The sequence below is a fragment of the Microbacterium sp. 16-032 genome (genome assembly GCF_041079455.1).
GTDB lineage: Bacteria > Actinomycetota > Actinomycetes > Actinomycetales > Microbacteriaceae > Microbacterium > Microbacterium testaceum_A.
The window spans coordinates 339004-453017 of the sequence record NZ_JBFYGQ010000005.1; the positions used below are offsets into that span (position 1 = coordinate 339004).

A 114014-nucleotide genomic window follows, 5' to 3' on the forward strand; every position below is an offset into this window, starting at 1 on the left:
AGAGCTCCTGCACACGCGGAAGACCCTGCGTGATGTCGTCCGCCGAGGCGGAACCACCGGTGTGGAAGGTACGCATCGTCAGCTGGGTACCGGGCTCACCGATCGACTGGGCCGCGATGATGCCGACGGCCTCGCCGATGTCGACGATCTTGCCGGTGGCGAGCGAACGGCCGTAGCACTTCGCGCAGACACCGACCGCCGAGTCGCAGGTCAGGACGGAGCGGACCTTGATGGTCTCGACACCACCCGCAACCAGCTTGTCGATGAGCACGTCGCCCACGTCGTCGCCGGCCTCGGCCAGCACGGTGCCCTGCGCGTCGACGACCGCCGTGGCGAGCGTACGAGCGAACACCGAGTTCTCGACGTTGGCGTCCTTGACCAGCGAACCGGTCGAGTCGGCCGCGGCGATCGGGAGCTCGAGGCCCTTCGACGTGCCGCAGTCCTCCTCGCGGATGATGACATCCTGCGAGACGTCGACCAGACGACGCGTGAGGTACCCCGAGTCGGCCGTACGGAGGGCCGTGTCGGCCAGACCCTTACGGGCACCGTGCGTCGCGATGAAGTACTCGGCGACCGACAGACCCTCGCGGTACGAGGAGATGATCGGACGCGGGATGATCTCACCCTTGGGGTTGTTCACCAGGCCTCGCATACCCGCGATGTTGCGGATCTGCAGCCAGTTACCACGGGCGCCCGACGAAACCATGCGGTTGATGGTGTTGTCGGCGGGGAAGTTGTCCCGCATCGCCTTCTGGACCTCGTCGGTGGCCTCGGTCCAGATCTTGATGAGCTCCTGACGACGCTCGGCGTCGGTGGTGAGACCCTTCTCGTACTGGCCCTGGACCTTCGCGGCCTGCTTCTCGTAGCCGGCGACGATCTCGGCCTTGTTCGGCGGGGTGAGGATGTCGCTCAGCGCCACCGTGACACCCGAACGGGTGGCCCAGTAGAAGCCGGCGTCCTTGATCCGGTCGAGCGATGCTGCGACCTCGACCTTCGGGTACTCCTCGGCCAACTTGTTGACGATCTGCGACAGTTTGCCCTTGTCGGCCTGCTCGCGGACGAACGGGTAGCCCTTCGGGAGGGTGTCGTTGAAGATCGCCTGACCGAGCGAGGCGTCGACGAGGCCGTGCTTGTCGTAGCCCTCGGGCGCCTGGCCCTCGAGGAACGTCAGGCCGGGGATGCGGATGCGCGCCTTGGCCTGCAGGTCGAGGGTGCCCTCGTCCTTCGCCAGGATGGCTTCGCCGACCGAACCGAACGCGCGTCCTTCGCCCGCCGCACCTTCCTTGAGGGTGGTGAGGTGGTGGAGGCCGATGATCATGTCCTGCGAGGGCAGGGTGACCGGGCGGCCGTCCGAGGGCTTCAGGATGTTGTTCGAGGCGAGCATCAGCACGCGGGCCTCGGCCTGCGCCTCGACCGACAGCGGAAGGTGCACGGCCATCTGGTCACCGTCGAAGTCGGCGTTGAACGCCGCGCACACGAGCGGGTGCAGCTGGATGGCCTTGCCCTCGACGAGCTGGGGCTCGAACGCCTGGATGCCGAGACGGTGCAGGGTGGGTGCACGGTTCAGCAGCACGGGACGCTCGCGGATGATCTCCTCGAGCACGTCCCAGACCTCGGGACGGAAACGCTCGACCGCACGCTTGGCGGCCTTGATGTTCTGGGAGTGGCCCAGGTCGATCAGGCGCTTGATCACGAACGGCTTGAACAGCTCGAGGGCCATCTGCTTGGGCAGACCGCACTGGTGGAGCTTGAGCTGGGGTCCGACGATGATGACCGAACGACCCGAGTAGTCGACGCGCTTTCCGAGCAGGTTCTGGCGGAAGCGACCCTGCTTTCCCTTGAGCATGTCGCTCAGGGACTTCAGGGCGCGGTTGCCGGTACCGGTGACGGGGCGACCACGGCGACCGTTGTCGAACAGTGCGTCGACGGCCTCCTGCAGCATGCGCTTCTCGTTGTTGACGATGATCTCGGGGGCACCGAGGTCGATCAGGCGACGGAGGCGGTTGTTGCGGTTGATCACGCGACGGTAGAGGTCGTTCAGGTCGGAGGTCGCGAAGCGGCCACCGTCGAGCTGGACCATGGGACGAAGCTCCGGCGGGATCACCGGGACGACATCCAGCACCATCGAGGCCGGGCTCATGCCGGTCTGCAGGAACGAGTTGACGACCTTGAGGCGCTTGATCGCGCGGATCTTGCGCTGGCCCTTGCCCTCAGAGATCTGCAGGTGGAGGCTGTCGGCCTCGGCCTGCAGGTCGAAGGCCTCGAGGCGACGCTTGATCGACTCCGCGCCCATGTGGGCCTCGAAGTACTGACCGAAGCGGTCCTGCAGCTCGTGGAACACGTCGTCCTCGGGCTTCAGGGCGCCCACCTCGAGCGTGCGGAAGTCCTCCCACACGCGCTCGAGCTTGGCGATCTGCTCGTCGGCGTTCTTGCGGGCCGCCGTCATGTCCTTCTCGGCGGCGTCCTTGACCTTCTTCTTCTGGTCGGCCTTGGCGCCCTCCGCCTCGAGGGCGGCGAGCTCCTCCTCGAGCTTGGCGAGGCGGGCCGCGACGCGGGCGTCGCGACGGTCGCCGAGCGTCTTCAGCTCGAGGCGGATGTTGTTCTCCTGCGTGGCCAGGTCGCGGTGACGAGCATCCTCGTCGACCGAGATCACCATGTAGGCGGCGAAGTAGATGACCTTCTCGAGGTCCTTCGGCGCCATGTCGAGCAGGTAGCCGAGGCGCGAGGGCACGCCCTTGAAGTACCAGATGTGCGTGACGGGCGCGGCGAGCTCGATGTGGCCCATGCGCTCGCGACGGACCGAGGACTTGGTGACCTCGACGCCGCAGCGCTCGCAGACGATGCCCTTGAAGCGCACGCGCTTGTACTTGCCGCAGGCGCACTCCCAGTCGCGGGAGGGTCCGAAGATCTGCTCGCCGAAGAGTCCGTCCTTCTCGGGCTTCAGCGTGCGGTAGTTGATCGTCTCGGGCTTCTTGACCTCACCGAAGGACCAACGACGGATGTCGTCGGCGGTGGCCAGACCGATACGGATCTGATCGAAAGTGGTTGATTCGAGCACTGGTTCTCCTGTGTCGGAATTCTCTGAAATCTGAGCTGGGTCGCTGAGCTGGAAGCTCAGATCTCGTCGATCGACGAGGACTCGAAGCGGCTGGAGATGTTGATGCCGAGTTCTTCCGCAGCGCGGAAGGCGTCGTCATCCGTGTCGCGCAGGTTCACCGCGGTGCCGTCGGCCGAGAGGACCTCGACGTTCAGGCAGAGCGACTGCATCTCCTTCATGAGCACCTTGAAGGACTCGGGGATGCCGGGCTCCTGGATGTTCTCGCCCTTGACGATGGCCTCGTACACCTTGACGCGGCCGAGGATGTCGTCGGACTTGATCGTGAGGAGCTCCTGCAGCGCGTAAGCGGCACCGTAGGCCTCGAGCGCCCACACTTCCATCTCACCAAAGCGCTGACCACCGAACTGCGCCTTACCACCGAGCGGCTGCTGGGTGATCATCGAGTACGGGCCCGTCGAACGCGCGTGGATCTTGTCGTCGACGAGGTGGTGCAGCTTCAGGATGTACATGTAGCCGACCGAGATGGGCGCCGGGAACGGCTCGCCGGAGCGACCGTCGAACAGCAGCGTCTTACCCGTGGAGTCGACCATGCGGTCGCCGTCACGGTTGGGGATCGTCGAGTCGAGCAGACCCGCGATCTCGGCCTCGAAGGCGCCGTCGAACACCGGGGTCGCGACCTTCGTGCCGGGGGCGGCCTCGCGAGCCGACTCGGGCAGCTGGGCGGCCCACTCGGGGGTACCCTCGACCTTCCAACCCTGCTGGGCGATCCAGCCGAGGTGGAGCTCGAGGACCTGACCGAAGTTCATTCGACCGGGGATACCGAGCGGGTTGAGGATGATGTCGACCGGCGTGCCGTCGGGCAGGAAGGGCATGTCCTCGATCGGGAGGATCTTGGCGATGACGCCCTTGTTGCCATGGCGACCGGCGAGCTTGTCGCCCTCGGTGATCTTGCGCTTCTGGGCGATGTAGACCACGACGCGGCGGTTGACGCCCGAGCCGAGCTCGTCGTCTCCGTCTTCGGCGTTGAACTCCTTGACGGCGATGATCGTGCCCTGCTCGCCGTGGGGCACCTTCAGCGAGGTGTCACGGACTTCGCGGCTCTTCTCGTTGAAGATCGCGCGGAGCAGACGCTCCTCGGCGCTCAGCTCGGTCTCGCCCTTGGGCGTGACCTTGCCGACGAGGATGTCACCGGGGCGGACCTCGGCGCCGATGCGGATGATGCCGCGGTCGTCGAGGTCCTTCAGCAGGTCGGGGCTGACGTTGGGGAGGTCACGGGTGATCTCCTCCTTGCCGAGCTTGGTGTCGCGCGCATCGACCTCGTACTCCTCGATGTGGATCGACGACAGCGTGTCGTCCTTCACGAGGTCCTGGCTGAGGATGATCGCGTCCTCGAAGTTGTGACCTTCCCAGGTCATGAACGCCACGAGGAGGTTCTTGCCGAGCGCGAGCTCGCCGTTCTCGGTCGCGGGACCGTCGGCGATGACCTCGCCGGCCTCGATGCGCTCGCCGGCCGAGACGACCACGCGCTGGTTGTAGGACGTGCCCTGGTTGGAGCGGTCGAACTTGCGCAGGAAGTAGTCCTGCGTGCCGCCCTCGTCGAGCTGGATGGTCACGACGTCGGCCGAGACCTCCAGGACGACGCCCGACTTCTCGGCCGTCACGACGTCACCGGCGTCGATGGCCGCGAAGCCCTCCATACCGGTACCGACGACGGGCGACTCGCTGCGCACGAGCGGCACGGCCTGGCGCTGCATGTTCGCGCCCATGAGGGCGCGGTTGGCGTCGTCGTGCTCGAGGAACGGGATGAGCGAGGTCGCCACCGACACCATCTGGCGCGGCGAGACGTCCATGTAGCCGATCTCGTCGTTCGGGAAGAGGTCGACCTCGCCACCCTGGCCACGACGGGCGAGGATGCGATCCTCGACGAAGTGTCCGTCGGCCTGGAGGGCGACACCGGCCTGAGCGACGATGTGGTCGCTCTCTTCGCTGGCGGTGAGGTAGTCGATCTGGTCGGTCACCCGGCCGTCGACGACGCGACGGTACGGGGTCTCGATGAAACCGAAGGCGTTGATGCGGGCGAACGAGGCCAGCGAGCCGATCAGACCGATGTTCGGGCCTTCAGGGGTCTCGATGGGGCACATGCGGCCGTAGTGCGAGGGGTGGACGTCGCGGACCTCGACGCCGGCACGCTCACGCGAGAGACCGCCGGGGCCCAGAGCCGACAGGCGGCGCTTGTGGGTCAGACCCGCGAGCGGGTTGTTCTGGTCCATGAACTGCGACAGCTGCGAGGTTCCGAAGAACTCCTTGATCGCGGCGACGACGGGGCGCACGTTGATCAGGGTCTGCGGCGTGATCGCCTCGATGTCCTGCGTGGTCATGCGCTCGCGGACGACACGCTCCATGCGCGACAGACCGGTGCGGACCTGGTTCTGGATGAGCTCGCCGACGGCGCGGATACGACGGTTGCCGAAGTTGTCGATGTCGTCGGTGTCGAGGCGGATCTCGGCGGCCTGGCCACCGCGGACGCCGTCGAACGTGACGTCACCGCGGTGCAGGCGGACGAGGTACTTGATCGTGGCGACGATGTCGTCGACGGTCAGGACCGAGTCGCTCAGCGGCTTGTCGAGACCGAGCTTCTGGTTGATCTTGTAGCGACCCACCTTCGCGAGGTCGTAGCGCTTCGAGTTGAAGTAGAAGTTGTCCAGCAGCGCGCGCGCAGCCTCGGCGGCGACCTGCTCGCCCGGACGGAGCTTGCGGTAGATGTCGCGGAGGGCGTCTTCCTTCGTGAGGATCGTGTCCTTGGACAGCGTCTCTTCGATGGAGTCAAAACCGGAGAACTCGGCGAGGATGTCCTCGCTGGTCAGGCCGAGGGCCTTGAGGAAGACGGTGACCGACTGCTTGCGCTTGCGGTCGATGCGCACGCCGACCTGGTCGCGCTTGTCGATCTCGAACTCGAGCCAGGCACCACGCGAGGGGATGACGCGCGCCGACACGATGTCCTTGTCGGAGGTCTTGTCGGGCGTCTTGTCGAAGTAGACACCGGGCGAACGCACGAGCTGCGACACGACGACACGCTCGGTGCCGTTGATGATGAACGTGCCCTTGTTGGTCTGGAGCGGGAAGTCGCCCATGAAGACCGTCTGGGTCTTGATCTCACCGGTCTGGTGGTTCATGAACTCGGCTTCGACGTACAGCGGGGCGGCGTAGGTCTTGCCGCGCTCCTTGCACTCCTCGATCGAGTACTTCTCCGGCTCGAGGTAGGGGTTCGTGAACGAGAGCTGCATGGTCTCGCTCAGGTCCTCGATCGGCGAGATCTCCTCGAAGATCTCCTCGAGTCCGCTGATCTCGGGGACGTCGGTGCGACCGGCGGCCTGAGCCTCGGCGACGCGCGCCTTCCATGCTTCGTTACCGACGAGCCAGTCGAACGACTCGGTCTGCAGCGCGAGCAGATCGGGAACGGTCAGCTTGTCGGAGATCTTCGCGAACGAGAGGCGAGATGCGCCGCGTCCGCTCTTCGGGGTGGTGGTGGTGGATGCGTTGCTCGCAGCAGCCAAGGGAATAACCTCCAGAAGCCCGGGCGAGGGGCTCGTGATTCCTTGTCGTCAGGTGGAGTGCGTTCCTGCCCCGATAACCTGCACGTCGCACACCGCGGTGAAGCGGGGACGGGCAGGCTCAGCCGACCACCATATGAGGGCAGGGGGAATCGAGGAGCGCAAAGTCCAAGCATACGCGGGAGGACTCGCCGTGTCCAGTCCAATTCTTGACGCGTTCTCGGACCTGCGGTATAACCGCGTGCGCTCGCCCGGCATTCCTCGCTCCCGCCCCGTCAGGCCCGGCGAAACCGCACCCGATCACCCGGCCGCACCTGTGCGAAAGCGTCGAGGGCGGCATCCGGGATCACCCCGATCACGGGGTAGCCCCCGGTCACGGGACCGTCGGCGAGCAGGATCACCGGGCGCCCGTGCGGAGGAACCTGCACCGCTCCCGGACGCATGCCCTCGCTGGGGAGTTCGTCGCGACGGGTGCGCTCGAGGACCGGACCATCGAGACGGATGCCGATGCGGTCGATGTCGGTCGACACGGTCCAGGACGCGTTGGTCAGCGCATCGACGGAGGCGGGGGTGAACCAGTCCGCCCGCGGCCCCGGCCGGAGCCCCACCTCGAGCACGGCTGAGGGAATCGACCAGGGGAACCCGTCCACCGCGGGCACCTCCGCGGTCGCGAATCCCGCGTGCACGAGGTCGCCGGCACGGAGGGGTGGAGGGCCGAGTCGCGCGAGAACGTCGGTGGAGCGCGAGCCGAGCACGGACTCGGCGGCCACTCCCCCGCGGACGGCGAGGATCACCCGCAGGCCCGCGCGGGCGGGGTCGATCGTCAGCTCTGCGCCCCTCGCGAGCCGCACCGGCGCGTAGGCGGGGACGCCGCGCCCGTCGACGCGCACGTCGGCGAGAGCACCGGTCACCGCGACCCAGCAGTCGTGTTCGGCTCGCGCCGAGAACCCGCCGAGAGTGATCTCGAGAGCCGCCGCGCTCTCGTCGTTTCCGACCAGACGGTTCGCGATGCGCAGGGCGCCGCGATCCAGGGCGCCCGAGCGGGCCACCCCCAGCGCCGCTCGACCGGGTCGACCGAGGTCCTGCACCGTGATCAGCGGACCGGGGGCGAGGATGCGGAGCGCCGGGCCGGGCGCCGCCCCGGCGGTCGAGGAACGCGCCCCACCGGGCGAGGAACCGGCGGAGGACGGCGGGGCCGCGGCATCCGGTCGTCCGCTCGTCGGAGTCGTGTTGTCGGGCTCCCGCGGCCCGACGACGTGCGCGCGCTCGCGGAGCGGGACGAACCGCACGCGGCTGCCAGGCGCCAAGAGGACGGGATCGACGACCTCGGGGTCGAAGAGGACCGCATCCGTCGACCCGATGAGCCGCCAGCCGCCCGGGGTGTCACGGGGGTAGGCCCCGCTGAACGCCCCCGCGAGACCCACGGCTCCGGCGGGGACGCGAAGGCGGGGTCGGTCGAGTCGAGGGACGTCGAACGGCCAGTCCGCATTCACGAGATAGGCGAACCCCGGCGCGAAGCCGGTGAAGGCCACCATCCACTCCGCGGCGCCGTGGCGCGCGATGAGTTCGTCCGCTCGGATGCCGAGCAGCTCGGCCGTGTCGTCCAGGTCGGCGCCGTCGTACCGCGTCGCGATCTCGACGAGGGGGCCGGGTGGGGCGGCATCCGGATCCCCGGTCGCGGCCGCCCGGACCCACGCGGCGACCGCGGACGCCGAGGTGCGGAGCGGATCGAAGGCGATGAGCACGGTGCGCGCGGCGGGCACGAGATCGTCGACGCCGTCGAGCGGATCAGCGGCGAGCTCGGCGTGCAACCGCACGACCGCGGACAGATCGGCAACCTCGGCCATCACGGCCCTCTCGCCCATCGCCCGCAGCGTCACCACGGAGCGCGCACCTCGACACCCGCGTCGTCCAGGGCCGCGCGCACGGCCCGCGCCATCGCCACGGCGGCGGGAGTGTCCCCGTGCAGGCACAGCGAGGCGGCCTCGACGGCGAGCCGCGTCCCGTCGACGGCCTCGACCTCTCGGTCGCGTACGAGGAGCACCGCCCGCTCGGCCACGAGGGCCGGGTCGTCGACGAGCGCGCCGGGAGACCCTCGGGGCACGAGCGTCGCCGTCGCCGTGTACCCCCGGTCGAGGAAGGCCTCGGGCACGAAGGGGAGACCCGCGGATGCCGCGGCCTCGGCGATCGCGCCGGGAAGGCCGAGGATCGGGAGCGCGCGTCCGATCCGCGCGGAGTGGTCGGCCACCGCCGCGACGACCGCGTCGGCCTGCCGTCGGTCGACGGTGACCGCGTGATAAAGCGCCCCGTGCGGCTTGACGTACCGCAGGTCGGCACCGGCCGCGGCGAGCGCGGCGATCTGCCCGATCACACTCGCGCGGAGATCGGCGGAGCCGGGCGAGCGGGCCACGCGACCGAAGTTCTCGCGGTCCTCGTACGAGGGGTGTGCGCCGACGGCGACCCCGAAACGCCCCGCCCTCTCGACGGAGGCGCGCATCGCGCCGGCATCCCCCGCGTGCCCGCCGCAGGCGATGCTGGCGCTGGAGATCACCGCGAACATGGCGTCGTCGTCGGCCGTCGGCACTCCGTCGACGGTCTCGCCCAGGTCGGCGTTGAGATCCACCCGCATGCGGCCACGGTACCGCCGCCCCGAGGGCCTAGCGTGGGTTCATGGCCCGCATGCGCATCGAACCCGACGACGCCCCGACCGCGCGGCTGTCCGACGGCGCCCTCGCCCGCGTCTCGCCCTCGGGGTTCGTGTCGGGATGGGAGCTCGTCGTCGACGGGACACCCCAGTCGCACGTCGACCTCGACGACCCCACGCACCTGCACTTCGAGTACGTGGCGCGCATGGGCGCCGTGATCGATCGACTCCGGATGCCGGGACAGCCCCTCACCGCGGTCCACCTCGGCGCGGGCGCCCTCACGCTGCCGCGCTACGTGGAGGCGACCCGACCGGGCTCGCGCCAGCAGGTCATCGAGCTCGAGCCGGCGCTGTGGGACCTCGTGCGCGAGAACCTCCCCCTCCCCCGCGGCGCGTCGATTCGCGTGCGCATCGGCGACGCGCGTGCCGGGCTGTCGAGACTGCCGGCGGGGCTCTCGGGTGCCGTCGACCTCCTCATCAGCGACGTGTACTCCGGCGCGCAGACCCCCGCCCACCTCACCACCGTGGAGTTCTACCGCGAGGCGGCGGCCCTGCTCGCGCCCGAGGGGGTGCTCCTGGTGAACGTGTCCGACGGACCCGGACTGGCCTTCGCCCGCCGCCAGGTCGCCACGATCCGCGAGGTCCTGCCCGAGGTCATCGTCCTCGCCGAGGTGCAGGTGCTCAAGGGACGCCGATTCGGCAACCTCGTCGTCGCCGCCTCCGCAGCGCCCCTGCCGGTCGAGTGGCTCCCGCGACTGATGGCGGCCGGCCCCCACCCCGCCAAGGTCTCTCAGGGTGCGGAGATCGAGGAGTTCATACGCGGGTCGCGACCGGCCACGGACGCCGATGCGACCGCGTCTCCGAAGCCCTCGGCATCCCTGTTCGAGAGATGATCCCGGCGTCTTCGCCGCCCGACCGCGTGGCGAGGCACCCCTCGACGCCCGTGCGGCGCACACTGGAAGTCCTGCCGGAACGAGAGGAGCGATGGTGAGCTACATCCACGGGTACGACCCCGACACTTTGCGCGAGGTCACCGACTCCCGTGAGTGCGCGGAACGTCTCGAGGAGATCGGTTCCCAGCGCAGCCTCCACGCCCTCCTCGAGCGGGTGTGGCTCCTCAAGGTGCTCGACCGATTCGACGAGGCGCTCGCGATCTCGGAGCAGTCGGTCCGGGTCGCCCGCATGGCCGGCACCCGTCGCGATCTGCTGCGCGCGCGCATCCTCCACGCGACGATCATGCAGTGCCGCGGGGCCTACGCCGCCGCCGAGCAGGAACTCACCATGTGCGCCGAAGAGGCCGAGGGGCAGGGTTGGGCGAGCATCGCCGCCTTCGCCCTCCAGCACCGCGGAAAGGTGCACTACGACGAGGGCGACTTCGACGCCGCCCGCCGCGACTTCAAGCAGGCGCTGTTCCTGCGGCAGAACGCCGGCGCTACCGACGCGCAGCTCGAATCGACCCTGCTCGCGATCGACGCCGCGGAGCGTCGCCGCACGCGCGAGGTCGTCGCGAGCTGAGTGTCGTAGGTCCCTTCTAGGCTTCCGCTCATGTCCGATCTGCAGCGCGTCCGCGTCTGGGCCGAGGCGTTGATCGCCCTCCACCTCGATCCGTCGTGGACCTTCGCCTTCGACAACGCCAAGCGGCGCGCGGGCCTGTGCGACTACGGCCGTCAGCGCATCAGCGTCTCGCGCTACCTCTCCGCGCGCTACAACGACGACACGAATCACCAGACGCTGCTGCACGAGATCGCGCACGCCGTCGCGGGCCCGGCCGCGGGGCACGGACCGGTGTGGAAGCGGACCGCACGCGAGCTGGGTTACGTGGGCGGGACGACCCACGCCGGCGAGACCGCCAACGAACTCGCCCCGTGGGTCGGCACGTGCCCGGCGGGCCACGTCGCCTATCGGCACCGGCGTGCGACCCGGCCCACCTCGTGCGCGAAGTGCGCCCCGTCATTCGACCCGCGTTTCGCTCTGTCGTGGGTGCACCGCGACATCAGCCGCGCGACGCGGCTCGCGGCCTCGACACCCCGCTAGGGCGAGGGCTCAGGCCGAAACGATCACCCCGTCGCGCAGGATCGGGACGACGGATGCCGCATCGCGCGCGGCCGAGGCGAGCACCGCCTCGCGTCGACCGTCGGCGGCGAGCGCGCGGCCGGTGCCGCTGGCCGTCAGCAGGTGCCGGACCGCTCCGCCGAGGGCGCGGAATCCTTCTCCCGCGACGGCGGCGTCGGGAGAGGCGTGGTCGATCCCGAGATCTCCGAGAGCGGCGATGACGGCGCCCGCGCCGAGCAGGTCGTCGACGGCGAAGCGGAGGCCGTCGCCGTCGGGGTAACCGGCGGCGACCACCGAGATGCTGGTGCGCTCACCTCGCGACCGCTGCACCTCGAGCACGTGGGCGGCGACGGCGGCCGCGTTGCGCAGTCCGCCGACGACGACATGGGCGCCGTCGCTCCCCGCCGCGCGCGCGAGTCCCGCGGCCTCATCCCCCTCGAGGGGGAACGTCTCGCCGCCCTCGATCGCGTCCAGCGCGCGCATCGAGAGCCCCAGCGTCTGCACGATGATCACGACGTGAGCGGGGGCGAGACGCTCCAGCCCCGAGCGGCCCCAGTCCAGACGCACCTGGTAGTCGGACTGGGCGAGGGCGGGAGAAGACGGCATCCCTCGATCGTAAAACGCCCGGAGTGCACCCCTCGCGTCAAGCCGTGCCCACCGACGGTCGGGATCGGGCACGATCGAGGTCATGCGCATCCTGCTGAAGTTCGTCATCGACTGCGACCCGGACGCCGCGTGGCGAGCACTGCACTCCCCCCGCGCCGTCGCGGAACTGTACGGTCCGCTCCTCGACGTGGAAGCTCTGGGCGACATGCCGACCTCGTTCTCATCGGGCGACGACGTTCCCGTGCAGATGAGCGTCGCAGGCCTCGTTCCGGTGGGTCGCCAGCTCATCTCGGTCGCCGACCGCGAGACGAGCGACGGACACGGGCGCGTCCGCGTCTTCCGCGACTGGGGCATCCCCCTGACCGGACCGCTGTCGGTGCTCGACGTGTGGGATCACCAGATGGCGGTGTCGGCCGCCCCCGGAGAGCCCGGGCGCACCCTCTGGCGAGAGAGACTGACCATCGGCGGCGCCGCGGCCCCGGCCCTGTGGCCGGCGCTCTGGGCGACGTGGCAGTGGCGCGCGACGCGCATCAAGGCCCTCGCCCCCACGTGGGCGCACGACCCGGAGAACGACGACGCCTGAGACGCCCGCCGCTCAGGCGAGGCCGTGGCGATAGGCGAAGACCACGAGCTGCACGCGATCGCGCAGGGCGAGCTTGGTGAGGATGCGGCTGATGTGCGTCTTCACCGTCGCCTCGGAGAGGAACTCGCGCTCCGCGATCTCGGCGTTGCTGAGCCCCGCCGCGGCGAGGGCGAAGATCTCGCGCTCGCGATCGGTCAGCGCGCCGTAGGCCGCCGGAACCGGCTCTCCGCCCCCGCCGTCGGCGATGTGGGCGAAGAGCTCGCGCGTCGCTTCGGCGGCGATCACCGCCGAACCGGCGTGCACGGTGCGCACCGCCGACAGCAGGAACTCCGGCTCGGAATCCTTCAGCAAGAACCCGCTGGCCCCGCCCTGGATCGCGCGGGCGGCGGCCTCGTCGAGGTCGAACGTCGTCAGCACCACGACGCGCGGCGCGTCGGGCTCGCGCAGGATCTCGGCCGTCGCCGCCAGACCGTCCATGACCGGCATCCGCACGTCCATGAGCACGAGGTCGGGGCGCGTGGAACGGACGACCTCGATACCCTCGCGGCCATCCGATGCCTCCCCCACCACCTCGAGGTCGGGCTGCGAGTCGATCACCATGCGGATTCCGGCGCGGAATAGGGCTTGATCGTCGACGAGGACGATGCGGACGGGGGCGGTCATGACGACGGCTCCTCTCGCGGGTCGGGGGTGGCTCGGCATCCACTCTGCCCTCTCGCTCGGGCGTTCACAGCGGGGAGCCGATCGGGAGGGTGGCGCGCACGACGAACTCGCCGTACTCGGGCCCCGCGGTCAGGTGACCGCCGACGAGCTGCGCACGCTCGCGCATGCCGATCAGCCCGTGCCCGCCCGACGGAGGGGAAGCCGGAGCGGGGACGGATGCCGTGGCCCGGGCATTGCGCACCGAGGCGACGACCCGGTCGGGCCACCATCCCAGGTGCACGCGCACGCGCGGGTCGACTCCGTGCCGCAGGGCGTTGGTGAGCGCCTCTTGCATGATGCGGTAGACCGCGAGCTGGATGGCCGCGGGGGGCTCGCCCGGGGGCAACGGGTCGACCTCGACCTCGAGGGCCACGCCCGCCGCCCGCATCCGCTGGAAGAGGGTCTCGAGGTCGGCGAGAGTCGGCTGAGGCCCCTCGGCCTGCGAGTGCCGCAACTGGGTGAGGAGCAACCTCACGTCGGCGAGCGCGGCGCGCGCGGTCGACGAGATCGTCGTCAGCGCCTCGGCGCTCGCCCGCGGATCGGATGCCGCGGCGTACCGGGCACCGTCGGCCTGGGCGATGACCACCGCCAGGGAGTGCGCGACGACGTCGTGCATGTCGCGGGCGATGCGGACACGCTCCTGCTCGGCGATCGTCTCGGCCTCGGCCGCCCGCTGCGCACGGCTGTTCGCCGCGGCCCTCATGGCCGTGCGCACCAGTGCACCCGAGACCCAGGCCAGCATGAGCGCGAAACCGGCCGCGAGGAAGAGCGCGATGACGGCGAACCAGTCGTTCCCGTTCGGCGGGGCCTGCAGCCCGCGACCCACGAGGTAGAGCGGAACCACGGCCGCTCCGACGATCGCCGAGACGAACCCGAACCAGAACACGCGGCGCGAGCCGTACGCCGACGTCGTATAGAGGACGGCGAAGATCGCGAGGTCGGACGGCGACGGCTGCCGGCCGAACCCCATCTGCGCGAGGGCGGCCGCCCACGCCACGCAGAGGGCAAGGCCCGGATGGAGCCGTCGCAGAGCCACCGCCCCCGCGAAGGCGAGCGCGATGAAGAATCCCGCGACGTTGTCGATCGGGGTGGCGCTCGCGACGAGCTCGATCGCGATGGCCACCAGGAAGAACACCACGGCGATACCGAGGTCGGTGACCAGCTGATAGCGGGTGAGCGGGCGCAGAGCGAACATCACGGCCACGCTACGCGGACCGACGGGGGCGGGGCATCCGTCGCGGGATGTATCCCGCCGTCAGCCGTCGTGCGGATGGCCTCGGGACCGGGCCCCACGGCCCGGGGGGGGGCACGCCGGATAGTCGGCGGGCTCGATCGGTCGCGCCTCGAAGAACGTCTGGAGCACCACGGTCGTGCGTGTGTTCACCTGTGCCGCGGCGCGGATGTCGCGGATCAGCTCTTCGAGATCGCGGGGCGTCGGCACGCGGACGAACAGCATGTAGGCCGCCTCGCCCGCGATGGAGTGGCACGCCTCGATCGGGGTCAGGTGGGCCAGCAGCTCGGGGGCGTTGTCGGGCTGCGCGGGATCGAGGGGCGTGATCTCGACGAACGCGGCGAGGGGTCGCCCGAGGGCCTCGGCATCGAGGATCGGACGGTAGCCCTTCACGATGCCGCGTGCCTCGAGTCGGCGCAGACGGGATTGCACCGCCGACACCGAGAGCCCCACGCGTTCCGACAGGTGCGAGAGCGTCGCCCGCGCGTCGAGGGAGATCTCTCGCACGATGGCCGCATCGACGGAGTCCTCGAGTCGAGGGGCGCGGGATGAGGCCTCGGTCATGCGGTCGACAGTATCAGCGGCGCCGCGGGCCACTCTGGCGGGGTCCGTAAGTTTTCCGTTAGTATCCACGTTTAGCAGGAATTTTTACAGCACAGAATGGAGGATGCCATGACCATCGCCACGCCCACCCGTGCCGCCGACGATCTGATCGCCGACCACGGCGTCGACACGGTCGAGCAGACCCCCGCCTGGATCCAGCTGAAGAGCGCGGCCACCGCCCTGCAGGCACTTCAGGCCAAAGACGGCTCCATCGAGGACACCGCCGCGGCCGCACCCCTGCTCGACGACCTCATCACCGCCATCGAAGCACTCGCCCCCCTCTTCCCCCACGACCGGTCCTACCTCGCGGCCTCCGTCGCCGACTTCCGCCGGTGGCGCGACGCCGGCCTCGGCGTGCCCGACTTCCTCGACTCCCTCGTCGCCTTCCAGCCCCAGGAGCACCGGGTCGACGGCATCCGCCACCTCGTCGTGTTCCCGATGTACACGCAGAACGGCTCCAACGAACGACACGTCGAGGCGGTGCTCGTCGAGGCGATCTGGCCCGAGTTCATCGCACGACTCGAGACCGAGTACACCAACCGTCTGTTCGTCTCACTGCGTCTGATCGACTTCACCTCGGGCTACGACACGAACTCGGCCGTGCTCTTCCCCGAGACCGTGGCGATGCGTGAGATTCCGACCTTCACCTGGGGCGCGATCTTCCAGGACCGCGAAGCGGCGCGGTACCGCCGCGTGACCCGCGCCGCTGCCGAGATCACCAAGCTCGACCTCCCCGAGGCCGCCGCCCGCATGCTCGACGACCAGTCGCTCACCGAGCAGACGTTCGTGATGTGGGACCTCATCCACGACCGCACGCACATGCGCGGCGACCTTCCGTTCGACCCGTTCATGATCAAGCAGCGGATGCCGTTCTTCCTCTACTCGCTCGAAGAGCTGCGCTGCGACCTCACCGCCTTCCGCGAGTGCGTCTCGCTGCAGGCGCGGCTGTCGGCGCGCGACGACCTCGATGCGACCGAGAAGGCGATGCTCGCGCACGCCGAGCTCGTGCAGTACGCGGTGATCTTCGACCGCATCTTCCGCTTCGCCATCACCGGGTCCCGTGTACGCAACTACGACGGCCTCGGCGGACAGCTGCTGTTCGCCTGGCTGCACCAGCACCGCGTGCTGCACTGGACCGACACGTCGCTCGCCTTCGACTGGGACGAGGTGCCCGCCGCGGTCATCGCCCTCGCCGACGCGATCGACGAGCTGTACTGGCGCTCGATCGACCGCCCCAAGGTCGCGCACTGGCTCGCCGCATACGATCTCGTTCGCGGAGTCGTCACACCCCACCCCGCCTCGGTGTGGGCGCGCGGATTGTCCGACGAGGTGCTCGCGGGGCTGCCGAAGGGCTACACCGACGCGGTGCTCGACGATGAGTTCCCCCTGTCGATGTTCTTCGAAGCGCTCGAGAAGAAGATGCGCCCGGTCATCGCGTCGACCGCGGGCATCCGCGGCACGGACTGACCGTCGCATGAGCTCCCTCGCGACCGCACCCGTCCCGCACGAGCGGGTGCGGGGGCGTCTCGTGCTGCTGGCCGGCGGAACGAGCGCGGCCGGCCGGGCCTGCGCGCTCGCCCTCGTCGAGGCGGGGGCGCGCGTCGTGATCGTCGGATCGAACGCCGATCGGCTGGCCGCTTCCGCCGCGTCCGCTCCGGGGGCGGCGACCGAGCAGTGCGATTTGACCGATCCGGATGCCGTGGCGGACCTGCGCGCGCGCGTGAGCGACGCGCACGGCCCGGTCGACGGTGTCGTGCACCTCGTGGGCGGATGGCGCGGCGGAGGCGGGCTGGCCGGGCAGAGCGACGAGGATCTCGCCGTGCTGCTGCGATCGTTCACCGCACTGCGGAACGTGAGCCGCACCTTCGACGACGATCTGCGCTCCTCGGATGCCGGGCGCCTGGCCATCGTCTCGTCCACGGCCGTGGCGCGGCCCCTCGCCGGGGGCGCCAGCTACGCCGCGGTGAAGGCCGCGAGCGAGGCCTGGACGCGGGCCGCCGCGCAGGGCTACGCGAAGCACGCGCGAGACGGTGGACGCGAGCTCTCGGCCGCCGGCGTGATCTTCCGGGTGCGGAGCCTGAACGGTCTCGAGCACGCCCTGGCCGCGGCCGTCGTGGCCCTGTGGGACGACGACGCCGCGGCGTGGAACGACGTCGTCATCGAGATCGAGGCCGGCGGCTAGACCGCACCCACCTCGGCGTTGACCTCGGCCGTCCGGTACTGCCGGGAGAGCGTCCGGTACGAACGCGTGGCGAAAGCCAGCGCACCCGCGATCACCATCACGACCCCCGAGACAGCGAACACCAGCGCGATGCCGCGGGACTCCCCCTCGCCGAGCAGCCAGCCCCACGTCGCGCGGCCGTCGTCTGCGTCCATGTACGGGATGATCAGGAATTGCGCGATCGGCGCGATGAGGAACGACGTCACGGGCGCCGCAGCCGACTCGAACGCCGCGGCGAAACCGAAGACGCGCCCCTGGGTCTCGAAGGGGACGACCTTCTGGATGACCGTCTGCTCCGCCGCCTCGACCGGTGGGATGAGGGCCATGTAGACCCAGATGCCCACCGCGTACAGCCACCACCATTCGCGCAGGGTGAAGAGCGCCCCCAGAGCCCCCATCGCGATGACGATCCAGAGCATCGTGCGGATGGGGTTCTTTCCGAGGCCGAACTTCGCGACGAGACCACCGCCGACGATGAATCCGGTCGCGGTCACCCCGAGGACGATGCCCCAGATCTGCACGTCGAACATCTCGAGGCCGTACGGGTCCATGAGCGCCATGTACACGCCGCCGATGAGGTTGTTGAACGTCGAGAAGACGATGAGAGCGAACAGGCCCGGGGCGCGGCGCACGGCCCGGACCGCCCCGCGGAGATCGACGACGGGACCGGGAGCCGTGCCGGCGGCGGGGCGCTCCTCGGGGATGCGGATCGTCAACAGGTGGGCGAGCGCGAGGACGGTCAGCGCCAGCGCGATGGCGAGCGTCCATCCCATGCCCAGGAACCCGACGGACAGCCCGCTGAACACGCTCGTCACCACGAACGCGAGGCCCTGCACGGTGCCGACCAGGCCGTTCGCGTTGGCGTGACGCTCGACGGGGACGAGGAGCGTCACGGTCGTCGACAGAGCGATGTTGCGAAGGTTCTCGATCACGGCCCCGGCGAGGATGATGCCCGAGAAGAGCCAGAACCACGGTCCGCCCAGGTCGAGGAGCGCGGCCTCGGGAAACGCCAGCCAAAGCGCCCCCGCCAGCACGAACGCCACGAGCGTCACGAACCCCGAGACCACCATGACCCGGTGCTTGAGATGGCGATCGACGAGCGAGCCGAACACCATCGCGAACACCGCGAGGAGCAACATGTACGCGCCGCCGACGATGCCGGTGGCGAGGACGGAGCGTGTCTCGAGATAGACCCAGAACGTGAGGGCGAACCAGAGGAAGCTCGTGGTCACGTTGGCGGCGGCAGTGTTGACGAGCACCGCGAGAAAGGTGCGGCGCCCGGACGACGCGACCGCGTCGAGCGGGGCGGCGGGGGCCGGACTCTCGGACATAGCGCCACGGTAGACCGGGGGTCCGACATTGACCAGGGGCCGGTCGAACGGCGGATCCTCGGGGTCAGTCGATGAGGCTGCGGATGTCCGCCGCCGTCAGGCGGGTGCCGCCACCGAACGTCTCGCCCTCGCCGCCGTCGAGCACACGCGAGAAGAGCTCGGCCTTCGTCTCGCGCAGGGTCACCACCTTCTGCTCGATGGTGTCGGCGGCCACGAGCCGGTACACGATCACGGGACGGGTCTGCCCGATGCGATGCGCACGATCGATGGCCTGGTCTTCGACCGCGGGGTTCCACCACGGGTCGAGGAGCACCACGTAGTCCGCCTCCACGAGATTGAGGCCCACTCCGCCGGCTTTGAGCGAGATGAAGAACGCCGGGTCGTCGCCCTCGCGGAAGCGGTCGATCTCGACCTGTCGGTGCGGGGTGGCACCGTCGAGGTAGCCGGACGGAAGACCCGCTTCTGTGCATCTGTCTCGAGCCGCGCGCAGGAAGCGCGTGAACTGGCTGAGGACGAGGACACGGTGTCCCTCGGCAGCGGCCTCGGTCACGAGTTCGACTAGGGCGTCGAGTTTGGCGGACGGAGCCTCTCCCTCGTCGACCAACGCCGGATCGAGAGCGAGCTGGCGCAGCATCGTCAGCGAGCGGAAGATCGCGAAGCGATTGCCCTCGGCATCGTCGAGCAGGCCCAGGAGGCGTTGACGCTCGCGATGGAAGCGCCGGTCGTACAGCTTGCGATGCGTCGGGTGCAGGGTCACCTCGACCACGGTCTCCTGCTTCGAGGGGAGCTCGGACGCGACGAGTTCTTTCGTCCGTCGCAACAGGAACGGGCGGATCCGTCGGCGGAGCAGGTCGAGGCGCGCGGAGTCGGAGTGCTTCTCGATGGGCGTGCGGTACATCGCGGTGAAGGACTCGCGAGTGCCCAGAAGCCCCGGCGCCACGAGAGACATGAGGGCCCAGAGTTCGAGCAGGTTGTTCTCCATCGGCGTGCCCGTGATGACGAGCGTGAAAGGCACCGAGAGAGCGCGCGCCGCGCGGTAGCCCCGCGAGGAGGGGTTCTTGATCTGCTGTGCCTCGTCGAGCACGAGTCCCGACCACTCGACCTCGGCGTACTGCTCCTGCTCGAGACGGAACAGCGCATAGCTCGTGACCACCACGTGCGCACCCGCGGCGGCCTCGGAGATGGGGGTGGAGCGTCGCGCCTGGGTCGAGGCGATGGTCGCCACTCGCAGTCCCGGAGCGAATGCGGCGCACTCGCGAGCCCAGTTGCCCACGACACTCGTCGGCGCCACGATCAGGAACGGGGCCATCTCGGGGTCGGACTCGCGGGCGACCTCCATCATCGCGATCGCCTGCACGGTCTTGCCCAGGCCCATGTCGTCGGCGAGGACGCCTCCGAGCCCCTGCGTGCGGAGGAAGTGCAGCCAGTCCAGGCCCGAGCGTTGGTAATCGCGCAGGGTGGCGCGCAGACCCGCGGGGGACGCGACAGGGGCGAGAGCCGCCTCGTCGGTGAGACCACGCACGCGTAGCCACCACTCCGCCTCTTGCGCCGCGAGGAGGCCGAGCTCGGATAGGTCGTCCCAGAGACCGACGTTGTAGCGGTTGAGCTTCAACCCGCCGTCCGGGCGATCGGCGAGTGTCCGCGCCTCGTCGATGACCGCGCGGAGACGGTCGAAGGCGGGGGTGTCCAGTCGGACGTATGACCCGTCGTCCAGGAAGAGAGCCCGGTCACCCACGACCAGTGCGGTGTAGAGCGCGGAGAAGTCGACCTCGGTCTCGCCCACCGTGACGCGCGCGTGCAGGTCGAACCAGTCGCTGCCGTCGTCGTCACCGGTACGAAGCTCCACGGCAGCCGGCTCGGCCGCCGCGCGATAGGACGCGGCACCGTCGGCGACGTTCACTCGGACGTGAGCCAGAGCCTGCAGTCGCGGCACGCCCTCGGCGACGAAGATCGCCGCGTCCGCGGGAGTCCACGCCCGGGGCGGGGTGGTACCCGAGGGGAAAGGTTGCGGAACGCCGACGCCCAGCTCGGTCGCGATGGCCGCCACGGCGTCCCACACCGCGGCCTCGTGCGCCTCGTCGCGCCGGCCGTTGGTGGATGACCGGTCCCACCGGACGGTGATGGACGCACGACCGCCTCGGTGGCCGAGGTCGAGCTCGAGGACCGGACGTGGCGGAGGCGGCAGGTCGACCGTGCCCCTCGGGGACACCACGGGGGCCTCGAGCTGCAAGCGCGGAAGGTAGTCGTGCAGGAACACCTCGGAACCCCCGTCGACGGCGAGGGCGCCAGGTCGCGCCAGCAGCCCGCGGACGGCCCCCGTCACCGGCGTCGCCAGGCGCGCGATGCTGAACCTCTCGTCGTCGCCGTCGCGATCCGCCACGAAAGCAACGGCGACGGCCGGGTCGCCCACCACCCACGACGGCAGCGACGCGACGTCGTCGTCGACACCCTCGAGGATCCCTCTCACGTGCAGGGCCGAGCCGCGTCGGTCGACGGCGACCGCCGCCGTCATTTCGGGCTCGAGAATCCGCACCGGGTGATGTGCGCCCGAGGCCGCCACGAGTGGCACCCCGGCCGCGATGACGGCTTCGAGCTGCATCCAGAGGGAATGCGGGGGGACGGCGGAGAGCGGCATCCATTCGTCGGAGAGGAACGCGCCGTTCCCGGAGCGGCCAAGGCGGCCCAAGCTGTCGAGGGCGGCGCGCGCCCGCGGGTCGGCGGAGAGGAGCGACAGCCCCGACCATCCGGCCCGCCCCTTGATCCAGGTACCGCGCGTCCCCCGCATGCCGGGGCGGGCGGTGAGCGTCAGCGCGGTGCTGCGTCCGTGGCCTCCCCCGCGCCGGATGGCGAGGAAGAGGCACAGGTCGACGGCCTGCTCGTCGTCGACCCGGGCGCCGACCGTGAGCAGTTCGTCGAGGGTGCGCTGCCACTCGGGGCGCGGCGGCCGGCCGGCCGAGATCATCCGGTCGAAGAGCACCACCGCTGCGGCGCACGAATGCTCGCACTCGGGACCACGGCCGCACGAGCACCAGCCGGACACGCGCGTGAAATCTGTGGGCACGCGCAGTTCGAGGTGTTCGTACCCGGCTGCCCCGAAGGACTGCGCGGAGACGACGAGAACGCCGTCGAACGCCTTCACGTCGCCGACTTCGACCGAGCCGTAGATGAGGAGCCGGTCGGCGCGCGACATCGCCGCCGGGGAGAAGATCTCGCCGGCGATGCTGAGCGCCTCGGGGTCCATGTGCACTCCGCCATTCTTCCGGGCCCCACCGACATCCCGGCGCCGCCGGGGAGGCGAAAAGGGAGAACGCTCCGAGACGCATCCCTGGGGAGGAGGGTCATGTCCCCCGGTCGTTACGCTGGAGGAGTGACCACCCTCCACGATTCCTCGGTGCGCGGTTTCGCCTCCGACAACTACTCCGGCATCCACCCCGATGTCCTCGCCGCGATCTCCGCCGCCAACGAAGGCCACCAGGTCGCCTACGGCGAAGACGTCTACACCTCCCGCCTCCAGGAGCTGTTCGTCTCGTTGCTCGGCGACGGCGTCGAGGCCTACCCGGTCTTCAACGGCACCGGCGCCAACGTGGTCGGCCTGCAGTCGATGCTCCCCCGCTGGGGCGCCGTGATCTCGGCATCCACCGCGCACATCAACGTGGACGAGGGCGGCGCTCCCGAGCGCGTCGGCGGCATCAAGCTGCTGACCGTCCCGACCGACGACGGCAAGCTGACCCCCGAGCTCGTCGACCGCGAGGCCTGGGGATGGGGAGACGAGCACCGCGCGCAGCCGCTGGTCGTCTCGATCACGCAGTCGACCGAGCTCGGCACCCTCTACACGGTCGACGAGATCCGCGAGCTCGCCGCCCACGCCCACGGCCACGGCATGCGCCTGCACATGGACGGCGCGCGCATCTCGAACGCCGCCGCGGCACTTGACGTTCCCCTGCGGGCCTTCACGCGCGACGCCGGCGTCGACGTGCTGAGCTTCGGGGGGACGAAGAACGGCGCGATGATCGGCGAGGCCATCGTCGTGCTCGACCCCGAGGCCTCGACCGGGCTCACGTACCTGCGCAAGCTCGACATGCAGCTGTCGAGCAAGATGCGGTTCGTCTCGGCGCAGCTGGTCGCCCTGCTCGAGAACGACCTGTGGCTGAAGAACGCGCGTCACTCCAACGCGATGGCGCAGCGCCTGCGCGAGGGCATCGAGGCGGGTCTCTCCGACGGCTCGATCCAGGGCGTCGAGTTCACCCAGCCGACGCAGGCCAACGGCGTGTTCGCGATCCTGCCGGCCGGCGTCGCCGACCGCCTGCGTCAGAGCTTCCGCTTCTACGACTGGGACGAACTGCGCCGCGAGGTGCGGTGGATGTGCTCGTTCGACACGACCGAGGCCGACATCGACGCCTTCATCGCGGCGATCGCGCGCGAGACGACGGCCTGAGCTCGCGCCCCCACGAACTCACGTCGTACCCAGGGCCGCGGCATCCGGAAAGGGATGCCGCGGCCCTCGACGTTCACGCGCCGGCGAGCCAGTCCCGGTAGGCGTCGAAGGTCGACTCACGACCGAGGAACGCCTTCACGAGGTCGCGGGCGTCACGGGTGCCGCCCGGCTCGAGGATCTCGCGCCGGTAGCGCGTGGCCGTGTCGACGTCGAACAGGTCGTCGCCGAAGGCCGACAACAGGTCGCGGGCGATCACGAGGCTCCACTGGTACGTGTAGTAGCAGGCGCCGTAGCCGGTCAGGTGTCCGAACCCGGCGTACGAGTGCGAGCCGTCGAGCGGCGTGACGGGGCTCGCGGCGCGGTAGTAGCCGTCGACGGCTTCGGCGAGGTCGGCGGGCCGGTCGACGTGCAGGCGGTACGAGGTCGTGGCGTGGCCGAGCTGGCGCGTGACCTCCAGGGCCCGGCCGAAGGCGTCGGCCGTGCGCATGCGTGCGACGAGGTCGGCCGGGATCGGCTCGCCCTCGTCGTTCACGGCGAAGGCGGCGAGCGCTTCGGCATCCCACGCCCACTCCTCGAGCAACTGGCTGGGGGCCTCGACGAAGTCCCACTCCGTCGCCACGCCCGTCCACCGCGCCCACTTCTGGTGGCCGCCGAGGATGTCGTGCACGAGGTGGCCGAACTCGTGGAAGAACGTCACCACCTCGTCGTGCTCGAGCAGGCCGCGCGAGAAGTTGCACAGCAGCACCGACTCGGGCAGCGACCGACCGGTGATGCCCGGGGCCAGACCGAAGCACGCGGCGTGGTTGTACTTGCCGTCGCGCGGGTGCAGGTCGAGGTGGATGCGCCCGAGGCGCTCCTCGCCGCGCACGACGTCGTAGGTGCGCACGTCGTCGTGCCAGGAGGGCGCGTCGACGGGGACGTACTCCACATCGAGCAGGCGCGCGGTGGTCGCGAGGACCCCCTCGAGCACGCGGTCGAAGCGGAAGTACGAGCGCACGAGCTGCGAGTCGACGTCGTACTCCTCGCGCTTGAGGGCGCTGAGGACGTACCAGAAGTCGGCGATCGTGACGGCGTCGGCGGTGGGCTCGTCTCGGCGGAGACGCTCGAGCACGCGGTCGTACTCGACGGCGGCGGCGGGAGCCACGGCATCCGCCACCTTCTCGAGGAAGGTCTTCACCGCGGCCGACGAACCGATCATGCGGGTCTCGGTCTCGTAGTCGGCCCAGTCGCCGTATCCGAGCAGCGCCGCACGCTCGGCACGGACGGCGAGCATCTCGGCGAGCACGGGCTCGTTCACGGGCCACGCGAGGTCGTTGTACGCCCCCATGAGCTCGTGGCGCACCGCGCGGTCTCGCGCGTACTCGCGCACCGGCATGAGGTCGGTGTATTCGGTGGTGAGCGTCACCATCCCGTCGGCATCGGCCGGGTGTTCTGCGAGGAAGTCATCGGGGAGACCGTCGAGCGACGACGCGGGCACGCGGATCTCGCGGCGGCCCTCACGGATGTTGCGCGAGAAGGTCAACGAGAGCTCGGTGTCGCGGTCGGTCAGCTCGCGCACGCGCTCGCGGTCGGCCTCGTCGAGGTCGACGCCGCCGCGACGGAAGTCGCGCTGGATCTGGGCGAGCAGGCGCTGCTCGTCGGCGTCGAGTCCGTCGGCGGTGGCATCGGCGAAGACGCCCCACAGCGCGCGGTCCAGCAGCCGGCGCGATTGCACGGCGTCGACCGCCTGCGCCTGCTTCTCTGCGGCGTCCCGCACCTCGCCATCGGGATGCGATTCGCTCACCAGGTGGGAGGGCGCGGCGGCCTCGCTCAGGGCGATCTCGGCCTCGTTCCACAGCGCGAGACGCTCCTGCAGCGGGAGATCGGACTCGGCGGTGAGCCGGGCGTCGATCTCGGCCACGCGCGCGAGGCGCTCGGTCGGACGGTCTTCGGCGAATGCTCGCCACCCGTCGAGGTCGCGCGGAAGGGTCAGGGGTTCCAGGGGAGGATGCGGCATGCTTCGACCCTAGGCAGGGCCTCCGACACAGGCAATCATCCGAGCGCCGGAACCCCGGCCTCCCGGGTCAGCGCAGGGCGCCGACCGATGCGAGCGCCTGACGGATGAGGGTGCCGCGGCCGCCCTCCATCTCATCGGACAGGGCGTCGGATGCCGCCTCTTCGGGCGACAGCCACGTGACCTCGAGCGCGTCCTGGCGCGGTTCGCACGTACCCGTGACGGGGACGACGAAGGCGAGGGCCACCGCGTGCTGCCGGTCGTCGTGGAACGCGCTGACCCCGGGGAGGGGGAAGTACTCGGCGACCGTGAACGGCGTGGGCGAGGGCGGAAGCAGCGGGAAGGCCATCGGTCCGAGGTCGTTCTCGAGGTGCCGGAAGAGCGCGTCGCGCACCGTCTCGCCGTAGCGGACGCGGCCCGAGACGAGGGTGCGAGTCATCTCGCCGAGCGGGGTGGCACGCAGCAGGATGCCGACCTGGGTGACGGCGCCCATGCCATCGGTGCGCACCGGCAGGGCCTCGACGTAGAGCATCGGCAGGCGTCGCCGCGCCTCGGCGAGTTCGACCTCGCTCAGCCAGCCCGGGTTGGGGTTGGGACCCCCCTGAGCTCCTGAGAAGGACGCCGAGAGCGGCTCGCGCTCATCGCCGTTGTCGCCGGGTTCGGGATCGGGAGTGCGCACGGGCATGCTCCCTGTATATCAACGCTCCGCTCCGGATGCCGCGTGTCCGACCCGCGGGGCGATGTCGGAGGCCTTTGCGACAATGGCCGCATGAGCACCACGCCCTCCCTCGATCCATCGGTCGTGCAGTGGTCGGTGCCGCCCGCAGAACGCGGCGACCGACCGGTTCTCGTGCTGCTGCACGGCTACGGTTCCGACGAGAACGACCTGTTCGGTCTCGTGCCGTATCTCCCCGACGCCTTCGTCGTCGCGAGCGTGCGCGCTCCGCTGTCCCCGCCGTGGCCCATGCCCGGGGCCTCGTGGTACCCGATCGAGGGCCTCGACGGCCGCGATCCGGCCGCCGTCACCCGCGCGGCCGACGCGGTGCTGGCCTGGATCCGCTCCACCGTGGGCGAGAGTCCCGTGGGACTGCTCGGGTTCTCGCAGGGTGGGGCGGTCGCTGTGCAGACCCTCCGTGTGAACCCGGATGCCGTGTCCTTCGCCGTCGTCCTCGCCGGGTACGCCGCGGGTGGCGAGCTGCCCGGCGATGCCGTCCTGGCGGAGCGGCGCCCTCCGGTGTTCTGGGGGCGTGGCGCGGCGGACGACGTGATCCCGCCGCTGCTGATCGACGCGACCTCGCAATGGCTGCCCCGCCACAGCGAGCTCCGAGGCCGGGTGTACCCGGGCCTCACCCACTCCATCTCTCCGGACGAGCTCGACGACGTGCGGGCATTCCTCGACGAGCGTCTCGCCGACCGCGCCGGCACCGGATCGCGGTGACTACCGGGGGCCTTGTCGGCAGCTAGCCGTCGCTCTCAGCGGTCGGATTCGCCACCGCTCAGGCTCGCGAAGAAACACCCATGCCACCAGCGTCGACAGGCGCTGCCGCGGCGGGCGAACGTCAACCCCGACCCGATGTCGGAGGTCCGGGAGAGGATGTCGGCATGGCCGACGTGTTGGAGAGATTCGGTCCTGCGACGCAGGACTGGTTCCGTGGAGCGTTCTCGGCGCCGACCAACGCTCAGAAGGGCGCGTGGGAATCCGTGTCGTCGGGCCGCAACGCGCTCGTGGTCGCGCCCACCGGTTCGGGAAAAACGCTGTCGGCCTTCCTCTTCGCGATCGACCGGGTGTTCCGCGAGAAGGGCCCCGAGGTTCCGGATGCCGCTCCCGCACGCCGCGGCAAGAAGGCCGCCCCGAAAGCACCGCCGACCACCACCCGCATCCTGTACATCTCGCCGCTGAAGGCCCTCGGCGTCGACGTCGAGCGGAACCTCCGCTCGCCTCTCGTCGGGATCGGGCAGTCCGCGCGCCGTCTCGGGATCGAGGTGCCCTCGGTGACCGTGGGCGTCCGCTCGGGCGACACGAGTTCGAGCGACCGCCGCAAGCTCGTGACCGCGCCTCCCGACATCCTCATCACCACGCCCGAGTCGCTCTACCTCATGCTCACGAGCCAGGCGGCCGAGACGCTGCGCGGCGTGCACACGGTGATCATCGACGAGGTGCACGCGGTCGCGGCCACCAAGCGCGGCGCACACCTGGCCGTGAGCCTCGAGCGGCTCGACGCCCTGCTCGACGCGCCGGCTCAGCGCATCGGACTCTCGGCGACCGTGCGTCCGATCGACGAGGTGGCCCGCTTCCTCGGCGGAGCGCAGCCCGTCGACATCGTCGCCCCCAAGGCGACCAAAGCCTTCGACCTCTCGGTCGTGGTGCCGATCGACGACATGCTCAACCCGCCGCCGCCCCCGGGGTCGCCGGCTCCCGACGAAGCCGGTGACGGCGAGTGGTTCTCCGAGCGCCCCGAGAGCACCGAGATGGCCGGCTCGGTCTGGCCGCACGTCGAAGAGGCCATCGTCGACCGCATTCTTCAGCGCCGCTCGACGATCGTGTTCGCGAACTCACGGCGTCTGGCCGAACGGCTGACCGGCCGACTGAACGAGATCTACGCCGAGCGGGTGGGGATCGACGTGCCCGAGCCCACCGTCCCCGCGGGCATGATGGCGCAGGCGGGCTCGTCCGCCGGGGTCGCCGCGATCCTCGCCAAGGCTCACCACGGCTCGGTGTCGAAAGAACAGCGCGCCCAGGTCGAAGACGAGCTCAAGTCGGGGGTGCTGCGCTGCGTCGTCGCGACCAGCAGCCTCGAGCTCGGTATCGACATGGGCTCGGTCGACCTCGTCATCCAGGTCGAGTCGCCGCCCAGCGCGGCATCCGGCCTCCAGCGCGTGGGACGCGCCGGCCACCAGGTCGGCGAGGTCAGCCGGGCGGCCCTCTTCCCCAAGCACCGCAGCGACGTCCTCCACACCGCCGTGGTCACCGAGCGCATGCTCGCCGGGCGCATCGAGGCCATCTCGGTCCCGCAGAACCCGCTCGACATCCTCGCGCAGCAGACGGTCGCCGCCTCGGCCCTGGGCGCGATCGACGTCGAGGAGTGGTTCGAGACGGTCAAGCGCAGCGCGCCGTTCCGCTCGCTCCCCCGCTCCGCGTACGAGGCCACCCTCGACCTCCTGGCCGGTCGCTATCCCTCTGACGAATTCGCCGAGCTGCGCCCCCGCCTGGTCTGGGATCGCGACGCCGGTACCCTCACCGGCCGGCCCGGAGCGCAGCGCGTCGCGGTCACCAGCGGCGGAACGATCCCCGACAGGGGCCTCTTCGGCGTGTTCGTCGCGGGCGAGTCGCAGAACGCCCGCGTCGGAGAGCTCGACGAAGAGATGGTCTACGAGTCGCGCGTCAACGACGTCTTCACCCTCGGCACCACGAGCTGGCGCATCGTCGAGATCACCCACGACCGCGTCAACGTGCTGCCCGCCTTCGGCCAGCCCGGCAAGCTCCCGTTCTGGCACGGGGACGGCATCGGTCGCCCGGCCGAACTCGGAGAGGCTCTCGGCAAGTTCTCGCGCGACATCGCCGGCGCCGACCGGGGTAAGGCCGAGCAGCGCCTGCGCGAATCGGGCCTCGACGACAACGCCATCACCAATCTGCTGGCGTACCTGGCCGAGCAGCGCGAGGCCACCGGCAGCCTCCCCACCGACAAGACTCTGACCGTCGAACGCAGCCGCGACGAGGTCGGGGACTGGCGCATCATCCTGCATTCCCCGTACGGCATGCAGGTTCACTCCCCCTGGGCCCTCGCGGTGAACGCCCGCATCCGAGAGCGCCTCGGCGTCGAGGGCGCGGCCGTGGCGAGCGACGACGGCATCATCGCCCGAGTTCCGGACGCCGCGGCCGAGCCGCCCGGGGCCGACCTGTTCGTCTTCGAGGCCGACGAACTCGAGCAGATCGTCACCGACGAGGTGGGCGGATCCGCGCTGTTCGCCTCGCGGTTCCGGGAGTGCGCGGCCCGTGCCCTGCTCCTGCCGCGCTTGAACCCGAACCGCCGGTCGCCGCTGTGGCAGCAACGGCAACGCTCCGCTCAGCTGCTCGAGGTGGCCAAGCGGCATCCGGCATTCCCGATCATCCTCGAGACCCTCCGCGAAGTCCTGCAGGACGTCTACGATCTGCCTGCCCTTCTGCGCGTGACCCGACAGATCGGCGAGCGCAAGATCCGCCTCGTCGAGATCACCACCTCGCAGCCGTCGCCATACGCCCGAGATCTGCTCTTCGGCTACGTCGGCGCCTTCATGTACGAGGGCGACTCCCCGCTCGCCGAGCGTCGCGCCGCGGCCCTGTCGGTCGACCCGGCACTGCTGAGCGAGCTGCTCGGCAAGGTCGAGATGCGCGAGCTGCTCGACCCCGACGTCATCGCGCAGTTCGAGCGCGAGGCCCAGCGCCTCGATCCCGACCGTCGGGCCCGCGGCGTCGAAGGCGTGGCCGATCTGCTGCGCATCCTCGGTCCGCTCGACGCCACCGAGGTGGCCGCGAGACTCGACACCGAGGGAGACGCGCTCGCCGAGGCCGAGCAGCACCTCGCCAGCCTGGTCGATGACCGGCGCGCCATCCGCGTGACGATCGCGGGCGTCTCCCGCGCGGCCGGGATCGAAGACGCCGGGCGACTCCGCGACGCTCTCGGCGCGGCGCTTCCGGTCGGCATCCCGAACGCGTTCCTCGAACCGTTCCCGGATCCGCTCGGCGACCTCGTCGCGCGTTTCGCCCGCACGCACGCGCCGTTCACGACCGATGCCGTCGCCGAACGCCTCGGCGTCGGCGTGGCGGTCGCGCGGCTGACATTGCAGCGCCTCGAGTCGCAGGGGCGCCTGTCCAGCGGCTTCTTCCTGCCCGAAGCCTCGGGCGGAAACCGGGGCGACGAGACCGAGTGGTGCGACGTCGAGGTCCTCCGGCGACTGCGCATGCGCTCCCTCGCGGCCATCCGCGGCAGCGTCGAGCCCGTTCCCCAGGCCGCGTACGCGCGCTTCCTCCCCGTCTGGCAGCACCTCGGACGCCCCCTCGAGGGCATCGACGGGGTGCTGGCGGTGATCGAGCAGCTCGCGGGAGTCCCGATCCCGGCCAGCGCCTGGGAATCGCTCATCCTGCCCTCGCGCGTCGCCGACTACTCCCCCGCCCTGCTCGACGAGCTCACCGCCACCGGCGAAGTGGTCTGGTCGGGGCACGGCACCCTTCCCGGTCGCGACGGGTGGATCGCTTTGCACCCGGCAGAGGCAGCGCCGTTCACCCTGCAGGATCCCGAGGACGCCGACGACCCCGCGCCCGACTCGCTCGAGGCACGCATCCTCGCCGCGCTCGAGGGCGGGGGCGCCTACTTCGCCACCCAGCTCACGCAACTCGCCGGAGCACAGAACGAGCAGTCCGTCAACGACGCCCTGTGGGCCCTCACCTGGGCCGGACGTGTGACGAACGACACCTTCGCCCCGGTCCGCACCCTGCTGAGCGGCGGCGGTCAGTCGCACCGCGTGGCACGGCGCGCCCCCCGCGCGCGCATGTACCGGGGCGCCACCATGCCGCGCGCGACCTCCGCGCCGCGACCTCCGTCCCTCGGCGGTCGATGGTCGCTGCTGCCCGAACGCGAAGCCGACCCGGCGGCCCGAGCCACGGCGACCGCGAGCCTCCTCCTCGATCGCTACGGGGTGGTGACGCGCGGGGCCGTGCAGTCCGAGGGGGTTCCCGGCGGCTTCGCGCAGGTGTACCGCATCCTCGCCGGCTTCGAAGAGGCGGGCCACTGCCGACGCGGATACGTGATCGAGAAGCTCGGCGCCGCGCAGTTCGCCGCCTCCGCCACCGTCGATCGCCTGCGCGAGTTCGCAGCGGTCGCGGACCCGCCACCACTGCGGACGGTGACGCTCGCCGCCACCGACCCCGCCAACCCGTACGGAGCCGCCCTCGGATGGCCCGCGATCGAAGGGGTCACCCACCGACCGGGCCGCAAGGCCGGAGGTCTCGTCGTGCTCGTCGACGGCGAGCTGACCCTCTACCTCGAGCGTGGGGGGCGCAGCGCCCTCGCCTTCACCGACGCGGAGCCCGCGCTGCAGGCGGCAGCACGTCACCTCGCCGAGACGGCGAAGAAGAGACGGCTCGAGACGCTCACCGTCGAGCAGGTGAACGGCGAGTTCGTCTACGGCACCGCGGTCGGCCGGGCGCTGCGGGAGGCGGGATTCGTCGAGTCCCCGAAGGGGCTGACCCTGCGGAAGCTCACCGCGGGCGACACCCTGCGCGAGGCGGCTCGTGCCTGAGGGCGACACCGTGTACCGCGCCGCGGCGAAGCTCTCCGCGGCGCTCGCGGGCAAGGTGGTCACGCGGTTCGACATCCGCGTGCCCGGGAGCGCCACCGCGGATCTCCGCGGCGAGACGGTGCACGAGGTGGCGGCTCGGGGCAAGCATCTCCTCCACCGCATCGGCGGGTACACGCTGCACTCGCATCTCAAGATGGAGGGCCGGTGGGACGTCTATCGGCCGGGAGAGCGCTGGCGACGCCCCGCTTTCAAGGCTCGGGCGATCGTCGGTGTGACGGGCGCCGACGCCGTCGGCTTCGACCTGGCCATGGTCGAGGTTCTGCGCACGGCCGACGAGCACACCGTGATCGGGCACCTCGGTCCCGATCTGCTCGCCGACGACTGGGACGAAGCCGAGGCCGTGCGACGCGTGTCCGCCGACGAGAGGGCCGCCCACGTCGCTCTCCTCGACCAACGGAACGTGGCGGGGTTCGGCAACGTCTATGCGAACGAGCTGCTGTTCGTCCGCGGTATCGCGCCGACCACCCCGGCCACCGAGATCGATGCCCAGGCGACCATCGCCCTCGGCGAGCGCATGATCCGCGCCAATCTTCCCCGTCCCGAGCGCACCTTCACCGGCGACAACCGTCCCGGGCGGCGCTTCTGGGTGTACGGGCGCGAGGGGGCACCGTGCCGCCGCTGCGGCACTCCCATTCGGGCCACCTCACTCGGCGCCACGGCGACGAGCGAACGGAACGTGTACTGGTGCCCGACCTGCCAGCCAGGCTGACCGGGCGAGGGCGGGCGTGAGCGACTGATTCGACGGCGCATGTCAACCCGCCCGGCTCGCTTCGTCGAGCATGCGAAAACAGGGGGACAACTCCACGCCGCACCCCGACGCTTCCCTTTCCTCGACATCGAGGAAACCGATCACGGTACCGGCGACGAAGAAGCATTCGAGGGAATGAACGCCATTCCCGACCCGTTGTGATACATGTCGGCTCAACCCGATGGCCGACCGGAGGGGATCGTGGGAAAGAACTACATCGACATCGAAAACGACCACGGCGAGACGCTGCGTTACCGCAAGCACGTCAATGGTCGCGGACTCGTCGCGCACGGCGCGAAGGTCCACCCGTCGGCGCTGGTCGAGAACGGCGCTTACGTCGAACCCGGCGTGCAGATCGCCGCGGGTGTTCGTGTCGGCCGCGGTGCCTGGATCGAGTCAGACGCCGTGATCGGCCCGGAGGCCCACATCGAGCCGCACGCGCACATCTGCGCCGGAGCGGTGATCGGCGCGGGCGCCCACATCGGCGTCCGCACACAGGTCGGCCACAATGCTCGGATCGCGGTGGGCTCGCTCATCGGTGACGACGAGATCATCAACGACGGTGAGGCGGTCGCCACCGACCGGCGGGGCCTGCGCCTGGCCGCCTGACCATTGCCCGAAGGGCGCAACGACCCGCACGACTCCTCGGAGCGTGCGGGTTTCCGTTTGCGCCGGCGGTTCGTCCGCCTCAGGCGAAGATCGCCAGGATCAGACCGATGAGCGGCAGCGTCCCCTGGATGCTCGCGGGGCGGAGGTACTTCTTGCCCGAGGTGACGAGAACGAGCGCTGCGGCGAGCATCGACCCGAGCGAGAAGATGAGCAGCGTGCGTCCGGCGACGTCGCCGATGCCGTTGACCACCCAGAACACGATGCCGATCGCCGTGCCGACCGCGAGGAAGAGGTTGTAGAAACCCTGGTTGTACGCCATGGGCTTGGTCACGTCGGCGGCCTGCTGGTCGGCGATGCCGAAGACCTTCCACGTCTTCGGCTGCGTCCACCGGACGCTCTCGAGCACGAAGATGTAGACGTGGAGCAGGGCTGCGAGTCCCGCGAAGACGAGCGCCAGGATGCCGATCATGCGTCCCACGTTAGTCCCGCGGTTAGCCTGGAGCCATGGCGAAAGGCAGCGGGTCCCGCGGACGAGGTGGCGCGCCTCGACGCACCGTCGGCGCGAAGTCTTCGGCGGCGGGACGGTCGCGCTCACCGAAACCGAAGCAGAAGGCCGAACGCCCCGCTCCGCCGCCCCGCGAGGAGCCACGTGAATTCGTGCTGGGCGCGATCCCCGGCGCGACGCCCGGCAAGTGGATCGGGCTGTGGCGCGAGCGGATGCCGCACGTCTCCCTCGAGCTCCGTGAGATCGCCGTCTCCGCCCAGCTCGAGGCGCTCGCCGAGGTCGACGCGGCGCTCGTCCGCCTCCCCGTCGAGGAGTCCGACGATGTCCACGTCATCCCCCTGTACGAAGAGGAGCCCGTCGTCGTCATGTCGACCGACTCCGATCTGACCGCCGCCGACGAGCTCGACATCGCCGACCTGCGTGGCGAGGTCGTCATCGCGGCAGCGGACGACGTCTTGCACCTGTCCGTTCCGGATGCCATCGCTCCGGCGTTCGCGCCCCCGAGCGACACCGCCGAGGCGATCGCGACCGTCGCCACGGGGGTGGGGGTGGTGGTCGTGCCGATGTCGCTCGCTCGTGCGCACCAGCGACGTGACGTCGAATACCGCGTGCTGCGCGATGGCCCGCGCTCCACCGTCGCCCTTGCGTGGCTTCGCGACCGCACGACCCCGGATGTGGAGACGTTCGTGGGCGTCGTGCGCGGTCGCACGGCGCGATCGTCCCGCTGACCCTGCGTCCGTGAGGGCCGCGCACCCACGTTTCGCCGCGTGTCACCCCCCGATCCGACGCGAGAGCGCGCGCGTAGAATTCCGGGATGACCGGTTCTCTTCTCTACGTCTGCGTCCGCCCGCAGCGTGAGGCGGCCGCGGCCGAGTGGGCGTCGTTCCGCGACGGTCTCGGCGTGCGCGATGAGGACCTCGTACACCACGATCTCGTCCGTGCTCCGCTCCCCGAAGACCTGGACCGATACGCGGCGGTGGTGGTCGGGGGCAGCCCTTTCAACGTCACCGACCCCGACAAGACCGACGACCAGCGTCGTCTCGAGCGCGATCTGGAACGCCTCGCCGCGGTGGCGATCGAGGGCCGCACGAACGCACTGTTCACCTGCTTCGGCATCGGCGTCGTGACGCGCCTCCTCGGCGGTCGTGTGAGTCTCCTGCACCCCGAGGGAACGGGTCCCACCGACATCGCGCTCACCGCGGCCGGCCGAGACGACGAGCTGTTCGGCATCCTGGAACCTCGCTTCGAGGCGCTGACCGCGCACAAAGAGGGCACGGCGACCGTGCCGCCGAGCGCCGTCCTGCTCGCCGAAAACGACGCCTGCCCCGTGCAGGCGTATCGTGCGGGGGCCGGGCTGTGGGCCACGCAGTTCCATCCCGAGCCGACCACCGACGCCTTCGTGGAGCGGATGGTCGTCTATCGCGAAGCGGGCTACTTCGATGCCGACGCGTTCGATGAGGTGTCCGCTCACGTGCGTACCGCCTCGGTCGAGCAGCCGACGCGCTTGCTGCGCTCGTTCGCCGCGCGTTCCGTCGCGGCCTGATGCGGCGGAGCCCCCGGTGGGGGCTCGACCGAGGGGGATCGCGGGGCGGCGGCGGCGTCCGGGCTGATGTCAACCCCAAGAGCCACATTTACCTAGCTTTTCTAGTGTTCTAGATATGAACGCAACAGCTCAGTGGCGGGGCTCGGACCTCGCTCGTCAGATCGTCGTCCTCTCCGCGGTGTCGTTCATGCTGATCGCGGCCGTCATCGGCGCGGGCGCCTTCGGCAACACCGCCGTGCAGGACCAGCAGGGCGGCGCGCTCAACACCGACGGTTCGTACCTCGCGCCCGCCGGCCCCGCGTTCTCGATCTGGTCGGTCATCTACCTCGGCCTGATCGTCTACTCGATCTGGCAGGCACTTCCGGGCCAACGCACGAACCCGCGGCAGCGCGCCCTCGGCTGGCTGATCGCCCTGACGATGACGCTGAACGGACTGTGGCTCGTGGCGGCGCGCTTCGGCACGCTCGTCCTCACCGTCGTCGTGATCGTGCTCCTGCTCGCCGCTCTCGGCTGGACCTTCCGGGTCACCGTCGCCACGCGCGAGCCGCGCGGCGGTGTCGTCGACTCCGTGCTCATCGACGGCGTCACGGGCCTGCATCTCGGCTGGGTCACCCTGGCGACCGTCGCCAACACCGCCGCGTGGCTGACGACCATCGTGCCGCCCGAGTGGGAGAGCGCAGCGGATGCCATCGGCATCGCGGTCCTGATCGTGGTGGCCCTCATCGGCCTGGCGATCGCGTGGCGCAGCTCGTGGCGCGTGACACCCGCGATCGCCCTCGCGTGGGGTTTGAGCTGGCTCGCCGTGGAGCGCTTCACAGGGGAACCGCAGAGCGGCCCGATCGGTGCGACCGCGATCGTCGTGGCCGCGGTCGTGCTGCTGCCGCCGGCGATCGTCAGCGTGCTGCGTCTGATCCGGCCGAGCGTCGACTGAGCCGGATCCGCCCGGCGGCCTCGCCGTCGACGGTTCTGCGCGCGGTCGCAGCCCTCAGAAGCCTCGACCGAGGTCGATCTGACGCTGGATTTCCTCACGGGCTCGGCCGAGCTCACTGTCGGGACGATGGCGTGACGCGCCTCGCGCTCCCCCCGATCGGTTGACCGCGGCGAGGATCACCACGGTCACGGCGATCACCACGAGACCACTTGTCGACAGAGCTGCGACGAGTCCGGCATCCATGTTCCGCTCCTTCGGGAGGTGACGGCCCACGCTTCCACCCCCCGCCGGGGAGGTCAACCCCGCTGGGCGTACGCCTCCGACGCCTCGTGCGCAAGCGGATCGGATGCCAGGGGCGCGGGGAGTGTAATCGGGCGGTGGACTCGTTGCCGTTCTTCCTGCTCGTCGTGATCTTCGTCGCCGCGGCGGCGGTGGTGTGGGTCGCCGGGATCCAGCTGTCGAAGGCGACCGACGTGCTGGATGCCCGGTTGCACCTGGGCAGCGCGCTCGGAGGCCTGATCGTTCTCGCCGTGGCGACCAACCTGCCCGAGATCGCGATCACGGTGTCAGCGGCCGTGTCGGGCAACCTCGAGGTCGCGGTGGGCAACATCCTGGGCGGGATCGCCCTGCAGACGGTCGTGCTCGTGATCCTCGACGCCTTCGGCAAGCGCGGCCGCGGCGTGAAGCCGCTGACCTACCGCGCGGCATCCCTCACCCTCGTCTTGGAGGGTCTCGTCGTCGTCGCGGTCCTCGCCGTCGTCATCGCGGGGAGCCAGCTTCCGAGCGGGCTCGAAGTGCTGCGGCTCACCCCCGACGTCGTGCTGATCGCCGCCCTGTGGATCGTGGGGTTGGTCCTCGTTCAGCGGGCCGGGAAGCACCTGCCCTGGCACGAGGACGGGCGAGCACCAGATGCCGCACCGAAGCCGCAGAAGAAGGATCCGGCGAAGGCGATGAGCACGAAGAAGGCGGCCCTCGTCTTCTCGATTTCCGCCCTCGCCACCCTCGTCGCGGGCGTGGTGCTCGAGCGCGCGGGAGATGCGGCGTCGTCGCAGATCGGGCTGTCGGGGGTGCTCTTCGGTGCGACCGTGCTCGCTCTCGCGACCTCTCTTCCCGAGATCTCCACGGGCCTGCAGGCTATCCGTCAGGGCGACGACAACCTCGCGATCAGCGACATCTTCGGCGGCAATGCCTTCTTGCCGGTACTCTTCCTGCTCGCGACCGTCATCTCGGGCGCGGCGGTGCTCCCTCAGGCCAACGGAGCCGACATCTACCTGACGGCTCTCGCCGCTCTGCTGACCCTCGTGTACGTGGTCGGCCTGATCTTCCGCCCGCAGCGACGCCTGCTCGGGATGGGCGTCGACTCGTTCGTCGTCCTCGTGCTCTATGCCGTGGGCATCGGCGGCTTGTTCGCCATCTCCGCCTGACGGGGCTCAGCCGGCCGTCAGCTCGACCACCACCGCCTGCTGGGGGTTCTGCACGGGCGGGCGGATTCCGGATGCCGCGAGCTGGCGCCCGGTGAGCACGGTGTCGTGGTGGGCCCACGGCAGGGGCGACTGAGCGGGCTCCTGCACCAGACCGCCCGGCGTCACGAGCCGCACCCGGTACGCGCGGTCGGGGTCGAGACCCGGCAGGCGCACGCGCCCCGCGGGCGAGGCGATGAGGGTCTGCGTCTGCGCGATCGTGAAGAAGGCGTGATCGCGATCGGCCGCGACCACGCCGCGCACGTCGAGCCCGGGGTCGGCGACGTCGACGTTCACGAGACGCCCCGTCGCCACGAGCGGACGAACCCGCCGCGCGAGGGCGACCCACTCCCCCACGACGGCGCGGTCGCGCTCGTCGAGGGTGGTGAGGTCCCACTCGATGCCGAAGTGCCCGAACAGCGCGACGGCTCCGCTGAACGCGAGCGAGACCGTGCGGCTCGTCGAGTGCACGTGCGGGGTGGTCAGGTGCATGCCCATCATCTCGGGCGGCACGACCAGGGCGGTGTACCGCTGCGTCTCGAGCCGCTCGACCGGATCGAGGCAGTCGCTCGTCCAGATGCGGTCGGTGCGGTCCAGGATGCCGAGGTCGACTCGCGCCCCACCTGAGGCGCAACTCTCGATCTCGAGACCCGGGAAGGTCGCCTTGAGCTCATCGATGAGCCGGTACACGGCGAGCGTGTGGGCGTGCACGGCCGAGCCGCCGCCGGGGCCGGTCGCGGCATCCACGAGATCCCGATTGTGGTCCCACTTCACGTACGCGATCGGGTAGGCCCGCAGCACCTCGGTCATTCGCTCGAGGATGTACGCGTAGGCGCCGGGGTGGGCGAGGTTCAGCACCTGCTGCTGGCGTGCCGACGGCGGGAGCTCGTCGCGTCCGCGCAGGATCCACTCGGGGTGCGCGCGGGCGACGTCACTGTCGGGGTTGAGCATCTCGGGCTCGAACCACAGCCCGAACTCCATGCCCAGGCCCGTGACGTGGTCGGCGAGCGGGCTCAGCCCTTCGGGCCACACGCCCTCGTCGACGAACCAGTCGCCGAGGCCCGCGGTGTCGTCGCGACGGCCGCGGAACCACCCGTCGTCGAGCACGAACCGCTCCACGCCGATCTCGGCGGCGACGTCGGCGAGCTGCCGCAGTTTCGGCAGGCGGTGGTCGAAGTACACCGCCTCCCACGTGTTGAGCGTGATCGGGCGCGGGCGCTCGGGGTGCTGCGGCCGGGCGCGCCAGGTGTCGTGGAAGCGCGCGGCCAGCTGGTCGAGACCCTCGCCCCACGACCCGTAGACGAGCGGCGACGAGAGCTCCGCGCCCGGTGCGAGCACGATCTCGCCCCACGCGGCCATCTCGCCGCCCGCGAGCAGCGCCTCACCCAGCGGCAGCCGCTCGGCGAACACGCGCTGGTTGCCGCTCCACGCGACGTGGATGCCGTGCACCAGACCCGCCTCGAACCCGAAGCCGGGACGCCCGGCGGCCAGCAGCAGGGTCGCGTCGGCACCGGGGCGACCGCGACGGCTCTCGCGCAGGTGCGTGCCGAAGGTGAAGGCGTGGCGCTGCGACGAGCGCTCGCGCAGGTGGCGGCCGGTGGCGTCGAGGATCTCGGTGGCCTCCCAGGGCAGCGGGAAGCTCGGCTGCAGCGTCGAGACGACGAGGTCGTCGGCCCCGTCGTTGACCACGGTGAGCTTCTGCGAGAACAGGCCCGCGGCATCCACTCGCAGCTCCGCGCGCAGACGCAGAGCGCGCTGCTCGTCGACGAGGTGCAGCGTCACGGCGTCGGGGGTGGAGTCGACGGATGCCAGAGAGAAGACCGTTCCCTGCACGACGCCGCCGCACCCTCCCTCGTATCCGGGAGCGCCGGGCCAGCCGGCCGCGGCCGTCGGCACGATCGTGAGGCGGGGCGTCTGGTCGATGCCCCCCGAGACGCGTTGCGGACGCGCCGCAACGGCCATCGACGAAAGCGTCTCGTCATCGAGGGCGCCGAGATCGGGCCCCCAGTGGATGATGGCGGGCGCGGGCTGCGCGGTGAGGTCGACGACGACGCTGGTGCCTCCGGCGCGGAGGTGCGCCGCCGAAGCGGTCTCGAGTGCGACGACGGTGTGCGACATGGCATTATTTCTACCACGGAACAAATGCCCGCCTGCCGCGGGAGAGCGGGAGGGGCGCGATGCTCACCGAGAGCGAGGCCGCCGTCGCCCGTGCCGTGCTGACCCACGGCCCCCTCTCGCGCCGCGCCCTCGCCGCGCGCCTGCACCTGTCGCCGCCGAGCCTCACCCGCTTGACCCGCCCCCTGGTGGACGCCGGCATCCTGATCGAACTCGACGACGAGGTGGACGGCTCGGTCGGTCGCCCCTCGCGACCCCTCGACATCTCGCCCACCGCGGGCACGTTCGTCGGCGTCAAGCTCACCGGCGACCACCTCTACCTCGCCGCCACCGACATCCGTGCCGAGGTGTGCGAGCGCGCGGACCGTAGCCTGACGGGCTCGACGCCCGAGCACGTGATCGACGAGATCGTCGCCGTGGTCGGCGCCCTGGGGCTACGCGATGTCCGCGGGGTCGGCGTGAGCCTGGGCGGTGCCGTGCGCGACGGGGTCGCCGTCGACGCCCCCTTCCTCGGCTGGCGCGACGTCGCCTTCGCCGACGCGCTCGCGGCGCGCCTCGACGTGCCGGTCGCGCTCGAGAACGACGTGGTCGCCCTCGCCGAGGCCGAGCGCTGGTTCGGGGTAGGCCGCGCCCTGCCGGGCTTCGCGATCGTAACCGTCGGCGCGGGCGTGGGCTTCGGCCTCGTCATCGACGGGCGCACCGTGCGCACGCCCGATGCCGGGGTCGGCACCGTCGGCCACCTCCCGCTCGTCGCGGACGGACCCCCCTGCCCCGAGGGGCACCGTGGCTGCGCCGCCGCCCTGCTGACGACCACCGCGATCAGTTCGCAGGTGTCGCAGGCACTCCGCCGTTCCGTCTCGTACGACGACGCCCTCTCGCTCGCCCGCGCCGACGACCCCGCCGCACGCACCGTCATGGATGCCGCGGGCGACGCCCTCGGAACCCTCTGCGCCCTCGCCGCGAACCTGTCGCTGCAGTCCGACATCGTCCTCGCGGGCGAGGGCGTCGAGGCGTTCGATCTGGTGCGCGACCGGGTCGAGGCGTCTCTCGCGCGCGGCCGCGAGCGCTCGGCATCCGCCGTCTCGATCCACGTGGACCGCTCGGGATTCTCCGCCTGGGCGCGAGGAGCCGCGGCGGTGGCGATCCAGGCCGCGATGGGCCGCATCTCGCTCAGCGACTGACCCGCGCACGCCGACGGCCCCGCCCCTCGAGGGGACAGGGCCGTCGATCGGGGGTCAGAGAGCCGGCGCCACGATCGCACTCGCGCCGGCGGGCACGGTCAGCGTGGTCCCGTCGAGCACGACACCCTCGGCGGTGGCCAGCAGCACACGAACACCGGATGCCGCGGAGGCCGAGGCCTCGGCATCCGACAGGTTCACCATGACGACGAGGTCGCCTCGACGCAGCTCGTACACGCGCCCACCGTCGGCCTCACGGGCTGCCGCCGACAGACCCTCGCGCGAGGGGTCGGTGAGCTCGGGGCGCTCGCGGCGGATCTTCGCGAGCTCGCGGTACAGGCCGAGCAGCTGCGCGTGGTCGCCCTCTCCGACCTCGTCCCAGTCGAGCTTCGAGTTCTCGAAGGTCGAGGGGTCCTGCGGGTCGGGCACGGTCGACTCGTCCCAGCCCATCTTCTCGAACTCGGCGATGCGCCCCTCGGCGGTGGCCTTGCCGAGCTCGGGCTCGGGGTGCGAGGTGAAGAACTGCCAGGGCGTGGTGGCGCCCCACTCCTCGCCCATGAAGAGCATCGGCGTGCCGGGAGCGGTGAGCGTGAGCACGGCGGCCGCGGCGAGGCGGTCGTAGTCGAGCGTCTGCGCCAGGCGGTCACCGGCGGCGCGGTTGCCGATCTGGTCGTGGTCCTGCGCGAAGGTCACCAGACGCCAGTTCGGCACGTCCTCCGGGATCGGTTTGCCGTGCTTCTCCTCGCGGAACGACGAGTACGTGCCGTCGTGGAAGAAGCCGCCCTCGCTGACCTTGCGGAACGCGTCGAGGTCGGCGAAGTCCTCGTAGTACCCGATCGTCTCTCCGGTCAGGGCGACGTGGGCGGTGTGGTGCCAGTCGTCCGACCACTGCGCGGTGAGCCCGTAGCCGCCGGCCTCGCGCGGCAGGATCAGCTTCGGGTCATTCATGTCGCTCTCGGCGATGGTCGTGAGCGGGATGCCGCGGTGCGCCGACAGGGCGTCGGTGCGCTCGGCGATCTCCTGCAGCACGTGCGGGTCGCGGTGGTCGAGCAGCGCGTGCACGGCATCCAGGCGCAGGCCGTCGACGTGGTAGTCGCTCATCCACATCAGCGCGTTCTCGACGATGTAGGCGCGCACGGCGTCCTCGTCGAGGTTGACCGAATCGCCCCACGTGTTGCGGCTGCCCTCCCGGAGGTACTCGCCGAAGAGGGGGAGGTAGTTGCCCGAGGGCCCGAGGTGGTTGTAGACGACGTCCTGGATGACGGCGAGGCCCGCGGCGTGGGCGGCGTCGACGAAGCGCTGGTAGGCCTCGGGCCCGCCGTAGGCCTCGTGCACGGTGTACCAGAGCACCCCGTCGTAGCCCCAGTTCCACGTGCCGTTGAAGCCGTTCACCGGGAGCAGCTCGACGTGGGTCACGCCCAGGTCGACGAGGTGGCCGAGGCGGCCGATCGCGGCATCCAGGGTCCCTTCGGGGGTGAAGGTGCCGAGGTGCAGCTCGTAGATCAGTCCGCCCGCGAGCTGCTTGCCCGTCCAGGCGGCGTCGTTCCACGCGTAGACCGAGGGGTCGAACCACGCCGATGCCTCGTGCACGCCGCCGGGCTGGCGCCGCGAGCGCGGGTCGGGACGAAAGTCGTCTCCGTCGCCGAGCACGAAGCCGTAGCGCTCCCCGTCGGCGAGATCGACCGGAGCGGTCCACCACCCGCCGGCATCCGCCGACATCTCCACGTCTTCGACGACGGTGTCGCCGCTGTCGTCGAGTCGGCGCAGTCGCACTCGGTCGGCCTTGGGTGCCCAGACGTCGATGCTCATGTGGGTTCTTCCTTCGCGTGAGGAGTCAAAAATTGTCGCTGAGGCGAGCGCGAGGCGACAAGAAGTGACCCCTCACGCGCGGGGAACGGGTCAGGAGATCAACAGAGCGACCGGGTAGGTCGCGAGCAGGTCGGCGAGGCGGGTCGGACCGCCCTGGTACTGCTTGCCCGTGAGCACGTCGATGACCAGCGTGTCGGGCAGCAGCAGCACCGTGTCGCGCCAGCCGCCCGCGGTGCGCAGGCCGTGGGGCAGACGCGTCGCGACCGCGAACACCCCACCGCGATCGAACGCGACGACGTGATCGGATGCCACGCCGGCGGCCTCGAGCGGACGGTAGACGTCGAGCGGCACGTCGTTCCGCACCCGGAGCGCGCGAGAGGTCACGAGCAGCTTCGCGGCCCCGGTCCCGTCGATGGGCGGGCGCACGGCATCCGTCCCGTCGATCGAGGCGAGCAGACGTCGACGCTCGGCGAAGTCGACCGGGCGACGGTTGTCGGGGTCGACCAGCGACTGCTCCCACAGCTCCGAGCCCTGGTAGACGTCGGGGACGCCCGGGCCCAGGATCTGCAGCAGCTTGGCCGAGAGGCCGTTCGACCAGCCGTCGGCCGAGATCTCGTCGACGAACGCGCGCACGCGCTCGGCGGCGGGACCGGTGGCCGCATCGACCAGCGCGTGCATGCGCTCTTCGAAGGCCTCGTCCTGCTCCCACCAACCGGTGACCTCGCTCGCCTCGCGCGCGGCCTTCTCGGCGTAGGCGTGCAGGCGTTCGCGGTAGTCCGTGAGACCTTCGGGGGTGGATGCCGATGCCGGCCACGCCCCCACGATGGCCTGCCACAGCAGGGCGTCGAAGGGACCGTGCCCGGTCGAGGCGATGCCGCGGAACTCCTCGAGCCGCGCGGCCCACTTCTCGGGGATCTCGGCGAGCACGGCGATGCGCGCACGCGTGTCCTCGCCGCGCTTGGTGTCGTGCGTCGAGAGGGTCGTCATCGCTGTCGGCCACGACGCGTGGCGCAGCGCCTGCGCGGTGTGAAAGCCGTGCACGTCGAGCGCGAACTGACCCGGATCGCCGCCCACCTCGGTGAGCGACCCGAGGCGCGTGTAGCGGTAGAACGCCGTGTCTTCGACGCCCTTCGCCATCACGGGCCCGGTCGTCTGCTGGAATCGCCACGCGATCTCGAGGTCGGTGTCGGAGAGCGCCGGCACGAGCTTCTCGATCACGTCGTCGAGCTCGGGGCGGCGGATCTCCGCCTCGCCCGCGGCGGCGTCGAGGTGCGCGCGACCCGCGGGGAGGTAGGACCGGTAGACGGGGAAGCACGCGAGGATCTCGGCGAGGGCGTCCTGCAGCACCTCGGCCTCGAACTCCTCACGCAGCTCGGCGGGGAGGCCGCGCACGATGCGGCGGATCTCCGACACCTGGATGGAGTCGGCGATCTTGCGCTTGGTGTCGTGGATGAGGTCGTGCCAGCCGGTCAGGGCAGGCAGGTCGCTCTCGGTGCGCAGTCGCGCATCCAGGGCGTCGAGCGGCACCTCGCCCGCGGGATCGGTGAGCACGCGGTCGATCTCGGCGAGCGCGTCGTACCCGGTCGTGCCGGCGGTCTTCCACCACGAGGGCAGGGCTTCGCCGTGCTCGAGGATCTTCTCGCCGAGCACGTAGCCGACCTCGTCGTCACTCGCGTCCCTCAGGGCGGCCGAGAGGCGGTCGAGGTACCCGCCGGGGTCGACGAGCCCGTCGGGGTGATCCACGCGCAGGCCGTCGGCCAGACCCTCGCGCACCCAGCGCAGGATCTCAGCGTGGGTCGCCTCGAACACCTCGGGCCGCTCGACGCGCACGCCCGCGAGCGTCGTCACGGCGAAGAAGCGGCGGTAGTTGAGGTCGGCCGCTTCGTCCTGCCAGAAGCGCAGCTCGAAGTTCTGCGCGTCGAGAAGTTCCCGGATGCCGAGGTCCGACGACCCCGTTCCCGGGGCGACCGGAAACTCGTGGTCGTAGTAGCGGATCAGCCCGTCGGGGGCGTCGTCGGCCGGCGTCGGGTCGTACGAGATCTCATCGATCACCGCGTCGAGGTGATCGCCGAGCACGGGGACGCGCACCTTGCCGCCGCCGAACTCCCAGTCGATGTCGAACGCGTCGGCGTGCGCCGAGTCGCGCCCCTGGCGCAGGACGTCCCACCACCACGCGTTCGCGCGCGGCTCGGAGACGCCCATGTGGTTGGGCACGATGTCGATCAGGATGCCCAGATCCTTCGCGCGCGCCGCCTCGACGAAGCGCGAGAGACCCTCGGCACCGCCGCGGGCGGGGTCGACGCGCGTGACGTCGACGACGTCGTAGCCGTGGTCGGAGCCCGGGGTGGCCTCGAGGATCGGCGAGAGGTACGCCCACGAGACCCCGAGGTCACGGAGGTAGTCCGTGACCTCGGCGGCGTCGTCGAGGGTGAACGATTCGCGGATCTGCAGGCGGTAGGTCGAAAGCGGATGCCGCATCTCGGTCACAGCTCCGGCTTGGGCGCCTGGCCGGGCAGGTCGTCGGTGCCGATGATCTGGATCTGCGCCGTGAGCGACGCCGCGACCGAGTGGTCGACCTCGGGCTCGGGCAGGTGGTGCTCGCGCAGGACGATCAGCGACTTCGGCTCGAGCGGCAACGTCTCGCCGGGGTTGAGCGGCTCGGTGTTCGCGCGCTCGCCCGCGGTGTCGACGTAGGCGTCCCACTTGGGGGCGTACTCGAAGTCGGGTAGCCGGAAGTCGACCGTGTCGTCGCCCGCGTTGAACAGCACGAGGAAGTGATCGTCGCTGATGGACTCGCCGCGGCGGTCGCGCTCACGGATGCCCTGGCCGTTGAGGAAGATCCCCACCGCCAGGCCGAAGCCGTTGTCCCAGTCCTCGGGCTGCATGAGCGAGCCGTCGGGACGCAGCCACACCACGTCGGGGATGGGCGCACCCTCCTCCATCTTCACGGGGCGACCGTCGAAGAACCGGCTGCGGCGGAAGGTGGGGTGCTGCTTGCGCAGTCGCGCGAGCGCGGCGGTGAACTCGATCAGCGGGGTGTCGATGTTCGACCAGTCCACCCAGGTGATCTCGTTGTCCTGCGCGTAGCCGTTGTTGTTGCCGCCCTGCGTGCGACCGAGCTCGTCGCCGTGCAGCAGCATCGGCACACCCTGGCTCAGTAGCAGCGTCGCGATGAAGTTGCGCTGCTGCTGCGCACGGCGCTTGAGCACCTCGGGGTCGTCGGTGGGACCTTCGACGCCCATGTTGCTCGAGCGGTTGTGCGATTCGCCGTCGTTGTTGTCTTCGCCGTTGGCCTCGTTGTGCTTCTCGTTGTACGACACGAGGTCGCGCAGCGTGAAGCCGTCGTGGGCGGTGACGAAGTTGATGGATGCCACGGGGAAGCGACCGGAGTGCTCGTACAGGTCGGCGGAGCCGGTGAGGCGCGAGGCGAACTCGCCCAGGGCCTGCGGCTCGCCGCGCCAGAAGTCACGGACGGTGTCGCGGTACTTGCCGTTCCACTCGGTCCACTGGGGCGGGAAGTTGCCGACCTGGTAGCCGCCGGGGCCCACGTCCCACGGCTCGGCGATGAGCTTGACCTGCGAGACGATCGGGTCCTGCTGCACGAGCTCGAAGAAGGCCGCGAGGCGGTCGACCTCATAGAACTCACGCGCGAGGGTCGAGGCGAGGTCGAAGCGGAAGCCGTCGACGTGCATCTCGAGCACCCAGTAGCGCAGCGAGTCCATGATCAGCTGCAGCGTGTGGGGGTTGCCCACGTTCATGCTGTTGCCAGTGCCGGTGTAGTCGGTGTAGTACCGCTTGTCGTCGTCCTCGAGGCGGTAGTAGGCCTCGTTGTCGATGCCGCGCATCGACAGGGTCGGGCCCATGTGGTTGCCCTCGGCGGTGTGGTTGTAGACCACGTCGAGGATGACCTCGATGCCGGCGGCGTGCAGAGCCTTGACCATGGCCTTGAACTCCTGCACCTGCTGACCGTGGTCGCCGGTCGAGGAGTAGGTGTTCTGCGGGGCGAGGAACGCGATGGTGTTGTAGCCCCAGTAGTTCGACAGCCCCTTTTCTTCGAGGGTGGAGTCGTTGACGAACTGGTGCACCGGCATGAGCTCGATCGCGGTGACGCCGAGCTTCTTGAGGTGCTCGATGACGGCGGGGTGGGCGATGCCGGCGTAGGTGCCGCGCAGCTCCTCGGGCACGTCGGGGTGCAGTTGGGTGAGGCCGCGCACGTGGGCCTCGTAGATGAACGACTCGGCGTAGGGGATCTTCGGCTGGCGGTCGCCCGACCAGTCGAAGAACGGGTTGATGACGACGCCCTTCATCATGTGGGCGGCGGAGTCCTCGTCGTTGAACGAGTCGGGGTCGCCGAACTCGTAGCTGAAGACCGCCTGCCCCCAGTCGACCTGGCCCTCGACGGCCTTCGCGTACGGGTCGAGGAGCAGCTTCGCGGGGTTGAAGCGCTTGCCGTTCGCGGGGTCGTACTCCCCGTGCACGCGGTACCCGTAGCGCTGCCCCGGCTGGATGTTGGGGAGGTAGGCGTGCCAGACGAACGCGTCGACGTCGATCAGCTCGAAGCACGTCTCCGTTCCGTCTTCCTCGAAGAGGCAGAGCTCTACCTTCTCCGCTCCTTCACTGAACAGGGCGAAGTTCGTCCCGTTACCGTCGTAAGTGGCCCCGAGGGGATAACTGGATCCTGGCCATACCTGCTGCACGTCGCTCACGATAGACCAGCGTCGTTTCCGCGAACCTCCGTGGTCACGGCAGTTGACACCCACCCCACCCCCGACTATGCGCGCGGGTCTCTATGCCCGTTCGGGCGGATGCCGCAGCAGCTCGATGCGTTCCGCGAGATACCGGTCGAGGGGCATGAACACTCCGGCGGCGCTCCACCGCACGAGGAGCTCGCCTCCGCGGATCGCCACGGGGGTGGACGACTCCCCCACCGCGTCCGGATCGATGGTGCGCCACTCGATGTGGATCGTCTCGCCCTCGGGGACTCCGCCCCGTGCGGCCGCGGCGGCGAGTTCGGCGCGACGGCGTTGCGATTCGGCGGCGAATCCGCGACGCACTTCCGCACGCGAGCGCACGATGTCGCCGGTCGCCAGCAGAGCGTCGTCGGTCAGCAGCAGGACACCGAGATGCCAGGCCGTGCCGCGCGGCGCGATACGGGCCGAACGAGGGATGCCGAGCAGCCGGCGCCCCTCCTGCAGCTCGCCGAGACGTTCTCGCGGCGCCCCGGACAAACGCGCGCGCGCCTCGTCGAGCACCGCGGAGAGGGGTGAGTCGCTCATCGATCCGTTCCTTCGTCACGAGCGGCTTCGGCGCGCTCGACGGCTTCCGACGCCACACGCACGGACTCGCGAGCCCGAGTCTGCTCATCCTGGCGCTGCATCAGCACCTCGTCGGCCGCGTCCGCCTCTTTCTCGGCGCGCGCGAGATCGGCTCGCAGGCCGTCCACGCGCTCTCGAGCGCGGGCGGCCCGTTCCGCCGCCGTATCCACACGCCGCCCGGCGGCGGTGCTCTCGCGCTCGGCGTCGGCTCTGGCCCGCTCCGCCTCACGGACGGCTCGTTCCGCGGCCTTCCGCGCGCGACGCGCGGCGAGGTCGTCGCGCGGGGCGGCAGCCTGCGGGATGGCCGCGGGAACGGAGCCGGCCACCGCCTCCGCGAGCGTTCCGTCGCCCATCTCGGCGAGGTCGATCGCCGAGGTCAAGCGCCCCGTCAGCACGGCCGCCGCGACCGTTTCGTCGACCACCGCGGCGTTCACGGTCTTCTCGACGGCGTCCGACATCGCCGCGCTCAGGGGTGTCCCGGCCTCGGCGGCGAGCTCACCCGCGCGGCGGGCGAGGGCGGCGACCAACTGTCGACGCTGCCGCCCCAGTCGCCCGAGCTCCGCGGCATCCAGGTCGTCCTGCGCTTCGTGCAGAGCGCGGGACAGCTCCACGGCCTCGCCGAGCTGACCGTCGCGTACGAGCAGGTTGACCGCCCATGCGGCGACCGTGGGCTTGCGCAGCTTGGCGATCCTCCGCCCCAGCACCCCGCCCTCGGCGGCGCGGTCATTGCGGGCGGCAGTGAACCTCGCGGGCGGAAGAGCGAGAAGTTCGGCGGCGACCTCGTCCAGGCGGGCGTCGTCGTCGCTCATCGGTCCATTGTGTCGCCCTCGTCAGAGCGAGACCACCCCGGGGTGCGCGCCGCGGATCTCGCGGTGCAAGCGCTCCATCCTCGTGTCGAGCTCGGCCGCGGTATCGGCGGCGTTCTTCAGCTCGGCGAGGAGGTCGTCGGGAACCAGCCGGTCGTACTTGTAATAGATCTTGTGCTCGAGACTCGCCCAGAAGTCCATGGCGATCGTCCGGAACTGCACCTCGACGGGCACGTCCACGCGGCCGGTCGAGAGGAACACGGGCACCTCCACGATCACGTGCAGACTCTTGTACCCGTTGGGCTTGGGGTTCGCGATGTAGTCCTTGACGTCGCGCACGGTGATGTCGTCCTGCCGCGTGAGCAGCTTCGAGAGCCGATAGGCGTCATCGATGAAGCTGCAGGTCACGCGGATGCCGGCGATGTCGGTGATCGACGCGCGAATAGAGTCGAAGTCGGTTTCGATGCCCTTGCGCCGCACCTTGTCGACCAGACTGTCCGGCGACTTCACACGACTCGAGACGTGCTCGATGGGGTTGTACGCGTGCATCTCCTGGAACTCTTCGCGCAGGATTGAAATCTTCGTCTCGACCTCGGCGAGCCCGAAGCGGTACTCCATCAGGAACCGCTGGAACTCGTCGCGCATCGCCCGCAGGGCCGCGCTCGAGACGGTGATCTGCTGTTCGTCCAGCGGGTCCGACATGGGGTCGACGCTAGCGAACACGACTACGAGGTCGCTGGGAGCGTCAGGTCCGGCGAGGTTCGATGCCGCCGGCACGCGGCAGCAACTCGCCGTCGACGACGTCGATGCCGATCAAGCCGTGGAACACCTCGGGCAGATCGTCCGGGTCGTTCCCCGATTCGGGGTTCCGAGGCATAGGGGGATTGGTCACGGCGCCCTCCTTCCGTGCAACACCCCCTACTGTGCCAGGAGCCGCCGCCACGCCCGGCGGTCTTGACACCTGGCATCCCGCCGCGTACCTGTGACGCCCCCTGGCGTATCGTGGGCCGCATGGGGACCATTCATTACGGCGGCAGCGGCACGACGGTGCACATCGAAGACCGCGCCCTGGCTCACCTCAAAGTCGTCATCTCGACGAAGCTGCGCCGCGGCGAGAGCTTCACGCTGTCGTGGCGGCACCGCGACGACGAGGAACGCGGCCGCAGCACGCTCTGGCTGCACCCCGCCATCCCGCTGCGCTTCGTCTTCGACGACAGCGAGCCGACGACGCTGAGCCGCGAGTGGATCGAGCGGCTGGCCGATTCGGCGAACTCCTCGGGCGGCATCATGCTCGTGCCCGAGGACATCACCCCGGCGGAGCAGACGGAGAAGAGCTAGCGCTCAGCCCTCTTCGACGAGGGCGTCTTCGCTGGGCTCGGGCGTGATCGCCAGGCCGTTGGGGCCCGAGGCCGCGAGCATGAGGTCTTCGACCCAGACGCGGTTGATGCGGGGCTGGCGGCTGCCGTAGAAGTGGAACTGGATCGGCACCGAGGGGTGCATCCAGAAGCTGCGACGACCGCTGCCGTCGCCGACCTCGACGTCGAACATGAACGACTCGGAGCGCCGAAGCTTGTTCATCACGACGATGCGCAAGTGCGCAAGCGTGCGGTCATCGATGTCGACCGCATTGGCAACGGTGTCGTAGATGAATCTGCCCATGCGACCGAGCCTATCCGAGGAACGCACCTTCAGCCGCTTTCCGGGATGCCACGTCGCGTCGCGCGAATCAACCCCGCCGGGGAGGCTCTCGGGGCCCGACTAACGTACTCGTGTGGGAACGCTCTACTACGGCGACGTCGCGACGCCGATCGACATCGAGGATCGCGCTCTGGCTCACGTCAAGGTCGTCATCGCGACCAAGCTCCGCCGCGGCGAGAGCTTCACCTTGTCGTGGACGCACGGGCCCGACCAGGAGGTGGGACGCAGCACCGTGTGGCTGCACCCCTCGATTCCGCTGCGGTTCGTCTTCGACGAGCCCGAACCCGCGCTGCTCAGTCGCGCGTGGATCGAAGCGCTGGCCACCTCCGCGAACTCGTCGGGCGGTCTGCTGTTGGTCGACGAGCCGGAACCCCGCGGCTCCTGAATCAGTCCCGCGGGAGGCCCAGGATCTCGCGAGCCCCCTCTTCGACGGCGATGGGCACGACCAGGGGGCGCCCCGCCGAGAAGGCCTCCCATTCGCGCAGCACGACGGCTTCGATCCGCGACGGATCCTCGAGCGGATAGTCGGTCCTCAGCCGGGCGATGACGGCACGGAAAGAGGCGACCTCTATTCCGTCCACCTGATGGACGAGGTCGGCGCCGGTCGCGGGGGAAACCGCGTCGCTTGCGCTCTCGTCCATGGACCCCATGCTCTCACGCCCGACCTGCGCGCTCGGCCGTCACGACGGAGGGCGCGGGCGCGCTCGGCGCGTGCTCAGTGCGCGGCTTCGGCGTCGACCGGGTGCGGGTCGACCTGGTCGACGGCATCCTGGAGCCGACCGAGGCAGGCGATCACCGCAGCGCTCTCTTCGGGGGTCATATCGACGACCGCCGCCATCATGCGCGCGTGCATCGACCCCAGAGTCGCGCGCACCTCTTCGTCGCTCACGGCCGTGGCCACGATGTAGATGCTCCGACGATCGGTCGGGTGCGGCACGCGGGTGACGTGACCGGTCTTCTCGAGGCGGTCCACGATCGCGGTCGTGGATGCCGTGGACACCCCGAGGTAACGGGTGAGCTCGCTCGGCGAGACCTGACGCTGCTGCCCCGCCGCTTTGATGAGGTAGCGAAGCACGAGCAGCTCGTTCTCGCCCATGGACATCGACTCGCGCGTGCGACGCCGCATGGCGACCTCGGCGGCGCGGTACACGCGGAAGGCTTGGAGGACTTCGACCGCTCGACGGCGGCGATCCTCTTCGCTCGCGCCGTACCAGTAGCGCGACTCGGACCCTGTTTCCACCAGGGCATCCTATGTCAGGCTCCGCGTCCAGCCCCCTGCCGGTGCACGGGAAGGACAGGTAGCATCTAGAACGGCTATCTACTTGATTGGCGTGAAAGACAGTAGCTCACCGAGGAACGCGAGGAGGAGAGATGAAAGACGCGGCTTCCGCCGACGACGTCGTCAAGGCTCTCAACGACCTCACCGATTCCGGTGTCGCCTCCGAGCGCGCCGCGCTGCACTCCCTGGGCATCGGCCCGAACGACGCGAAGGTGCTGCGCTTCCTCCTCCAGCGCTCCGCCGACGACGAGCCGGTCACCCCTCGCATCCTCGCCTCGATGCTGAGCATCTCGTCGGCGGCCACGACGGCGCTGATCGACCGACTCGCCGACGCGGGGTGGGTGGAACGAGAGCCATACCCGGGTGATCGGCGCTCGATCGTCGTCCGCGAGACGATTCCCGCCGACTCCCCCGCCCGCCGCGTGCTGTCGGTGCGCAGCGCGTCGGCCGCCGCGGCCGCCGGGCGACTCGGCCCCGCCGAACGGCGGATCGTCGCCGACTTCCTCGACGACATCGCTCGCGGTGAGAAGCAGGACATCGACGACATGTCGGCAGACGAAGAGGCGCCCCGCGCGTCCTGACGAGCAGGAGCCGGGACGCCTCGAGGGTCACTCGGTGGAGCGACCGGTCTCGTTCTGCAGGCGATCGATCTGCTCCGACGCCTCCGCCTTCGTCAGGTCGGCGGGGATCTCCTCGCCGGCTTCACGGGCGAGGGTGTCGAGGTAGCTGCGCTGCGGGGCGGTCATGGGCTCGTCGCCGGTCACCCAGTCGGACGGGTCCTTCTCGGCTGGGTTGTCGCCCTCGCGGACGGCACCCAGGGTCTCTTCTTCGCGGGAGGTATCGCTCATGCAGGAAGGCTAGGCGGGGCCGACGACACCGGGGCCGGGATTGACAGGACGCTCAGCCGGGTAGGGCATTCTGGTCGGATGCCCGAGGACTCGCGACCCGCCGACGTCGACGTCGACACGCTCCGCCGGGGGCCCTCACAGACCCGGGTGACGCGTGTCTCGACGGGCTCGGGGACCGGGCGCCCGTTCGTCCTCATCGCCGGTATCGGCGTCGCGTCGACCTACTTCGAGTTCCTCGCACCGCTGCTCGCCGAGAAGGGCGAGGTCTACGCCCTCGATCTCCCGGGTTTCGGCGGGGTCCCGGCATCCGGGGAATCCCCCACCGCCGCGTACTTCGCCGACCAGGTCGAGGGAGTGCTCGACCACTACGGTCTCGAGAATCCGGTACTCATCGGACACTCGATGGGGACGCAGGTGGTCACCGAGGTGCTGGCGCGGCGTCCCGACCTCTCGCACGCGGTGCTGGTGAGCCCCGTCGTCGACGAAGCGGAGTCCACCGCGATCATCCAGGGCGTGCGATTCGTCCAGTCGACGGTGCGGGAGTCGCTGCACATCGCCCTCCTGGCGGTCTCGGCATACCTCCTGTGCGGTTTCCTCTACTTCTTCGAAGCCCTGCCCCATATGTTGCGCTACCGCATCTCCGACCGCATCGGTGAGGGCCGGGCGACTCTGCTGCTCATCCGCGGCGAGTTCGATCGCCCCTCACCGCGCCGCCTGCACTCCCGCCTCGTCGCCCGCGCGCATCGCGCACGCCGGTGGGAGATCGAGGGAGCCGCGCACTGCGTCGTGAACAGCCACGCCGTGGGGGTGGCGCGTCTCGCCCTCCGGCACGCCGACGACGAGCTCCCCCCGAAAGGACGGATGCCGGCGGCCGAGGCCGCCGTGCCGCCCGCCACGCACTCCGACCTGCGAATGGTGCTCGGCGCCATGTTGAGTCGCCTGGCGGAATGGATCAGCGCGGCCCGCCACGACGAGAACGGCGTCGAGCGGGCGAAAGCGCGTCATGCCCGCGTGCTGTGGGACGCCTACCGTCCGGGCCGCTGAGACGGCGCTAACCCGGGGAGCCCCCCGGGGCAACCCCCGCGACGACGGCGAGGCCGACGCGGAGCATGGAAGGGTGTCGACTCGCCCGCGCACCACCCGCTCATGACCGTTCCCGCCTCCCTCGACCCGCGCCGATGGTGGTCCGACGCTGTCACCGCCGATCGCCTGCTGCTCGCCGCCAAGACGGCCGCTGCCGCCGCTCTGGCGTGGTACCTCGCCCCTCTCGTGCCCTTCGCGCAGAGCGAGTACTCGTACTACGCCCCGCTCGGGGTCCTCGTGAGCATGTATCCGACGGTCGCGCGTTCCGCGTCGAGCGGCGCGCAGGCCGTGATCGGTCTCGCGCTCGGCATCGGGTTGGGACTGGGCAGCCTCGCCGTCGTGGGCACGGGTCTGCCCCGTATCGTCGCCGTCGCCCTCGTCATCCTGATCGGAGTACTGCTCGCGGGCGTGCGGGCCCTCGGCGTCGGGCGGGACTGGGTGGCGATCGCCGGTCTCTTCGTCCTGCTGCTCGGCGGCGCCGATCCCGACGGATACTCGGTGTCGTATCTGGTGACGATGGCTTTCGGTGTCGTGGTCGGCGTCGTGGTCAACCTCGTCGTGGTCCCGCCGCTGCGCGTCAAGAAGGCCGACGACCGGCTGAGCCGGCTGCGGGACGCGCTCGGCGAGGTCCTCCGTGCCATGTCGTCGTCGCTCGCGGGACGCTCCTTCGACCCCGAGGCCGCGGACCGGGCCGCCGCCGACCTCGAGGGGACCCTCGTCGAGGTGCGGGAGGAGGTCGATCTCGCCGACGAGAGTCGCCGATACAACCCGCGCGGGCGGCGGTTGCAGACGCCGCGCGACCTGGGTCGGCGACGACTCGACGCCTTGACGGGCACGGCCGACGCGACCCGCGAGCTCGCAGCCGCTCTGGCGCGGCTCACCGCGGGCCCCGACGTCGACACCCGCCTGCCCGGCGACGCGCGACGCCTCCTCGCCGATGCGATCGAGACGGTGTCCCGCCTGGTCACCACGCCGCCCGAGCCGCAGGCGACCGCCGGCGAGCTGCGCGCGGCGGAGACCGCCCTGACCCGCTACACCGAGAGCCTGCGCTCCCTCGACGCGCAGGACGAACCGCTCGACGCGTGGGAGGCCGCCGTGAGTCTGCGCCGCGTCATCGCGGCGTGCGGACCGTTCTCGGATCCGGATGCCGACACCGCGGCGCGGTGACGTCCAACTCCGTCCGGATCAGCCCACGCGTCCGGTCACCGCATCCAGCGCGCGGTCGAGGGCGACGGCTGTCGCACGGCGCGCAGCCGCGGGGACCGCGGCGAGGAACCCGCCGACGAAGGTGTCCCCCAGACCGATCGTGGTGGGCTGCGCGGTGTCGACGACGTAGGCCGCAATCCCGACCGCTCCGCTGCGCTGCCGCGCGGCTTCGACGACCGCCGCACCGCCCGCATGACGGGGCGACCGGGCGGTGACCTCGAGATCGGCGGCGGTACAGGAGTCGCCGAGCCGGTAGCGCGTCGCCGCGGTGCGCACGGCGCTCTCGAGTCCCGCCGCGTGCCGGGCCGCCGAGGGGCCGACCGCGATCGCCCAGAAGGTCGTGTGCACGACCAGCGTCCGCGCCGGAATGAGCTCGTGCACCTCGACGAGGGCGGCGACGACATCGTCGGGCGAGAGCAGGTCGACGGGTCGCCCCAGGTACTCCTGCAGCTCGTCCTCGTTCATGCCGTACACGTCGATGCGCTCGAGGAGCCGCGCGCGCACCCGGGCGGCGAGCTCACGGTGGTAGAAGCCCGCGTCCTCGTAGTAGACGAGAGCATCGGCGGGCAGGCGTCTCATCGCCGAGACGAGATCGTCGAGCCGGGCCTCGAGCAGGTCGGCATCCTGCATCGTGTTGAACCCCGAGACGAGGAACGCCGCAGCCCCCTCGAGGGCGTCGCCCAGATCGGGGGCGATGGCCATCTCGCGGTTGGGGGCGTCGTTGGCGAAGATCAGGCGGTTCGACGCCGGCGCCGTCACCGCCCCGTCGACGAGGCGCACCGTGGTGCCCGCGGGATACTGCACGATGAGGTGCGGGTCGAGGGTGTCTCGCGTGGCCGACGAGACGATGCTCATCGAGGCCGGAAGCAGGCGCCGCACGGTGTCGTCGATGCTCACGAGGTGCTGCACGGTGGGCACGCCGATGCGATCGAGGGCGATGCCCGCCCGCACCCCGGTCCCGCCGAGGGTGATGGTCTTGTCGAAGTGCGCGGCGAAGGTCTCGACGATCTCCGATGACAGCACGAAGCGCTCGCCTCCCCCGCCCGTGGCGAGGAAGGCGAGCACCGTGACGACGAGCGCGCGCTCGTCGATGATCGGCGTCGTGGTGGTCAACTCGTCGAGACGGATGCCGTGCTGCGCAGCCAGGGCCGTGAGCACCTCGGCATCCCACCGGATCTCGTAGTCGACGGTGCCGCCGAGTCCGAGGACGAGGTCTTCCGCCATGTCGTCGATCACCGTCCGATCAGTAGAGGTCGGCCTTGCCGGCGGCGCCGAACAGGTCGATCTTCTCAGCGGCCGTGACCTTCATCGCCGCGATGCACTCGGGCTGGATGGCGTTGGGCTCGCGCAGACGACGATCGGTGCCGAGCACCTCGCGCATGCGGTCGTGGTACGCCACCTTGATGTCGCTCGAGATGTTGATCTTGTTGATGCCGAGCGACACCGCGCGGGCGAGCTCGGCGTCGGGGTTGCTCGAGCCGCCGTGCAGCACGAGCGGGATGCCGACGGCCGCCTTGATCTGCTCGAGCAGGTCGTGGCGCAGCTCGGGGTTCTTCTCGGCCGGGTAGAGCCCGTGCGAGGTGCCGATGGCGATGGCGAGGCTGTCGACCCCGGTCTGCTCGACGAAGCGCACCGCGTCGTCGACGTTGGTGTAGATGATCTCGGCCGCGCCCGACTCTCCGTAGCTGTCGTTCGCGCCGATGGTTCCGAGCTCCCCCTCGACCTGCACGCCGACGGCGTGGGCGGCCTCGACGACCTTGCGGGTGAGCGCCACGTTCTGCTCGAACGGCTCGAGCGAGGCGTCGATCATGACCGAGGTGAAGCCGGCCTTGATCGCGGTGATGATCTGCTCGTACGTTCCGCCGTGGTCCCAGTGGATGGCCACGGGCACGCTCGAGCGGTGCGCGCGGGCGTGCATCGCCGGGATCAGGTCGGTGGTGATGTGCGAGACCTCGTCGGGGTGGATGGCGATGATGACCGGAGCGTTCTTCTCCTCGCTGATGTCCATGATCCCGGTGAACATCGCCCAGTCGCTGATGTTGAAGGCCGGGATGGCGAAACTGTGGGCGTTGGCGACGTCGAGGATGGACTTGCCGGTGTAAAGCACGGATGACTCCTTGTTCGGGGTTGGGTAGGCGGCGGTCAGCTCTTCACCGAGCCGGCCGTGAGGCCGCTGATGAAGAAGCGTTGGAAGAAGAGGAAGAGCACCAGCACCGGGATCGAGCCGAGGATGCTCATCGCCATGATCTGGTTCCACTCGTAGGAGTGCTGGCCCATGAGCAACTGGATGCCGATGGGCACCGTGCGCATGTCGATGGTGCGCGTGAGGGTCAGGGCGAAGAGGAACTCGTTCCACGCGATCATGAACGTGTAGATGCCCACCGAGACGATGCCCGGGATCGAGATCGGCACGAGCACGCGCCACAGGGCCGTGAAGGAGCCGGCGCCGTCGACGCGCACCGCCTCGTCGAGCTCCTTCGGGAGGGTGTTGAAGTACCCGGTCATCATGATGATCGCGTAGGGCAGCGTGAACACCATGTACGTGAAGATCAGGCCCGGATAGGTGTTGTAGAGGCCGAGCCCGACCATCAGGCCGAAGTACGGGATGAGCAGCGTGATGGGCGGGACCGCCTGGACGCTGACGATGATGACGTTGACGATCCGCTTGCCGCGGAACTCGAAGCGGCTGAACGCGTAGGCGGCCTGGATCGCGACCAGGAGCGTCAGGATCGTCACCGCTCCCGCCACGACGTAGCTGTTGATGAAGAACCGCACCGTCTCGGGGTTGGTGAAGATCGAGATGTAGGCGTCGAATGAGAACGTGTCGGTGATCAGCCGCGGCGGCAGCTCGAAGATCTGCGTGTTCGACTTGAACGAGCTCGACAGCATCCACAGCACGGGACCTGCGGCGAACACCGCGCCGATGAGCAGGCCGACGAGCACGCCGGCTTGGGCGAAGCGACGGCGCGTGGCCGTGCGAGTGGCGCTCGGGCGCGCGGAGGTGGTCAGGGCCATGATCAGTCCCTCGCCTTCTGGTGGCGGACGTAGAGCACCGCGACGATCATCGACATCGCCAGGACCAGCACCGCCGAGGTGGAGGCCATCGAGAAGTCGTACTTCGCGAACGCGAGCTTGTAGGTGAAGGTGCTGAGCATCTCGGTGACGTCGATCGGACCGCCGCCCGTGGTCAGCCAGATGAGCGCGAACTGCTGGGAGGTCCAGATCAGGTCGAGCAGCACGAGGCTGACGATGATCGGGCGCAGCTGCGGAACGGTGACGTTCCAGAACCGTTGGACGGGGCTGGCGCCGTCGACGGTGGCGGCCTCGTACAGATCGCTCGGAATGCCCTGGAGACCCGCGAGCAGGCTCACCATGAAGAAGGGGTAGCCGGCCCAGATGTTGATGAAGGTGACGGTGCCGAGAGCGAGCTGCGGCGAGGCGAGCCACTCGATGTTCGTGTTCAGCAGGAAGTTGACGATGCCGTTGGGGGCGAGCAGCATGCGCCACAGCACCGCGATCACGGCCACCGTGAACAGCCACGGCAAGACGTAGAGGCCGCGGAAGATCGCCCGGGGGACGGCGCCGATCAGTCGGCTGTTCAGCAGCAGGGCGAACGACAGTCCGAGCACGAGGTGCGCGGCGACGCTGGTGAGGGTGAAGAAGAGGGTGTTGCCGGTGGCCTTCCAGAAGCCCGGGTCGGTGAGGATCGCGACGTAGTTGTCGACCCCCACCAGGTCGGGGCTCTTGTTCAGGATCACGTTGTCCTGGAAGGAGTACCCGATCACCATGACGATCGGGACGATCATCAGGACGAAGAGAAGGATGAGGGTCGGCGAGAGGAAGACGTATGCCTCGCCGGCCTTGCGGAGCTGCCGGGTGCGGCGCGAGGTGGGCCGTCCGGTGACGATCAGCTCGGTATCGGGGGGTGTGAGGGTGCGCATGGTCATGAGGTGCGGCTTTCGCTGAGCGGGATGCCGCACCGCGAGCGGTGGCGGTGCGGCATCCCGGTTCGGGGTCGGATCAGAACTCCGACGTCCATTCGTCCTGCGTCTTCTTGAGGGCGTCGCCCATCGACTCCTGGCCGTCGAGCGCCGACTGGAACTCCGTGCCGAACTGGCGCATCAGTTCCTCTGCGACGGGCAGACCGGTGAACTCGTTCGCCGGGTAGCCCTTCTTGTAGATGTCGAAGGCGGTCTTGAACAACGCGTCGTCTTCGACGAAGGTCGGCACGCTCTCGGTGTTGCCCGGGAAGGCCTTGGCCATGGTCGACAGCTCGCTGTTGACGTCCTTGCCCATCAGGAACTGCACCAGCTTGAAAGCGGCGTCCTTGTGCTCGGAGTTCTCGGCGACGCCGATGCCCCACGAGGCGTAGGGGATCCCGCGCTCGCCGGTGAACCCGTCCTTGGCGGGGATCGCCGAGATCGAGAAGGTGAGATCCGGGTTGGACTGACGGATGAGGTTGATGTGCGCGAGCGAGTCGATCATCATGCCGACGCGACCGTTGGTGAACTCCTCGACCTTGTCCTGCTCCTTCATCGTGAAGGAACCCGGGGCGATGACCTTGTCATCCCACATCTGCTGGATGAAGTCGGTGGCCGAGGACACGTCACTGTTGGTCAGGTCGGGCTGGCCGTCCTTGAGCATCGAGCCGCCCGAGGCCCAGACCCACGACATGACGTCGTTCTGCACGCCGTTGGGGGCTTCGAGCGACAACGGGAGCACCCAGCCCGACACGTCGCCGCCGAGGGCCGTGATCTTCTTGGCCGCGTCGGCGAACTCGGTCCGCGTCGACGGCGGGGCCGACACTCCGGCCTGGGCGAGCAGGCCGTCGTTTGTGAACATGGGGTAGACGAAATTGACCACCGGGATCATGTACGTGCTGCCGTCGACCTTGATCTGGCTGGCGAGCTGGCTCTCGTCGTAGCCGGAGTCGCTCATGAGCTTCGAGAGGTCGGCGATGACGCCCTGCTTGGCGAAGTCGCTGACCCATGCGCCGTCGAGGCCGACGACGTCGGGCATCGTGCCCGATGCCGCCCCGGCGAACAGCTGTTCCTTGGTCGAGGCGTAGGGTCCGCTCACCAAGTCGACCTTGATGCCCGGGTTCTCTTTTTCGAACTGATCCATGAGCCCGCGGAACTGTCCGTCTCCCAGCTCGGGCTCCCACCACTGGGCGAACTCGATCGTGACGTTCCCGTCGGAGGACGTGCCCGAGCTGTTCGACGAGCACCCCGCCATCGCCAGGAGGGTCGTGGCCGCTGCTGCGACACCGACGAGCTTGATGGCGTTCCGACGCCGGCGCCCGCTGTTGTCCATCGTTTCTCCTCGTTGAGATCTGCCGCATTTCGCGCCGTTCTGCGCGTTCTTGCGTCTTTCAGCACGAGTATGCGCTCCGTTGCCGAGTCTCGCAAGAGTTCGATGCACATTCGTGATTATTCGAGCGCATAGCGGCGCGGCTGGCAGCAAAAAGCGCGGAACCCGTGCCGTTCTTTGCGGCTTTTCCACAAAATCTGAGGACGGGCGAACGCCGCTGTGCTAGAGATGACGGCATGGACGCATCCACAGCCACGGTCAAGCGGCGCCTCCCGGCCGGGCGCAAGGCCGAGCTCGCGGCGTACGTCGCCGAATCAGGTCAGGTGACCGTCGTCGACCTCGCCTCGCACTTCGGCGTCTCGATCGACACCGTCCGCCGCGACCTCGACCAGCTCGATCGCGAGGGGATCGTCGTCCGCACCCACGGCGGCGCCGTGAGCGCGATGTCGGTACCCGGTCGCGATCGCGGACTCGACGTGCGGCTGCAGATGCAGATCTCCGAGAAGGAGCGCATCGCCGCCCTGGCCGCCGACCTCGTCGAAGACGGATCGGTGCTGATGCTCAACGCCGGGACCACGACGCTCGCGGTCGCCCGTGCCCTGCGCAACCACCGCAACCTGACGATCGCGACGAACAACCTGCGCATCCCCGCCGAGATCTCGCCCAGCGTCTTCCGCGATCTCTACATCTTCGGCGGCGCCGTCCGCACCATCACCCAGGCGACCACGGGGCCGGTGACCCTGGCGATGAACTCCCACACACCCGAAGTCGATATCCGCTGCGACTACGCGCTCATCGCCGTCGGCGCCGTCGACGGATCGGGCTTCTCGACGAGCAACCTCGGCGACGCCACCATGATGAGCGAGATGATCCAGCGTGCGGATCGCACCGCCATCCTCGCCGACTCCTCGAAGCTCGACCGCCGCCTCTTCGCGCAGGTCGCCCCGCTCGAGAAAGCCGACTACCTCATCACCGACGCCGAGCCCTCACCCGAGCTGGCGGCCGCCCTCGCCGACGCCGGAGTGACCGTCCTGACCCCCTGATCAGGACGCGTGCAGGGGTTACGCGAAGGAGCTCGTCGGACCCCGACGCGGTCTGCGCGGCGTTCACCTCGCAACAGGGGGCGAGGCCGCACCCGGCCTCGCCCCCTCCCGTCAGGCGACCACGCGCTCCGGCGCGGGTGCCTCGTCGTCGAACTCCACCTCGGGCGGGCGGCGGCGGAACCCACGGGTCAGCACCGCGAGCCACACGATGCCCACGCCGATCCACACGAGACCGACCGTGAGCGCCAGCGCCGACAGGCTGAACCACAACCAGGCGGTGAGCGCGAAGCCGAGGGCGGGCAGCACGCCGAAGCGCAGCACGGCCGCTGCTCCCCGACGACGCTCGTCGACGAGGAAGTGCTTGATCACCGACAGGTTGACGAGCGAGAACGCGGCGAGGGCCCCGAAGCTGATGAGGGATGCCACCGTGTTCAGGTCGGCGAAGAGCGCGGCCAGCGAGACCACGCCGACGAAGATCGCCGCACCGACCGGCGTCTGATAGCGCCGGCTCAGTCGGGCGAAGAAGCGCGGCAGCACGCCGTCGCGCCCCATCGCGAAGAGGATGCGCGAGACGCTCGCCTGCGAGGCGAGGGCCGCCGCGATGCACCCGGCGATGTACGCGACGAGGAAGAAGACCTCGAGCCAGCGCCCGGCGGCGACCTCCATGATCTGGTTGGCCGCGGCATCCGGATTCTCGATGTCGGCCACGTTCGGGATCACCAGAGTGGACACGTAGGCGATCACGGTGAAGATGAGTCCGCCGATGACCGTGGTGAGGATGATCGCGCGGGGCACGGTGCGCCCGGCGTCGCGGGCCTCTTCGGAGAGGGTCGAGATCGCGTCGAAACCGAGGAACGACAGGGCGAGCATCGCGGCTCCCGCGAGCAGGCCCGGGAAGGTGAGGCCCGCGTCGTAGAGCGGCTGCAGCAGCGAGACGCCGGGGTTCTGCGCGACGTGCAGCACGGCGCACACGACGAAGACGGCCGCGAACACCAGCTGCAGGCCGACCAGGACGAGGTTGGCGTTCCGCACGACCGTGATGCCGACGATGTTGAGACCCGTGATGAGCAGCACACCGGCGAGGGCGAACACCCACGGCGGGATGCCGGGGAACTGCGCGTTGAGGTAGATGCCCATCAGCACGTAGTTGATGAGCGGGAGCAGCAGGTAGTCGATCATGAGCGACCAGCCGGTGAGGAAGCCGACGGTGCCGCCGAACGCGCGCCGAGCGTACGTGTAGGCGCTGCCCGCGCGCGGGAACGCCGTGACGAGGGCGGCGTAGCTGAACCCGGTGAACAGCATCGCCACGAGGGTGACGAGGTAGGCCGTCGGCACGTGACCGCCGGTCGTGACGGCGACGAGGCCGTAGGTGGTGAACACGGTGAGGGGCACCATGTACGCCAAGCCGAAGACGACGAGGGAGGGGACTCCCATGACTCGCCGCAGCGAGGTGTCGGATGAGGACATGCGGTTTCCTGTTCGGGGTCGGAAAGAGCGGTTCAGAAGGTGCGGATGCCACGTCGCCAGGTGCCCCGGATTCGGGCATCGGCGATGCGGTCGGCGGGGCCGCGGCGCACGTCGCGGTCGAGCCAAACGAGGTCGGCGCGCATGCCGGGACGCAGGGTCCCGCGGGTGGCGTGATCGCCGGCCTGGTGGGCCACGCCGCTCGTGGCGGCGTCGATGGCTTCGGAGACGGTGAGACGTTCGTCGGGCTGCCAGCCCCCGGCCGGCTGACCGTCGGGGTCTTGACGGGTGACGGCGGTGCGCAGGCCGAGCAGCACGTCGGGTGAGGTGACGGGCCAGTCGCTGCCGAAACTGAGACGGGCTCCCGCGGCGCGTGCCGCGCGCATGCGGTACTGCCGCTCGCGGTGAAGACCGAGGCGCGGCAGGGTCAACTCGGTCATGACCGCGTCGGCCATCGCCCACTGCGGTTGGAAGCAGAATGTCACGTCGAGGTCGGCGAGCCGCGGCAGGTCGACGGGGTCGATCACCTGCGCGTGCGCGATGGTGAACCGCCGACCGCGGCGCAAGCTCTCGCGGATCCCCTCGGCGGCGTCGAGCGCGGCGCGGACGGCCGCGTCGCCGATCGCGTGCAGGTGCACATCGAAACCGGCGGCGTCGCACGCGGCGACCGCGTCGACGAGCTGATCGGGATCCCAGTTGGGAAGTCCCCGTGTTCGAGCGTCGTGGTAGCACTCGAGCAGGTGGGCCGTACGGTTCTCGACGATGCCGTCGACGAAGAACTTCACCGTGCGGCAGGTGAGCCCGGGCTCGCCCCGGACGATCGCCGCGACCCGAACGAGCTCGTCGAGATAGTCGGGCCACCGTGCCGGATCGGCCCGCAGGGCCAGATCGACATCGACCCGTAGGCGACCGGACCGCGCCGCGGCGATCCAGGCCGGAACGTCGTGCGTCTCGGTCCACGCTTCCTGCACCCACGCGATTCCGTGCGCGGCGAGGACCTCGGTGGCCGCGGCGAGCGCTTCGACGTCGTCGCGCATCGACGGGCGGGGGGCGCGGTTGAGGACCAGGTCGATCGCCGGACGCTCGACGAGGGTTCCCGACGGGGATCCGTCGGCTCGGCGCACGAGTCGTCCGAGCTCGGGGTCGGGAGTGTCGGCATCCACTCCCGCTTCTCGCAGCGCCGCGGTGTTGACCCAGGCGGTGTGGTAATCCCACGCGTGCAGCACGACCGGGCGGTCGGGAACGGCCGCGTCGAGCCAGCGCGCGTCGAACATCCCGCCGGGGGCGACGGTGGCGTCGTAGCTTCCGCCGATGAGCCAGGGGGCGTCGCTGCGTGCGCCCCACGCGCGGACGCGCTCGACGATCTCGTCGACGCTGCCGGCGTCGCGCAGGGCGGGGCCGGTGCGCTCTCGACCGGCGAGCAGCGGGTGCGCGTGACCATCGCCGAAAGCGGGCAGCAGCAGCCCGCCCTCGAGGTCGATGTGCTCGGCGTCGTCGGGCAGCGGATGCCGAGCCTCGGCCACCGCACCGTCGACGACGACGAGTCGATCGACGTCGGCTTCGTGCCCGTCGATCCGAATCGTTCCGCCCGTGAAGACGATCGCCATGGAGACTCCCTCGTGTCCTGCGCTGCGAGAAACATACAGCGTAGGTTTAAAGAACGCTACGGCTTCACCGTCATCGGCCGGACGAGTTTCGTCAGGTCGTCACCGAGGTCTTACACGCCCGAAACACGCACCATCGCGTAGCGTGGGCAGACCCGACCGAAAGGCTCCGCCGTGGCCCGGCCGTCCCAGCCCAAGCTCTCGCGCGAGGCGATCGCCCGCGCCGCCCTCGCCCTCGTCGACCGCGACGGGACCGACGGCGCGAGCATCCGCCGGGTCGCCGACCGCCTCAAGGTGCACCCGACCTCGCTCTACAACCACGTCCCCAACCTCGCCGCGCTCATCGAGGACGTGCGAGCGCTGGTCTCCTCGCGCATCGACTCGTCGTTCCTGCGGGAGCGCGAATGGGAGGAGGGGCTGGCGCTGTGGGCCCGGTCGTACCGCGACGCCTTCCGCCGGCATCCGAAGACGATCCCCCTGCTCATGTCGCACAGCTCGTCGACGCCGCTGCTGATGTCGCAGTACGAGGACTTCGCCATCGCCGCGGAGCGTGCGGGGTGGACGAGCGACGACGTCCTGCCCCTGCTCACGGCGTTCGAATCGTTCATCCTCGGCAGCGTGCTCGACATGAGCGGCCCGTCGGTGATGTTCGATCCCACCGGGCAGGAGGCGGACGTGCCGCGCTTCGCCGCGGCCTACGCCACTCTCGAGCACCACGACCCGGCCGATCCGGTCGCCACGCGGGCATTCGAACTCGGCCTCTCGCTGCTGATCGCGGGAGCGCGCCCCCGCCCTGCCGCGTGAGCCCGACTCACATGCGCGCGTAGCGCGCGCGAGCGAAGCAGAACAGGCCGTACACGACGAGCCCGGCGCCCACGAGCCAGAGCACGATCTGACCGAAGGGCAGCCCCGCCAGCGAGCGCAGCGCCGCGTCGAGCCCGCCGGCCGCGTTCGGGTCGTGCGCGAACGCGGCGACCAGGAAGAGGATCCCCGCGACGCCCACCGCGATGCCCTTGGCGACGTAGCCCACCATGCCGAAGGTCCGGATGCCGCGTCCCGCCGTCCCGCCGGGGCTTGAGATGTTCTTCATGAACGCCTTGGTGACGCCGCGGACGACGAAGGCGACACCGATGACGGCCACCGCCAGGCCGATGATCACGAGGAGCACGACTCCGGCGGGCGTCGCCATCAGCTGGGCGCTCAGGGTGCGCGTCTGCTCCCCCGAGTCGGAGCGGCCGCCCGAGACGACGGTGAGAGCGGTGACGGCGATCGCGCCGTAGGCGACGGCGGTCCCCACGTCCTTGGCGCGGTGCGCCCAGCGCTTCTTGGCGTCGGGGTCGCGCTCGGCGACGGCTTCGGCGACCTGCCAGACGGCGAGGGCGGCGAGGCCGATCACGATGACCCACAGCAGCAGCATCCCCGCGGGAGCCTGCGCGACCTGCCCCAGCGCCCCGCTTTGGTCGGCGCTCTCACCGCCGCCGCCGGTGGCGATCGAGATCGCGATCACCCCGATGAGCAGGTGCAGCAGGCCCAGCACCACGTAGCCGATGCGCGCCGCCACGCGGAACGCGGTGGAGTCCTGCGCTTTGTCGGCGGCGGCGGAAGCGGAGGCGGAGGCGGAAGTCATCCGGGCACGATAGCGCTCACGCGGCCGCGTCGACCACCCGTTGCGCGCGGCGCACTCGCCACACTTCGACGAGAGCCCACACCAACGTCGACACGGCCACGCCCTCCAGGAATCCCGCGGTCACATCGGAGAGCCAGTGCGCGTGGAGGTACGTGCGGCTCCACATCATCAGCAACACCCACACCGCACCGGCCGCCCAGACCCACCCGCGGCGCAGAATGAGAGCCAGGGTGATCGCGATGGTGGTCGCCACGGCGGTGTGCCCCGAGGGGAACGAGGTCGCTTGGGTCTCGGCGAGAGAATCGGACGGTCGGGCGCGAGCGATCACGGCCGCGAGCGGAGCGCCGATGAGCACGACGAGCGCGATCGCCCCCGCGACATTGAGGGCGTCCCACGGCCGCTTGACCAGGAGGAAGACGATCGTGGTCGAGATGCCGATCACGATCATGCCGATCGTGCCGCCGACCGTGGCCGGGATCCACGCGACGATCACCGCCACGGGGTTCGCCAGCGCGGCCATCGCGTCATCCCACCACTGGTCGAAGGCCAACGGAGCGCCGCCGTCGAGGTCCACGGCCACGCGCAACGCCACGAACAGTACCGTCGCGACCACGCCCACGATCAGGGCGATGGGGCGCCGTGCATCGACCCTCGGTCGATCGGGCAGGATCGCTGGTTGGTCAGTGGTGGCATCCATTCGGGAATCGTGTCAGGTCGGGACACTCGAACGGTAGCCATTGCCGACCGGGCCGAGAGCACTCCGCTGGTTGCCCCGCCCCGTCGACGGGTTCGCCCGTCAGGCCCCGCGTTCCTCGTTGATGGAGTTCGCCCCGTCGACGACGAGCAGCTGGCCCGTGATGTACGACGCCTCGCGGCTCGCGAGGAACGCCACGGCCGCGGCGACTTCGGTCGGGGTTCCCGATCGGCCGACCGGAGTGGCGGCTCCCATCGCGATCTCGTGCGCGCTCGACGACGACGTCGCGATCCATCCGGGCGCCACCGCGTTGACGGTGATGCCCGCCGCCGCGACATCGACGGCCGCGCCACGGGTCAGCCCGAGCATGCCGGCTTTGGCCGCGTGGTAGGCGACATCGCCGGTGTAGGCCATGACGGGACCCGAGATGGATGCCACGTTGACCACGCGACCGTATCCGGCGGCCCGCATGCCGGCCACGACCGCCCGGGTCATGCGCAGAGCCGTGGTGAGGTTGCGGTCCAGGGACATGGCCCACTGGTCGAGGGTGATGTCGTCGATCGCAGCCGGCGAATCGGCCGTCGACACCGAGGTCATGCCGGCGTTGTTGACGAGGACGGTCGGTTCGCCGAACGCCTGACGCGCCGCATCGAGGACCACCTCCACTCCGCGCGGATCCGTCAGGTCGGCCGCGACGCCGCGGGCGTCGACCCCGGCGCCGCGCAACTCGGCCACGCGCTCCTGGATGCGGTCGGTGGTGGACGTCACGATCACCCGCATGCCGACGCGCCCGAGGGCGAGCGCGGTCGCCGCGCCGATCCCCTCGGCGCTTCCGGCCCCGGTCACGATGGCGATGTCTGTCGGTTCGGGCATGGCGCTTCTCTCTCCGGGTGAGGGCGAGGCGGTCCGACGAGAGGGCGGCCTCGCGACATCTTGTCACGAATATAGTGAATGTGGTTCACTATCTCGCGTGCGGCTCAGCGGGGCCGCGCCGAGGCGATGAGCATGTCGAACCCCCGCTCGAAGGCCCGGGTGGCCACGGGGTCGTCGGGGTCTTCGTCGGCCAGGGTCGCGAAGGCGGCGGAGAAGCGCGGGAACGCCTCCTCCTGCCCCGTGGGGTCGAAGACGACGGAGGGACCCGACATGTCGAGGACGCTGCCGAGGATGAACGACTCGAAGGCGGTCAGCAGCGGGATCACGTCTCGCGGCGCCCAGCCGGCGGCCTCTGCCGCGGCCGCGAAGTCCTCGTACTGCGAAAGGAGCACGGGCGCGGACGCGCGTTCCGTCATCAGCAGGGGCACCACGCGCGCGTGCCGCGCGAAGGCCCGCCGATACGAACGGCCCCAGGCCCGCAGCGCCTCCTCCCAGGGGAGTTCCCGCAGCGGCTTCGAGTCGATGTGCGCCGAGACGAGCGCGCGGACGTCTTCGACCATGGCCGCACGGTTGGGGACGTGGTTGTACAGCGAGGCGGGATTGACACCGAGGCGCGCGGCGACACGGCGGACGCTGGCGCCGTCGGGGCCGTGTCGGTCGACGAGCGCGAGGGCCGTCCGCGCGATGAGGTCACGGCTCAGCAGTGGCGTATGCGGTCTGGCGATGACGGCCTCCCCCTTCGGTGCGCGCCGTGGGTCCACGGTCTCACGAACTCACTCTCGCACACCTAAAACAAACGGTGTATGTTTACCGCCATGACCACCGAGGCCCTCACCGTCGTCGACGCCGACATCGACCGCCTGCGTGCAGCACTCGAAGCCGGCGAGCTCACCAGCGTCGAGCTCGTGGCCCGCTACCTCAACCGCATCGCGGCGTACGACCGCGCCGGCATCCGGCTCAACAGCGTGCCCGTGCTCGACCCCCGCGCGTTCGCCGCGGCCCGCGCCTCCGACCTGCGTCGCGCACAGGGGCGCACGCTCGGCCCCCTCGACGGCATCCCCTTCACCGCGAAGGACAGCTACCGCGTCGAGGGCCTGCCCGTGGCATCCGGGTCTCCGGCCTTCCGCCACCTGATCGCCGGCGACGACGCCTTCGCCGTCGAGCGCCTGCGCGCAGCGGGCGCCGTATTCCTGGGGCTCACCAACATGCCGCCCATGGCCGCGGGCGGCATGCAGCGCGGGGTCTACGGCCGCGCCGAGTCCCCCTACAACGGCGAGTACCTGGCATCCGCCTTCGGCTCCGGCTCGTCTAACGGGTCGGGCACTGCCACCGCGGCGAGCTTCTGCGCCTTCGGTCTCGGTGAAGAGACCTGGTCGTCGGGTCGAGCCCCCGCCTCGCACAACGCCCTCGTGGCCTACACGCCCTCGCGCGGGGTGATCTCGGTACGCGGCAACTGGCCACTCGTCCCGACGATGGACGTCGTCGTCCCCCACACGCGGTCGGTCGGCGACCTGCAGCACGTACTCGACGCGGTCGTCGCCGACGACGCCGAGACCGAGGGCGACCTCTGGCGCACGCAGCGGTTCATCGACCTCCCGCGCCCGTCCGAGGTGCGTCCCGCGTCGTTCGCCGCGCTCGAGCCGCTGCCGCTCGCGGGGCTGCGCCTCGCCGTACCGCGCATCTACGTCAACGGCGACCCCGACAACGCCTCGCCCATCGTCACGCGCGACAGCGTGATCGCGCTCTGGAACGACCTGCGCGCCGACCTCGAGGCCGCCGGCGCCGAGGTCGTCGAGACGGACTTCCCTGCGGTCGACCGCTACGAGAAGCTGCACGCGGGCGACGAGGACTTCCTCGACCGCGGGTTCGTCACGCGTGCCTTCCTCGACGACGAGGTCGGCGACCTGGCGGTCTGGGCGATGGACACCTTCCTGCGCACCAACGGCGACGCGAACCTGCCCCGCCTCGCCGACGCCGAGGCGGCCCTGATCTTCCCGCACCCGCCGGGTGCGCTCCCCGACCGCTACGGCATCTGGCACTACGACATCTCGTACGACATCGGCGAGTACGTCGCCCGCGCGCAGGAGTGGGAGCCCGACTGGAAAGACGTGGCGAGCCTCGAAACGGGCCTGCGCGGTCTCGAGCACACGCGCCGCGTCGACTTCGAGGAGTGGATGGATGCCGAAGGCCTCGACGCCGTGATCTTCCCCACGCAGTCCGACGTCGGTCCCGCCGACGCCGACGTGAACCCGGCCTCGGCCGACATCGCGTGGCGCAACGGCGTGTGGGTCTCCAACGGCAACCTGGTTCCCCGCCACCTCGGCATCCCCACCGTCACGGTGCCGATGGGGACGATGGCCGACACCGGGATGCCGGTGGGCCTGACCCTCGCCGGTCCCGCCTACAGCGACACGCGCCTCGTGCAGCTGGCCCAGGCGATCACCGCCCTCGGCGAGCGCCGCACGACGCCTCCGCGCACCCCCGCCCTGCCGGATGAGGCGGCCTTCGCCGAGCCCCGCCCCGCGGCCGAGGGCGAGCTGTCGGTCACCGTCGACGAGGTCTCGCGCGACGGCGAGCGCGTGACCGTCTCGGCCACCGTCAGCGGAGGCGTCGCGGTCGATCACGCCCTCTTCGTCGATGGCGTGCGCATTCCCGCGCGACTCGAGAACGGCCGGGTCACCGCCGAGGTCGCCCCCGCGCCGTCCGGCGAGCCCGTGAGCGAGTGGATCGCCCCCTACGGCCCGCTGGTCGTCATCGTCGTGCGCGATGCCGCGGGTGCCGTCGCGGGCGCCGTCGCCACGGCATCCGACTCTCCCCTGTGACACCCGATTCACCCGAGGAACACACCGTGACCGAGACCGCTCCGACCCCCGTCTTCGACTACTTCAGCCAGGTCGACCTGCCCACCCCGACGCTCTCCGACGACGAGGTGCAGCGTCTGTTCGCCGACACGTTCGGCGTCGAGATCGACGTGCAGGCGCTCGGCAGCCAGCAGGACCAGAACTTCCGCGTCTTCGCCCGGGGATCCACCGAACCCCTCGGAGTGCTCAAGCTCAGCAACCCGGTCTTCAGCGAGGCCGAGATCGAGATGCAGGATGCCGCGGCGGCTCTCGTCGCCGAGCGGAGCCCCCACGTGCGCATCCCGCGCATCGTCGAGGGGCCGCGCGGCGCGATGTCGACGTGGTGGGAGTCGAGCCAGGGCCGCATCCACGCGCGCGTGATCGAGAACATCGCCGGCCGCACGCTCATGGGCTCGGGCTACCTCTCCCCCGCCGTCGTTGAGGGGATGGGCGCCCTGTCGGGGGCGGTGAGCCTGTCGCTCGCCGACTTCACCCACCCCGCGAGCGGCCGGGTGCTGCAATGGGACCTCCGCCACGCCGGGCGCGTCATCGACACCCTGCTCCCCCTCGAACCGGATGCCGAGGTGCGAGACGTCGTGCAGCGCGCCGCCGACGCCGCCCGCGCGGCCCTCGCCCCCGTGCAGGACGCGCTGCCCGTGCAGGCTGGACACTTCGACGTCACCGACGACAACGTGCTGCGCTCCCCCGGCGAGACGGTGCCCGATGCGGTCATCGACTTCGGCGATGTGTGCGCGTCGTGGCGCGTGGGCGAGATCGCCGTGACCGTGTCGTCGGTGCTGCACCACGACGGCGCGACCCCCGAGAGCGCCTTCCCCGCCATCGCTGCGTTCGACCGCCTCCGCGACCTGAGCGACAACGAGCTCACGGCGCTCTGGCCGCTCGTCATCCTCCGCGGCGCGGTGCTCGTGCTCAGCGGACGCGCGCAGGTGCGCCTCGACGACGAGAACGAATACGCTACCGTCGCGCTCGACCGCGAATTCCGGATCCTGGCGCAAGCGGCATCCGTTCCGATCCCCGTGATCACCGCCGCGACCCGGGCGGCGCTCGGTCGTTCTCGCGCCGAAGAGCCCGCGTGGACCGGCACCCCAGTGCTGTCGCTCGGCCGCCACGTCGAGCTCGACGCCTCGACGGAGTCACCGCTGAACGACGCGGGCGCCTGGCTCGACGCCGCCACCCTCGACGAGGCGGCCCTCGCCGCCCTCGACGCGGGCGCCGACGTCGTGACCGTACCCGCGTGGCGCGCGCGCCTGACCGGAACGACGGACCCGCTTCCCTCGACGCCCGAGACCGTGCCGACCGACGTGCTGGTGTGGCTCGCCCGACCGGCCACCCTCGATCGGAGCGAACGCGACGAGCACGGGTCGCAGATCGTGACGACGGATGCCGGGACCCTGGCGATCGGCGGAGTGCCCGCCGACGCGGCATCCGGAACCCTTCCGGCGCGCACCCGTCTGTCGATGCGCCGCTCGCTCGACGGACTCGTCCCGCCGTCGCGGACCACCCGAGCCCTCGCCGACGCCTGGCGGGAGGTCGCCGGCGATCCCGGCGCCGCTCTCGGCCTGCCCTCCCCCACGACCGAGACCGACGACGTGCTCGAGCGTCGCCACGAGGTGCTCGCCGAGGTGCAGGAGCACTACTACGCGACCCCTCCCCGCATCGAGCGCGGGTGGCGCGAACACCTGATCGACGTGAACGGCCGGGTCTACCTCGACATGGTCAACAACGTCGCCTCGGTCGGCCACGCGCACCCCCGAGTGGTCGAGGCCGGCTCCCGCCAGATGCACCTGCTGAACACGAACTCGCGCTTCCACTACCGCGCGATCGCCGACTTCGCCGACCGGATCGCGGCGACGCTCCCCGACGGCTTCGACACCGTGTTCTTCGTCAACTCCGGCTCCGAGGCCACCGACCTCGCGATCCGCCTCGCGATGGCGGCGACCGGTCGCCCCGACATCGTCGCGATGCGCGAGGCGTACCACGGGTGGACCTACGCGAGCGATGCCGTCTCCACCTCGATCGCCGACAACCCCTTCGCCCTCGAGACGCGTCCCGACTGGGTGCACACCGTCGACGCGGCGAACTCCTATCGGGGGAAGCACCGGGGGGCGGATGCCGGGAAGTACGCGCCCGAAGCCGTCGCGGTCATCGACGAGCTCGCGGCATCCGGTCGCCCTCCGGCGGGGATGATCGCCGAGACGTACTTCGGCAACGCGGGCGGGGTCGCTCTGCCCGACGGCTATCTGACCGAGGTGTACGCCGCGATCCGCCGCCACGGCGGGCTCGCGATCGCCGACGAGGTGCAGGTCGGCTACGGCCGCCTCGGCGAGTGGTTCTGGGGCTTCCAGCAGCAGGAAGCCGTGCCCGACATCGTCGCGGTGGCGAAGTCCATCGGCGGCGGTCACCCGCTCGGCGCGGTGATCACGCGGCGCGAGATCGCCGACCGTTACCGCACGCAGGGGTACTTCTTCTCCTCCACCGGCGGGTCGCCCGTGTCGTCGGCGATCGGCATGGCCGTGCTCGACGTGATCGAACAGGAGGGCTTGCAAGAGAACGCGCGGGTCGTCGGCGGCCACCTCAAGCGGCGTCTCGAAGAGCTCGGCGAGAAGCACGACCTCATCGGCATCGTGCACGGCTCGGGGCTGTACCTCGGGGTGGAGTTCGTCCGCGACCGCGAGACCCTCGAACCGGCGACCGCCGAGACCGCGGCGATCTGCGACCGCCTGCTCGAGCTCGGTGTGATCATGCAGCCCACCGGCGATTTCCAGAACGTCCTCAAGATCAAACCGCCCCTGGTGGTCACGCGGGCCTCGGTCGACGTCTTCGTCGACGCGCTCGACCGCGTCCTCACCACCGGCTACTGACCCGACCGACCCGAGAAGGAGCACGCCATGTGGCGCATGCCCGCTGAATCCGCCCCGCACGAGCGCACGTGGATGGCGTTCCCACGCGAGGGCATCACCCTCGGCGAGGGCGCGGAGTTCCGCGAACAGGGCTACCAGGCCTGGACCGACGTCGCGCACGCCGTGCGGGAGTTCGAGCCGGTCACGATGGTCGTCGACCCGACCGAGATGACCCGCGCTCGCCGCATGCTCTCTTCCGAGATCGAGATCGTCGAGGCCCCTCTCGACGAGTTCTGGATGCGCGACATGGGCCCCACCTTCGTCGTCGACCCCGACCGCCCGGGCATCCTCGGTGCGGTCGACTGGATCTTCAACGGCTGGGGCGCCCCCGACTGGGCCGAGTGGCAGAAGTCGGCGGGGATCGCCCGCATCGTCGCCGAACACCTGGGCGCCGAGCGCATCGACTCGCTGCTCGTCGCCGAGGGCGGCGGTCTGCACGTCGACGGCACCGGCACGGTGCTGCTCACCGAGACCGTGCAGCTCGACCCCCGCCGCAACCCCTTCGCCGACCGCGCCCGCGTCGAGGCCGAAATGGCCCGCACGATCGGAGCGACGGATGCCATCTGGCTCTCCCGCGGCCTGACCCGCGACTACGACGACCTCGGTACCAACGGGCACGTCGACATCGTGGCCACGTTCGCCTCGCCCGAGCACGTCCTCATCCACGAGCAGACGGATGCCACCCACCCCGACTTCGAGGTGTCACGTCTGGTGCGTCGCGAGCTCTCGGACGCGTTCGCAGCCCGCGGCCGCGAGGTGCGCATCACCGGCATCCCCGCCCCGACAGCGCTGCGCGACGACGAGGGCTGGCTCGACTGGAGCTACATCAACCACCTCGTCACCAACGACGGTGTCGTGCTGTGCGGCTTCGGCGAGGAGATCGCCGACGCGCGCGCTCGAGAGGTCGTGGCCGATGCCTACCCGGGTCGCCGGGTGGTCACGGTCGACTCGCGCCCGATCTTCGACCGCGGCGGCGGCATCCACTGCATCACGCAGCAGCAGCCCGCCCTCGGCTGAGCCGGGGCGCCTTCGTCGTTCAGACGGCGGCCGCGACCGTGGCCAGGGCGTTGAGGTACATCTCGAGCTGCTTCGCGAACACCTCGCGGTAGTTCACCAGTGCCAGCTCGGCTTTCGCCGCCTCGGCGTGCGGATACTGCGAGGGGTCGGTGGGGGCGTAGACCTGGATCCACCCGTCCGCCACCTCCCGAGTGGCGCCGGCGGCCAGGCGCGCGCCGTACGCCGAGGCGGCGCCGAGCACGGTCTGCGCGTACACCTGGTATTGCACGACCGCCTCGCGTCCGTGCAGACCCGCAACCGCCATCGCGCGCAGGATCCATTCGACGGCCCGCAGTTCGTTGATGCTGTTGGCCACCGTCAACAGGGTGAGGGCGGCGGCCGCGGGGTGCGCCTCGGCGGTGCGCCAGGCGCGCCACGCGAGATCCTCGAGGTCGGCGCGCCATTCGTCGGTGGGTTCGTAGCCCTCGAGCGAGATGCCGTCGAGATGGTCGGCCAGGGCTTCGAGCAGTTCGTCGCGGCTGGCGAAGTGCCGATAGACCGCCGTCGGGGACGACTTGAGCTCAGCCCCCAGCCGCGAGAACGTGAGCGCCGACTCGCCCTCGCCGTCCATCAGTCGAAGGGCCGCCTCGACGATCTCCACGCGACTGAGCGATCCGCGCTTGCGCCGGGTCCTCGCCTCTTCGGTCATGACGCCCCCGATCTCACCCCGGCGAGCGTCGATCGGCCCGACCGGGGTTAGTGAATGGTCATGATCATCTCATTCACTATGGAGTCAAGCAAGCGACGCCACGGGGACGAGCCTACCGATCGACGCCGACCGCCGGCGACGTTCGAGGAGCGGCGGGCGGCGCCGGCGAGCCCGGTGTTACCGCCGTCGTCGGCGGATGTTACGAGTTAGTGAATGCTGTTGACTAAAGCATCCACTATGAGGATACTCAGGACACGCGCAACGAAGCGCCGCCCACCCGCCTCGGAGGCCCTGATGAATCCCGCTCCATCGCTCCGCCCCTGCTTCACCGTCGTCGCCCGCGTCGACCCCGCCATCCCCCTCGAGAAGAGAGGCGACGACACGCTCACCTTCATCCCGATCACGGGAGGTCCGGTCTCCGGCGACATCGAGGGCGAGATCGTGCCCGGCGGCGGCGATTGGTGCCTCGAGCGCGCCGACGGGAGCTACGACGTCGAAGCGCGGTACCTCATCCGCACCACCTCCGGCGACGTCATCGACGTGGTCAACGTCGGCGTCGTCCGCCCCTCCGAGGCCGACGAGGAGGAGTACTTCCTGACCACGCCGCGCTTTCGCACGGTGGCCCCGAGCCTGCACTGGCTCACCCGCTCGATGTTCGTCGGCAAGGCCTACGCCCACGCCGGCGACACGACCATCGACATCTTCGAAGTCCTGAGCTGAACCCGACCCGCGCATCATCCGAGAGGCAGACCATGAGAAAGCGACACGGCGTCATCGCCGCATCCCTCGCCCTGACCGTCGCGATCGCGACGGCCGGTTGCACGACCACCGGCGACACCGGTGCCTCGGCGACGACCGACACCATCCGCACGACGATCGACATCCCCGCCACGTTCGACCCGACCCTCAGCACGTCGCTGCCCGACTTCCTGCTCGCGCGCAGCTCGTACGACACGCTGACCCGTCGCGACGCCGGGGGGCTCGTCCCGGGCCTGGCCACCTCGTGGACCTCGACGCCCACCGAGGCCACCTTCACGCTGCGTACCGACGCGACCTGCTCCGACGGCACGAAGATCACGCCCACCGTCGTGAAGAACTCCCTCGACTACTTCGCGCGTCCCGGCAGCGGGTCCACGCAGGTCGTCTACACCTTCGGCCCCGGCAACACCCCGACCATCACCGCAGACGACGCCGCGAACACGGTCACCGTCAGCCTCACCACCCCCTGGCCCTACCTCGTCGACGCCACCTCGGTCGCCAGCACCGGAATCATCTGCCCGGCGGGTCTCGCCGATCCCGCCGGTCTCGCCGCGGGCACCGTGAAGGGCAGCGAGTCGGGGCCGTACGCCCTGACGTCCTTCGAGCCCGGGGTGAAGTACCACTACACGCTGCGCGCCGACTACCGCTCGTGGCCCCAGTGGTCGACAGCGATCTCCGGCACGCCCGCGAAGACCCTCGAGTACACGGTGTCGCCCGACTCCACCGCGACGGCGAACCTGATCCTCGGCGGCCAGCTCGACATCGGCAAGATCCAGGCCACCACCCGCGATCGCTTCCAGGGCCAGACGGGTTACGCCGTCACCGTCAACCACTTCTCCGACAGCTACCTGATCTTCAACGAACGAGAGGGCAGCCCCTTCACCGACGAGGCTCTTCGCACGGGCGTCATCCAGGCAATCGACCGCTCGATGTTCGGCAACGTGACCTCGCAGGACACCGGCGAAGTACTCACCTCGCTCGGCGCCCCCGACGTGGGCTGCGTCTCCGACTCGTCCATCGGCATCCCGTCGCAGGACGTCGCGGCGGCCACCACGGCGCTGTCGGGCAAGACGATCCGCCTGGTCGCTCCGACGATCGTCGGCCCCGCGGGTGCGGGCAACGAATACATCGCCGAGGCGCTGCGCGCGGCGGGAGCGACGGTCGAGTTGACCAACACCGACGTCGGCAGCTGGATCACCACCGTCGTCGCCAAGCCCGGCGACTGGGACCTGACGGTCTTCGCCGACCTGAACTTCCTGGGTTCGCTCGCCAGCCCTCTGCTGAACCTCACGGGACCCACCATCGACCAGGGCGGCACCAACTACGGCGCCGTGTCCAACACCGCTGCCGACGCGTCGTTCGCGACCGCCAACTCCGCGTCCGACGCGACCGCGCGCTGCGCCGCGCTCGACAAGACCGTGCAGTCTCTGGTCGACCGATCCGACACCCTTCCGCTGCTCAACGACGCGTTCATCTACGCCTCGCGTCCCGGCTTCACCGTGCAGATGCTCGGCGGGGCCCTCGACGACCCGATCTTCCGCATCGCCAACTGACACGCCACAAGGGATGCCGGGCGTCGATGCCCGGCATCCCGAAAGGACCCCTCATGATCTCCTCCTCGATCTCCGCCACCGAGCTCGCCCGACAGATCCGCGCCGGGGAGATCTCGGCCGTCGAGACCGCCCAGCACTACCTCGACCGCCTCGACGCGGTGAACCCCGGGGTCAACGCCATCGTCTGGATCGACCGCGACGACGTGCTCCGCCGGGCCCGCGCGTCCGACGAGCGCATTCGCCGCGGCGACGACTCCCGCCCCTTCGAGGGCGTGCCGATGCCCATCAAGGATCTCGTCGCCGTGCGCGATCAGCCCTTGACCTACTCGTCCATGGCCGTCGAAGAACGACCGGCGGATGCCAACGAGATCACCGTCGACCTGATCGAAGACGCCGGCTTCGTGCTGTTCGGGCGCTCGAACAGCCCCGAGTTCGGCGCCTTGACCGCGACCGAGAACACCCGCCACGGCAAGACGCGCAACCCGTGGAACCTCGACTACACCTCGGGCGGGTCGTCAGGCGGGGCGTCGGCGGCGGTCGCGGCCGACATCGTGCCCATCGCCAACGCCTCCGACGGCGGCGGCTCGATCCGCGTCCCCTCGGCCGCGACCGGCCTCATCGGCCTCAAGCCCAGTCGCGGACGCATCCCCAACGACGTGCGCGCGTGGGAGCACTCCACGACCGAGGGGGCGATCACCCGCACGATCGAAGACGCCGCGGGCGTGCTCGACGCCCTCGGCCGACTCGACCCGCTCGGGTGGTACTCGGCCCCGGCTCCCGCGCGCCCGTACCTCGACGAGATCCGCGCGGCGGGTCCCCGCCTGCGCGTCGGCCTGCTGCTCGAGGCCCCGACGGGCGTCGACGTGCACCCCGAGAATTGCGAGGCCGCGCTCGTGACCGCGCGTGCCCTTGAGGCGCTCGGACACCACGTCACGCCGGTCTCTCCGTTCCTGTTCTCGGAGCGCGCCACCCGCGGCTTCGCCGACCTGATCATCAGCGCGTCCACGTGGGCGTCTCCGATCGAGGATGCCGACAAGCTCGAGACCTACATCCGGTACCGCTACGACCGGGCGGCGTCGTTCCACGCCGGCGAGTACGCCGAAATCGCCGCCCTCCTCCAGTGGGAGACGCGTCAGGTCAACGCGCAGTGGGGGCGCGACTTCGACGTCCTGCTGACCCCGACCACCGCGGTGCCCACCCCGCTGGTGGGGTCGGTGTACGACGAGGCCAACAACGATCCCGCGGGCGAGAGGTTGACGGAGTTCTCGACGATCTCGTTCACCGCGTTCTGCAACATCGCGGGCCTGCCCGCGATCTCGCTCCCCGTGCACACGGGCGCGAACGGCATGCCCCTCGGCGCGCAGCTGGTGGGCGCTCCGTACGACGAGGCGACCCTGCTGCGCGTCGGCGCCGAGCTCGAGCCGGTCTTCGACTGGCAGCACCGCCAGGCGCCCCTCGCCCGCGGCGCCGCGCTCGCGGGCAACGCGACCCGGGTCACCGGCGACTGATGTCCGGCGTCGATCTCTCGGTGATCGCCGAAGCCCCTGCTCCGCCGGTCCGCCGGCGGGGCGGGGGCAGCGGTTGGGGCTCGTTCGCGCTGCGGCGTCTCGGCGGCCTCGCCCTCTCGCTCGGGCTCCTCGTGGTGCTGACGTTCCTCATCGTGCCGCTCATCCCCGGCGATCCCGCCGTGGCCATCCTGGGTGCCAACGCCTCCCCCGATGCGGTCGCAGCCCTGCGGGAACGCCTGCATCTCGACCAGCCCCTGCCCCTGCAGTTCCTGGACTACCTGCGGGGCCTCGCCACCTTCGACCTCGGTCAGAGCTTCCGCTACAACACGCCCGTGACGACCACGATCGCCACCAAGCTGCCGTACACCGCGACCACCGCGCTCGGAGCGATCCTCCTCGTCATCGTCATCGCCATCCCCGTGGGGATGACCATCGGCGTGCTGACGCGCAGCGGCCGTCGCCCCTGGCTCGCGGTCGGCTTCGGCACGGTGGCCGGCTTCTTCGCCTCGGTTCCGGCGTACGTCGCCGGGACGCTGCTCGTGGTGGTCTTCGCGATCTGGTTGAAGGTGCTCCCCGCCGGGGGCGCCGCGACCCAATCCGCGTACGTCCTGCCCATCGTCGCGCTCGCGCTCGGTCCGACCTTCGCCGTGGCCCGCGTGGTGGTGCAGGAGACCTACGCGGTGCTGCACCAGGACTACATGCGCACCGCGCGCGGGCGCCGTCTCGATGCCGCCCGGCTGTACATCCGCCACGCACTGCCGAACCTCATGGCCAGCACCCTCACGCTCACCGGCCTGATCCTCGCGAGCATGCTGGGCGGCGCCATCGTCATCGAGACGGTCTTCAGCCTCCCCGGCCTCGGCCTCGAGGTGGTCCAGGCGATCATCTTCCGCGATTTCCCGGTGATCCAGGGGATCGTGCTGACGGTCGGGGCGCTCGCCATCCTCATCAACCTGCTCATCGACGTGATCCTGGGCCTCATCGACCCGCGCACCCTCGGAGGCTCGACGCATGTCTGATCGACGCACCCGCCGCATCCCGGCATCCCTCATCGCGGGTCTGATCATGCTGGGCCTGCTCGTGGTCATCGCCGTGATCGCCCCGATCCTCTGGGGGACGGCCGCCACCGCTGTCACCCCCGATACCCGTTCGGCCTCTTCGGCGGCGCACTGGCTCGGCACCGACGACCTCGGTCGCGACGTGTTCGCCCGCACCCTCGTCGCGACGCGTCTGACCCTGATCATGGCCGCGGCCGCCACCGCCGGCTCGGTCGTCCTGGGCGTTCTGATCGGCGGACTCGTGTGGGTCGGACCGCGATGGGTGCGCGAGTGGGTACTGCGCGTCATCGACTCCACCGTCGCCTTCCCCTCTCTGATCCTCGCGCTCGTCATCGCCGCGATCCTGGGGGCCGGCACCGCCTCGGCCGTCGTGGCGATCGCGGTCGCGGGGGTCCCCAGCTTCGCCCGCATCACCTCGAACATGACCGGGGCCGTGGCGAACCGCGACTACGTCGGTACCGCCCGCCTGCTCGGCGTCCCCCGCTTCCGTCTGTTCAGCCGGCATCTGCTGCCCAACATCTCGGGCCCGCTGCTCGTGCTCATCGCGTCGAGCTTCGCCCTCACGCTCCTCGACATCTCGAGCCTCTCGTTCGTGGGGCTCGGGGTGCAGAGCCCCGAGTTCGACTGGGGGCGACTGCTCAATGAGGGGCTTCCGGCCGTGTACTCCCAACCACTTCAGGTGGTCGGGCCCTCGGTCATGCTCGTCTTCGCCGGCGTCGCCGCCATGCTCACGGGCGACGGCCTCGCGGTGTACCTCGACCCTTGGAGCTCCCGCGCGGCCCGGGCGACTCTCTCCCGTCGCGCCCCGCGCAGCCCCTCGACCCGCCCCGACGCCCTCGTCGAGGTCCGCGGACTCACCGTTCGCGCCCCCGGCGGCAAGACCCTCGTCGACGGCATCTCGTTCGAGATCGTGCCCGGTGAGATCCTCGGGCTGGTGGGCGAATCGGGCTCCGGCAAGTCGATGACCGCGATGTCACTCGCCCGCCTGCAGGCGGATGAAGTGGCGGTGGATGCCGAGGTCCTCCGCCTCGACGACCTCGATCTCCTCGCCGGGGGCCACCGTTCCCGCCTCGCGAAGGAGATCGGGCTGGTCTACCAAGACCCGGGGTCGACCTTCAACCCGGCGCTGCGGATGGGCGCCCAGCTGACCGAGGTCGCCCGCGTCCACCTGGGGCTCTCTCGCCGCGCCGCGCAGGATACCCTCCGCGACGGCCTCGGCGAGATGCGCATCCGCGAGCCCGAGAAGGTCATGGGCCAGCACCCGTTCCAGCTCTCGGGCGGCATGCTGCAGCGCGCCGGCATCGCCAGCTCGCTCGTCACCGACCCGAAGCTGCTCATCGCCGACGAACCGACGACGGCCCTCGACGTCACGGTGCAGGCCGACGTGCTGCGACAGCTACGTCGATTGAACCGCAACCACGGCACCGCGGTGCTGTTGATCTCGCACGACATCGGCGTGGTCGAGGCCCTGTGCGACCGCGTCCTCGTGATGCGCACCGGCGAGATCGTCGAGCGGCTCACGTCCGACCAGCTCCGCCGCCGCGAGGTCGAGCACCCATACACGCGTGCTCTGTTGGCGGCCACTCCCACCCTGAAGACGACACCCCGCCCGATCGAGGAGCACGACCGTGTCTGACACCCCTCTTCTGCGCATCAGCGACCTCTCGGTCGACCTGGGTCATGGCATCCGGAGCACTCGTGTTCTGCACGGCGTGAGCCTCGAGGCCGAGCGCGGGCGCACGATCGGGATCGTCGGCGAGTCGGGCTCGGGCAAGTCGACGCTCGCCAAGACCATCGTGGGGCTTCACCGCATCGCGACGGGCTCCGTCGTCTTCGACGGCGTCGAACTCGCCTCGGCCCCGCGCGCGAGCGTCGCGGCGGTGAGGCGTCGCGTGCAGTACATCCCGCAGGACCCGTTCTCGTCCCTCGACCCGCGACGCACGATCGGGCAGACCCTCGCCGAGGCGATCGATCCCGTCGGCGCACGCCAGCGGCGCCACCATGCGCGGATCGTCGAAGCCCTGGCATCCGTCGCTCTGGGAGAGGATGCCGTCGACCGCTACCCGCACGAGTTCTCGGGTGGTCAGCGCCAGCGCATCGCGATCGCGCGGGCTCTGGTCGTGGACCCCGACGTCATCGTCGCCGACGAGATCACCTCGGCCCTCGACGTGTCGACGCAGGCCGAGATCCTGCAGCTGCTCGAGAGACTGCAGCGCGAGCGGAACCTGACGATGCTCTTCATCTCGCACAACCTCGCCGTGGTGGAGGAGCTGTGCGACGAGGTGGTCGTGCTGTTGCACGGGCGCATCGTCGAGCAGGGGGCGATCGCCGAGGTGTTCGCCGATCCGCGCGAGGCGTACACGCGGCGGCTGCTCGAGTCGGTGCCCGGCGGAGCGGCGTTCGATGTCACCGCCCCGGTCGTCACCGCGGCGGTGCGGACGGTGCCGGTCCGGGGACGCCGGCGATTGTTCGGGTGAGGCTCGGGGCCCTCAGTTCTTCGTCGTGCCTCCGTGCCGCGCACTCCGCAACGGCGAGAAGGCGATGACGAGGGATGCGAGGACGAAGAACCCGGCGCCCGCGCCGAGCGTCGCGGGCAGACCGATCACGGTCATCAACAGCCCCGCCAGGAGCGCTCCGACGAAGAACACCGTGCGGTTCACGGTGCGGATGGTGGAGTTCATCCGCCCCTGGATGCCATCGGGTGCGACGGACTGACGGTAGGAGATGTCGTTGGGGTCCTCGATCCCCATCGCCAGTCCGTAGACGAACTGGGCGGCGGCGACGACGCCGAGGGTCACCCCCATGCCACCGTCGGGGCCGAGCGGGACGAGCGCGAGAGCCGCCCAGGGCAGCACGACCAGAACACGGCCCAGCAGGATCGCGCGTCCCGCCCCGAGGCGGGCGCCGAGGCGCGGGGCGATGACCGCTCCCACGAAACCGCCCACTCCCCCGAGCGCGAGGGCCACCCCGTAGGCCCAGGGCGGCAGGGCGAGTTCTCGCAGCGCGAAGACGACGAATGCCGTCACCACGATGCTGTTGCCGAGGAACCACACGTGGATCGACAGGGCGAGGGGCCGGAGCGTCGGATGCCGATAGGTGTAGCGCATGCCCTGGGCGATCTCGTGCCCGACGTGTCGACCGGCGGCTCGCGGCGCGGCCCTCTTCTCGGACACGACGATGCGCGACTGCAGAAAAGCGGCGACGGCCGCAATGACGGCGTCGATCACGAAGAGGATCGGCGCACCCACGATCGCGAGCAGCGCACCGCCGATCGCGGGCCCCGCCGTCTGGGCGACGGTCTGACTCTGGCCGAGTCGGGCGTTGGCCGCGCGAAGCGACGCCCGCGGCACGAGTCGCGGCAGGAGCGGTTGCGCCGCGGAGTCCCCGAACAGGGTGAGAACCCCGAGCGCCAGGGTGACCGCCGCGAGCGACCAGAAATCGAGCGCCCCCGTCACCACAAGGACGGGGACGATCGCGAGCACCACCGCCCGGCCGATCGTGGTCACCACCAGAGCCCGTTGTCGTCGCCAGCGATCCATCCACGCGCCGACGATCAGACCGAGGAACAGGTACGGAACGACGCTGAGGGCATTCAGGATGCCGACCTGCCCGGGCGTCGCGCCGATCACCGTCACGATCAGAACCTGGAAGGCGACCCCGGCGATCGTAGAACCGAAGGCACGCAGCGTCGTCGCGGTCCAGAAGAAGGCGAATGCCGGGTGACGGAGGATCTCGCGCGGGGGCGCCGCCGACGGTGAGTCCTCGTCCATGCGTCGAGCGTATCCAGGCCGGTGGCGCGACCGCCCGGCGGCAGGGTCACCCCGCGGCGTCAGTGCCCGTGTGGATGCGGAACTCGTCGACCGTCCCGCGGTGGCCGCAGCCGCCTCGACCTTCGTGGCACTGGATGGGGTCGCCGTTCGAGAATCCGCTCCGCGGGTCGATGACGCGCGCGGGGAAGTGCTCCGCCGACGGCTGCCCCGCCGCGGTCGGATCCACGCCGTCGTCGAGCATGACGACGTTCAAGGTGACTTGAATGACGAACGCACGCTCGTGCGCACACCGGGGGCAGCGGATCCCGGCGAGACGCCCAGTGTTGGAGCCTGCCTCCGCCGCCGCCGCGGGAACGACAGGAACGGGTGCGGGTCGGCGATGGACCGCGAGCTCGTCCGCGCAGTCGTACGTGAAGTGGGTGATCTGCCCGTCCGGATGCCGCTCAGTGAGACGACGGGTCCACGGGTTCTCCGCCTCGATCCCGATGATCTCGGAGTCGGTGCCGACCACGACATCCCCCGTCCGCAGATCGAACACGGGAAGGGTCAGCACCGGGTACGTCCGGTGCTCACGGGTGGTGGGGGCGGTCATGCGGCGGCTCCGATCGGAACGAGGGCGTGGACGTCGCGGGTCAGCGTCTTCACGCGCGCACCTCGTGCAAGCCCGGAAGAGTCCAGCCCTACTATCGGGTCACTGACGCGGCTCCGTAACGAGCTGACGCGCCCGTTCCGAGGTGGGGTCCTCGGTGTGGCAGGGCGGGCGCCTTCGCGCCAGTATCGACGCGGCGACCGGGCCCCGTGTCCCAGCCGGCCAGCAGCCCCGCTCAGCGCACGGCGGCGAGCACAGTCGGGTCGGAGCATCCTTTCGCGAAACCGCGAATGCGCCGATCCATGTCGTACTGCAGGACGACGGCGCCGATCCGTTCAGCGAGCGGTGCCAGCCACCGGGGGCGGCAGGCGAAGTTGTACCGCCAGACGGCGAGGGTGCTGCCGGGGTCGTCGGCGACGGGGGTGAACTTCCACCCGCCGGCGAGACGCTCGAAGAACCAGGACCCCTTCGTCATCTTCATGCCGACGTTCGACGGCGGGTTGTAGGAGACGTACTCGCTCTCCATTCGGAAGCCGAAACGCTGCACGGTGTACGTCCGAACGCCCTTCGCCGGAGCGGTCGCACCATCGACGAAGTATTGGCGCCGGATGAACGGATCCCATCGCTGGCGGGTCTCGCCGGTGGTCTGCGACACGGCGAACGCGACGCTCACGTCGACCGGGACGACGCAGCGGGACTCGATGACGGGCATGAAGTCATCGTGTCAGGGCGACGCGCTCGACGCATCGCGAGGAGACAAGACGAAGGCCCCGAATCCGTGAGGATTCGGGGCCTTCGTGGTGGCGGTGACGGTGGGATTTGAACCCACGGTAGGGGTGAACCTACACAACATTTCGAGTGTTGCACCTTCGGCCGCTCGGACACGTCACCGCCGAATAGCTTACGACAGACTTGCGGATGCCGCGAATCGGCGCCTCGCGCCGGGCCCCGGCATCCGTTCATCCACCGTCGAACGACCCCACTGGTTGCCGCCCTCGCCCACTGCCAGGATCGAGCCATGAGCGTGATCGAGAACTCGAAACTGACGGTCGTGGGAGCAGGCAGCGTGGGCGCGAGTGTCGCGTACGCCGCTCTCATCCGCGGGTCCGCGCGACACGTCGCGCTCTACGACATCGCCGCCGAGAAGGTCGAGGCCGAGGTGCTCGACCTCGCGCACGGGACCCAGTTCACCGGGTCGAGCGACATCACCGGCGGCAGCGACGTCGCGGTCGCCGAGGGCTCGCACGTGGTCGTGATCACCGCGGGCGCAAAGCAGAATCCCGGCCAGACGCGCACCGAGCTGGCCGCCACCAACGCCGCGATCATCCGCGACATGATGCCGAAGCTCCTCGAGGTCGCCCCGAACGCGATCTACGTGATCGTCACGAATCCCTGCGACGTTCTCACGGTCCTCGCGCAAGAGGCGACGGGGCTGCCCAGCCGCCGCATCTTCGCCTCCGGCACGGTCCTCGACACCTCGCGTCTGCGCTGGAAGCTCGCCCAGCGCGCGGGGGTCGCCACCTCGAGCGTGCACGCGTGGATCGTCGGCGAGCACGGCGACACGGAGTTCCCACTGTGGTCGACCGCGACGATCGGCTCCGTGCCGATCACCGAGTTCGAGCTCCCCGGCGGCACGCGCTTCGACCGCGAACAGCTCGATGCCATCGCCGTCGACGTCCGCGACGCCGCGTACAAGGTCATCAAGGGCAAGGGCGCGACCAATTACGCGATCGGCCTGTCGAGTGCCCGCATCGTCGAGGCGATCCTGCGCGACGAGCACGCGATCCTCCCGGTCAGCACGGTGCTCGACGACTTCCACGGCATCAGCGGAATGGCGCTGTCGGTCCCCTCGATCGTCAGCGCGAAGGGCGCCGTCCCCCTGACGGGCACCCCGTTCTCCGACCCGGAGCTGGCGCTTCTGCGCCGCTCCGCCGACGCGCTGACGACCGTCGCCGACTCGCTGCGCGGCTGATCCGCGTCGGTAGCATCGGCGTATGAGCGACATCGAGGATCGTTTCGCCGAAGCCGTCGCCGCGATCGGCGGGGTGCTCAAGCGACACGGGTTCCGCAAGAAGAGATACGTCTGGACGCGCGTCGGCGACGGTGTCGCACACACGGTCGACGTGCAGCGCAGCCACGGCAACACCGCCACCGGCGTGCGGTTCTACGTCAACGCGTCGGCATACGTGGCGGAGCTCGACCGCGCGATCGGACGCTCCGTCCCCGACGATCTCACCCGCGCGACAGCGCAGTACTCGACACGGTTCGAGGCCATCAGCGACTGGCCGAGCGATCGTGTCGACGTGGAGCGGGATGCCGATGCCCTCGGCACCGCGCTCCCGGCGGCGATCGAGCAGGTGGTGGCGCACCTCGACGCGATCACCGACGCGCCATCTCTCGCGCGCACTCTTCTCGACAACGGGTACGTCCTCGATGACGACCTCTTCGCCTGGTTCTGTGCGACCGGTCGCACCGACGACGCCCGCGCACAGTTCGTGGCGGCCCGCGACCGCTTCGGCGCCGAGGACCGGTGGCCCCGCCTCGCCGCACGGTTCGAAGAGGCAGCCCTGAAGTTCGGCACCCCTCTCCCCTGATCCCGGATGCCGTGCCCCGACGGATCGATGTCGGAGGCCCCGCGTAGCCTGGGCACATGGCATCCCGACGTCCCGCTACCGCCCCTGCTCCGTACCGGTGCACCGAGTGCGGATGGACGACGCTGAAGTGGGTCGGCCGCTGCGGCGAGTGCCAGTCCTGGGGCACGGTCGTGGAGGCCGCCGAGCAGACGGGGATCGTGCGCTCGATCGTCCCGGTGGCGCCGGGTGCCGCGCGAGCGGCGCGCCGCATCACCGAGATCGATACGCAAGACGCTCCCCGCCGCACGAGCGGGGTCGGTGAGTTCGACCGCGTACTGGGCGGCGGCATCGTGCCCGGGGCCGCCATCCTGCTCAGCGGCGAGCCGGGCGTGGGCAAGTCAACGCTGCTGCTCGAGGTCGCCGCGCAGAGCGCCCGCGCCGGCCGACGCGTGCTCTACGCCAGCGGTGAAGAATCAGCGGCACAGGTGCGGTTGCGCGCCGAGCGTACCGGCGCCCTGCACGACGAGCTCTTCCTCGCGGCCGAGACCGATCTCGCCACGATCCTCGGGCACATCGATCAGGTCGAGCCGGGCCTGCTCATCGTCGACTCGGTGCAGACGGTGTCGTCGGCGCACAGCGACGGCGCAGCCGGTCAGCCCGCGCAGGTGCGAGAAGTGGCATCCGCCCTCATCCGCGTCGCGAAAGAGCGGGGCCTGCCGATCATCATCGTCGGCCACGTCACGAAAGACGGCTCGATCGCGGGCCCGCGCATCCTCGAACACCTCGTCGACGTCGTCTGCCACTTCGAGGGCGACCGCCAGACCTCGTTGCGCTTCGTCCGCGCGCTCAAGAACCGCTTCGGGCCGACCGACGAGGTCGGCTGCTTCGACATGACCGGCACGGGCATCGCCGAGGTCGCCGACCCGAGCGCGCTGTTCCTCGGTCACGGCGAACCCGAACCCGGCACGTGCGTCACCATCGCGATGGAGGGCCGGCGCGCTCTGCCCGTGGAAATTCAAGCCCTGGCCGTGCGCCAGACGGCTCCTAACCCGCGGCGCATCGTCAACGGCGTCGATTCCTCGCGCGTCGCGATGGTGCTCGCGGTGCTCGAGAGCCGCATGGGGCTCACGCTCTCCGACCGCGACGTCTACGTCTCCACCGTCGGCGGGGTGCGGTTGGTCGAACCCGCCGCCGACTTGGCGATCGCGATCGCCGTCGCCAACGCGGTGAAGAACCGCAAGGTCTCGAAGCGTCTCGCCGCCATCGGCGAACTCACCCTCACGGGCGAGATCCGTAACGTCACGCAGGCCGCCCAGCGCGCGTCCGAGGCCAAGCGCCTCGGGTACCACACGGTGCTCGACTCCTCGTCGCGCAAACTCGCGCAGGCGCTCAACGAGCTGCAGGTGCGCGGCATGCCGCGCGACGACAGCGAACCGGGGTTCTGACCCGGGGCTCGGGCATCGAGGGCTCAACGGGCGCCGCGCTCGACGGGAGCCGGGCTCACGAGTCGCGCTCAACGGGCGCCGCGCTCGACGGGAGCCGGGCTCACGAGTCGCGCTCAACGGGCGCCGCGATCACCGGGCGCCGCGCTCAACGGGCGCCGCGATCACCGGGCGCCGCGATCAATGGGAGCCGCGCTCGACGGACCCTGCGCTCACCGGCGTCCGGCGGCGGGAGCCATCGAGGACCCGTCGACCGAGGGCCGCGCCGATTCAGCGACCGGGAGGAGCCGACCGGCGACGACGGTGCGGGGAGGTCATTCCCAGCACGGCGGGGATGACAAGTCCGGCGGCGCACACGGCACCGGCGATCAGGTACTCCATGGCCCCGAGTCTTGCACGCGTGGCTCACCCGCGCGACTCGGGTTCTTCACCCGCGACGTATCAGAGCGCCGACGCTCCCCGCCGTCCACCCGAGCACAACGGCGGGGCAGACCCGACGACCCGCCGCCCGCACACCGCCGCAACGGCGTGCCGATCAAACCGCCCGCCGCTCTGTGTCCACCCGCGGGTACGGCCCACCGTCGACACGACGGTCCGACCCTCCCGCTTCAGGCGTCGAGGGCGGCGATCAGGTCGACGGGCGAAGCCTGGATCGGGTGCGGGCCCGCGATGTCGATGAACACCGTCGTGATGGCATCCTGATGCGTTCCGAGGAACGTGCGCAGCCACTGCGGTGACTGCAGGGCCACGTGCGGCGGCAGCGTCTCGGGCTTGTGCGCCGCGTCGCTGAAGAGCAGCAGCGCCAGCTGGCCGGTGTTCGGGTCGCGGTAGGTCCACACCTCGCCGACGCTGAGCGGGTTGTCGGCGTCGCCGGGGGTCATCAGCGGCACGACCGTCGGCCCGTGCCGCAGGGCGAAGGCGATCGCGGCCATGTCCTGCGTCTGCAGGGCGTCGACGAGCGCGGTGTTCTTGAAGTCCACGTCGAGCTTCTTCCCCTTGCGCTTCTTGCCTGCGGCCATCCTCCGAGCCTAATCGCGCGTGGCGCCGGGGCCGCATCGAGGGTTCGGGGCGGATCTTGTTGTTCGGGGCGGACAACTCTCGCCCCAGGGCACAGAACTCGCCCCAAACCGCACCTGACGGTCGCCCGCAGCCGCGGCCCCCGCGCCGCAGGACCCATGGTCGGCGCCGCGGCCACATCGCGGGTTCGGGGCGCATTCCGTCGTTCGGGGCGGATAATTCCCGCCCCGACGTGCAGAACCCGCCCCAAACGCAGCCCGCGCGGCCCACGAGCCACAGCTCCGCGCAATACCCGCCCCGAACCGCTCCTCGCGCAACGCCGCGACCCGCGCGCTACAAACCCCTACGCCAGGAACCCCCGCAGCAACGCCTCGGATCCGGCGAGGTGGTCGCGCATCGCCGCGTGGGCGGCATCCGGTCTTCCGGCGAGGATCGCCGACACGATCGCCGCGTGCTGCGAGGTCGAGTGTTCGATGTTGCGCGGGAGCAGCGGAAAGGTGTCCAGCCAGGCGTTCACCCGCGCGCGATTGTCGGCCACGAGCGGAACGAGCGACGGGATGCCGGCGAACTCCGCGATCGTGAGGTGCAGCAGGGTGTCGAGTCGGCGGTAGTCCTCCCCCTCGGCGAGCGCGGCCGCTTCGTGCCGCGCCCAGAGCACGTCGCGCTCCTCGGCCGACAGGGAGCGTCCCGCCGCAGCCCACGCCGCTCCGGGTTCGAGGACGCCGCGCAGGGCGATGACGTCCGACAGTTCGGCGGGTGAGACGACCGCCGGTTCCGACGGCCGCGGCACGGGGTCGACGACGAAGGTGCCGCCGTAGCGACCGCGCCGGGTCTCGAGCCATCCGGCATCCGACAGTTCCCGCAGAGCCTCGCGCACGGTGTCGCGGCTCACGCCGTACAGGGCGGCGAGTTCGCGTTCCGCGGGCAGCGACTCCCCCGGGGCGACGAGCCCGAGCCGGACGGTCTGCACGATGCGCGCGGTGGTGTCTTCGAGCGCGTTGCCGGTGCGCACGGGACGGTACACGGCCCGGCGCAGGTCGTCGAGCGGCGCGTCTGTCACCCTCTCAGCCTGTCACGTCACCGGTTCACAGGGGCGTGACGTACGCGTTGGTGATGCCCCCGTCGACCACGAAGGCCGTCGCGGTGATGAAGGACGCATCGTCGGATGCCAAGAAGGCCACGGCCGCGGCCATCTCTTCCGGCTCCGCGAACCGGCCCATCGGCACGTGCACGAGGCGGCGCTGCGCGCGCTCGGGGTCTTTCGCGAAGAGCTCCTGCAGGAGCGGGGTGTTGACGGGTCCGGGGCAGAGCGCGTTGACGCGGATGCCCTGTCGCGCGAACTGCACGCCGAGCTCGCGGGTCATCGCGAGCACGCCGCCCTTCGACGCAGTGTACGAGATCTGCGAGGTCGCCGAGCCGAGCAGCGCGACGAAGGATGCGGTGTTGATGATCGACCCGCGCCCGGCCGGCACCATGTGCCGCAGCGCCGCGCGCGAGCAGAGGTAGACGCTCTTCAGGTTGACGTCCTGCACCTTGTCCCACGCGGGGAGCTCGGTGGTCTCGATCGAGTCGTCATCGGCGGGCGAGATGCCGGCGTTGTTGAAGGCGATGTCGACACTGCCGAGGTCGGCGGCGACGCCGTCGAAGAGGGCGTTCACGGAGTCCTCGTCGGCGACGTTCACCTGACGGAAGACACCGCCCACCTCGGCGGCGGCCGACGTACCGGTGGTCTCGTCGAGGTCGGCGATCACGACGCGGGCGCCCTCGGCGGCGAAGCGGCGGGCGGTGGCGAGCCCGATGCCGCTGGCTCCTCCGGTGACGATGGCGACGCGGTCGCGCAGACGCTGGGTGAGGTCGATGGTCATGGTGCGGTGGTTCCTTTCGAGCCGAACCTCGTCCCACTTATGGCTGCTCCAGAGCCTCTCGGGGAGCCACAAGTGGGACAAGGACCGTCATAAGTGGGACGAGGGGGTAGGGCGGTGGGCAGTTGGGAGAGGCACGGTCACTCGGTGGCGTAGAAGACGTTCTTCGTCTCGGTGAAGTGCTCGGCGGCATCCGGTCCCAGTTCGCGGCCGAGACCCGAGGCCTTCATGCCGCCGAACGGGGTGGAGTACCGCACCGACGAGTGCGAGTTCACCGACAGCACCCCGCTGCGCACGCCGCGAGACACCCGGATGCCGCGACCCAGGTTCTCGGTCCAGATCGAGCCCGCGAGGCCGTACGCGGTGTCGTTCGCGAGGCGGATGGCATCCGCTTCATCGTCGAACGGCATGACCGCCAGGACGGGGCCGAACACCTCGTCGCGGGCGATCCGGTCGCCCGGCTGGGCGAGGACGACGGCGGGGGCGAACCAGAATCCGTCGCCCTCGGGAGCCGACCCGCGGAAGGCCACGTCGGCCCCGTCGAGGAATCCTTGGACGGTGGAGCGGTGGGATGCCGAGATCAGGGGCCCCATCTGGGTGTCCTCGTTCGTCGGGTCGCCAACCTTCCAGGCCGCGACCGCCGGTTCGAGCATCTCGAGGAAACGGTCGAAGACGCGACGCTCCACGAGGAGGCGGCTGCGCGCGCAGCAGTCCTGACCGGCGTTGTCGAACACCGAACCGGGGACGCCCGCGGCGGCCTTGTCGAGGTCGGCGTCGGCGAAGACGATGTTGGCGCTCTTGCCACCGAGCTCGAGGGTCACGGGTTTCAGCATGCGCGCGCACCCGGCGGCCACCTCGGTGCCCACCTCGGTCGACCCGGTGAAGACGACCTTGTGCACGTCGGGGTGCGAGACGAAGCGCTGACCCACGACCGATCCCGAGCCGACGACGACGGTGAACAGCCCCTCCGGGAGCCCCGCCTCGAGCGCGAGCTCGCCGAGGCGGATCGCCGTCAGCGGCGTCAGTTCTGCGGGTTTGAGCACCACGGCGTTGCCCGCGGCGAGCGCGGGGGCGAAGCCCCACGCGGCGATCGTCATGGGGAAGTTCCACGGCACGATGATCCCGACCACGCCGTAGGGCTCGTGGGAGGTCACATCGAGTCCGCCGGCCACCGGGATCTGCGACCCGATCAGACGCTCGGGCGCACCGGCGTAGTAGTTGAGCACCTGGGCGACGTGCTGGGCCTCCCACCGGGCAGAGCCGATGGGGTGCCCGGAGTTCTTCACCTCGAGCGCGGCGAGCTCGTCGACGTGCGCCTCGACCACCCGGGCGAAGGCGCGCAGCGCGTCGGCTCGGGCGACGGGAGCCAGGGCCGCCCACGCGCGCTGCGCGCGGACGGCGCTCGCGACCGCCGCATCCACGTGGTCGACCTCTGCGCGCTCGAGGGTCGTGATCGGCGATCCGGTCGAGGGGTCGATGACGGTGAAGGTGCTCATGCGGGAACTCCGTGGTGCTCGGGGGATTCAGGGACGCCGGTCCGGGACGCCCGGTATCGCGCCGCCGCGGCGACGAGTCCGAGGAAGAGCCGCCGGTCCTCGGCGTTCTCTTCCGGATGCCACTGCACGGCGACCAGGTAGTCGTCGCCGTCCACCTCGACGGCCTGCACGAGCCCGTCGTCGGTGCGCGCGGTGACGTGCAGGCCGTCGGCGACCCGGTCGACGCCCTGGTGGTGGTAGCTGTGGACGGTGAGCGCCCCGGCCCCGACAAGCCCGGCGAGCCGGGTGTCGGCATCCACTTCCACGACGTTCTCGGCGAAGACGCCGCCGCCGATGCGATACTTCTCGGTGCCGAGCGCCTCGGGCAGGTGCTGGTGCAGCGTGCCGCCCATCGCGACGTTGATCAGCTGTAGCCCCCGGCAGATCCCGAAGACCGGGATGCCGCGCTCCCGCGCCCCCGCCAGCAGCGCGATCTCCCACGCGTCGCGGTCGGCGCGAGCGGGGTCGGTCAGCGGGTGGCGTTCGGCACCGTACAGCTCGGGCTGCACGTCGAGGCCGCCGGTGAGGATCAGCCCGTCGAGCCCGTCGAGCACCGCGGCGGCCGCCTGCTCGGGCCGTGGCTGCGGCGGCAGCAGCACCGCGGTGGCGCCCGAGGCGGTCACAGCGTCGAAGTACTGCTGTGGAAGGAACGAGGCGCGCACGTCCCACACGCCCTGCTTCGCGCGCTCGAGGTAGGTGGTGAGCCCCACGACGGGGGTCCGTCTCGGATCAGAGGCGCTCGAAACCACGCACCCGCTCCCAATCGGTCACGGCGGCGTCGTAGGCCTCGACCTCGATGCGCGCCTGGTTCAGGTAGTGCTCCACGACCTCGTCGCCGAAGGCGGCGCGGGCGACCGTCGACTCCGAGAAGAGGCGCGCGGCCTCGCGCAGCGTCGTCGGCAGAGTGTCGACCCCGGCCGCGTAGGCGTTGCCGGTGAGGGGCGCCGGCAGCTCGAGCTCGTTCTCGATGCCGTGCAGGCCGCCCGCGATGATGGCCGAGATCGCGAGGTAGGGGTTCACGTCTCCCCCGGGCACGCGGTTCTCGACGCGCAGTGACGAACCATGACCGACCACGCGCAGGGCGCACGTGCGGTTGTCGACGCCCCAGGCCACCCCCGTCGGGGCGAACGAGCCCTTCGCGTAGCGCTTGTACGAGTTGATCGTGGGGGCGTAGAGCAGCGTGAACTCGCGCAGAGTCGACAGGATGCCGGCGATCCAGTGCCCCATGAGCGGGCTGAACCCGTGCTCGCCGTCACCCGCCATGACCGCCGCGCCGCCGTCGCCGCGAACGGAGAGGTGGATGTGGCAGCTGTTGCCCTCGCGCTCGTTGAACTTCGCCATGAACGTCAGCGACTTGCCGTGCCGGTCGGCGATCTCCTTGGCACCGTTCTTGTACAGGGTGTGATTGTCCGCGGTCTCGAGGGCCTCGGCGTAGCGGAAGGCGATCTCCTGCTGGCCGAAGTTGCACTCGCCTTTCACGCCCTCGCAGTACATGCCCGCTCCGTCCATGCCGAGGCGGATGTCGCGCAGCAGCGGCTCGAGCCGGGTGGTGGCGAGCAGGTTGTAGTCGACGTTGTAGTCGGTCGAGGGCGTGAGATTCGTGTATCCCTTCGCCCAGGCGTCGCGGAACGAGTCGTCGAAGACGATGAACTCGAGTTCCGTCCCGGCGTAGGCGGTGAGGCCGCGCTCCGCCAGGCGGGCACGCTGGGCGTTCAGGATGCCGCGGGGCGACTGACTGACATGCGCGCGGTCCTCCCACGCGAGGTCAGCGAAGACGAGAGCCGTCCCGGGCTGCCAGGGGATGCGGCGGAGCGTGTCGAGGTCGGGGACGAGCAGCATGTCGCCGTAGCCCTTCTCCCAGCTCGACATGGCGTACCCGTCGACGGTGTTGAGGTCGACGTCGACCGAGAGCAGGTAGTTGCAGGCCTCCGCGCCGTGGCCCCGTACCTCGTCGCGCCAGAATCGCGCGGCCACGCGCTTGCCGACGAGTCGACCCTGAGCGTCGGGGAAGGCCACGACGACGGTGTCGATCTCGCCCGCCTCGATCGCGGCATCCAATTCTTCGCTGCTGAGATTGCCCGCCATGGTCTCCCTCTCGCGGTGTCGACGCCCTCGCGTGCGGAGGACGTAACGAGGAACTTACACGGCAAAGGTAGACAGGTCGACCAATAGAAGGCCATGATTTCCCGCAAGGCGACCCCGAAGCCTGTCCGCATCCGTCTGGAGGTCCCATGTCCACCTCGAGCAACTCCCGTAAAAAGGTCGCCGGAGCCACCTATACGGCCACCGATGCCTCGTACTTCGAGAAACGCACCCTGAAACGCTCGGCCGGCGTCTGGGGCCTCTGGGGCCTCGCCGTCGCCGCGGTCATCTCGGGCGACTTCTCGGGCTGGAACTTCGGCATCGGCTTCGCCGGCTTCGGCGGCATGCTCATCGCCTTCGTCATCCTCGTGGTGATGTACTACGGGCTCACCTTTTCGATCGGCGAGATGGCGGCCGCCATGCCGCACACCGGTGGCGCCTACTCCTTCGCCCGATCGGCCATGGGGCCGTGGGGCGGCCTCGCGACCGGCCTCGCCGAGACGATCGAGTACGTCGCCACCACCGCGGTGGTGGTCTACTTCTCCGGCCAGTACGCCGACTCGGCCCTCGAGCTGCTGACGGGGGTGAGCCTGCCCGCTTTCGTCTGGTGGATCATCCTCTACGCGCTGTTCATCGCCCTCAACGCCGCGGGCGCGAACATCTCTTTCGGCTTCGCCATCGTGGTCTCGATCATCTCGATCGGCATCATCGTGATCTTCGGCGCGATGTCGCTCATGACGGGAGCCTTCGACGGGGGCTCACTGTGGAACATCGCCCCCACCGACGGCAACACCGAGTTCCTCCCCTTCGGCGTGGGATCGATCCTGCTGGCACTCCCCTTCGCGATGTGGTTCTTCCTCGGCATCGAGGAGCTCCCGCTCGCCGCCGAGGAGTCGCACGATCCCGCCCGCGACATCCCCCGCGCGGGGCTCTGGGCCCGCGGCACGCTCATCGTCACCGGTCTCATCGTGCTGTTCCTCAACACCGGAGTGCTCGGCGCCGACGCCACCGGCAGCTCGCTCGAGCCCCTCCTCGACGGTTTCCGCGCGATGGTCGGCGACCAGGCCGCGGCCCTCCTGTCGCTCCTCGCCCTCGTCGGACTCCTGGCCTCGCTGATGGGCATCATGTTCGCCTACGGCCGCAACATGTACTCGCTCTCGCGCGCCGGGTACTACCCCCGCTGGCTCTCGCTCACCGGCGCGCGCAAGACCCCGTGGGTCGCCCTCGTCTTCGGCGCCGTGCTCGGCTTCGTCGCCCTCGTGGTGGTGCAGGCCGCGGGCGGCGACGCGAGCCCGGCCGGAGCGATCGTGCTCAACATCGCCGTGTGGGGCGCGGTGCTGGCGTACTTCCTGCAGATGGTGTCGTTCATCGTGCTCCGTCGGAAGTTCCCGAACGCCGTCCGCCCGTACAAGAGCCCGTGGGGGCTTTTCGGGGCCTACTCGGCAGCCATCATCGCCGCGGTGGTGTTCTTCGGCCTGCTGCTGAACCCCGCCTACCTGCTCGCGATCGTCGCGATCATCGTGGTCTACGCGGTGATCTTCGTGGCCTTCGCCGTCTACGGTCGTCACCGCCTCGTCCTCTCACCCGAAGAGGAGTACGCCCTGTCCGGCGGGCTGCATGGCGACCCGCAGCAGGAGGGCTACGACGCCATGGAGGGCGAGGTGTTCGGCACGAAGCCCGGCTCCTGAGTCCGGGAACGACGAGGGGCGGATGCCACCGGCATCCGCCCCTCGTGATGTTCAGCGCAGGATGAACGACGCCGTCCCCGACGAAGGGATGCCGCCGATCGAGACGCTCAGGTGATAGGTCGCTCCCCCGCCGGGGGCGTACGGCCGCTCCCCGCCGCAGGAGTTCACCGAGGAACGCGTACGGTCCCAGGTGAGCGGCGCGGAGCTCGTGACGACCTGGCCGGCGGCCAGCGTCACCTCCATGTCGCTCGGCTCGGCCTGGCAGTCCGTCGATCGCCACCACACGTCCGAGCCGCTCGTCACGGTGAACGACTGCGCGCTCGTGCCGACGTTCATCGTGCACGGGTTCGCGCTGGTGTTGGTGAGCTTGATCGACAGCTGCGGATTCTCACCCTGCCCGTACTCGCTCTTGTCCGAAAGTGCCGCCACGGTGATGTCGGCCGCCGTGCACTCGACGGGCCCGGCGGGAGCGGTCGGCGTCGGCGACGCGGACGGAGCGGCGGAGGGGGTCTCGGATGCCGCCGGCGCGGACGCGGACGCAGCGGCGGGCGGAGTGCTCGCAGCGGGAGCGGGGGGCGCCTCGGCGGTGGGGGCGGCACGCCACGGAGGAGCCGCCACGAGCCACACGACGAGGCCGATCACCAGCAGAGCCAGAAGCCCTGCGGCGAGACGACGACGACGGTAGACCGCCGGGGACTGCCTCCGCCTACGGGGGGCATCGGTCATACATCCAGGGTAGGCGGCGCGGCTGTGCGCTCGCGCCACGGCACGCTCAGGAGCGCGGGCTCACAGCTGCTTCAGCATCCGGGTGTTGCCCAGCGTGTTCGGCTTCACGTGCGCGAGATCGAGGAACTCGGCGACGCCCTCATCGGGGCTGCGCACGAGCTGGGAGTACACGTCGGGATCGACGACCTGCTCACCGATCTCGGAGAAGCCCCGGCGCGTGAAGAAGTCCACTTCGAAGGTCAGGCAGAACAGGCGCGAGACCCCGACCTCCCGCGCGCGCTCCTCGAGGGTCTCGACGATGGCCCGTCCGACGCCGTGGTGCAGCCAGTCATCGTGGACGATCAGGGTGCGGATCTCGCCCAGGTCTTCCCACATCACGTGCAGGGCCCCGCACCCGATGACCACGCCATCGGCCTCGGCGACGACGAACTGCTGCACCGATCCGTACAGCACGACCAGGTCCTTGCCCAGCAGGATGCGCTTCTGCACGTACGGCTCGAGCAGTTCGTGGATGCGGCGGACGTCGGCGGTTCCGGCGGGGCGGACGACGAACGGCGCGGATGAGGTCATTCGACAAGCGTACGCCGCAACGACGAAGGGCCCGGATGCCGTGGCATCCGGGCCCTTCGTTCGCTATGCGATCAGTTGCCCGCGAGCGTGTCGGGGGTGGCGGCGATCTCGCCGGCCGTTCCGACACCGATCGCGACCTTCTCACCGCGCGGGCTGGTCTCGAACGAGAACTGGCCGTTCTCGACGCCGACCTTCACGTGGTCGCCCGACTCGAGCTCGCCGTGCAGGATCTTCTCGCTGAGACGGTCCTCGACCTCGCGCTGCATCGCGCGGCGCAGGGGGCGCGCTCCGAGCGTCGGGTCGAACCCGATCTCGATGAGCTTGTCCTTCGCGTCGTCCGACAGTTCGACGGTCATGTCGCGATCCAGCAGACGGTCGGCCAGACGCTTCACGAACAGGCCGACGATCTGACGGAGCTCGTCCTTGTTCAGCTGCGGGAAGACGATGACGTCGTCGACGCGGTTGAGGAACTCGGGCTTGAAGTGACGCTTCAGCTCTTCGTCGACCTTGCCCTTCATCCGCTCGTACGAGGTCTGGGCGCTGCCCTCGACCTGGAAGCCGACGGGACCACCGGCGATCGCCGACGAACCGAGGTTGGTCGTCATGATGATGACCGTGTTCTTGAAGTCGATGACGCGGCCCTGACCGTCGGTCAGGCGACCCTCTTCGAGGATCTGCAGCAGCGAGTTGAAGATGTCGGGGTGGGCCTTCTCGATCTCGTCGAAGAGCACGACCGAGAACGGCTTGCGGCGCACCTTCTCGGTGAGCTGGCCGCCCTCTTCGAACCCGACGAACCCGGGAGGGGCACCGAACAGACGCGAGACGGTGTGCTTCTCACCGAACTCCGACATGTCGAGCGAGATCAGCGCGCCCTCGTCGTCGAAGAGGAACTCGGCGAGCGCTTTGGCGAGCTCGGTCTTTCCGACACCGGTCGGGCCGGCGAAGATGAACGAGCCCGAGGGGCGCTTGGGGTCCTTGAGGCCCGCGCGCTGACGACGGATCGTGCGCGAGAGGGCCGCAATCGCCTCTTCCTGGCCGATGACCCGCTGGTGCAGGGCCTTCTCCATGAACATGAGGCGGCTGGACTCCTCCTCGGTGAGCTTGAACACCGGGATGCCGGTCGCCTGGGCGAGCACCTCGGCGATCAGACCCTCGTCGACGACCGCGTGGGAGGCGACGTCGCCCGAGCGCCACTGCTTCTCGAGGCGCAGACGCTCGGCGAGGAGCGACTTCTCCTCATCACGCAGGGCGGCGGCCTTCTCGAAGTCCTGCTCCTCGGAGGCCTGCTCCTTCTGCTCGCGGACCTTCGCGATCTTCTCGTCGAACTCGCGCAGCTCCGGCGGGCTCGACAGGATCGACAGGCGCAGGCGGGCGCCGGCCTCGTCGATCAGGTCGATGGCCTTGTCGGGCAGGAACCGGTCGCTGATGTAGCGGTCGGCGAGGTTCGCCGCGGCCACGATCGCGCCGTCGGTGATCTGCACCTTGTGGTGCGCCTCGTAGCGGTCGCGCAGGCCCTTCAGGATGTTGATCGCGTGGGGGAGGCTCGGCTCGGCCACCTGGATCGGCTGGAAGCGGCGCTCGAGAGCGGCATCCTTCTCGAAGTGCTTGCGGTACTCGTCGAGCGTGGTGGCACCGATGGTCTGGAGCTCACCGCGGGCGAGGAGGGGCTTGAGGATCGACGCGGCGTCGATCGCACCCTCGGCGGCACCCGCACCCACGAGGGTGTGGATCTCGTCGATGAAGACGATGATGTCGCCGCGCGTGCGGATCTCTTTCGTGACCTTCTTCAGACGCTCTTCGAAGTCACCGCGGTAGCGGGATCCGGCGATGAGCGAACCGAGGTCGAGCGAGTAGACCTGCTTGTCCTTCAGCGTCTCGGGCACATCGCCCTTGACGATGGCCTGGGCAAGGCCCTCGACGACAGCGGTCTTGCCGACGCCGGGCTCGCCGATGAGGACGGGGTTGTTCTTCGAGCGGCGCGAAAGGATCTGCATCACGCGCTCGATCTCTTTCTCGCGCCCGATGACGGGGTCGAGCTTGTTGTCTCGCGCGGCTTGCGTGAGGTTGCGCCCGAACTGGTCGAGCACGGCCGATCCACCCTGGGCAGCGCCCTGGGTCTGCTCGCCGGCACCCGAGGCGACGCCCGCGGGCTCCTTGCCCTGGTAGCCCGAGAGCAACTGGATGACCTGCTGGCGGACCTTGTTGAGGTCGGCGCCGAGCTTGACGAGCACCTGGGCGGCAACGCCCTCACCCTCGCGGATGAGGCCGAGCAGGATGTGCTCGGTGCCGATGTAGTTGTGGCCGAGCTGCAGCGCCTCGCGCAGAGACAGCTCGAGGACCTTCTTCGCACGCGGTGTGAAGGGGATGTGGCCGGTCGGCTGCTGCTGCCCCTGGCCGATGATGTCCTGCACCTGCTCGCGGACGGCATCGAGCGAGATGCCCAGCGACTCCAGCGCCTTGGCAGCCACGCCCTCACCCTCGTGGATGAGGCCCAGAAGGATGTGCTCGGTGCCGATGTAGTTGTGGTTCAGCATCTTCGCCTCTTCTTGGGCGAGCACCACCACACGACGAGCACGATCGGTGAATCTTTCGAACATCCTCAGTCCCTCCAAAAATGGGCTGACAGGCACGCCTCCGCGCGCCGTACATCGAGAGTAACCAGCGGCCGGATGCCAGAGCCCCGTGTTCGCCGTGGGCATACCGTCTGCGCGCTCGACCTTGCGGAACACATCGACAGTCGTTACCTTATCGACAACCGATAACAACGATCATCGATAAGGAGCGACCATGGCTTCCCCCCGACCTCCCCGCGTCCTCTCCCGCGGCGACACGATCGGCTTCGTGCTTTTCCTCATCGGAGGAGTGGCGATCGCCGTCGCCGCAGTGGTGCAGTCCGTCGTCGCCATCGCGCAGGTCCTACCCAACCGCGACATCACCCTCCTCGCGCCCTTCGTCGCCACCGAGGCGCAGGCGCCGCTCGGGCCCGACGGAGCACCGGTCGCCGTGCAGCTCGATTCCGCGTCGGTGACGGTGGCCTCACTTCAACCCGCGGCGCTCGGCGCGCTCGTCATCAGCCACGTGTTGGTCGCGGTCGCGATGGTGACGGTGGTGACCCTGCTCCTCATCCTGTGCTTCGGCATCCTGCGCGGGCGGATCTTCTCGCGTGCCCACACGGCGCTCGTCACGGCGGCGGGCCTCGTCGCCATCGCCGGCATGTACTTCGTTCCGTTCTTCCACAACATGGCCGTGAACGGCGCCCTGGCGCTGTTGTCCGACGGGACGTACGATCGCGCCGTCGTCGGAACGGTCGATCTCTTGTCCATCTTCGGCGTCGCCTTCGTCGTCGCGCTCGCGGGCACCGCCTTCGCGGTCGGTGACCGCCTGCAGCGCGACACCGAGGGTCTCGTATGACCCCGGCGGTGACGGATGACGGGCCCACCGGCATCCACTGTCGTCTCGACGAGCTTCTGGAAGCGCGCGGCATGACGCTGACCCGCCTGAGCGAACTCGTCGGAGTCTCGGTGGTGAACCTGTCGGTGCTGAAGAACGATCGTGCCCGGGCGATCCGCTATTCGACGCTGTCCGCGATCTGCCGCGTGCTCGAGTGCGAGGTGGGCGAGCTTCTCGTCGCCGAGCGCTGACCACGTTCGCCCCCCCCGCCCCACGAGCGGGGGTGCGGCCGTCAGCGGGAGCCGAGCACGGGGATGGGGTCGCCGGCGTCGACGTTCCCGCCGGTGAGGACGAGCGACACCGCGCCCGACCCGGCCTCTCTACCGATGTCGGCGAGAGTGACGCGGGGCGCGAGATCCATCGTGCAGACCTGGTCGGACGGCGGCGTCGCGAACTGGATCTCGACGTTCGGGCCGGCCGCGGTGACCGCCTCGACCGAGGGCACGCAGGTCGAGCTGCCGTACGTGACGATGGCGACCAGGGAGTCGTTCACCCAGCCCGCCGACGGGGTGAATTCCGCGGGGGCGGCGGGAACGGAGCCCAGCCCGGCGAGCATCACCTTGCCCTGGGCGACACCCGTCACCGTGAGGGCGAGGCCCGCACTCGGGTCGACGCCCGCGGGCACGTTCATGAGGGTCGCGCGCGGAGCCAGGTCGCGCGTGCAGTCCTGTCGTGGCGACTCGGCGAGGTCGACCGTCACCGTGGATCCGCTGACGGTCGGCTCGCCGCTCAGCATCGGCGGGCACGAAGAGCTGCCGGTGGTGACCAGGGCGATGGCACGGCCACCGCTGACCCACGCGGCGCCGAGCTCGCTCGCGGGCGCGGAAGCGGTGGCATCCGGAGTCGGAGCCATCCCCTCGGGAGCCGGGGCACCGGTGGCGCAGCCGGTGAGGGCTCCAGCGGCGATGAGGGACGCGCCGATCATTCCGATGACGGCGAGACGGTGACGTGACATGCGGACCTCCGGGGGCGAGTTGAGCCCATGATGTCGGAGATACCTGGATGCCGGCGGCGAGGGCCGCGGCGCGTCACTGCAACGCGGAGGTGAGGCGCGCCAGGTTGTCGAGGATCGTCGAGCGCAGGGGCTGCCGACGCCACTCCTCGATCGTGAGCTGGCGGCTCAGGGTGCGGTACGCGCCCTCGACTTCGCGCATGTCGCGGACGAACTCTTCGCCGCGGACCAAGAGCGACACCTCGAGGTTCAGACCGAAGGAGCGCATGTCCATGTTGCTCGAGCCGATGACCGCGACCTCGTCGTCGATCGTGACGCTCTTGCTGTGCAGGATGTACGGCTTGCGGTACATCCAGATCGTGACGCCCGCGTGCAGGAGAGCCTCGTAATAGCTCCGCTGCGCGTGGTAGACCATCGCCTGGTCGCCCTCTTCCGAGACGAAGAGCTCGACGTGCACGCCACGCTGGCAGGCGGTGGTGATCGCGAGCAGCAGAGCCTCGTCGGGCACGAAGTAGGGGCTGACGATGATGATGCGCTCTTTGGCCGCGAAGAGCAGGCCCAGGAAGAGCTTGAGGTTGTTCTGGAAATCGAAGCCGGGGCCGGAGGGCACCACCTGGCAGTCGAGGTCTCCCGGACCCGACGTGACGCTGAACAGATCGATCTCGTCGCGCAGTGTCTCGTCGGTCTCGCTGTACCAGTCCGACAGGAAGACGGCGTTGATGCTCGCGACGACCGGGCCCTCGACGCGCACCATCAGATCGACCCAGTGCAGGCCGCGGCGGATGTTCTTGCGGAGGTTGTACGACGAGTCGGTGACGTTCTGCGATCCCATGTACGCCACGTCGCCGTCGATCACGAGCAGCTTGCGGTGGTTGCGGAGATCGGGTCGCTGGTAGCGCCCTCGCAGCGGCTGCACGGGGAGCATGAGGTGCCAGTGCGCCCCCATCGCGTCGAGCCGGCGCAGCGTCTGTTTGTAGAAGGGCTTTCCGCGGTTCGCCCAGTGGTCGAGGAGCACACGGACCACGACGCCGCGCTCCGCGGCCTCTTCGAGGGCGCGGAAGAAGTTGTCCGTCGAGTCGTCGGACTGCAGGATGTAGAACTCGACGTGGATGTAGCGCTGAGCCCCACGGATCGCATCGGCCATGGCATCCAGGCTCTGCTGGTAATCGGCGATGAGGGTCGCGGCGTTGTCTCCCGCGATCGGCATGGCACCGAGGTTGCGGTTGAGCTGCACGAGGGCGCGGAACCACTGCGGAGCGTTGGGCCGGAGTGTGCCGAACTCGAGCGACGCGCTCGTGTCGTGGATGTACTCGTTGATCGCGGCCTGCTTGCGCCGGCGCTTGCGGGGTAGGCGCGGGTTGCCGATGAGCAGGAACAGGAAGACCCCGACGAAGGGGATGAAGTAGATCGCGAGCAACCACGCCATCGCCGCGGTCGGGCGACGGTTTCGCGGAACGATGATGATCGCGGCGATGCGCACGACCAGGTCGACGATGAAGAGCGTGATGACGAGCCAGCTCGCGTCGAACGTGGCGTTGATCACGGGTCCTCCTGGGCGGGTTGTGGACCCAGCGTAGCGACGGCCTCCGACAGAGGCCGTGCGATCGTCAGTTCGCGGGACCGTCGCCGGTGCGGACGACCGGCGGGAGGCCGCGCTTTGCGCGCTCCTCGGCCTCGATACGGGCGTAGGCCTTGCGCTCGGTCCGGTCCATCCGGATGACGTTGCGGAGGATGAAGAAGAACACCACGGACACCACGAGGGTCGGCAGGATCGCCCACAGCATCGCGGTCCAGGTTTCGTCCATGCTCCGAGAATACCCGCGCTGCCTGGGCGCGCGGTTCGCTCGGGCTCCTCCACAGGCAGTGGATATGGGGATTCATCCACCTTCGAGCTATTCCGCCCGGCGCGAGCCCCGCCCGCCCGGCCACTCTCGAGGCATGACACCCACCGTCGTCTCCGCCACCTCGTCCTCCGCGTTCCTCGCTCTCGTCCCGCATCTGCTCGAATGCACCCCGCGCGAGAGTCTCGTGCTCGTCCCGTTCGCCGAGTCGCGTTCCCTCGGCGCCATGCGCGTCGACCTCCCGGCCGTTGACGACGCCTCCGCGAACGAGAGCGTCGCCTCGACCGTGATCGGTATGGCCTGCAAGGTCGCCCGGACCGATGCCGTGGCGATCGTCGTCTATGCCGACGAGGTCCTCGCCGACCTTCCGGCGGCGCCCCACCGCGCGCTCGTCGATGCGGCGATGGGGCGAGCGGAGATCTGCGGCCTCCGCGTCGTCGACGCCCTCGTCGTCGGTTCGGACGGATGGGACAGCTACGTGTCCCCCTCGTCGTCGATGCCGCACCCGTTGAGCGACATCGCGGCGCACACGCTCGCGGAGCCGACCGGCCCGGTCGTCGACGACCAGTTCGCCGCCGCCGAGCTTCCGCCGCTCGACGCCGCCGTCTCTCGGCGGGTGATGACCGACCTCCGCGCGATCGAGAGCGTGCTCGGAGGCCCGCAGGAACGCCGTAAGCTTCCCCCGCTGAAGCGTGCGGCGACCGGAGATCCGGCCACCGTGGCGCTCGCGGATCCGCCGGTCCTGATCGAGGACGCCCTGGCAACGCCGCCCGAAGAACTCGACCCCGCGCAGCTCGCCGCCCTCGCCTTCTGCCTCGCCCGACCGTCGCTACGCGATGTCGCGTTGATGCAGTGGGTGGCGGATCTCGCCACGGGTGATGCGGTTCTGCAGGCGCAGACCGCTTTCCACCGTGGCAAGCCGTTCCCCGACGACCTCGCCCGGCCGATGTGGGGAGAAGGCGCCCTCCCCGACCCCGATCGCCTTCGACGAGCGCTCAAACTGTGCCGCCGAGTCGCGTCCGTCCTCCCCCGGGAGCGTCGCCCTGGCCCGCTGTCGGCGTGCGCGTGGCTCGCGTGGGCGACCGGTCGCTCCTCTCACGCCGTCCTGTACGCCGAGACGGCTCTCGAGATCGACCCCGACCACGGGCTCAGCGCCCTCATGCTCGACGTCATCGACGCCGGGCGCCTCCCGGAGTGGGTGTTCGAGCGGTCTACTTCACGAGCGGGAACAGGATCGTCTCGCGAATACCCAGGCCCGTGATGGCCATGAGCAGACGGTCGATTCCCATCCCCATGCCACCGGTGGGCGGCATCCCGTGCTCAAGCGCGCGCAGGAACTCCTCGTCGATCGGCATGGCCTCGACGTCTCCGCGCGCGGCGAGCTTCGCCTGCTCGGTGAAGCGGTGACGCTGGATCACGGGGTCGACCAGCTCGGAGTAGCCCGTGGCGAGCTCGAATCCGCGCACGTAGAGATCCCACTTCTCGACGACGCCCGGGATCGAGCGGTGCTCGCGCACGAGCGGGCTGGTGTCGACGGGGAAGTCCATGACGAAGGTGGGGCGGGTGAGACCGCCCTTCACGAAGTGCTCCCACAGCTCCTCGACCCACTTGCCGTGGGTCTCCTGGGGCGGGGCGTCGACTCCCTCTTCTGCTCCGAGCGCGCGGAGGTCCTCGACCGAGGTGTCGGGGGTGATGGACCGGCCGCAGGCGGCGGACAGAGAGTCGTACATCGAGATGCGGTCCCACTCGCCGCCGAGGTCGTACTCGGTGCCGTCCGCCCACGTGACCGTGGTCGACCCGGCCACCGCGACGGCGGCGTCCTGGATGAGGGTCTGCGTGAGGTCGGCGATGCCGTTGTAGTCGGTGTAGGCCTGGTAGGCCTCGAGCATCGCGAACTCGGGGCTGTGGGTGGTGTCGGCGCCCTCGTTGCGGAAGTTGCGGTTGATCTCGTAGACCCGGTCGATACCGCCGACCACGGCGCGCTTCAGGTACAGCTCGGGCGCGATGCGCAGGAAGAGCTCGGTGTCGAAGGCGTTCGAGTGCGTGGTGAAGGGGCGGGCGCTGGCGCCGCCGTGCTGCACTTGCAGCATCGGCGTCTCGACCTCGACGAAGTCGCGCTCGGTGAAGGTGCGGCGCAGGCTCGCGTTGACCTTCGCGCGGGCCAGCACGGTCTCGCGGGCGCGATCGCGCACGATGAGGTCGAGGAAGCGGCTGCGGACGCGGCTCTCTTCGCTGAGCTCGGTGTGGAGGTTGGGAAGGGGCAGGACGGCCTTCGCCGCGATGGTCCACTCGGCGACCATGATCGACAGCTCGCCGCGGCGGCTCGAGATGACCTCACCCGAGACGAAGACGTGGTCGCCCAGGTCGACGAGCTCCTTCCACGCCTGGAGCGACTCCTCGCCGACGCTCGCGAGCGAGACCATGGCCTGGATGCGGCTTCCGTCGCCCGACTGCAGCGACGCGAAGCAGAGCTTGCCGGTGTTGCGGCTGAACACCACGCGCCCAGCGACCCCGGCCGTCTCACCGGTCTCGGCCCCGGCTTCGAGATCGCCGAAGCGCGCGCGCAGCTCGGGGATCGTCGTCGTGATGGGCACGGCCACCGGGTAGGGACCGCCGGCGGCGTCGGAGCGTTCCGCGAGCAGACGCTCGCGCTTGGCCAGGCGTACCGCCTTCTGTTCGAAGACCTCGTCTTCGGTCGGTTCGGCGGCGTCGTTCGCGGGCGCGTCGGTCATCAGGAAGGCTCCTCGGGGTCTCCCCCAGTCTATTCGTCGTCCTCGGCCGCCCCGGAGTCACCGGCCGCCCGAGGGCCCTCAGCGCAGCGAGATCTCGGCGTTGTCGATGAAGCGGTGACCGCCGACCGTGGCGGCGATGAGCGCGAACGCGCGCCCGCGGTGCCCGTCGTCGACGGGCAGGAACGTCTCGGGATCGACCACGCTCAGGTACTCCAGCGTGATGCGCTGCTCACCCATCAACGCCGACTGCGCGGCGGCGATGCAGGCATCGACCCCCAGATCGGCGTTCGAGGCCGCCGCCTCGAGGGCTCGCGGAAGGGCCGCGGCGGCGCGGCGATCGGCATCGTCGAGCAGCGCGACGCGGCTCGACACGGGCAGCCCGTCGTCGGTGCGCACCGTCGGAACCGTCGCGACGTCGATGCCGTAGTCGAGGTCTCGCACCATGCGGCGCACGAGGAAGACGCGCTGCCGATCGCGCTCCCCGTAGACGGCCACGTCGGGTCGGACGAGGTGGAAGAGCTTCGCCTCGACGGTCAGCACCCCGTCGAAGTAGAAGGGGCGCACACGCCCCTCGTAGCGGAGACCCACATCGCCCGCCGAGACGCGGGTCGTCGCCGTTCCCGCCGGGAGGAACTCCGCCGCCGACGGGGCGAAGACGACGTCGACGCCCAGCTCATCGAGCACACGCGCGTCGGACTCGGGCGACCGGGGATAGGCCGCGGTGTCGTCGGCGGAGCGGAAGCGCAGCGGGTTGACGAAGGTCGACACCACCACGACGTCCGCGCGTTCGCGCGCCTCGCGGATGAGGTCGACGTGGCCGTCGTGCAGAGCGCCGAGGGTGGACACGAGGGCGACGCGCGGGCCGGCGTCCGATCGATCTGCGCCTCGGATCTCGCCGAGTCGGGTGCGCAGATCCTCGAGGGAGCGGATCATCCGTCGATCGTAGCGGTGCCGTCGAGGTCGTCACGGCGCCCGCCCTCGACGAGCGCCTGGTCGACACTCGAACGCACGAGGGCCGAGAGGTATGCGCCGGGGTTGTCGATACCGATGCGCTCGAGCAGCGCCGACGACTGCCGGACGATCGAACGAGAGAACTCCGTGGCCGTCGCGATGGCTTCGGCGTACGTCGCCCGGTCGTCCTCAGCGACCACGAGGGGCTCGCACCCCAGCTCGACCGCGAGAGCCTGGGCGATGGGGAGGACAGGGGCCGGTGCGGTCACGGCGGCATACGACTGGGCCAATTGGCGCAGGTCGATCGACGACACCCCTGTGAAGGCCATGGCGGGGTGGATGGCGAGCGGGATGGCGCCGCTCCTCGCGGCGGGATCCAGGACGCGCGATCCGTACGCGGCGTCGGTGTGCAGCACCAGCTGGCCGGGCTGCCACGCTCCGACCTCGGCGAGGCCCGAGACGAGACCCGGGAGCTGGTCGTGCGGAACCGCGACGACCACGAGCTCGCTGCGTCGAGCGACCTCGTCGGCCGTCAGGACCGGCAGGCCCGGCAGGATCGCCTCCACGCGATCGTCGTCCGAGCCGGAGGTGATCCCGGTCAGGGCGTGGCCCGCACCGGCGAGCGCCGCCGCGACGACCGGGCCGACACGTCCCGCGCCGATCACCCCGACGCCGAGGCGCCCGTCGCGACCGGCGCTCATCCGGCCCACCGGTGCGTGCGGTCGATCGCCGCCGCATCGACGCCGGCTCGCGCGGTCCGCTCGAACAGCCCGAGGGCGTCGTCGCGGCCGAGGACGCCGATCGAGGTCTGGACGGTGCCCGCGATCACGTGGGCCACCAGGGTCGCCGTCCCCGTCGCGCGTGCCAACGGGCCCTGATGCAGGCCGATCGACTGCAAGCGGGCGAGCGGAACCACGCTCAAGGACCGCCACACCCACCCGCGGCGCAAAAGCAGGGCGTCCGAGGTCAGAAGCGCGCCGTTCCGCCGCCACGACAGCGGGCGGAGCCACCGGGCGCTCTTCGGGGTCGTCACGTAGGGGTCGTTCTCCACCGGACCCAGGATGCCGTCGCGGAACACGAGTGTCCATTCGTCGCTCGACAGGTCGGGGACGAGGATCCGCAGGACGCGCTCGACATCGGCTCGTGTCCCGATCGGCAGCACCGCGGCCAACTGATCGTTGCTCGTGTCGGTGGAGGACCGCCCCGAGAGTCGGTTCACCGAGACGGTCCACCATCCGAACGGACGCCACATCAGGGGCTGGCGCACCTCGATCGCGTGCACGCGACCCGGCGGCACCACCTCCGACACCGTCGTGAACAAGCCGAAGGTCACGCGCACCCCGTCGACCGTCGGGGCGATCGAGTACCGCAGTCCCTGGGCGATCGAGCGCACGTAGTACGCGCCGAAGGCGAGGAACATCGGGACCACGGTGAACAGCAGCCACAGTGTCGACAGCGACGCCGCGACGACGATCCCCACGACCAGGGCGACGAGGACGAGGCTCGATCCGCTCAGGACACGGGATGCCACGAGCCGACCGATCGGGATGCGCACGATGCTCTCCGGCTCGGCGTCGGAGAAGTCCTCCCCGTCGACGATGCCCTGCAGCCCCGACCCCACGGCCTCCGCCGCCTGCCGGGCGAGCGAGGCGCGGGCGCCCGGTTCGGTCCGCCCCTCGGCGAGACGCCGGCCCGAGGCGAGACGGAGGATGTCGCCGCGGATGGCCTCGGCGTCCTTCCCCGACAGGTACTCGAGTTTGACGTTGGCATCCAGTCCCGCTCCGACCACCTCGAGCTTCGCGAGCCCCAGCAGGCGGGCGATCATCGGACGAGTCAGGTTGACGCCCTGGACCCGGTCGAGGGGAGCACGACGATGAGTGCGGAACAGCACGCCCGAACGCACCTCGACGTCGTCATCGCTGATGCGCAGGGTGTGGAAACGCCAGGACAGGCGGAAGAGGACCAGCAGCACGATGAGGACGACGAGGGTCGCTCCCCCCGCCACGAGGATCAGGTTGTTCGCGAAGAGGAAGTCGACCGGGTCGGGCGGGAGCTCCCCCGGGGGGATCTCGGTGAAGACCGGGAAGACCCACTCGACGAGACGCTCCCGCAGGTTCGCGACGATCACGCCGATGATCACGAGGAGGGTCAGTCCGCCGCGCAGGAGCGGCGTCAGGGGGTGCAGGCGATGCCACTCGCCGTCGCTGTAGGGCGAACGGACGACCGCTCGCTGCGGCCGGGGCTGCGGGTCGAGGGGCGGTCCCGCCGCGTGCGGGTCGGTCACAGCCCTGTCCGACGGGTCTCGGCGACGGCCACGAGCGTGTCGCGCAGGTGTTCGGCCGCCTCCTGCGTCAATCCCGGGATGGTCACTCCGGTGGAGGCCGCGGCGGTCACGAGCTTGAGCTGGGCGATGCCGAAGCCCCGGTCGAGGGGGCCGTGCGTGATGTCCACGAGCTGCATCCGGCCGTAGGGAACCGCCACGACCCGCTGCCACAGGATGCCCCGGCGGAACACGAGGTCATCGCGACGCAACTGGTACCCGAAGGACCGCGCTTGCCGCGGGGTGATGAAGAGGCCGACGGCGGTGATCAGCAGGATGATCCCGACCGGGATCCACTGCCACTGCACGCCCGTGATGATCTGGGCGATCACGGCGGCCGCGAGCACGAGCACGAAGACCGCCCCCTGCGAAATCAGCTGCACGCGGACGTACGCGCGGGCGAGCTGATGCCAGGTGCCGTCGCCGAGGGGGAGCCGACGCGACGAGCGCGGTTCGAGGATGCGGTCGTACGTCGCGTCGTCGAGCACCGTCCGGTCGGCGTCGTCGACGTTGCGGGCCTCAGATTCCGACGGGTCCTGCGGGGGTGTTCCCTGGGGCGTCGTCATCGTCGTCCTTCCGGAGGGTGCAGAGCTGCTCGGCCACGAGTCCCGCGACGACGAGGACGACCGCGCAGACGAGCGTCGCGATGATCGATCCCATCGAGCCTACCGAGGGCACCACCGGCCGGCTCAACAGGAAGGCGAGCAGTCCGCCCGCGAACCCCGCCGCAGCGGCCCCGAGGATCGACGACGCTCTCGCCAGCATCGCGATGCGCACAGCACGGAACGGATCGATCCGTCGCGGGCTCCGCCCGCGCGTCGCCCGGTAGATCGGGATGGCGAGCGCCACCACCACGGCCCCCAGCAGAGCGAGGATCGTCGGCAGACTCGCCGCGGGCGCGAACGTCGGTCGGCCCATCGCGGTGAGGACGGTGTCCAGGAGGAACCCGATCACCAGGCCCGCGACGACGGCGATCGTGAGGATGCCCGCGCCCGTGCGCCTCACGAGAGTCCTCCCCGCAGCGCGACGAGCAGGTCGGCCACGCGGCCCACCCCGGGGATCACGGCATCCGGATCCACGTCGAGCCACGGCGCCAGGACGAACTCCCGCTCGTGCGCGCGGGGGTGCGGGACGACGAGGTCGTCGCGATCGATGCGCTCGTCGCCGTACGCGATCAGGTCGAGATCGAGGGTGCGGTCACCCCACCGTTCCCGGCGCACGCGCCCGTGTCGAGCTTCGATGCGGTGGAGCGAGGCGAGCAGCTCCCCCGGCGCTAGGCGCGTCTCGAGAACAGCGACGGCGTTCAGATAGCGCGGCGCTTCCTCGTCCTCACCCTGAAGCGTCACGGCCACCGTCTCGATCGGAGCGGACACCCGGACCCCGCTGGTGAGCGGGAGCCGCCGCAGTTCGTCGACCGCGGCGGCGAGGGTCTCGAAACGCTCGCCGAGGTTGGCTCCCAGGGCCACGACCGCGTGGACGGGCGTGGCGCGCGGAGCAGCGTCCATCCCGTGCGCCAGCCGCACGTTCACGGGCGCGACCTCGAGATGGTCACGGCGACATCGCCGAAGGGAACGGGGATGGGAGCCTGCGGCTTGTGCACGGTGATCGTCACCGCGTCCACGCGGCTGTCGGCGAGCACGGCGTCGGCCAGTCGCTGCGCGAGGGTCTCGAGCAGGTCGACCGCCTCGCCTTCGACGATCCGCACGAGGCGCTCGGCGAGTTCGCCGTAGTGCACGGTGTCGACCACGTCGTCGGTCTCGGCCGCGCGCCGCAGTGAGAGCGAGAGGGTCGCGTCGACCACGAATTCCTGCCCGTCGCGCTTCTCGTCGGGGTAGACCCCGTGGTGACCCACGGCACGCACCCCCGTCAGAGTGATCGTGTCGGCATCCATCAGCTCTCCCAAGCGCGGGCGACGGCGAGTGCGTCGCGGGTGGACGGTACGTCGTGCACGCGCACGGCCCACGCGCCGGCGCGGGCGGACAGGGCGCTCGTGACGGCCGTCGCCAGGTCACGGCGAGCCAGGTCGGCGTCTTCGCCGATCGCCTCCGCGAGGAACCTCTTGCGGCTCGTGCCCACGAGCACCCGCAGTCCGAGTGCCGAGATCTCGGGGAGCGCGCTCAACGTCTGCCAGTTCTGCGCTCCGCGCTTGCCGAACCCGATGCCCGGGTCGACGACGAGGCGCGACCGATCGATGCCCGCGGAGAGGGCGGACTCGACCCTTTCAGCGAGCTCGGCGGACACCTCGCGCCCCACGTCGACGTAGTCGGCACGGGCGTACATCTCCGTCGACGGACCGCGCCAGTGCCCGAGGGCGATGTCGGCATCGGTCTCGGCGACGGCGGCGAGCATGTCGGGGTCGGCCAGCCCACCGGAGACGTCGTTCACGAGCCGTGCGCCCGCGCGGACGGCGGCGACCGCCGTGGCGGCGTTCATGGTGTCGATGCTCACGAAGGAGCCTTCGGATGCCAGGGCCTCGACGACCGGCAGCACGCGCTGCTGCTCGACGCGGGGCGCCACACGCTGGGCTCCGGGCCGGGTGGATTCGCCGCCGACGTCGAGGATCTCCGCCCCCTGGGCGCGGAGGTGGCGAGCGTGGGCGAGTGCGACGTCGGGGTCGAGGTACCGGCCGCCGTCGCTGAACGAATCGGGGGTGACGTTGACGATCCCCATGATGAGGGTCACGCGCGTGCTCCGATCAGCGCCACGAGCTCGGCACGCGCGACGGGGTCGCCGTAGACGCCGCGCGCGGCGATCGTCACGGTCGAGGCGTCGGGCTGTCGGCCCCCGCGCATGGTCACGCACTCGTGCACCGCATCGAGGACGACGAGCACGCCCCGCGCGTCCAGGGCCGAGGCGATGGTGTCGGCCACCTGTTCGCCGAGACGCTCCTGCACCTGCGGGCGGGCGGCGAGGATGTCGATCACCCGCGGCAGGGCGCCGAGTCCGACGACCTCCTCACCCGGGAGGTACGCCACGTGCGCCCGACCGCGGAAGGGGAGCAGGTGATGCTCGCACATCGACCGGAACGCGATGTCGCGCAGCATCACGGCACCCGAGGGGAGGGTGTCCGGCGCCGGGCCGCGCGACACCGAGATGGTGTGCTGCAGCGGGGCGCCGGCATCCTGATTCACTCCCCCGAAGAACTCGGCCCAGGAGTCTGCCACGCGCGTCGGGGTCTGGCGGAGCCCGGGGCGATCGGGGTCTTCCCCGATCGCCTCCAGGAGCTCGCGCACCAGGACGGCGACGCGTTCACGATCGACGGCCACGGCGCCTCAGGCGGTGGCCGGGCGCGTCTGTCCGCTGGGACGGGGCTGCGCCTTGGCGGCGGCCTGCGACTCCGCTTCGGTGGATGCCGCGATGCCGGCGGGCTGCTGACGACGCGGGACCTCGACGGGCGGCTGGGTCGACACGGGGCGGTCTCCCGACGACAGCCACTGCGGGCGCGGTGTCAGACGCTTGACGTCGGTGAAGATCTCGGCCAGCTCGTTGTGGTCGAGGGTCTCCTTCTCGAGCAGCGCCAGCGCGAGGCGGTCGAGCACCTCGCGGTTATCGTTGATGACCTGATAGGCCTCGTTGTGCGCCTGCTCGATGAGCGCGCGCACCTGGGCGTCGACGCGCTCGGCGATGCGCTCCGAGAAGTCACGGCCGTGGCCCATGTCGCGGCCCATGAAGACCTCGCCCGACGATCCGCCGAGCTTGACCGGACCGACCTCGTTGGTCATGCCGTACTCGGTGACCATCTTGCGGGCGATGCTCGTGGCCTTCTCGATGTCGTTCGAGGCGCCGGTGGTGGGGTCGTGGAAGACGATCTCTTCGGCGACGCGTCCGCCCATCGCGTACGTCAGCTGGTCCTGCAGCTCGTTGCGGGTGACGGAGTACTTGTCGTCGAGCGGGAGAACCATCGTGTAGCCGAGGGCCTTGCCGCGCGGGAGGATCGTCACCTTGGTGACGGGGTCGGTGTGGTTCATCGCCGCGGCAGCGAGGGCGTGGCCGCCCTCGTGGTACGCGGTGATGAGCTTCTCTTTGTCCTTCATCACGCGGGTGCGGCGCTGGGGGCCCGCGATCACGCGGTCGATGGCCTCGTCGAGGGCGCGGTTGTCGATGAGCTGGGCGTTCGAGCGCGCGGTCAGCAGAGCGGCCTCGTTGAGCACGTTCGCCAGGTCGGCACCGGTGAAGCCGGGCGTCTTGCGCGCGACGACCTCGAGGTCGACCGAGTCCGACAGCGGCTTGCCGCGCCCGTGCACCTCGAGGATGCGCTGGCGACCCTTGAGGTCGGGGGCGTCGACGCCGATCTGGCGGTCGAAGCGGCCCGGGCGCAGCAGGGCGGGGTCGAGGATGTCGGGACGGTTGGTCGCCGCGATGACGATCACGTTGACTTTGGGGTCGAAGCCGTCCATCTCGACGAGCATCTGGTTCAGCGTCTGCTCGCGCTCGTCGTGACCGCCGCCCATGCCAGCGCCGCGGTGGCGGCCGACG

The 114014-nt window shown here is 70.2% G+C and carries 102 protein-coding genes, 1 tRNA gene and 1 pseudogene (2 of these 104 only partly in view); 39 read left to right on the forward strand and 65 right to left on the reverse strand.

All coding sequences use genetic code 11. The features are described 5' to 3' along the window. From rpoC to pxpA, 4 genes are all read right to left on the reverse strand, one after another. Positions 1–3058: the 5' portion of a DNA-directed RNA polymerase subunit beta' gene (gene rpoC, locus AB6V31_RS12930; protein WP_369366071.1), read on the reverse strand. 818 nt of this gene lie to the left of the window's left edge; only the first 3058 of its 3876 coding nucleotides appear in the window; its start codon is at positions 3056–3058; its stop codon lies beyond the left edge, outside the window. A 56-nt stretch (positions 3059–3114) separates the two neighbouring features. After that, positions 3115–6612: a DNA-directed RNA polymerase subunit beta gene (locus AB6V31_RS12935; protein WP_056226197.1), complete on the reverse strand. Its 3498-nt coding sequence runs from the start codon at positions 6610–6612 to the stop codon at positions 3115–3117. Positions 6613–6884: 272 nt separating this feature from the next. Continuing rightward, the gene (locus AB6V31_RS12940) at positions 6885–8474 is read right to left on the reverse strand and encodes a 5-oxoprolinase/urea amidolyase family protein (RefSeq protein ID WP_369366074.1); all 1590 of its coding nucleotides are present in this window, start codon (positions 8472–8474) and stop codon (positions 6885–6887) included. 11 nt (positions 8475–8485) lie between these two features. Then, complete coding sequence (gene pxpA, locus AB6V31_RS12945) at positions 8486–9238, reverse strand: 5-oxoprolinase subunit PxpA (RefSeq protein WP_369366076.1); 753 nt, start codon at positions 9236–9238, stop codon at positions 8486–8488. Between the two features lie 41 nt (positions 9239–9279). On the opposite strand from pxpA, the gene AB6V31_RS12950 reads away from it, so the two are divergent. The 3 genes from AB6V31_RS12950 to AB6V31_RS12960 all read left to right on the forward strand — a co-directional run bounded on the left by AB6V31_RS12950 (position 9280) and on the right by AB6V31_RS12960 (position 11287). Continuing rightward, complete coding sequence (locus AB6V31_RS12950; protein ID WP_369366078.1) at positions 9280–10146, forward strand: spermidine synthase; 867 nt, start codon at positions 9280–9282, stop codon at positions 10144–10146. Between the two features lie 94 nt (positions 10147–10240). Continuing rightward, complete coding sequence (locus AB6V31_RS12955) at positions 10241–10768, forward strand: hypothetical protein (protein WP_056228266.1); 528 nt, start codon at positions 10241–10243, stop codon at positions 10766–10768. A 30-nt stretch (positions 10769–10798) separates the two neighbouring features. After that, positions 10799–11287, forward strand: a complete 489-nt coding sequence (locus AB6V31_RS12960; RefSeq protein WP_369366080.1) for a SprT-like domain-containing protein — start codon at positions 10799–10801, stop codon at positions 11285–11287. Positions 11288–11296: 9 nt separating this feature from the next. Here the strand turns inward: AB6V31_RS12960 and AB6V31_RS12965 are convergent, their stop codons facing one another. Continuing rightward, positions 11297–11911 carry a 2-phosphosulfolactate phosphatase gene (locus AB6V31_RS12965; protein WP_369366082.1) on the reverse strand — a complete coding sequence of 205 codons (615 nt, stop codon included), beginning with the start codon at positions 11909–11911 and terminating at the stop codon, positions 11297–11299. A gap of 82 nt (positions 11912–11993) precedes the next feature. Between AB6V31_RS12965 and AB6V31_RS12970 the strand changes: the two genes are divergently transcribed. Continuing rightward, the gene (locus tag AB6V31_RS12970) at positions 11994–12494 is read left to right on the forward strand and encodes a hypothetical protein (RefSeq protein WP_369366083.1); all 501 of its coding nucleotides are present in this window, start codon (positions 11994–11996) and stop codon (positions 12492–12494) included. Positions 12495–12506: 12 nt separating this feature from the next. On the opposite strand, the gene AB6V31_RS12975 is transcribed toward AB6V31_RS12970, so the two are convergent. The 3 genes from AB6V31_RS12975 to AB6V31_RS12985 all read right to left on the reverse strand — a co-directional run bounded on the left by AB6V31_RS12975 (position 12507) and on the right by AB6V31_RS12985 (position 14991). Continuing rightward, the gene (locus AB6V31_RS12975) at positions 12507–13157 is read right to left on the reverse strand and encodes a response regulator transcription factor (protein ID WP_268103234.1); all 651 of its coding nucleotides are present in this window, start codon (positions 13155–13157) and stop codon (positions 12507–12509) included. 64 nt (positions 13158–13221) lie between these two features. Beyond that, positions 13222–14391: a sensor histidine kinase gene (locus AB6V31_RS12980; protein WP_056228262.1), complete on the reverse strand. Its 1170-nt coding sequence runs from the start codon at positions 14389–14391 to the stop codon at positions 13222–13224. A gap of 60 nt (positions 14392–14451) precedes the next feature. Next, positions 14452–14991, reverse strand: coding sequence for an Lrp/AsnC family transcriptional regulator (locus tag AB6V31_RS12985; protein ID WP_369366085.1), 540 nt, complete (start codon positions 14989–14991; stop codon positions 14452–14454). A gap of 108 nt (positions 14992–15099) precedes the next feature. On the opposite strand from AB6V31_RS12985, the gene AB6V31_RS12990 reads away from it, so the two are divergent. Together AB6V31_RS12990 and AB6V31_RS12995 are read left to right on the forward strand one after the other, a co-directional pair. Next, complete coding sequence (locus AB6V31_RS12990; RefSeq protein WP_369366087.1) at positions 15100–16497, forward strand: DUF6421 family protein; 1398 nt, start codon at positions 15100–15102, stop codon at positions 16495–16497. Positions 16498–16504: 7 nt separating this feature from the next. Further along, positions 16505–17212 carry an SDR family NAD(P)-dependent oxidoreductase gene (locus AB6V31_RS12995; protein ID WP_369366088.1) on the forward strand — a complete coding sequence of 236 codons (708 nt, stop codon included), beginning with the start codon at positions 16505–16507 and terminating at the stop codon, positions 17210–17212. On the opposite strand, the gene AB6V31_RS13000 is transcribed toward AB6V31_RS12995, so the two are convergent. Together AB6V31_RS13000 and AB6V31_RS13005 are read right to left on the reverse strand one after the other, a co-directional pair. Then, entirely contained in the window at positions 17209–18582 is a 1374-nt protein-coding gene (locus AB6V31_RS13000; RefSeq protein ID WP_369366090.1) for an MFS transporter, read from the reverse strand. The genes AB6V31_RS12995 and AB6V31_RS13000 overlap by 4 nt on opposite strands. A 64-nt stretch (positions 18583–18646) precedes the next feature. Next, complete coding sequence (locus AB6V31_RS13005; RefSeq protein ID WP_369366246.1) at positions 18647–21823, reverse strand: DEAD/DEAH box helicase; 3177 nt, start codon at positions 21821–21823, stop codon at positions 18647–18649. Positions 21824–21949: 126 nt separating this feature from the next. Between AB6V31_RS13005 and AB6V31_RS13010 the strand changes: the two genes are divergently transcribed. Next, on the forward strand, positions 21950–23017 hold the full coding sequence (locus AB6V31_RS13010; RefSeq protein ID WP_056226163.1) for a low specificity L-threonine aldolase: 1068 nt from the start codon (positions 21950–21952) through the stop codon (positions 23015–23017). Between the two features lie 73 nt (positions 23018–23090). On the opposite strand, the gene AB6V31_RS13015 is transcribed toward AB6V31_RS13010, so the two are convergent. Then, positions 23091–25013, reverse strand: coding sequence for a M3 family metallopeptidase (locus tag AB6V31_RS13015; RefSeq protein WP_369366091.1), 1923 nt, complete (start codon positions 25011–25013; stop codon positions 23091–23093). Between the two features lie 67 nt (positions 25014–25080). Next, positions 25081–25695 carry an NUDIX hydrolase family protein gene (locus tag AB6V31_RS13020; RefSeq protein ID WP_056226157.1) on the reverse strand — a complete coding sequence of 205 codons (615 nt, stop codon included), beginning with the start codon at positions 25693–25695 and terminating at the stop codon, positions 25081–25083. An 84-nt stretch (positions 25696–25779) separates the two neighbouring features. Between AB6V31_RS13020 and AB6V31_RS13025 the strand changes: the two genes are divergently transcribed. The 4 genes from AB6V31_RS13025 (at position 25780) to AB6V31_RS13040 (ending at position 32703) form a co-directional block, all read left to right on the forward strand. Beyond that, positions 25780–26448 carry an alpha/beta hydrolase gene (locus AB6V31_RS13025; protein WP_369366093.1) on the forward strand — a complete coding sequence of 223 codons (669 nt, stop codon included), beginning with the start codon at positions 25780–25782 and terminating at the stop codon, positions 26446–26448. Positions 26449–26612: 164 nt separating this feature from the next. Beyond that, positions 26613–31286 carry an ATP-dependent helicase gene (locus tag AB6V31_RS13030; protein WP_369366095.1) on the forward strand — a complete coding sequence of 1558 codons (4674 nt, stop codon included), beginning with the start codon at positions 26613–26615 and terminating at the stop codon, positions 31284–31286. After that, complete coding sequence (locus tag AB6V31_RS13035) at positions 31279–32055, forward strand: DNA-formamidopyrimidine glycosylase family protein (RefSeq protein ID WP_369366097.1); 777 nt, start codon at positions 31279–31281, stop codon at positions 32053–32055. Before AB6V31_RS13030 ends, AB6V31_RS13035 begins: the two co-directional genes overlap by 8 nt. A gap of 240 nt (positions 32056–32295) precedes the next feature. Then, positions 32296–32703 (forward strand): transferase, encoded by a 408-nt coding sequence (locus tag AB6V31_RS13040; protein ID WP_056226142.1) that lies wholly within the window; start codon positions 32296–32298, stop codon positions 32701–32703. A gap of 79 nt (positions 32704–32782) precedes the next feature. Here the strand turns inward: AB6V31_RS13040 and AB6V31_RS13045 are convergent, their stop codons facing one another. Continuing rightward, positions 32783–33172 (reverse strand): DUF1304 domain-containing protein, encoded by a 390-nt coding sequence (locus AB6V31_RS13045; RefSeq protein WP_369366099.1) that lies wholly within the window; start codon positions 33170–33172, stop codon positions 32783–32785. Positions 33173–33360: 188 nt separating this feature from the next. Between AB6V31_RS13045 and AB6V31_RS13050 the strand changes: the two genes are divergently transcribed. The 3 genes from AB6V31_RS13050 (at position 33361) to AB6V31_RS13060 (ending at position 35682) form a co-directional block, all read left to right on the forward strand. Beyond that, entirely contained in the window at positions 33361–33936 is a 576-nt protein-coding gene (locus tag AB6V31_RS13050) for a LysR substrate-binding domain-containing protein (RefSeq protein ID WP_369366101.1), read from the forward strand. Positions 33937–34022: 86 nt separating this feature from the next. After that, positions 34023–34751 carry a GMP synthase gene (locus AB6V31_RS13055; protein WP_369366102.1) on the forward strand — a complete coding sequence of 243 codons (729 nt, stop codon included), beginning with the start codon at positions 34023–34025 and terminating at the stop codon, positions 34749–34751. A 115-nt stretch (positions 34752–34866) separates the two neighbouring features. Next, on the forward strand, positions 34867–35682 hold the full coding sequence (locus AB6V31_RS13060; protein ID WP_369366103.1) for a tryptophan-rich sensory protein: 816 nt from the start codon (positions 34867–34869) through the stop codon (positions 35680–35682). Positions 35683–35736: 54 nt separating this feature from the next. Here the strand turns inward: AB6V31_RS13060 and AB6V31_RS13065 are convergent, their stop codons facing one another. Further along, positions 35737–35925, reverse strand: coding sequence for a hypothetical protein (locus tag AB6V31_RS13065; protein ID WP_156371621.1), 189 nt, complete (start codon positions 35923–35925; stop codon positions 35737–35739). 134 nt (positions 35926–36059) lie between these two features. Here AB6V31_RS13065 and AB6V31_RS13070 point away from each other — a divergent pair, with 134 nt between their 5' ends. Then, a complete protein-coding gene (locus AB6V31_RS13070) occupies positions 36060–37106 on the forward strand; it encodes a sodium:calcium antiporter (RefSeq protein ID WP_369366105.1) in 1047 nt (348 codons plus the stop codon). A 6-nt stretch (positions 37107–37112) separates the two neighbouring features. Here AB6V31_RS13070 and AB6V31_RS13075 read toward each other — a convergent pair whose 3' ends face one another. Continuing rightward, complete coding sequence (locus AB6V31_RS13075) at positions 37113–39260, reverse strand: alpha-galactosidase (protein WP_369366107.1); 2148 nt, start codon at positions 39258–39260, stop codon at positions 37113–37115. Positions 39261–39319: 59 nt separating this feature from the next. On the opposite strand from AB6V31_RS13075, the gene AB6V31_RS13080 reads away from it, so the two are divergent. After that, positions 39320–40438: an ROK family protein gene (locus tag AB6V31_RS13080; RefSeq protein WP_369366108.1), complete on the forward strand. Its 1119-nt coding sequence runs from the start codon at positions 39320–39322 to the stop codon at positions 40436–40438. A 54-nt stretch (positions 40439–40492) separates the two neighbouring features. On the opposite strand, the gene treZ is transcribed toward AB6V31_RS13080, so the two are convergent. The 7 genes from treZ to AB6V31_RS13115 form a co-directional block, all read right to left on the reverse strand. Next, the gene (treZ, locus tag AB6V31_RS13085; protein WP_369366110.1) at positions 40493–42244 is read right to left on the reverse strand and encodes a malto-oligosyltrehalose trehalohydrolase; all 1752 of its coding nucleotides are present in this window, start codon (positions 42242–42244) and stop codon (positions 40493–40495) included. Positions 42245–42334: 90 nt separating this feature from the next. Beyond that, positions 42335–44722 (reverse strand): malto-oligosyltrehalose synthase, encoded by a 2388-nt coding sequence (gene treY / locus AB6V31_RS13090; RefSeq protein ID WP_369366248.1) that lies wholly within the window; start codon positions 44720–44722, stop codon positions 42335–42337. A gap of 5 nt (positions 44723–44727) precedes the next feature. Beyond that, positions 44728–46941: a glycogen debranching protein GlgX gene (gene glgX, locus AB6V31_RS13095; protein ID WP_369366113.1), complete on the reverse strand. Its 2214-nt coding sequence runs from the start codon at positions 46939–46941 to the stop codon at positions 44728–44730. A 90-nt stretch (positions 46942–47031) separates the two neighbouring features. Further along, positions 47032–47520: a glutaminase gene (locus AB6V31_RS13100; RefSeq protein WP_369366115.1), complete on the reverse strand. Its 489-nt coding sequence runs from the start codon at positions 47518–47520 to the stop codon at positions 47032–47034. After that, the gene (locus tag AB6V31_RS13105; protein WP_369366117.1) at positions 47517–48368 is read right to left on the reverse strand and encodes a transposase; all 852 of its coding nucleotides are present in this window, start codon (positions 48366–48368) and stop codon (positions 47517–47519) included. The genes AB6V31_RS13100 and AB6V31_RS13105 overlap by 4 nt, the downstream gene beginning before the upstream one ends. A gap of 21 nt (positions 48369–48389) precedes the next feature. Further along, a complete protein-coding gene (locus AB6V31_RS13110; RefSeq protein ID WP_144782907.1) occupies positions 48390–49067 on the reverse strand; it encodes a GTP pyrophosphokinase family protein in 678 nt (225 codons plus the stop codon). A 43-nt stretch (positions 49068–49110) separates the two neighbouring features. After that, positions 49111–49257 carry a hypothetical protein gene (locus AB6V31_RS13115; protein WP_156371620.1) on the reverse strand — a complete coding sequence of 49 codons (147 nt, stop codon included), beginning with the start codon at positions 49255–49257 and terminating at the stop codon, positions 49111–49113. A gap of 119 nt (positions 49258–49376) precedes the next feature. On the opposite strand from AB6V31_RS13115, the gene AB6V31_RS13120 reads away from it, so the two are divergent. Next, positions 49377–49703 carry a hypothetical protein gene (locus AB6V31_RS13120; RefSeq protein ID WP_056226107.1) on the forward strand — a complete coding sequence of 109 codons (327 nt, stop codon included), beginning with the start codon at positions 49377–49379 and terminating at the stop codon, positions 49701–49703. A 3-nt stretch (positions 49704–49706) separates the two neighbouring features. On the opposite strand, the gene AB6V31_RS13125 is transcribed toward AB6V31_RS13120, so the two are convergent. Beyond that, positions 49707–50024, reverse strand: a complete 318-nt coding sequence (locus AB6V31_RS13125) for a hypothetical protein (RefSeq protein ID WP_056226105.1) — start codon at positions 50022–50024, stop codon at positions 49707–49709. Positions 50025–50136: 112 nt separating this feature from the next. On the opposite strand from AB6V31_RS13125, the gene AB6V31_RS13130 reads away from it, so the two are divergent. Beyond that, complete coding sequence (locus AB6V31_RS13130; RefSeq protein ID WP_056226102.1) at positions 50137–50448, forward strand: hypothetical protein; 312 nt, start codon at positions 50137–50139, stop codon at positions 50446–50448. Between the two features lies 1 nt (position 50449). Here the strand turns inward: AB6V31_RS13130 and AB6V31_RS13135 are convergent, their stop codons facing one another. Continuing rightward, the gene (locus AB6V31_RS13135; protein ID WP_056226099.1) at positions 50450–50704 is read right to left on the reverse strand and encodes a three-helix bundle dimerization domain-containing protein; all 255 of its coding nucleotides are present in this window, start codon (positions 50702–50704) and stop codon (positions 50450–50452) included. Between the two features lie 74 nt (positions 50705–50778). Beyond that, on the reverse strand, positions 50779–51303 hold the full coding sequence (locus AB6V31_RS13140; RefSeq protein ID WP_369366122.1) for a MarR family winged helix-turn-helix transcriptional regulator: 525 nt from the start codon (positions 51301–51303) through the stop codon (positions 50779–50781). Positions 51304–51434: 131 nt separating this feature from the next. On the opposite strand from AB6V31_RS13140, the gene AB6V31_RS13145 reads away from it, so the two are divergent. Beyond that, the gene (locus AB6V31_RS13145; RefSeq protein WP_074696379.1) at positions 51435–51923 is read left to right on the forward strand and encodes a MarR family winged helix-turn-helix transcriptional regulator; all 489 of its coding nucleotides are present in this window, start codon (positions 51435–51437) and stop codon (positions 51921–51923) included. A gap of 27 nt (positions 51924–51950) precedes the next feature. On the opposite strand, the gene AB6V31_RS13150 is transcribed toward AB6V31_RS13145, so the two are convergent. Next, positions 51951–52190, reverse strand: a complete 240-nt coding sequence (locus AB6V31_RS13150) for a DUF3072 domain-containing protein (protein ID WP_056226090.1) — start codon at positions 52188–52190, stop codon at positions 51951–51953. 78 nt (positions 52191–52268) lie between these two features. On the opposite strand from AB6V31_RS13150, the gene AB6V31_RS13155 reads away from it, so the two are divergent. Then, on the forward strand, positions 52269–53234 hold the full coding sequence (locus AB6V31_RS13155) for an alpha/beta fold hydrolase (RefSeq protein ID WP_369366125.1): 966 nt from the start codon (positions 52269–52271) through the stop codon (positions 53232–53234). A 102-nt stretch (positions 53235–53336) separates the two neighbouring features. After that, positions 53337–54440, forward strand: coding sequence for an FUSC family protein (locus AB6V31_RS13160; protein ID WP_369366127.1), 1104 nt, complete (start codon positions 53337–53339; stop codon positions 54438–54440). A gap of 18 nt (positions 54441–54458) precedes the next feature. Here the strand turns inward: AB6V31_RS13160 and AB6V31_RS13165 are convergent, their stop codons facing one another. The 5 genes from AB6V31_RS13165 to AB6V31_RS13185 all read right to left on the reverse strand — a co-directional run bounded on the left by AB6V31_RS13165 (position 54459) and on the right by AB6V31_RS13185 (position 59792). Then, a complete protein-coding gene (locus tag AB6V31_RS13165) occupies positions 54459–55715 on the reverse strand; it encodes an ADP-dependent glucokinase/phosphofructokinase (RefSeq protein ID WP_369366128.1) in 1257 nt (418 codons plus the stop codon). Between the two features lie 7 nt (positions 55716–55722). Then, positions 55723–56586 (reverse strand): ketose-bisphosphate aldolase, encoded by an 864-nt coding sequence (locus AB6V31_RS13170; protein ID WP_056226082.1) that lies wholly within the window; start codon positions 56584–56586, stop codon positions 55723–55725. 35 nt (positions 56587–56621) lie between these two features. Then, positions 56622–57494: a carbohydrate ABC transporter permease gene (locus AB6V31_RS13175; RefSeq protein WP_369366131.1), complete on the reverse strand. Its 873-nt coding sequence runs from the start codon at positions 57492–57494 to the stop codon at positions 56622–56624. Positions 57495–57496: 2 nt separating this feature from the next. Continuing rightward, the gene (locus AB6V31_RS13180) at positions 57497–58426 is read right to left on the reverse strand and encodes a carbohydrate ABC transporter permease (protein ID WP_369366132.1); all 930 of its coding nucleotides are present in this window, start codon (positions 58424–58426) and stop codon (positions 57497–57499) included. Between the two features lie 73 nt (positions 58427–58499). Beyond that, complete coding sequence (locus tag AB6V31_RS13185) at positions 58500–59792, reverse strand: sugar ABC transporter substrate-binding protein (protein WP_056226073.1); 1293 nt, start codon at positions 59790–59792, stop codon at positions 58500–58502. 233 nt (positions 59793–60025) lie between these two features. On the opposite strand from AB6V31_RS13185, the gene AB6V31_RS13190 reads away from it, so the two are divergent. Then, positions 60026–60832, forward strand: coding sequence for a DeoR/GlpR family DNA-binding transcription regulator (locus tag AB6V31_RS13190; RefSeq protein WP_056226070.1), 807 nt, complete (start codon positions 60026–60028; stop codon positions 60830–60832). Positions 60833–60943: 111 nt separating this feature from the next. On the opposite strand, the gene AB6V31_RS13195 is transcribed toward AB6V31_RS13190, so the two are convergent. Next, complete coding sequence (locus AB6V31_RS13195; RefSeq protein ID WP_369366134.1) at positions 60944–62299, reverse strand: APC family permease; 1356 nt, start codon at positions 62297–62299, stop codon at positions 60944–60946. Between the two features lie 32 nt (positions 62300–62331). Next, on the reverse strand, positions 62332–63903 hold the full coding sequence (locus AB6V31_RS13200; RefSeq protein WP_369366135.1) for an amidohydrolase: 1572 nt from the start codon (positions 63901–63903) through the stop codon (positions 62332–62334). 171 nt (positions 63904–64074) lie between these two features. Here AB6V31_RS13200 and AB6V31_RS13205 point away from each other — a divergent pair, with 171 nt between their 5' ends. Beyond that, positions 64075–64704 (forward strand): TetR/AcrR family transcriptional regulator, encoded by a 630-nt coding sequence (locus AB6V31_RS13205; protein ID WP_369366136.1) that lies wholly within the window; start codon positions 64075–64077, stop codon positions 64702–64704. Positions 64705–64711: 7 nt separating this feature from the next. Here the strand turns inward: AB6V31_RS13205 and AB6V31_RS13210 are convergent, their stop codons facing one another. From AB6V31_RS13210 to AB6V31_RS13225, 4 genes are all read right to left on the reverse strand, one after another. Continuing rightward, complete coding sequence (locus AB6V31_RS13210) at positions 64712–65527, reverse strand: DUF1206 domain-containing protein (RefSeq protein ID WP_369366138.1); 816 nt, start codon at positions 65525–65527, stop codon at positions 64712–64714. Between the two features lie 16 nt (positions 65528–65543). Further along, on the reverse strand, positions 65544–66224 hold the full coding sequence (locus AB6V31_RS13215; RefSeq protein ID WP_369366139.1) for a phosphatase PAP2 family protein: 681 nt from the start codon (positions 66222–66224) through the stop codon (positions 65544–65546). Positions 66225–66323: 99 nt separating this feature from the next. Further along, positions 66324–67094, reverse strand: coding sequence for an SDR family NAD(P)-dependent oxidoreductase (locus AB6V31_RS13220; RefSeq protein WP_369366141.1), 771 nt, complete (start codon positions 67092–67094; stop codon positions 66324–66326). A 104-nt stretch (positions 67095–67198) separates the two neighbouring features. Beyond that, the gene (locus tag AB6V31_RS13225) at positions 67199–67855 is read right to left on the reverse strand and encodes a TetR/AcrR family transcriptional regulator (protein ID WP_369366143.1); all 657 of its coding nucleotides are present in this window, start codon (positions 67853–67855) and stop codon (positions 67199–67201) included. A 54-nt stretch (positions 67856–67909) separates the two neighbouring features. On the opposite strand from AB6V31_RS13225, the pseudogene AB6V31_RS13230 reads away from it, so the two are divergent. The 3 genes and pseudogenes from AB6V31_RS13230 to AB6V31_RS13240 all read left to right on the forward strand — a co-directional run. After that, positions 67910–69583, forward strand: a pseudogene (locus tag AB6V31_RS13230) (amidase); the annotation flags it as partial. Positions 69584–69942: 359 nt separating this feature from the next. Beyond that, complete coding sequence (locus tag AB6V31_RS13235; protein WP_369366144.1) at positions 69943–72816, forward strand: aminotransferase; 2874 nt, start codon at positions 69943–69945, stop codon at positions 72814–72816. Between the two features lie 27 nt (positions 72817–72843). Continuing rightward, complete coding sequence (locus tag AB6V31_RS13240; RefSeq protein WP_369366146.1) at positions 72844–73872, forward strand: agmatine/peptidylarginine deiminase; 1029 nt, start codon at positions 72844–72846, stop codon at positions 73870–73872. A 19-nt stretch (positions 73873–73891) separates the two neighbouring features. Here AB6V31_RS13240 and AB6V31_RS13245 read toward each other — a convergent pair whose 3' ends face one another. Beyond that, complete coding sequence (locus AB6V31_RS13245; protein WP_369366149.1) at positions 73892–74560, reverse strand: TetR/AcrR family transcriptional regulator; 669 nt, start codon at positions 74558–74560, stop codon at positions 73892–73894. Positions 74561–74854: 294 nt separating this feature from the next. On the opposite strand from AB6V31_RS13245, the gene AB6V31_RS13250 reads away from it, so the two are divergent. The 6 genes from AB6V31_RS13250 to AB6V31_RS13275 are packed head-to-tail and all read left to right on the forward strand — an operon-like array spanning position 74855 to position 81915. Further along, a complete protein-coding gene (locus AB6V31_RS13250; protein ID WP_144782950.1) occupies positions 74855–75280 on the forward strand; it encodes a DUF3237 domain-containing protein in 426 nt (141 codons plus the stop codon). 32 nt (positions 75281–75312) lie between these two features. Further along, on the forward strand, positions 75313–76872 hold the full coding sequence (locus AB6V31_RS13255) for an ABC transporter substrate-binding protein (protein ID WP_369366152.1): 1560 nt from the start codon (positions 75313–75315) through the stop codon (positions 76870–76872). 53 nt (positions 76873–76925) lie between these two features. Beyond that, positions 76926–78380 (forward strand): amidase, encoded by a 1455-nt coding sequence (locus tag AB6V31_RS13260; protein WP_369366154.1) that lies wholly within the window; start codon positions 76926–76928, stop codon positions 78378–78380. Then, positions 78380–79399, forward strand: a complete 1020-nt coding sequence (locus AB6V31_RS13265; protein ID WP_369366156.1) for an ABC transporter permease — start codon at positions 78380–78382, stop codon at positions 79397–79399. Before AB6V31_RS13260 ends, AB6V31_RS13265 begins: the two co-directional genes overlap by 1 nt. Then, positions 79392–81074 (forward strand): dipeptide/oligopeptide/nickel ABC transporter permease/ATP-binding protein, encoded by a 1683-nt coding sequence (locus AB6V31_RS13270; protein ID WP_369366157.1) that lies wholly within the window; start codon positions 79392–79394, stop codon positions 81072–81074. Before AB6V31_RS13265 ends, AB6V31_RS13270 begins: the two co-directional genes overlap by 8 nt. Further along, positions 81067–81915 (forward strand): ABC transporter ATP-binding protein, encoded by an 849-nt coding sequence (locus AB6V31_RS13275; RefSeq protein ID WP_369366159.1) that lies wholly within the window; start codon positions 81067–81069, stop codon positions 81913–81915. Before AB6V31_RS13270 ends, AB6V31_RS13275 begins: the two co-directional genes overlap by 8 nt. Positions 81916–81927: 12 nt before the next feature. Here the strand turns inward: AB6V31_RS13275 and AB6V31_RS13280 are convergent, their stop codons facing one another. From AB6V31_RS13280 to AB6V31_RS13295, 4 genes are all read right to left on the reverse strand, one after another. Continuing rightward, a complete protein-coding gene (locus AB6V31_RS13280; RefSeq protein ID WP_369366161.1) occupies positions 81928–83208 on the reverse strand; it encodes an MFS transporter in 1281 nt (426 codons plus the stop codon). A 46-nt stretch (positions 83209–83254) separates the two neighbouring features. Further along, positions 83255–83800, reverse strand: coding sequence for a hypothetical protein (locus AB6V31_RS13285; RefSeq protein ID WP_074696353.1), 546 nt, complete (start codon positions 83798–83800; stop codon positions 83255–83257). 232 nt (positions 83801–84032) lie between these two features. After that, positions 84033–84509 (reverse strand): SRPBCC family protein, encoded by a 477-nt coding sequence (locus AB6V31_RS13290; protein WP_074696351.1) that lies wholly within the window; start codon positions 84507–84509, stop codon positions 84033–84035. Between the two features lie 89 nt (positions 84510–84598). Further along, positions 84599–84688, reverse strand: a tRNA-Ser gene (locus tag AB6V31_RS13295). A 127-nt stretch (positions 84689–84815) separates the two neighbouring features. Here AB6V31_RS13295 and AB6V31_RS13300 point away from each other — a divergent pair. The 3 genes from AB6V31_RS13300 to radA are packed head-to-tail and all read left to right on the forward strand — an operon-like array spanning position 84816 to position 87815. Further along, on the forward strand, positions 84816–85769 hold the full coding sequence (locus AB6V31_RS13300; RefSeq protein WP_369366163.1) for an L-lactate dehydrogenase: 954 nt from the start codon (positions 84816–84818) through the stop codon (positions 85767–85769). Between the two features lie 22 nt (positions 85770–85791). Next, positions 85792–86391: a DUF4304 domain-containing protein gene (locus AB6V31_RS13305; RefSeq protein ID WP_369366165.1), complete on the forward strand. Its 600-nt coding sequence runs from the start codon at positions 85792–85794 to the stop codon at positions 86389–86391. A gap of 56 nt (positions 86392–86447) precedes the next feature. After that, positions 86448–87815 carry a DNA repair protein RadA gene (gene radA, locus AB6V31_RS13310; protein ID WP_369366167.1) on the forward strand — a complete coding sequence of 456 codons (1368 nt, stop codon included), beginning with the start codon at positions 86448–86450 and terminating at the stop codon, positions 87813–87815. Between the two features lie 605 nt (positions 87816–88420). On the opposite strand, the gene AB6V31_RS13315 is transcribed toward radA, so the two are convergent. From AB6V31_RS13315 to AB6V31_RS13340, 6 genes are all read right to left on the reverse strand, one after another. Continuing rightward, the gene (locus tag AB6V31_RS13315) at positions 88421–88831 is read right to left on the reverse strand and encodes a dehydrogenase (RefSeq protein WP_369366168.1); all 411 of its coding nucleotides are present in this window, start codon (positions 88829–88831) and stop codon (positions 88421–88423) included. A 341-nt stretch (positions 88832–89172) separates the two neighbouring features. Further along, complete coding sequence (locus AB6V31_RS13320; protein ID WP_056226024.1) at positions 89173–89889, reverse strand: FadR/GntR family transcriptional regulator; 717 nt, start codon at positions 89887–89889, stop codon at positions 89173–89175. 25 nt (positions 89890–89914) lie between these two features. Further along, on the reverse strand, positions 89915–90694 hold the full coding sequence (locus AB6V31_RS13325) for a 3-oxoacyl-ACP reductase (RefSeq protein WP_369366171.1): 780 nt from the start codon (positions 90692–90694) through the stop codon (positions 89915–89917). Positions 90695–90831: 137 nt separating this feature from the next. After that, positions 90832–92187 carry an aldehyde dehydrogenase gene (locus AB6V31_RS13330; RefSeq protein WP_369366173.1) on the reverse strand — a complete coding sequence of 452 codons (1356 nt, stop codon included), beginning with the start codon at positions 92185–92187 and terminating at the stop codon, positions 90832–90834. Continuing rightward, positions 92184–92975, reverse strand: a complete 792-nt coding sequence (locus tag AB6V31_RS13335) for a gamma-glutamyl-gamma-aminobutyrate hydrolase family protein (protein ID WP_369366175.1) — start codon at positions 92973–92975, stop codon at positions 92184–92186. Before AB6V31_RS13335 ends, AB6V31_RS13330 begins: the two co-directional genes overlap by 4 nt. After that, the gene (locus AB6V31_RS13340) at positions 92956–94311 is read right to left on the reverse strand and encodes a glutamine synthetase family protein (RefSeq protein ID WP_074695930.1); all 1356 of its coding nucleotides are present in this window, start codon (positions 94309–94311) and stop codon (positions 92956–92958) included. Before AB6V31_RS13340 ends, AB6V31_RS13335 begins: the two co-directional genes overlap by 20 nt. A gap of 146 nt (positions 94312–94457) precedes the next feature. Here AB6V31_RS13340 and AB6V31_RS13345 point away from each other — a divergent pair, with 146 nt between their 5' ends. Continuing rightward, positions 94458–95996, forward strand: coding sequence for an amino acid permease (locus AB6V31_RS13345; RefSeq protein WP_369366177.1), 1539 nt, complete (start codon positions 94458–94460; stop codon positions 95994–95996). 51 nt (positions 95997–96047) lie between these two features. On the opposite strand, the gene AB6V31_RS13350 is transcribed toward AB6V31_RS13345, so the two are convergent. From AB6V31_RS13350 to AB6V31_RS13360, 3 genes are all read right to left on the reverse strand, one after another. Further along, a complete protein-coding gene (locus tag AB6V31_RS13350; RefSeq protein ID WP_186316554.1) occupies positions 96048–96722 on the reverse strand; it encodes a hypothetical protein in 675 nt (224 codons plus the stop codon). 60 nt (positions 96723–96782) lie between these two features. After that, on the reverse strand, positions 96783–97292 hold the full coding sequence (locus AB6V31_RS13355; RefSeq protein WP_056226007.1) for an amino-acid N-acetyltransferase: 510 nt from the start codon (positions 97290–97292) through the stop codon (positions 96783–96785). Between the two features lie 71 nt (positions 97293–97363). Beyond that, positions 97364–99889 (reverse strand): ATP-dependent Clp protease ATP-binding subunit, encoded by a 2526-nt coding sequence (locus AB6V31_RS13360; RefSeq protein WP_074695936.1) that lies wholly within the window; start codon positions 99887–99889, stop codon positions 97364–97366. Between the two features lie 190 nt (positions 99890–100079). Here AB6V31_RS13360 and AB6V31_RS13365 point away from each other — a divergent pair, with 190 nt between their 5' ends. Both AB6V31_RS13365 and AB6V31_RS13370 read left to right on the forward strand, forming a co-directional pair. Beyond that, positions 100080–100703, forward strand: coding sequence for a hypothetical protein (locus AB6V31_RS13365; protein WP_056225999.1), 624 nt, complete (start codon positions 100080–100082; stop codon positions 100701–100703). Beyond that, the gene (locus tag AB6V31_RS13370) at positions 100700–100933 is read left to right on the forward strand and encodes a helix-turn-helix transcriptional regulator (protein ID WP_074695941.1); all 234 of its coding nucleotides are present in this window, start codon (positions 100700–100702) and stop codon (positions 100931–100933) included. The genes AB6V31_RS13365 and AB6V31_RS13370 overlap by 4 nt, the downstream gene beginning before the upstream one ends. 41 nt (positions 100934–100974) lie before the next feature. Here the strand turns inward: AB6V31_RS13370 and AB6V31_RS13375 are convergent, their stop codons facing one another. From AB6V31_RS13375 to AB6V31_RS13385, 3 genes are all read right to left on the reverse strand, one after another. Then, positions 100975–101697, reverse strand: coding sequence for a hypothetical protein (locus tag AB6V31_RS13375; RefSeq protein ID WP_369366182.1), 723 nt, complete (start codon positions 101695–101697; stop codon positions 100975–100977). Positions 101698–101770: 73 nt separating this feature from the next. Further along, on the reverse strand, positions 101771–103237 hold the full coding sequence (cls, locus tag AB6V31_RS13380; RefSeq protein WP_369366184.1) for a cardiolipin synthase: 1467 nt from the start codon (positions 103235–103237) through the stop codon (positions 101771–101773). A gap of 64 nt (positions 103238–103301) precedes the next feature. After that, complete coding sequence (locus AB6V31_RS13385; RefSeq protein ID WP_056225986.1) at positions 103302–103499, reverse strand: hypothetical protein; 198 nt, start codon at positions 103497–103499, stop codon at positions 103302–103304. A gap of 133 nt (positions 103500–103632) precedes the next feature. On the opposite strand from AB6V31_RS13385, the gene AB6V31_RS13390 reads away from it, so the two are divergent. Next, complete coding sequence (locus tag AB6V31_RS13390; protein ID WP_369366186.1) at positions 103633–104796, forward strand: DUF4192 family protein; 1164 nt, start codon at positions 103633–103635, stop codon at positions 104794–104796. Here AB6V31_RS13390 and lysS read toward each other — a convergent pair. The 11 genes from lysS to ftsH form a co-directional block, all read right to left on the reverse strand. Continuing rightward, a complete protein-coding gene (gene lysS / locus AB6V31_RS13395; RefSeq protein ID WP_279365357.1) occupies positions 104747–106267 on the reverse strand; it encodes a lysine--tRNA ligase in 1521 nt (506 codons plus the stop codon). The genes AB6V31_RS13390 and lysS overlap by 50 nt on opposite strands. A 78-nt stretch (positions 106268–106345) precedes the next feature. Next, entirely contained in the window at positions 106346–107200 is an 855-nt protein-coding gene (gene panC / locus AB6V31_RS13400; protein WP_369366189.1) for a pantoate--beta-alanine ligase, read from the reverse strand. Next, the gene (locus AB6V31_RS13405; RefSeq protein WP_056225974.1) at positions 107197–107919 is read right to left on the reverse strand and encodes a DUF2520 domain-containing protein; all 723 of its coding nucleotides are present in this window, start codon (positions 107917–107919) and stop codon (positions 107197–107199) included. The genes panC and AB6V31_RS13405 overlap by 4 nt, the downstream gene beginning before the upstream one ends. Next, positions 107916–109502, reverse strand: a complete 1587-nt coding sequence (locus AB6V31_RS13410) for a PH domain-containing protein (protein WP_369366192.1) — start codon at positions 109500–109502, stop codon at positions 107916–107918. Before AB6V31_RS13410 ends, AB6V31_RS13405 begins: the two co-directional genes overlap by 4 nt. Next, positions 109499–110104 carry a PH domain-containing protein gene (locus tag AB6V31_RS13415; RefSeq protein WP_369366194.1) on the reverse strand — a complete coding sequence of 202 codons (606 nt, stop codon included), beginning with the start codon at positions 110102–110104 and terminating at the stop codon, positions 109499–109501. The genes AB6V31_RS13410 and AB6V31_RS13415 overlap by 4 nt, the downstream gene beginning before the upstream one ends. After that, positions 110058–110543: a DUF3180 family protein gene (locus tag AB6V31_RS13420; RefSeq protein WP_056225966.1), complete on the reverse strand. Its 486-nt coding sequence runs from the start codon at positions 110541–110543 to the stop codon at positions 110058–110060. Before AB6V31_RS13420 ends, AB6V31_RS13415 begins: the two co-directional genes overlap by 47 nt. Beyond that, the gene (gene folK, locus AB6V31_RS13425) at positions 110540–111067 is read right to left on the reverse strand and encodes a 2-amino-4-hydroxy-6-hydroxymethyldihydropteridine diphosphokinase (RefSeq protein ID WP_074695954.1); all 528 of its coding nucleotides are present in this window, start codon (positions 111065–111067) and stop codon (positions 110540–110542) included. The genes AB6V31_RS13420 and folK overlap by 4 nt, the downstream gene beginning before the upstream one ends. Beyond that, positions 111064–111429 carry a dihydroneopterin aldolase gene (gene folB, locus AB6V31_RS13430; protein ID WP_056225960.1) on the reverse strand — a complete coding sequence of 122 codons (366 nt, stop codon included), beginning with the start codon at positions 111427–111429 and terminating at the stop codon, positions 111064–111066. The genes folK and folB overlap by 4 nt, the downstream gene beginning before the upstream one ends. After that, positions 111429–112220, reverse strand: coding sequence for a dihydropteroate synthase (folP, locus tag AB6V31_RS13435; protein WP_369366199.1), 792 nt, complete (start codon positions 112218–112220; stop codon positions 111429–111431). Before folP ends, folB begins: the two co-directional genes overlap by 1 nt. After that, positions 112217–112804: a GTP cyclohydrolase I gene (gene folE, locus AB6V31_RS13440; protein ID WP_056225954.1), complete on the reverse strand. Its 588-nt coding sequence runs from the start codon at positions 112802–112804 to the stop codon at positions 112217–112219. The genes folP and folE overlap by 4 nt, the downstream gene beginning before the upstream one ends. 6 nt (positions 112805–112810) lie before the next feature. Continuing rightward, positions 112811–114014 carry the 3' portion of an ATP-dependent zinc metalloprotease FtsH gene (gene ftsH, locus AB6V31_RS13445; protein WP_056225950.1) on the reverse strand. 800 nt of this gene lie beyond the right edge of the window, so only the last 1204 of its 2004 coding nucleotides appear in the window; its start codon lies off the right edge, out of view; its stop codon occupies positions 112811–112813.

What these genes read in the sequence shown, in the direction of transcription:
- AB6V31_RS13360 (WP_074695936.1), bottom strand. Translation starts at nt 99,889, where the DNA reads ATGTTCGAAAGATTCACCGATCGTGCTCGTCGTGTGGTGGTGCTCGCC.
- AB6V31_RS13080 (WP_369366108.1), top strand. Translation starts at nt 39,320, where the DNA reads ATGCTCACCGAGAGCGAGGCCGCCGTCGCCCGTGCCGTGCTGACCCAC.
- AB6V31_RS13325 (WP_369366171.1), bottom strand. Translation starts at nt 90,694, where the DNA reads ATGACCATCGACCTCACCCAGCGTCTGCGCGACCGCGTCGCCATCGTC.
- AB6V31_RS13160 (WP_369366127.1), top strand. Translation starts at nt 53,337, where the DNA reads ATGACCGTTCCCGCCTCCCTCGACCCGCGCCGATGGTGGTCCGACGCT.
- AB6V31_RS12940 (WP_369366074.1), bottom strand. Translation starts at nt 8,474, where the DNA reads ATGGGCGAGAGGGCCGTGATGGCCGAGGTTGCCGATCTGTCCGCGGTC.
- AB6V31_RS13300 (WP_369366163.1), top strand. Translation starts at nt 84,816, where the DNA reads ATGAGCGTGATCGAGAACTCGAAACTGACGGTCGTGGGAGCAGGCAGC.
- AB6V31_RS12995 (WP_369366088.1), top strand. Translation starts at nt 16,505, where the DNA reads ATGAGCTCCCTCGCGACCGCACCCGTCCCGCACGAGCGGGTGCGGGGG.
- AB6V31_RS13340 (WP_074695930.1), bottom strand. Translation starts at nt 94,311, where the DNA reads ATGGCGGGCAATCTCAGCAGCGAAGAATTGGATGCCGCGATCGAGGCG.
- AB6V31_RS13065 (WP_156371621.1), bottom strand. Translation starts at nt 35,925, where the DNA reads ATGGATGCCGGACTCGTCGCAGCTCTGTCGACAAGTGGTCTCGTGGTG.
- treY (WP_369366248.1), bottom strand. Translation starts at nt 44,722, where the DNA reads ATGCGGCATCCGCTTTCGACCTACCGCCTGCAGATCCGCGAATCGTTC.
- AB6V31_RS13180 (WP_369366132.1), bottom strand. Translation starts at nt 58,426, where the DNA reads ATGACCATGCGCACCCTCACACCCCCCGATACCGAGCTGATCGTCACC.
- AB6V31_RS13120 (WP_056226107.1), top strand. Translation starts at nt 49,377, where the DNA reads ATGGGGACCATTCATTACGGCGGCAGCGGCACGACGGTGCACATCGAA.
- lysS (WP_279365357.1), bottom strand. Translation starts at nt 106,267, where the DNA reads ATGACCGACGCGCCCGCGAACGACGCCGCCGAACCGACCGAAGACGAG.
- AB6V31_RS13390 (WP_369366186.1), top strand. Translation starts at nt 103,633, where the DNA reads ATGACACCCACCGTCGTCTCCGCCACCTCGTCCTCCGCGTTCCTCGCT.
- AB6V31_RS13185 (WP_056226073.1), bottom strand. Translation starts at nt 59,792, where the DNA reads ATGGACAACAGCGGGCGCCGGCGTCGGAACGCCATCAAGCTCGTCGGT.
- AB6V31_RS13175 (WP_369366131.1), bottom strand. Translation starts at nt 57,494, where the DNA reads ATGGCCCTGACCACCTCCGCGCGCCCGAGCGCCACTCGCACGGCCACG.
- AB6V31_RS13255 (WP_369366152.1), top strand. Translation starts at nt 75,313, where the DNA reads ATGAGAAAGCGACACGGCGTCATCGCCGCATCCCTCGCCCTGACCGTC.
- AB6V31_RS13290 (WP_074696351.1), bottom strand. Translation starts at nt 84,509, where the DNA reads ATGCCCGTCATCGAGTCCCGCTGCGTCGTCCCGGTCGACGTGAGCGTC.
- AB6V31_RS12950 (WP_369366078.1), top strand. Translation starts at nt 9,280, where the DNA reads ATGGCCCGCATGCGCATCGAACCCGACGACGCCCCGACCGCGCGGCTG.
- AB6V31_RS13015 (WP_369366091.1), bottom strand. Translation starts at nt 25,013, where the DNA reads ATGCCGCATCCTCCCCTGGAACCCCTGACCCTTCCGCGCGACCTCGAC.
- AB6V31_RS13280 (WP_369366161.1), bottom strand. Translation starts at nt 83,208, where the DNA reads ATGGACGAGGACTCACCGTCGGCGGCGCCCCCGCGCGAGATCCTCCGT.
- AB6V31_RS13060 (WP_369366103.1), top strand. Translation starts at nt 34,867, where the DNA reads ATGAACGCAACAGCTCAGTGGCGGGGCTCGGACCTCGCTCGTCAGATC.
- AB6V31_RS13350 (WP_186316554.1), bottom strand. Translation starts at nt 96,722, where the DNA reads ATGACCGATGCCCCCCGTAGGCGGAGGCAGTCCCCGGCGGTCTACCGT.
- AB6V31_RS13370 (WP_074695941.1), top strand. Translation starts at nt 100,700, where the DNA reads ATGACCCCGGCGGTGACGGATGACGGGCCCACCGGCATCCACTGTCGT.
- AB6V31_RS12975 (WP_268103234.1), bottom strand. Translation starts at nt 13,157, where the DNA reads ATGACCGCCCCCGTCCGCATCGTCCTCGTCGACGATCAAGCCCTATTC.
- AB6V31_RS13055 (WP_369366102.1), top strand. Translation starts at nt 34,023, where the DNA reads ATGACCGGTTCTCTTCTCTACGTCTGCGTCCGCCCGCAGCGTGAGGCG.
- AB6V31_RS13020 (WP_056226157.1), bottom strand. Translation starts at nt 25,695, where the DNA reads ATGCCCGTGCGCACTCCCGATCCCGAACCCGGCGACAACGGCGATGAG.
- AB6V31_RS13100 (WP_369366115.1), bottom strand. Translation starts at nt 47,520, where the DNA reads ATGAGCGACTCACCCCTCTCCGCGGTGCTCGACGAGGCGCGCGCGCGT.
- AB6V31_RS13215 (WP_369366139.1), bottom strand. Translation starts at nt 66,224, where the DNA reads ATGGATGCCACCACTGACCAACCAGCGATCCTGCCCGATCGACCGAGG.
- AB6V31_RS12990 (WP_369366087.1), top strand. Translation starts at nt 15,100, where the DNA reads ATGACCATCGCCACGCCCACCCGTGCCGCCGACGATCTGATCGCCGAC.
- AB6V31_RS13285 (WP_074696353.1), bottom strand. Translation starts at nt 83,800, where the DNA reads ATGACCGCCCCCACCACCCGTGAGCACCGGACGTACCCGGTGCTGACC.
- AB6V31_RS13210 (WP_369366138.1), bottom strand. Translation starts at nt 65,527, where the DNA reads ATGACTTCCGCCTCCGCCTCCGCTTCCGCCGCCGCCGACAAAGCGCAG.
- AB6V31_RS13220 (WP_369366141.1), bottom strand. Translation starts at nt 67,094, where the DNA reads ATGCCCGAACCGACAGACATCGCCATCGTGACCGGGGCCGGAAGCGCC.
- AB6V31_RS13240 (WP_369366146.1), top strand. Translation starts at nt 72,844, where the DNA reads ATGTGGCGCATGCCCGCTGAATCCGCCCCGCACGAGCGCACGTGGATG.
- AB6V31_RS13355 (WP_056226007.1), bottom strand. Translation starts at nt 97,292, where the DNA reads ATGACCTCATCCGCGCCGTTCGTCGTCCGCCCCGCCGGAACCGCCGAC.
- AB6V31_RS13250 (WP_144782950.1), top strand. Translation starts at nt 74,855, where the DNA reads ATGAATCCCGCTCCATCGCTCCGCCCCTGCTTCACCGTCGTCGCCCGC.
- AB6V31_RS13385 (WP_056225986.1), bottom strand. Translation starts at nt 103,499, where the DNA reads ATGGACGAAACCTGGACCGCGATGCTGTGGGCGATCCTGCCGACCCTC.
- AB6V31_RS13270 (WP_369366157.1), top strand. Translation starts at nt 79,392, where the DNA reads ATGTCTGATCGACGCACCCGCCGCATCCCGGCATCCCTCATCGCGGGT.
- AB6V31_RS12980 (WP_056228262.1), bottom strand. Translation starts at nt 14,391, where the DNA reads ATGTTCGCTCTGCGCCCGCTCACCCGCTATCAGCTGGTCACCGACCTC.
- panC (WP_369366189.1), bottom strand. Translation starts at nt 107,200, where the DNA reads ATGATCCGCTCCCTCGAGGATCTGCGCACCCGACTCGGCGAGATCCGA.
- AB6V31_RS13155 (WP_369366125.1), top strand. Translation starts at nt 52,269, where the DNA reads ATGCCCGAGGACTCGCGACCCGCCGACGTCGACGTCGACACGCTCCGC.
- AB6V31_RS13150 (WP_056226090.1), bottom strand. Translation starts at nt 52,190, where the DNA reads ATGAGCGATACCTCCCGCGAAGAAGAGACCCTGGGTGCCGTCCGCGAG.
- AB6V31_RS13000 (WP_369366090.1), bottom strand. Translation starts at nt 18,582, where the DNA reads ATGTCCGAGAGTCCGGCCCCCGCCGCCCCGCTCGACGCGGTCGCGTCG.
- AB6V31_RS13200 (WP_369366135.1), bottom strand. Translation starts at nt 63,903, where the DNA reads ATGGCGATCGTCTTCACGGGCGGAACGATTCGGATCGACGGGCACGAA.
- AB6V31_RS13025 (WP_369366093.1), top strand. Translation starts at nt 25,780, where the DNA reads ATGAGCACCACGCCCTCCCTCGATCCATCGGTCGTGCAGTGGTCGGTG.
- AB6V31_RS13190 (WP_056226070.1), top strand. Translation starts at nt 60,026, where the DNA reads ATGGACGCATCCACAGCCACGGTCAAGCGGCGCCTCCCGGCCGGGCGC.
- AB6V31_RS13330 (WP_369366173.1), bottom strand. Translation starts at nt 92,187, where the DNA reads ATGAGCACCTTCACCGTCATCGACCCCTCGACCGGATCGCCGATCACG.
- AB6V31_RS13125 (WP_056226105.1), bottom strand. Translation starts at nt 50,024, where the DNA reads ATGGGCAGATTCATCTACGACACCGTTGCCAATGCGGTCGACATCGAT.
- AB6V31_RS13030 (WP_369366095.1), top strand. Translation starts at nt 26,613, where the DNA reads ATGGCCGACGTGTTGGAGAGATTCGGTCCTGCGACGCAGGACTGGTTC.
- AB6V31_RS12965 (WP_369366082.1), bottom strand. Translation starts at nt 11,911, where the DNA reads ATGCCGTCTTCTCCCGCCCTCGCCCAGTCCGACTACCAGGTGCGTCTG.
- folB (WP_056225960.1), bottom strand. Translation starts at nt 111,429, where the DNA reads ATGGATGCCGACACGATCACTCTGACGGGGGTGCGTGCCGTGGGTCAC.
- AB6V31_RS13265 (WP_369366156.1), top strand. Translation starts at nt 78,380, where the DNA reads ATGTCCGGCGTCGATCTCTCGGTGATCGCCGAAGCCCCTGCTCCGCCG.
- AB6V31_RS12970 (WP_369366083.1), top strand. Translation starts at nt 11,994, where the DNA reads ATGCGCATCCTGCTGAAGTTCGTCATCGACTGCGACCCGGACGCCGCG.
- AB6V31_RS13345 (WP_369366177.1), top strand. Translation starts at nt 94,458, where the DNA reads ATGTCCACCTCGAGCAACTCCCGTAAAAAGGTCGCCGGAGCCACCTAT.
- AB6V31_RS13415 (WP_369366194.1), bottom strand. Translation starts at nt 110,104, where the DNA reads ATGACGACGCCCCAGGGAACACCCCCGCAGGACCCGTCGGAATCTGAG.
- AB6V31_RS13245 (WP_369366149.1), bottom strand. Translation starts at nt 74,560, where the DNA reads ATGACCGAAGAGGCGAGGACCCGGCGCAAGCGCGGATCGCTCAGTCGC.
- AB6V31_RS13145 (WP_074696379.1), top strand. Translation starts at nt 51,435, where the DNA reads ATGAAAGACGCGGCTTCCGCCGACGACGTCGTCAAGGCTCTCAACGAC.
- pxpA (WP_369366076.1), bottom strand. Translation starts at nt 9,238, where the DNA reads ATGCGGGTGGATCTCAACGCCGACCTGGGCGAGACCGTCGACGGAGTG.
- AB6V31_RS13075 (WP_369366107.1), bottom strand. Translation starts at nt 39,260, where the DNA reads ATGTCGCACACCGTCGTCGCACTCGAGACCGCTTCGGCGGCGCACCTC.
- AB6V31_RS13110 (WP_144782907.1), bottom strand. Translation starts at nt 49,067, where the DNA reads ATGTCGGACCCGCTGGACGAACAGCAGATCACCGTCTCGAGCGCGGCC.
- AB6V31_RS12985 (WP_369366085.1), bottom strand. Translation starts at nt 14,991, where the DNA reads ATGACCGAGGCCTCATCCCGCGCCCCTCGACTCGAGGACTCCGTCGAT.
- AB6V31_RS13045 (WP_369366099.1), bottom strand. Translation starts at nt 33,172, where the DNA reads ATGATCGGCATCCTGGCGCTCGTCTTCGCGGGACTCGCAGCCCTGCTC.
- AB6V31_RS13135 (WP_056226099.1), bottom strand. Translation starts at nt 50,704, where the DNA reads ATGGACGAGAGCGCAAGCGACGCGGTTTCCCCCGCGACCGGCGCCGAC.
- AB6V31_RS13105 (WP_369366117.1), bottom strand. Translation starts at nt 48,368, where the DNA reads ATGAGCGACGACGACGCCCGCCTGGACGAGGTCGCCGCCGAACTTCTC.
- AB6V31_RS13405 (WP_056225974.1), bottom strand. Translation starts at nt 107,919, where the DNA reads ATGAGCGCCGGTCGCGACGGGCGCCTCGGCGTCGGGGTGATCGGCGCG.
- AB6V31_RS13305 (WP_369366165.1), top strand. Translation starts at nt 85,792, where the DNA reads ATGAGCGACATCGAGGATCGTTTCGCCGAAGCCGTCGCCGCGATCGGC.
- AB6V31_RS13260 (WP_369366154.1), top strand. Translation starts at nt 76,926, where the DNA reads ATGATCTCCTCCTCGATCTCCGCCACCGAGCTCGCCCGACAGATCCGC.
- AB6V31_RS13365 (WP_056225999.1), top strand. Translation starts at nt 100,080, where the DNA reads ATGGCTTCCCCCCGACCTCCCCGCGTCCTCTCCCGCGGCGACACGATC.
- AB6V31_RS12960 (WP_369366080.1), top strand. Translation starts at nt 10,799, where the DNA reads ATGTCCGATCTGCAGCGCGTCCGCGTCTGGGCCGAGGCGTTGATCGCC.
- AB6V31_RS13195 (WP_369366134.1), bottom strand. Translation starts at nt 62,299, where the DNA reads ATGTCCTCATCCGACACCTCGCTGCGGCGAGTCATGGGAGTCCCCTCC.
- radA (WP_369366167.1), top strand. Translation starts at nt 86,448, where the DNA reads ATGGCATCCCGACGTCCCGCTACCGCCCCTGCTCCGTACCGGTGCACC.
- AB6V31_RS13005 (WP_369366246.1), bottom strand. Translation starts at nt 21,823, where the DNA reads ATGGACCCCGAGGCGCTCAGCATCGCCGGCGAGATCTTCTCCCCGGCG.
- treZ (WP_369366110.1), bottom strand. Translation starts at nt 42,244, where the DNA reads ATGAGCATCGACGTCTGGGCACCCAAGGCCGACCGAGTGCGACTGCGC.
- AB6V31_RS13315 (WP_369366168.1), bottom strand. Translation starts at nt 88,831, where the DNA reads ATGGCCGCAGGCAAGAAGCGCAAGGGGAAGAAGCTCGACGTGGACTTC.
- AB6V31_RS13375 (WP_369366182.1), bottom strand. Translation starts at nt 101,697, where the DNA reads ATGTCACGTCACCGTCTCGCCGTCATCGGAATGATCGGCGCGTCCCTC.